107 protein-coding genes and 1 tRNA gene (1 of these 108 running past the window's edge) are annotated in these 110909 nt (G+C 67.0%); 45 read left to right on the plus strand and 63 right to left on the minus strand.

Annotation, left to right across the window (positions count from 1 at the left end):
• The first annotated feature begins 147 nt into the window (after positions 1-147).
• Positions 148-1059, plus strand: a complete 912-nt coding sequence (locus AC3WT0_RS08880) for an aldo/keto reductase (protein WP_492753314.1) — start codon at positions 148-150, stop codon at positions 1057-1059.
• Positions 1056-2123, plus strand: a complete 1068-nt coding sequence (locus AC3WT0_RS08885) for an LLM class flavin-dependent oxidoreductase (protein ID WP_492753157.1) — start codon at positions 1056-1058, stop codon at positions 2121-2123. The genes AC3WT0_RS08880 and AC3WT0_RS08885 overlap by 4 nt, the downstream gene beginning before the upstream one ends.
• A 153-nt stretch (positions 2124-2276) precedes the next feature.
• Here the strand turns inward: AC3WT0_RS08885 and AC3WT0_RS08890 are convergent, their stop codons facing one another.
• From AC3WT0_RS08890 to AC3WT0_RS08900, 3 genes are read right to left on the minus strand one after another with little or no spacing between them, the layout of a single operon-like run.
• Entirely contained in the window at positions 2277-3041 is a 765-nt protein-coding gene (locus AC3WT0_RS08890; RefSeq protein ID WP_492753158.1) for an SDR family NAD(P)-dependent oxidoreductase, read from the minus strand.
• Positions 3038-4204, minus strand: a complete 1167-nt coding sequence (locus tag AC3WT0_RS08895) for an iron-containing alcohol dehydrogenase (protein ID WP_492753159.1) — start codon at positions 4202-4204, stop codon at positions 3038-3040. Before AC3WT0_RS08895 ends, AC3WT0_RS08890 begins: the two co-directional genes overlap by 4 nt.
• Entirely contained in the window at positions 4201-5535 is a 1335-nt protein-coding gene (locus tag AC3WT0_RS08900) for a spinster family MFS transporter (protein WP_492753160.1), read from the minus strand. Before AC3WT0_RS08900 ends, AC3WT0_RS08895 begins: the two co-directional genes overlap by 4 nt.
• A gap of 74 nt (positions 5536-5609) precedes the next feature.
• On the opposite strand from AC3WT0_RS08900, the gene AC3WT0_RS08905 reads away from it, so the two are divergent.
• Positions 5610-6449, plus strand: a complete 840-nt coding sequence (locus AC3WT0_RS08905) for a sugar phosphate isomerase/epimerase family protein (protein ID WP_492753161.1) — start codon at positions 5610-5612, stop codon at positions 6447-6449.
• A 137-nt stretch (positions 6450-6586) separates the two neighbouring features.
• Here the strand turns inward: AC3WT0_RS08905 and AC3WT0_RS08910 are convergent, their stop codons facing one another.
• From AC3WT0_RS08910 to AC3WT0_RS08920, 3 genes are read right to left on the minus strand one after another with little or no spacing between them, the layout of a single operon-like run.
• Complete coding sequence (locus tag AC3WT0_RS08910; RefSeq protein ID WP_492753162.1) at positions 6587-8020, minus strand: FGGY family carbohydrate kinase; 1434 nt, start codon at positions 8018-8020, stop codon at positions 6587-6589.
• On the minus strand, positions 8013-9416 hold the full coding sequence (locus AC3WT0_RS08915) for an FAD-binding oxidoreductase (protein WP_492753163.1): 1404 nt from the start codon (positions 9414-9416) through the stop codon (positions 8013-8015). The genes AC3WT0_RS08910 and AC3WT0_RS08915 overlap by 8 nt, the downstream gene beginning before the upstream one ends.
• A complete protein-coding gene (locus AC3WT0_RS08920) occupies positions 9413-11002 on the minus strand; it encodes a glycerol-3-phosphate dehydrogenase/oxidase (protein ID WP_492753164.1) in 1590 nt (529 codons plus the stop codon). Before AC3WT0_RS08920 ends, AC3WT0_RS08915 begins: the two co-directional genes overlap by 4 nt.
• Positions 11003-11070: 68 nt before the next feature.
• Between AC3WT0_RS08920 and AC3WT0_RS08925 the strand changes: the two genes are divergently transcribed.
• Together AC3WT0_RS08925 and AC3WT0_RS08930 are read left to right on the plus strand one after the other, a co-directional pair.
• Positions 11071-11964, plus strand: a complete 894-nt coding sequence (locus tag AC3WT0_RS08925; RefSeq protein ID WP_492753165.1) for a LysR family transcriptional regulator — start codon at positions 11071-11073, stop codon at positions 11962-11964.
• 66 nt (positions 11965-12030) lie between these two features.
• Complete coding sequence (locus AC3WT0_RS08930; protein WP_492753166.1) at positions 12031-13260, plus strand: MFS transporter; 1230 nt, start codon at positions 12031-12033, stop codon at positions 13258-13260.
• 16 nt (positions 13261-13276) lie between these two features.
• Here the strand turns inward: AC3WT0_RS08930 and AC3WT0_RS08935 are convergent, their stop codons facing one another.
• The 4 genes from AC3WT0_RS08935 to AC3WT0_RS08950 form a co-directional block, all read right to left on the minus strand.
• A complete protein-coding gene (locus AC3WT0_RS08935) occupies positions 13277-15286 on the minus strand; it encodes an alpha-glucosidase (RefSeq protein ID WP_492753167.1) in 2010 nt (669 codons plus the stop codon).
• Entirely contained in the window at positions 15276-16916 is a 1641-nt protein-coding gene (locus AC3WT0_RS08940) for a long-chain-fatty-acid--CoA ligase (protein WP_492753168.1), read from the minus strand. Before AC3WT0_RS08940 ends, AC3WT0_RS08935 begins: the two co-directional genes overlap by 11 nt.
• 83 nt (positions 16917-16999) lie before the next feature.
• A complete protein-coding gene (locus tag AC3WT0_RS08945; RefSeq protein WP_492753169.1) occupies positions 17000-19327 on the minus strand; it encodes a TonB-dependent receptor in 2328 nt (775 codons plus the stop codon).
• Positions 19328-19514: 187 nt separating this feature from the next.
• Positions 19515-20432 (minus strand): LysR substrate-binding domain-containing protein, encoded by a 918-nt coding sequence (locus AC3WT0_RS08950; RefSeq protein WP_492753170.1) that lies wholly within the window; start codon positions 20430-20432, stop codon positions 19515-19517.
• Positions 20433-20545: 113 nt separating this feature from the next.
• Between AC3WT0_RS08950 and AC3WT0_RS08955 the strand changes: the two genes are divergently transcribed.
• Entirely contained in the window at positions 20546-21310 is a 765-nt protein-coding gene (locus AC3WT0_RS08955) for a phytanoyl-CoA dioxygenase family protein (protein WP_492753171.1), read from the plus strand.
• Between the two features lie 10 nt (positions 21311-21320).
• Positions 21321-21941: an NADPH-dependent FMN reductase gene (locus tag AC3WT0_RS08960; RefSeq protein WP_492753172.1), complete on the plus strand. Its 621-nt coding sequence runs from the start codon at positions 21321-21323 to the stop codon at positions 21939-21941.
• Between the two features lie 143 nt (positions 21942-22084).
• Here AC3WT0_RS08960 and AC3WT0_RS08965 read toward each other — a convergent pair whose 3' ends face one another.
• Positions 22085-23041, minus strand: coding sequence for an SMP-30/gluconolactonase/LRE family protein (locus AC3WT0_RS08965; RefSeq protein ID WP_492753173.1), 957 nt, complete (start codon positions 23039-23041; stop codon positions 22085-22087).
• A 116-nt stretch (positions 23042-23157) separates the two neighbouring features.
• Between AC3WT0_RS08965 and AC3WT0_RS08970 the strand changes: the two genes are divergently transcribed.
• The 3 genes from AC3WT0_RS08970 (at position 23158) to AC3WT0_RS08980 (ending at position 25984) form a co-directional block, all read left to right on the plus strand.
• Entirely contained in the window at positions 23158-24378 is a 1221-nt protein-coding gene (locus AC3WT0_RS08970; RefSeq protein WP_492753174.1) for a TIGR04063 family PEP-CTERM/XrtA system glycosyltransferase, read from the plus strand.
• An 11-nt stretch (positions 24379-24389) separates the two neighbouring features.
• Positions 24390-25043, plus strand: coding sequence for a hypothetical protein (locus AC3WT0_RS08975; RefSeq protein ID WP_492753175.1), 654 nt, complete (start codon positions 24390-24392; stop codon positions 25041-25043).
• A gap of 101 nt (positions 25044-25144) precedes the next feature.
• Positions 25145-25984 carry a hypothetical protein gene (locus tag AC3WT0_RS08980; protein WP_492753176.1) on the plus strand — a complete coding sequence of 280 codons (840 nt, stop codon included), beginning with the start codon at positions 25145-25147 and terminating at the stop codon, positions 25982-25984.
• On the opposite strand, the gene AC3WT0_RS08985 is transcribed toward AC3WT0_RS08980, so the two are convergent.
• Genes AC3WT0_RS08985 through AC3WT0_RS09005 form a run of 5 tightly spaced genes read right to left on the minus strand, consistent with a single transcriptional unit; the run spans position 25981 to position 29314 of the window.
• The gene (locus AC3WT0_RS08985; protein ID WP_492753177.1) at positions 25981-26583 is read right to left on the minus strand and encodes a DedA family protein; all 603 of its coding nucleotides are present in this window, start codon (positions 26581-26583) and stop codon (positions 25981-25983) included. The genes AC3WT0_RS08980 and AC3WT0_RS08985 overlap by 4 nt on opposite strands.
• Before the next feature lie 39 nt (positions 26584-26622).
• Positions 26623-27576 carry a glutathione synthase gene (gshB, locus tag AC3WT0_RS08990; RefSeq protein WP_492753178.1) on the minus strand — a complete coding sequence of 318 codons (954 nt, stop codon included), beginning with the start codon at positions 27574-27576 and terminating at the stop codon, positions 26623-26625.
• A gap of 48 nt (positions 27577-27624) precedes the next feature.
• Positions 27625-27981, minus strand: coding sequence for a YraN family protein (locus tag AC3WT0_RS08995; RefSeq protein WP_492753179.1), 357 nt, complete (start codon positions 27979-27981; stop codon positions 27625-27627).
• 5 nt (positions 27982-27986) lie between these two features.
• On the minus strand, positions 27987-28625 hold the full coding sequence (locus AC3WT0_RS09000) for a DedA family protein (RefSeq protein ID WP_492753180.1): 639 nt from the start codon (positions 28623-28625) through the stop codon (positions 27987-27989).
• Between the two features lie 23 nt (positions 28626-28648).
• A complete protein-coding gene (locus AC3WT0_RS09005; protein WP_492753315.1) occupies positions 28649-29314 on the minus strand; it encodes a glutathione S-transferase family protein in 666 nt (221 codons plus the stop codon).
• A 129-nt stretch (positions 29315-29443) separates the two neighbouring features.
• Here AC3WT0_RS09005 and AC3WT0_RS09010 point away from each other — a divergent pair, with 129 nt between their 5' ends.
• The gene (locus AC3WT0_RS09010) at positions 29444-29644 is read left to right on the plus strand and encodes a hypothetical protein (protein WP_492753181.1); all 201 of its coding nucleotides are present in this window, start codon (positions 29444-29446) and stop codon (positions 29642-29644) included.
• A 130-nt stretch (positions 29645-29774) separates the two neighbouring features.
• Here the strand turns inward: AC3WT0_RS09010 and yihA are convergent, their stop codons facing one another.
• From yihA to rpmH, 5 genes are all read right to left on the minus strand, one after another.
• Positions 29775-30404, minus strand: a complete 630-nt coding sequence (yihA, locus tag AC3WT0_RS09015; protein WP_492753182.1) for a ribosome biogenesis GTP-binding protein YihA/YsxC — start codon at positions 30402-30404, stop codon at positions 29775-29777.
• 97 nt (positions 30405-30501) lie between these two features.
• Positions 30502-32232, minus strand: a complete 1731-nt coding sequence (gene yidC, locus AC3WT0_RS09020; protein WP_492753183.1) for a membrane protein insertase YidC — start codon at positions 32230-32232, stop codon at positions 30502-30504.
• Between the two features lie 30 nt (positions 32233-32262).
• Positions 32263-32475 (minus strand): membrane protein insertion efficiency factor YidD, encoded by a 213-nt coding sequence (yidD, locus tag AC3WT0_RS09025; protein WP_492753184.1) that lies wholly within the window; start codon positions 32473-32475, stop codon positions 32263-32265.
• Positions 32472-32810, minus strand: coding sequence for a ribonuclease P protein component (rnpA, locus tag AC3WT0_RS09030; RefSeq protein WP_492753316.1), 339 nt, complete (start codon positions 32808-32810; stop codon positions 32472-32474). The genes yidD and rnpA overlap by 4 nt, the downstream gene beginning before the upstream one ends.
• Positions 32807-32941, minus strand: a complete 135-nt coding sequence (gene rpmH / locus AC3WT0_RS09035; RefSeq protein WP_492753317.1) for a 50S ribosomal protein L34 — start codon at positions 32939-32941, stop codon at positions 32807-32809. The genes rnpA and rpmH overlap by 4 nt, the downstream gene beginning before the upstream one ends.
• Positions 32942-33132: 191 nt before the next feature.
• On the opposite strand from rpmH, the gene AC3WT0_RS09040 reads away from it, so the two are divergent.
• Together AC3WT0_RS09040 and AC3WT0_RS09045 are read left to right on the plus strand one after the other, a co-directional pair.
• On the plus strand, positions 33133-34641 hold the full coding sequence (locus AC3WT0_RS09040) for a YifB family Mg chelatase-like AAA ATPase (protein WP_492753185.1): 1509 nt from the start codon (positions 33133-33135) through the stop codon (positions 34639-34641).
• A 22-nt stretch (positions 34642-34663) separates the two neighbouring features.
• Positions 34664-35077: a DUF805 domain-containing protein gene (locus AC3WT0_RS09045; RefSeq protein WP_492753186.1), complete on the plus strand. Its 414-nt coding sequence runs from the start codon at positions 34664-34666 to the stop codon at positions 35075-35077.
• Positions 35078-35080: 3 nt separating this feature from the next.
• On the opposite strand, the gene AC3WT0_RS09050 is transcribed toward AC3WT0_RS09045, so the two are convergent.
• On the minus strand, positions 35081-35683 hold the full coding sequence (locus AC3WT0_RS09050) for a TetR/AcrR family transcriptional regulator (RefSeq protein ID WP_492753187.1): 603 nt from the start codon (positions 35681-35683) through the stop codon (positions 35081-35083).
• Between the two features lie 72 nt (positions 35684-35755).
• Between AC3WT0_RS09050 and bdcA the strand changes: the two genes are divergently transcribed.
• The 3 genes from bdcA to AC3WT0_RS09065 all read left to right on the plus strand — a co-directional run bounded on the left by bdcA (position 35756) and on the right by AC3WT0_RS09065 (position 36964).
• Positions 35756-36469 carry an SDR family oxidoreductase gene (gene bdcA, locus AC3WT0_RS09055; protein ID WP_492753188.1) on the plus strand — a complete coding sequence of 238 codons (714 nt, stop codon included), beginning with the start codon at positions 35756-35758 and terminating at the stop codon, positions 36467-36469.
• A 116-nt stretch (positions 36470-36585) separates the two neighbouring features.
• Positions 36586-36670, plus strand: a tRNA-Leu gene (locus tag AC3WT0_RS09060).
• A gap of 120 nt (positions 36671-36790) precedes the next feature.
• Positions 36791-36964 (plus strand): hypothetical protein, encoded by a 174-nt coding sequence (locus AC3WT0_RS09065; RefSeq protein ID WP_492753189.1) that lies wholly within the window; start codon positions 36791-36793, stop codon positions 36962-36964.
• A 76-nt stretch (positions 36965-37040) separates the two neighbouring features.
• On the opposite strand, the gene AC3WT0_RS09070 is transcribed toward AC3WT0_RS09065, so the two are convergent.
• On the minus strand, positions 37041-38312 hold the full coding sequence (locus AC3WT0_RS09070; protein WP_492753190.1) for an MFS transporter: 1272 nt from the start codon (positions 38310-38312) through the stop codon (positions 37041-37043).
• Between the two features lie 128 nt (positions 38313-38440).
• Between AC3WT0_RS09070 and pgsA the strand changes: the two genes are divergently transcribed.
• Genes pgsA through AC3WT0_RS09085 form a run of 3 tightly spaced genes read left to right on the plus strand, consistent with a single transcriptional unit; the run spans position 38441 to position 39701 of the window.
• A complete protein-coding gene (gene pgsA, locus AC3WT0_RS09075) occupies positions 38441-39013 on the plus strand; it encodes a CDP-diacylglycerol--glycerol-3-phosphate 3-phosphatidyltransferase (RefSeq protein WP_492753191.1) in 573 nt (190 codons plus the stop codon).
• Positions 38974-39270, plus strand: a complete 297-nt coding sequence (moaD, locus tag AC3WT0_RS09080) for a molybdopterin converting factor subunit 1 (RefSeq protein ID WP_492753192.1) — start codon at positions 38974-38976, stop codon at positions 39268-39270. Before pgsA ends, moaD begins: the two co-directional genes overlap by 40 nt.
• Complete coding sequence (locus tag AC3WT0_RS09085; RefSeq protein WP_492753193.1) at positions 39267-39701, plus strand: molybdenum cofactor biosynthesis protein MoaE; 435 nt, start codon at positions 39267-39269, stop codon at positions 39699-39701. The genes moaD and AC3WT0_RS09085 overlap by 4 nt, the downstream gene beginning before the upstream one ends.
• 3 nt (positions 39702-39704) lie before the next feature.
• Here the strand turns inward: AC3WT0_RS09085 and AC3WT0_RS09090 are convergent, their stop codons facing one another.
• Both AC3WT0_RS09090 and AC3WT0_RS09095 read right to left on the minus strand, forming a co-directional pair.
• A complete protein-coding gene (locus AC3WT0_RS09090; RefSeq protein WP_492753194.1) occupies positions 39705-40262 on the minus strand; it encodes a fasciclin domain-containing protein in 558 nt (185 codons plus the stop codon).
• An 89-nt stretch (positions 40263-40351) separates the two neighbouring features.
• Positions 40352-41251 (minus strand): hydrogen peroxide-inducible genes activator, encoded by a 900-nt coding sequence (locus tag AC3WT0_RS09095; protein ID WP_492753195.1) that lies wholly within the window; start codon positions 41249-41251, stop codon positions 40352-40354.
• A 138-nt stretch (positions 41252-41389) separates the two neighbouring features.
• On the opposite strand from AC3WT0_RS09095, the gene AC3WT0_RS09100 reads away from it, so the two are divergent.
• From AC3WT0_RS09100 to hpnN, 4 genes are all read left to right on the plus strand, one after another.
• On the plus strand, positions 41390-41932 hold the full coding sequence (locus AC3WT0_RS09100) for a peroxiredoxin (RefSeq protein WP_492753196.1): 543 nt from the start codon (positions 41390-41392) through the stop codon (positions 41930-41932).
• Positions 41933-42005: 73 nt separating this feature from the next.
• Positions 42006-42533 carry an alkylhydroperoxidase, AhpD family gene (gene ahpD, locus AC3WT0_RS09105; protein ID WP_492753197.1) on the plus strand — a complete coding sequence of 176 codons (528 nt, stop codon included), beginning with the start codon at positions 42006-42008 and terminating at the stop codon, positions 42531-42533.
• Between the two features lie 94 nt (positions 42534-42627).
• Complete coding sequence (locus AC3WT0_RS09110) at positions 42628-43113, plus strand: DUF2141 domain-containing protein (protein ID WP_492753198.1); 486 nt, start codon at positions 42628-42630, stop codon at positions 43111-43113.
• Complete coding sequence (gene hpnN, locus AC3WT0_RS09115; protein WP_492753199.1) at positions 43113-45755, plus strand: hopanoid transporter HpnN; 2643 nt, start codon at positions 43113-43115, stop codon at positions 45753-45755. The genes AC3WT0_RS09110 and hpnN overlap by 1 nt, the downstream gene beginning before the upstream one ends.
• Here hpnN and AC3WT0_RS09120 read toward each other — a convergent pair.
• Together AC3WT0_RS09120 and AC3WT0_RS09125 are read right to left on the minus strand one after the other, a co-directional pair.
• The gene (locus tag AC3WT0_RS09120) at positions 45689-46699 is read right to left on the minus strand and encodes an MlaA family lipoprotein (RefSeq protein WP_492753200.1); all 1011 of its coding nucleotides are present in this window, start codon (positions 46697-46699) and stop codon (positions 45689-45691) included. The two genes, hpnN and AC3WT0_RS09120, sit on opposite strands and share 67 nt — an antisense overlap.
• Complete coding sequence (locus tag AC3WT0_RS09125; protein ID WP_492753201.1) at positions 46696-47307, minus strand: ABC transporter substrate-binding protein; 612 nt, start codon at positions 47305-47307, stop codon at positions 46696-46698. The genes AC3WT0_RS09120 and AC3WT0_RS09125 overlap by 4 nt, the downstream gene beginning before the upstream one ends.
• Before the next feature lie 187 nt (positions 47308-47494).
• Between AC3WT0_RS09125 and ispH the strand changes: the two genes are divergently transcribed.
• Complete coding sequence (ispH, locus tag AC3WT0_RS09130) at positions 47495-48460, plus strand: 4-hydroxy-3-methylbut-2-enyl diphosphate reductase (protein ID WP_492753318.1); 966 nt, start codon at positions 47495-47497, stop codon at positions 48458-48460.
• 22 nt (positions 48461-48482) lie between these two features.
• Entirely contained in the window at positions 48483-49628 is a 1146-nt protein-coding gene (gene hpnH, locus AC3WT0_RS09135; RefSeq protein ID WP_492753202.1) for an adenosyl-hopene transferase HpnH, read from the plus strand.
• On the opposite strand, the gene AC3WT0_RS09140 is transcribed toward hpnH, so the two are convergent.
• Genes AC3WT0_RS09140 through hpnA form a run of 7 tightly spaced genes read right to left on the minus strand, consistent with a single transcriptional unit; the run spans position 49548 to position 57170 of the window.
• Positions 49548-50213 carry a phosphorylase family protein gene (locus AC3WT0_RS09140; protein WP_492753203.1) on the minus strand — a complete coding sequence of 222 codons (666 nt, stop codon included), beginning with the start codon at positions 50211-50213 and terminating at the stop codon, positions 49548-49550. The two genes, hpnH and AC3WT0_RS09140, sit on opposite strands and share 81 nt — an antisense overlap.
• The gene (shc, locus tag AC3WT0_RS09145; RefSeq protein WP_492753204.1) at positions 50210-52150 is read right to left on the minus strand and encodes a squalene--hopene cyclase; all 1941 of its coding nucleotides are present in this window, start codon (positions 52148-52150) and stop codon (positions 50210-50212) included. Before shc ends, AC3WT0_RS09140 begins: the two co-directional genes overlap by 4 nt.
• A gap of 8 nt (positions 52151-52158) precedes the next feature.
• Positions 52159-53415 carry a hydroxysqualene dehydroxylase HpnE gene (gene hpnE / locus AC3WT0_RS09150; protein WP_492753205.1) on the minus strand — a complete coding sequence of 419 codons (1257 nt, stop codon included), beginning with the start codon at positions 53413-53415 and terminating at the stop codon, positions 52159-52161.
• Positions 53412-54233 (minus strand): presqualene diphosphate synthase HpnD, encoded by an 822-nt coding sequence (hpnD, locus tag AC3WT0_RS09155; RefSeq protein WP_492753206.1) that lies wholly within the window; start codon positions 54231-54233, stop codon positions 53412-53414. The genes hpnE and hpnD overlap by 4 nt, the downstream gene beginning before the upstream one ends.
• Entirely contained in the window at positions 54230-55051 is an 822-nt protein-coding gene (hpnC, locus tag AC3WT0_RS09160) for a squalene synthase HpnC (protein WP_492753319.1), read from the minus strand. Before hpnC ends, hpnD begins: the two co-directional genes overlap by 4 nt.
• Complete coding sequence (locus AC3WT0_RS09165) at positions 55051-56181, minus strand: glycosyltransferase (RefSeq protein ID WP_492753207.1); 1131 nt, start codon at positions 56179-56181, stop codon at positions 55051-55053. The genes hpnC and AC3WT0_RS09165 overlap by 1 nt, the downstream gene beginning before the upstream one ends.
• Positions 56178-57170 carry a hopanoid-associated sugar epimerase gene (hpnA, locus tag AC3WT0_RS09170; protein WP_492753208.1) on the minus strand — a complete coding sequence of 331 codons (993 nt, stop codon included), beginning with the start codon at positions 57168-57170 and terminating at the stop codon, positions 56178-56180. Before hpnA ends, AC3WT0_RS09165 begins: the two co-directional genes overlap by 4 nt.
• Positions 57171-57253: 83 nt before the next feature.
• On the opposite strand from hpnA, the gene hpnI reads away from it, so the two are divergent.
• From hpnI to AC3WT0_RS09195, 5 genes are read left to right on the plus strand one after another with little or no spacing between them, the layout of a single operon-like run.
• Positions 57254-58405 carry a bacteriohopanetetrol glucosamine biosynthesis glycosyltransferase HpnI gene (gene hpnI, locus AC3WT0_RS09175; RefSeq protein WP_492753209.1) on the plus strand — a complete coding sequence of 384 codons (1152 nt, stop codon included), beginning with the start codon at positions 57254-57256 and terminating at the stop codon, positions 58403-58405.
• Positions 58402-59847 carry a hopanoid biosynthesis associated radical SAM protein HpnJ gene (gene hpnJ / locus AC3WT0_RS09180; protein ID WP_492753210.1) on the plus strand — a complete coding sequence of 482 codons (1446 nt, stop codon included), beginning with the start codon at positions 58402-58404 and terminating at the stop codon, positions 59845-59847. The genes hpnI and hpnJ overlap by 4 nt, the downstream gene beginning before the upstream one ends.
• Before the next feature lie 46 nt (positions 59848-59893).
• Complete coding sequence (gene hpnK, locus AC3WT0_RS09185; protein ID WP_492753211.1) at positions 59894-60724, plus strand: hopanoid biosynthesis-associated protein HpnK; 831 nt, start codon at positions 59894-59896, stop codon at positions 60722-60724.
• Positions 60725-60733: 9 nt separating this feature from the next.
• Positions 60734-61636, plus strand: a complete 903-nt coding sequence (locus AC3WT0_RS09190) for a ferritin-like domain-containing protein (protein WP_492753212.1) — start codon at positions 60734-60736, stop codon at positions 61634-61636.
• 23 nt (positions 61637-61659) lie between these two features.
• On the plus strand, positions 61660-62622 hold the full coding sequence (locus tag AC3WT0_RS09195; RefSeq protein ID WP_492753320.1) for a lysylphosphatidylglycerol synthase domain-containing protein: 963 nt from the start codon (positions 61660-61662) through the stop codon (positions 62620-62622).
• A gap of 45 nt (positions 62623-62667) precedes the next feature.
• On the opposite strand, the gene AC3WT0_RS09200 is transcribed toward AC3WT0_RS09195, so the two are convergent.
• The 8 genes from AC3WT0_RS09200 to AC3WT0_RS09235 all read right to left on the minus strand — a co-directional run bounded on the left by AC3WT0_RS09200 (position 62668) and on the right by AC3WT0_RS09235 (position 69565).
• A complete protein-coding gene (locus tag AC3WT0_RS09200; RefSeq protein WP_492753213.1) occupies positions 62668-63120 on the minus strand; it encodes a MaoC family dehydratase in 453 nt (150 codons plus the stop codon).
• Positions 63121-63149: 29 nt separating this feature from the next.
• Positions 63150-64418: an alkaline phosphatase family protein gene (locus AC3WT0_RS09205; protein WP_492753214.1), complete on the minus strand. Its 1269-nt coding sequence runs from the start codon at positions 64416-64418 to the stop codon at positions 63150-63152.
• A 180-nt stretch (positions 64419-64598) separates the two neighbouring features.
• Positions 64599-65699 carry a redox-regulated ATPase YchF gene (gene ychF, locus AC3WT0_RS09210; protein WP_492753215.1) on the minus strand — a complete coding sequence of 367 codons (1101 nt, stop codon included), beginning with the start codon at positions 65697-65699 and terminating at the stop codon, positions 64599-64601.
• Between the two features lie 89 nt (positions 65700-65788).
• A complete protein-coding gene (locus tag AC3WT0_RS09215; protein WP_492753216.1) occupies positions 65789-66394 on the minus strand; it encodes a TIGR02466 family protein in 606 nt (201 codons plus the stop codon).
• A complete protein-coding gene (gene pth, locus AC3WT0_RS09220) occupies positions 66391-66969 on the minus strand; it encodes an aminoacyl-tRNA hydrolase (protein WP_492753217.1) in 579 nt (192 codons plus the stop codon). The genes AC3WT0_RS09215 and pth overlap by 4 nt, the downstream gene beginning before the upstream one ends.
• Before the next feature lie 51 nt (positions 66970-67020).
• The gene (locus AC3WT0_RS09225) at positions 67021-67641 is read right to left on the minus strand and encodes a 50S ribosomal protein L25/general stress protein Ctc (protein WP_492753218.1); all 621 of its coding nucleotides are present in this window, start codon (positions 67639-67641) and stop codon (positions 67021-67023) included.
• A 120-nt stretch (positions 67642-67761) separates the two neighbouring features.
• Complete coding sequence (locus AC3WT0_RS09230; RefSeq protein ID WP_492753219.1) at positions 67762-68649, minus strand: TraB/GumN family protein; 888 nt, start codon at positions 68647-68649, stop codon at positions 67762-67764.
• 31 nt (positions 68650-68680) lie between these two features.
• Positions 68681-69565, minus strand: a complete 885-nt coding sequence (locus AC3WT0_RS09235) for a TraB/GumN family protein (protein ID WP_492753220.1) — start codon at positions 69563-69565, stop codon at positions 68681-68683.
• A 145-nt stretch (positions 69566-69710) separates the two neighbouring features.
• On the opposite strand from AC3WT0_RS09235, the gene AC3WT0_RS09240 reads away from it, so the two are divergent.
• The 5 genes from AC3WT0_RS09240 (at position 69711) to AC3WT0_RS09260 (ending at position 76638) form a co-directional block, all read left to right on the plus strand.
• Complete coding sequence (locus AC3WT0_RS09240; protein ID WP_492753321.1) at positions 69711-70550, plus strand: glycine--tRNA ligase subunit alpha; 840 nt, start codon at positions 69711-69713, stop codon at positions 70548-70550.
• The gene (gene glyS, locus AC3WT0_RS09245; RefSeq protein ID WP_492753221.1) at positions 70550-72790 is read left to right on the plus strand and encodes a glycine--tRNA ligase subunit beta; all 2241 of its coding nucleotides are present in this window, start codon (positions 70550-70552) and stop codon (positions 72788-72790) included. Before AC3WT0_RS09240 ends, glyS begins: the two co-directional genes overlap by 1 nt.
• 78 nt (positions 72791-72868) lie before the next feature.
• Complete coding sequence (ppdK, locus tag AC3WT0_RS09250) at positions 72869-75535, plus strand: pyruvate, phosphate dikinase (RefSeq protein WP_492753222.1); 2667 nt, start codon at positions 72869-72871, stop codon at positions 75533-75535.
• A gap of 6 nt (positions 75536-75541) precedes the next feature.
• Positions 75542-76117 carry a DUF1214 domain-containing protein gene (locus AC3WT0_RS09255; RefSeq protein ID WP_492753223.1) on the plus strand — a complete coding sequence of 192 codons (576 nt, stop codon included), beginning with the start codon at positions 75542-75544 and terminating at the stop codon, positions 76115-76117.
• Entirely contained in the window at positions 76117-76638 is a 522-nt protein-coding gene (locus tag AC3WT0_RS09260) for a DUF1254 domain-containing protein (protein WP_492753224.1), read from the plus strand. The genes AC3WT0_RS09255 and AC3WT0_RS09260 overlap by 1 nt, the downstream gene beginning before the upstream one ends.
• 7 nt (positions 76639-76645) lie before the next feature.
• Here the strand turns inward: AC3WT0_RS09260 and AC3WT0_RS09265 are convergent, their stop codons facing one another.
• The 8 genes from AC3WT0_RS09265 to AC3WT0_RS09300 form a co-directional block, all read right to left on the minus strand.
• The gene (locus AC3WT0_RS09265; protein ID WP_492753225.1) at positions 76646-77131 is read right to left on the minus strand and encodes a helix-hairpin-helix domain-containing protein; all 486 of its coding nucleotides are present in this window, start codon (positions 77129-77131) and stop codon (positions 76646-76648) included.
• Positions 77132-77204: 73 nt separating this feature from the next.
• A complete protein-coding gene (locus tag AC3WT0_RS09270; protein WP_492753226.1) occupies positions 77205-78206 on the minus strand; it encodes a type II secretion system F family protein in 1002 nt (333 codons plus the stop codon).
• Positions 78207-78224: 18 nt separating this feature from the next.
• A complete protein-coding gene (locus AC3WT0_RS09275; protein WP_492753227.1) occupies positions 78225-79199 on the minus strand; it encodes a type II secretion system F family protein in 975 nt (324 codons plus the stop codon).
• 47 nt (positions 79200-79246) lie between these two features.
• Positions 79247-80536 carry a CpaE/TadZ family protein gene (locus AC3WT0_RS09280; protein WP_492753228.1) on the minus strand — a complete coding sequence of 430 codons (1290 nt, stop codon included), beginning with the start codon at positions 80534-80536 and terminating at the stop codon, positions 79247-79249.
• Positions 80536-81180 carry a CpaD family pilus assembly protein gene (locus AC3WT0_RS09285; RefSeq protein WP_492753229.1) on the minus strand — a complete coding sequence of 215 codons (645 nt, stop codon included), beginning with the start codon at positions 81178-81180 and terminating at the stop codon, positions 80536-80538. The genes AC3WT0_RS09280 and AC3WT0_RS09285 overlap by 1 nt, the downstream gene beginning before the upstream one ends.
• A gap of 17 nt (positions 81181-81197) precedes the next feature.
• Positions 81198-82823 carry a type II and III secretion system protein family protein gene (locus AC3WT0_RS09290; RefSeq protein ID WP_492753230.1) on the minus strand — a complete coding sequence of 542 codons (1626 nt, stop codon included), beginning with the start codon at positions 82821-82823 and terminating at the stop codon, positions 81198-81200.
• Position 82824: 1 nt separating this feature from the next.
• Positions 82825-83835, minus strand: a complete 1011-nt coding sequence (gene cpaB, locus AC3WT0_RS09295) for a Flp pilus assembly protein CpaB (protein ID WP_492753231.1) — start codon at positions 83833-83835, stop codon at positions 82825-82827.
• Between the two features lie 51 nt (positions 83836-83886).
• Complete coding sequence (locus tag AC3WT0_RS09300) at positions 83887-84360, minus strand: A24 family peptidase (protein ID WP_492753232.1); 474 nt, start codon at positions 84358-84360, stop codon at positions 83887-83889.
• 48 nt (positions 84361-84408) lie between these two features.
• Between AC3WT0_RS09300 and AC3WT0_RS09305 the strand changes: the two genes are divergently transcribed.
• Genes AC3WT0_RS09305 through AC3WT0_RS09320 form a run of 4 tightly spaced genes read left to right on the plus strand, consistent with a single transcriptional unit; the run spans position 84409 to position 88211 of the window.
• Positions 84409-85362: an alpha/beta fold hydrolase gene (locus AC3WT0_RS09305; protein ID WP_492753233.1), complete on the plus strand. Its 954-nt coding sequence runs from the start codon at positions 84409-84411 to the stop codon at positions 85360-85362.
• On the plus strand, positions 85359-86465 hold the full coding sequence (locus tag AC3WT0_RS09310; protein WP_492753234.1) for an NAD(P)/FAD-dependent oxidoreductase: 1107 nt from the start codon (positions 85359-85361) through the stop codon (positions 86463-86465). Before AC3WT0_RS09305 ends, AC3WT0_RS09310 begins: the two co-directional genes overlap by 4 nt.
• On the plus strand, positions 86462-87079 hold the full coding sequence (locus AC3WT0_RS09315) for a glutathione S-transferase N-terminal domain-containing protein (protein ID WP_492753235.1): 618 nt from the start codon (positions 86462-86464) through the stop codon (positions 87077-87079). The genes AC3WT0_RS09310 and AC3WT0_RS09315 overlap by 4 nt, the downstream gene beginning before the upstream one ends.
• 25 nt (positions 87080-87104) lie before the next feature.
• Positions 87105-88211: an MBL fold metallo-hydrolase gene (locus AC3WT0_RS09320; RefSeq protein ID WP_492753236.1), complete on the plus strand. Its 1107-nt coding sequence runs from the start codon at positions 87105-87107 to the stop codon at positions 88209-88211.
• A gap of 3 nt (positions 88212-88214) precedes the next feature.
• On the opposite strand, the gene AC3WT0_RS09325 is transcribed toward AC3WT0_RS09320, so the two are convergent.
• Complete coding sequence (locus AC3WT0_RS09325; RefSeq protein ID WP_492753237.1) at positions 88215-89108, minus strand: LysR family transcriptional regulator; 894 nt, start codon at positions 89106-89108, stop codon at positions 88215-88217.
• A 123-nt stretch (positions 89109-89231) separates the two neighbouring features.
• Here AC3WT0_RS09325 and AC3WT0_RS09330 point away from each other — a divergent pair, with 123 nt between their 5' ends.
• Positions 89232-89969, plus strand: coding sequence for an SDR family oxidoreductase (locus AC3WT0_RS09330; protein WP_492753238.1), 738 nt, complete (start codon positions 89232-89234; stop codon positions 89967-89969).
• A 42-nt stretch (positions 89970-90011) separates the two neighbouring features.
• Complete coding sequence (locus tag AC3WT0_RS09335; RefSeq protein WP_492753239.1) at positions 90012-90911, plus strand: SDR family NAD(P)-dependent oxidoreductase; 900 nt, start codon at positions 90012-90014, stop codon at positions 90909-90911.
• Between the two features lie 54 nt (positions 90912-90965).
• Here AC3WT0_RS09335 and AC3WT0_RS09340 read toward each other — a convergent pair whose 3' ends face one another.
• The 10 genes from AC3WT0_RS09340 to AC3WT0_RS09385 all read right to left on the minus strand — a co-directional run bounded on the left by AC3WT0_RS09340 (position 90966) and on the right by AC3WT0_RS09385 (position 101657).
• Positions 90966-91889, minus strand: a complete 924-nt coding sequence (locus AC3WT0_RS09340) for a DUF808 domain-containing protein (protein WP_492753240.1) — start codon at positions 91887-91889, stop codon at positions 90966-90968.
• Between the two features lie 198 nt (positions 91890-92087).
• On the minus strand, positions 92088-93677 hold the full coding sequence (locus AC3WT0_RS09345) for a peptide chain release factor 3 (protein WP_492753241.1): 1590 nt from the start codon (positions 93675-93677) through the stop codon (positions 92088-92090).
• Positions 93678-93740: 63 nt separating this feature from the next.
• Positions 93741-94364 (minus strand): glutathione S-transferase family protein, encoded by a 624-nt coding sequence (locus tag AC3WT0_RS09350; protein ID WP_492753242.1) that lies wholly within the window; start codon positions 94362-94364, stop codon positions 93741-93743.
• 51 nt (positions 94365-94415) lie between these two features.
• Entirely contained in the window at positions 94416-95285 is an 870-nt protein-coding gene (locus tag AC3WT0_RS09355) for a dienelactone hydrolase family protein (protein ID WP_492753243.1), read from the minus strand.
• 71 nt (positions 95286-95356) lie between these two features.
• Positions 95357-97435 (minus strand): prolyl oligopeptidase family serine peptidase, encoded by a 2079-nt coding sequence (locus tag AC3WT0_RS09360; RefSeq protein ID WP_492753244.1) that lies wholly within the window; start codon positions 97433-97435, stop codon positions 95357-95359.
• A 72-nt stretch (positions 97436-97507) separates the two neighbouring features.
• Positions 97508-98266, minus strand: coding sequence for an MBL fold metallo-hydrolase (locus AC3WT0_RS09365; protein ID WP_492753245.1), 759 nt, complete (start codon positions 98264-98266; stop codon positions 97508-97510).
• Between the two features lie 41 nt (positions 98267-98307).
• The gene (locus tag AC3WT0_RS09370; RefSeq protein WP_492753246.1) at positions 98308-98703 is read right to left on the minus strand and encodes a type II toxin-antitoxin system death-on-curing family toxin; all 396 of its coding nucleotides are present in this window, start codon (positions 98701-98703) and stop codon (positions 98308-98310) included.
• Positions 98700-98927 carry an AbrB/MazE/SpoVT family DNA-binding domain-containing protein gene (locus tag AC3WT0_RS09375; RefSeq protein WP_492753247.1) on the minus strand — a complete coding sequence of 76 codons (228 nt, stop codon included), beginning with the start codon at positions 98925-98927 and terminating at the stop codon, positions 98700-98702. The genes AC3WT0_RS09370 and AC3WT0_RS09375 overlap by 4 nt, the downstream gene beginning before the upstream one ends.
• A 112-nt stretch (positions 98928-99039) precedes the next feature.
• The gene (gene clpA / locus AC3WT0_RS09380; RefSeq protein ID WP_492753248.1) at positions 99040-101358 is read right to left on the minus strand and encodes an ATP-dependent Clp protease ATP-binding subunit ClpA; all 2319 of its coding nucleotides are present in this window, start codon (positions 101356-101358) and stop codon (positions 99040-99042) included.
• A gap of 101 nt (positions 101359-101459) precedes the next feature.
• Complete coding sequence (locus tag AC3WT0_RS09385; protein WP_492753322.1) at positions 101460-101657, minus strand: DUF1192 domain-containing protein; 198 nt, start codon at positions 101655-101657, stop codon at positions 101460-101462.
• Between the two features lie 67 nt (positions 101658-101724).
• On the opposite strand from AC3WT0_RS09385, the gene AC3WT0_RS09390 reads away from it, so the two are divergent.
• From AC3WT0_RS09390 to AC3WT0_RS09405, 4 genes are all read left to right on the plus strand, one after another.
• Positions 101725-102726, plus strand: a complete 1002-nt coding sequence (locus AC3WT0_RS09390) for an NAD(P)H-quinone oxidoreductase (RefSeq protein ID WP_492753249.1) — start codon at positions 101725-101727, stop codon at positions 102724-102726.
• 5 nt (positions 102727-102731) lie between these two features.
• Positions 102732-105533: a TonB-dependent receptor gene (locus tag AC3WT0_RS09395; RefSeq protein WP_492753250.1), complete on the plus strand. Its 2802-nt coding sequence runs from the start codon at positions 102732-102734 to the stop codon at positions 105531-105533.
• Between the two features lie 122 nt (positions 105534-105655).
• A complete protein-coding gene (locus AC3WT0_RS09400; RefSeq protein WP_492753251.1) occupies positions 105656-106297 on the plus strand; it encodes a PilZ domain-containing protein in 642 nt (213 codons plus the stop codon).
• Between the two features lie 70 nt (positions 106298-106367).
• On the plus strand, positions 106368-106946 hold the full coding sequence (locus tag AC3WT0_RS09405; RefSeq protein WP_492753252.1) for a nitroreductase family protein: 579 nt from the start codon (positions 106368-106370) through the stop codon (positions 106944-106946).
• Between the two features lie 150 nt (positions 106947-107096).
• On the opposite strand, the gene AC3WT0_RS09410 is transcribed toward AC3WT0_RS09405, so the two are convergent.
• Positions 107097-108602 carry a S10 family peptidase gene (locus AC3WT0_RS09410; protein WP_492753253.1) on the minus strand — a complete coding sequence of 502 codons (1506 nt, stop codon included), beginning with the start codon at positions 108600-108602 and terminating at the stop codon, positions 107097-107099.
• 114 nt (positions 108603-108716) lie between these two features.
• Positions 108717-110909: the 3' portion of a PhoX family protein gene (locus AC3WT0_RS09415; RefSeq protein ID WP_492753254.1), read on the minus strand. It continues 288 nt past the right edge of the window; 2193 of the gene's 2481 nt are visible here — the last part of the coding sequence; its start codon lies beyond the right edge, outside the window; it ends in the stop codon at positions 108717-108719.

Here is a 110909-nt window from a genome sequence, read left to right on the forward strand (position 1 = left end):
CGCCCGACCTCCCCCTCAGCATATCCTGGATGGGAGGCCGGGCGGGGGAGCGGGCCGGTGCCCCCAAATGCGCCTGAGGCGCATTTCTTCAACACAATATCACGCCACCCCTTTTCAATCGTTCGAGGATTATGCCATATGACAGCGATGTCAGATTATCTCCCAGCCCCGTCGGAGCGAGTCGCGCTCGGCAAGAGCGGGCTTTCGGTCGCCCCGATCGCCTGGGGCATGTGGCGCTTCGCCGGTGACGACGTCGCCGCCGCGCGCACCCGTGTCGAGGCTGCGTTCGAGGCCGGCGTCACGCTGTTCGACACCGCCGACATCTACGGCCCCGACAATGGCGAAGCCTTTGGTGCGGCAGAGGCGCTGCTCGGCCGCGTCTTCGCCGAGGCGCCGTCGCTGCGCGAGCGGATGGTGCTGGCCACCAAGGGCGGCATCGTCATCGGCACGCCTTATGATTCCAGCCCGGCCTACCTTGCTGCGGCGATCGATGCGTCGCTGAAGCGGCTCGGCACCGACCGGGTCGAGCTCTGGCAGATCCACCGGCCCGATCTGCTTGCCCACCCGCAGGATGTCGCGCGCGCGCTTGAGGATGCGCACCGCGCCGGCAAGATCGGGGCGATCGGCGTGTCCAACTTCACGCCGTCTCAGGCGGCGGCGCTCGCCAGATATCTCACCGTGCCGCTGGTCAGCCATCAGTCGGAATTTTCGCCGCTCAAGCTCGATCCGCTGTTCGACGGGATCTTCGATCAGTCGATGGCCGAGGGCATGGCCTTCCTCGCCTGGTCGCCGCTCGGCGGCGGGCGCATCGCCGATCCGCGCGACGACCGGGCGCGCGCGGTCGCCGCGCTGCTCGATGCCAAGGCCGAAGCCTTTGGCGTGTCGCGCACCGCTGCCGCCTATAGCTGGATCATGGCGCATCCCGCGCGTCCGATCCCGATCGTCGGCACCCAGAATCCGGATCGTATCAAGGAGATACCACAGGCGCTCGCCCCGCGCTGGTCGCGCGCCGAGTGGTACGCCGTACTGCAGACATCGATGGGAGAGGCACTGCCATGACACAGGGGACATGCGAGGTAAGCTGGTTTTCGGCGCTTTGCGATGACGACTATGAATTTCTGGGCGTTCCCGACGCCAGGCTGAAATCGAGCTGGGAGCATTGCCGCGATATCGTGCTGCAGGCCGAAAGCGGTGGTTTCGACAATATCCTGCTGCCCTCGGGCTATGCGCTGGGTATCGACACCACGGCCTTCGCGGCGGCGATCGCGACGCTGGTCAAGCGCATCCGACTGCTGATGGCGGTGCGCATCGGCGAGACCTGGCCGCCGCAGCTGGCGCGCCAGATCGCGACGATCGATCGCATCCTCGGCGGCCGGCTGACCGTCAACATCATCTCGTCGGACATGCCGGGCGAGACGCTGGCATCGGCCCCGCGCTATGCGCGCACGGTCGAGGCGATGCACATACTGAAGACGCTGCTCAACGGCGAAGCGCTCGACCATGACGGCGAGTTCTGGAAGCTGAAGCTCGATCCGCCGCGCGTCGGCACCGTTTCGGGCAAGGCGCCGCCGCTCTATTTCGGCGGCCTTTCGCCCGATGCCCGCGATGCGGCGGCCAGGGGTTGCGACGTCTATCTGATGTGGCCCGACCGCGAGGAGGTGGTGAAGGAGATCATCGCCGACATGACCGCGCGCGCCGCCAAATATGGCCGCACGCTCAGGTTCGGCTATCGCGCGCATGTCGTGGTCCGCGATACCGAGGCCGAGGCGCGCACCGCCGCCGATCGCCTGCTGTCGAAGCTCGACGCGCAGACCGGCGCCGCGATCAAGGCCAAGTCGCTCGATTCCACGTCGGTGGGCGTCAACGCGCAGGTTGCCCTGCGCGAAGCGGCGTCGGACGACGGCTATGTCGAGGATAATCTGTGGACCGGCGTCGGCCGCGCCCGCTCGGGTTGCGGCGCCGCGATCGTCGGCGATCCCGATCAGGTGCTGGCGAAGCTCGCCCGCTATCAGGACATGGGCATCGAGGCGTTCATCCTCTCCGGCTATCCGCACGCCGCCGAGGCCGATCTCTTCGCCCGCCACGTCCTGCCCAACATGCAGCATGGCCCGCTGGTGATCTGACGAACGCGCGGGAGGGGCGTCTGCCTCCCCGTCATTGCGAGCGTAGCGCGGCAATCCAGTCCGACGACAGACATGCTGGATTGCTTCGCCTCGCTCGCAATGACGGAACGGTCCGCATTTGCGGGCAAGGTGGCAAGGCTGACGGCTTCGCCGCTACCAGCGCTTGATCGTCACCCCGCCGTCGACCATCAGCGACACGCCGGTCACATAGGCCGCACGGCCGGAACAGAGCCACACGGCGGCTTCCGCCTGATCCTCGGCCGTGCCGATCCGCCGCAGCGGCACCTGCGCCGACAGGGACGCGAGCACCGCATCCCCGGCATCGTCATGGCCGGGCAGCATCGGCGTCCGCGTCGCGCCGGGCAGGATGGCGTTGACGCGGATGTTGCGCGGGCCGAAATCCATCGCCGCCGATCGGGTCAGCCCGTTCACCGCATGCTTGGCGGCGACATAGGCGGCCATGCGCGGTGAGGCGAACTCGGCAAGCCCCGACGCCGTATTGACGATCGCGCCGCCGCCCTGCGCCAGCATCTGCGGGATCTGGTGCTTCATGCACAGCCACACGCCGCGCACATTGACGTTGAAGCTCATGTCCCAGTCTTCGGCCGTGCATTCGGTGACCGAGGCCTTCTCGCCCAGATAGCCGGCATTGTTGAACGCGGCGTCGAGGCGTCCGAAGGCCGCCACAATATCGGCGACCATCGCCGCCACCGCGCTTTCGGACGTCACGTCGACCTGCAGCGCGATCGCCTCGCCGCCCGCCGCCGTAATTTCGGCGGCGACGGCTTCGCAGGAGGACAATGTCCGTCCGGCGATCGCGACCTTCGCGCCCTCGCGTGCGAAGATGCGCGCCGTCGCCGCGCCGATCCCGCTTCCGCCGCCGGTGACGAGCGCGACCTGGCCGTCGAACATCGTCATCCCGCCCACAGCTGCGCATAAAGCCCGGCCATCTCGCCGGCGTCGGGCACGCGCGGATTATTGGCCGGCGATCCCGAAGCCGCCGCCTGCGCGCACATGGTCGGCACCAGCGCGTCCCAGCGCGCGGCGTCGATCCCCCATGCCGCCGGCCCCGGCACATCGAGGTCGCGGTTGAGCGCCGCCAGTTCCTCCAGCAGCCGCGCCACCGCCGCCTGATCGCCTTCGCCTTCCCCGGCCACGCCCATCGCGCGCGCGCAATCGGCATAGCGGGCAAGCGCCGCCGGCGCGGACCATGCGGTGACGGCGGGCAGCAGCATCGCGTTGGACAGGCCGTGCGGCACATGGAAATGCGCGCCGATCGGCCGGCTCATCCCGTGGACCAGCGCGACCGAACTGTTTGAAAAGGCGATCCCTGCCTGCGTCGCGCCCAGCATCATCGCCTCGCGCGCGGGGGCATCGGCGGGGTCGGCGCAGACGCGGCGGAGATTGGGGGCGATTGCGCGCATCGCGGCCAGCGCCATCGCGTCGCTGAAGCCGTTGGCGCGCTTCGACACATAGGCCTCGATCGCATGGGTGAGCGAGTCGATCCCGGTATCGGCGGTCAGCCGCCTCGGCTTGGTGAAGGTCAGCTCATGGTCGATCAGCGCGGCGACCGGCAGATAGGCGAGGCCGGGGCACAACATCTTCTCGTCCGTCGCCTCGTCGGTGATGATCGTGAAGCGCGTCGCTTCCGATCCCGTTCCCGCGGTCGTCGGGATCGCGATCACCGGCAGGCCGGGGCGATCCTGCACATGCGGCGCTTTGTAGTCGGCCATGCGCCCGCCATGGACGCCCAGCGTCGCGATCGCCTTGGCGCTGTCGAGCGGGCTGCCCCCGCCGAAGCCGACGACGCAGTCATGCGCGCCTTCGCCAAGATAGGCGGTGCCGGCGTCGATCGACGCGACGGTGGGATCGGGCACCGTGTCGGCGAACACCCGGCTCGCGAAGCCTGCGGCCTTCAGCATGTCCTGAAGCTCCGCCACGCGCCCGCTCGCCAGCAGATAGGCGTCGGTGACGATCAGCGGGTTGCGGAGCCCCAGCGTCTCCATCACCTCGGGCAGCTGGCGCGCGGCGCCTGCGCCGATGCGCATGATGCGGGGCAGGGCGATGCTTGCGATGCTCAACTCACAATCTCCTCGCGGATCGAGCTCCGCGCCATCCAGAGCAGCGCCGAGGCGACTGCGCCGAACATGATAAAGATCAGCAGCGACCAGCGCACCCCTTCGGCGGCGCCGAGGCCCATCGTCTTGCCGATCAGGTCGCTGGTCGCGCCGACGCCGAGCGGCCCGAGCCCCAGCCCGATGAGGTTGACGAGGAACAGCAGCACCGCAGACGCCGTGGCGCGCGTCTGCGGCCGCACCAGTCCCTGGATCGCGGCATAGCCCGGCCCGTACCAGAGCGTGTTGAGCACCGGCGGGAAGGCGAACATGAAGAGCGCGAAGATCGCCGAATCGGAGAGCAGCGCGGCGATGTAGAAGGGAATCCCCATCAGCGTCGAAATCGCCGGGATGGCGACATAATAGCGCAGGTCGCGGCCGCCGTAATGATCGGCCAGCAAGCCGCCCAGCCAGGTCCCCACCGCTCCCGTCAGCCCCAGCACGACGCCCAGCGTCAGCCCCAGGAAACCCGTGAGCCCCAGCCCGTAGCTCGCGGCGATCGGCGTCAGTTCGGCGGCGTGGACGCGGAAGAAGAAGGGCGCGATGAAGGCCGCCGCGCCATAGCCGATGAAGGCCTTGATCGCGGCGGCGAAGGCGATGAGCCAGAAGGTCCGCTTGCTCCTGATCTCGGCCATGGCGGTGCGGAAATCGGGGCGGCTGGCGCGTTGGGCGGCAAGGTCCGCCGCCAGCCGGCTGCGCGGCTCGATCAGCGTCGCCCAGGCGACGATCGCCATCACCACGCCGGGCGCGCCCGCGATCAGGAAGGCGGTGCGCCAGCCATAGGCATCGGCGATCACGCCGCCCAGCGCCATGCCGAACAGGCCGCCGAGCGGGGTGCCGAGCGCGTAGAAGGCCAGCGCCGACGCCCGCTTCTCGCGCGGCGTATAATCGGTGATCAGCGAATGGGCGGGCGGCGTGCAGCCCGCCTCGCCGATGCCCACGCCGACGCGGCACATTACGAGCTGCGCGAAATTCTGCGCGAAGCCGCAGCCCAGCGTGAACAGGCTCCACAGCCCCGCCGCGCCCGCGATGATGCGTGGCCGGTTTCCCGTTTCCGCCACGCGCGCGATCGGGATGCCGAGCACGGTGTAGAACAGCGCGAAGGCCAGCCCGGTCAGCAGCCCCAATTGCCAGTCGGCCAGCTTCAGGTCGTGCTTGATCGGCTCGGCAAGGATCGAGACGATCTGCCGGTCGAGGAAGTTCAGTATATAGATCACCAGCAGCACGCTCAGCGCATAGCGGCGATAGCCGGGGGAAACGGGCGCTATGGCTGGCGGGGCGTGGGTGGTCTGGTCCATGGCGTCCTCTCGCGGTGGTGATTGACACCCCGATCCGTGATTTTATGACAACGTTGTCGGATGGGGAGAATGAAATGGCGCGCCTGCTGGTGCTGCAGTCGGTCTGGGGCCTGGACAAATGCCCGGGCTTCGACATCGAGAATGATCTGGACGCCGCGCTCGCCCGCGTCGTCGCGGCGGGCTTCGACGGCGTCGGCGTCAACGTCGCGCGCATCGCGCGCACGGCGGGCGTCGCGAAGGCGATGAACCCGCTCGGCCTTGCCTGGGAAGGGCAGGTGCTTGCGCATGACGCCGATCAGCTCGCCCACTGGATCGCCGAGGCCCACCGGCAGGGCGCGCACCATCTGAACGTGCAGATCGCGGGGCCGGTCGCGCATCTTTCCGACGCGCTGGCGCTGGTCGACAGCCTTGTGGCGGTCGCGAAGGATGCGCCGCTCCCCGTCTGGTTCGAAACGCATCGCGGCCGCCTCACCAACGACCTGCTCTTCACGCTGCGCATCCTCGAGGCGCGGCCCGACCTGCCGCTGACCTGCGATTTGTCGCATTATCCGGTGGCGGGCGAGATGGAACTGCCGCTCCGTCCCGATCAGCTCGCGGCGATCGAGCGCATCCTCGCCAACGCGCGCAACTTCCATGGCCGAGTCTCGACCACGCATCAGGTGCAGGTCGCCTTCGATTCGCCCCAGCATCGCGGCTGGCTCGATCAGCACATGGCCTGGTGGCGGCGCGGCTTCGAACTGTGGCTGGAGAGGGCAGGGGCCGATGATGCGCTGCCCTTCATGTGCGAGCTTGGCCCTCCGCCTTACGCGATCACCGCGCCCGACGGCGCCGAACTCAGCAACCGGTGGGACGAGGCGCAGCGGATGCGCGACATCGTCCGCACGCTGTGGCGCGAGGTGAACGGCGCACCCTGAGCAGGGCAGGGGACGCGCGCCCTCATATCTTTTCCTGCCCGCCCACCGCTCTCCGTTCGTGCCGAGCGAAGTCGAGGCACGCCACGATGGATGCGTCTCGACTTCGCTCGACACGAACGGCCGGGCTTGCAACGCGATCACGGTTCCCCGCCCAGCACCGCGCGCTGCCAGTCGGCATAGGCGGCATCGGCCTCGTCGCGGCCGATCTGCGGCACGAATTCGGCGTCGTAGCGCGCGAGCCGCCGGAGGTCGCTCTCGCCGAACAGCCCCAGCCCCATGCCCGCCGCCAGCGCCGCGCCATAGGCCGTGCCTTCGCGCACGGCATGACGCCGCACCGGGCGCTGGAGCGCGTCGGCCTGCAACTGCATCATCGTCGCGCTTTCGCTCAGCCCCCCGTCGGCCGGCACGGCCTCGGGCACCGGCAGCGCCTCGCCGATCACGTCGATGATGTCGCGGAAGCGCCAGGCGATGCCCTGCAGCGTCGCACGCGCGATGTGCGCGGGGCCGGATGCGAAGCTCAGCCCGGCGATCAGCGCGCGCGCGTCGAAGCGCCCGTGCGGCGACCCCAGCCCGGCAAGCGAGGGTCGCACGAACACGCCCCCCGTATCCGCTACCGACGATGCGGCGGCTTCCAGCGCGGCGGGGGCGGCGAACAGCCCGATCGGCCCGCACAGCCATTCGATCATCGACCCGGTGGTGATGACCATGCCCTCGATGCAATAGCGCCGCCGCCCGCCGGCAAAGGCCATCGCCTCGGCGGGCATGCTGCGGTGGATGGCGGTCGGATCGTCGCCGGTCACCGCCATCAGCACGCCTGATGTGCCGTAGGTCAGCTTCCAGTCGCCGCGCTCCAGCGCGCCGTGCGCGACGAGGCTGGCCTGCTGGTCGGCGATCAGCGCGCTGATCGGCACGCGCGCGCCCATCACCGCCGCATCGGTCTCGGCGATCGCGCCCCAGCTCTCGGTCTGCGCCGGAAACAGGCTTTCGGGGAGGCGCTGGTGCGCGAGCAGCGCGGGGTCCCACCCGCTGCCGCGCGCATAGTCGTAATAGCCGGTGATCCACGCGCAGGATGCGTCGGTCACATGCGCCGCGCCGCCGCTCATCCGATAGATCAGCCAGCTGTCGAGCGTGCCCCATTGCAGCGCTTCGGCAGGCTTGCCCGCCAGCGCGATCGCGGCGGGCAGCTTGGCGGATGGCACTTGCGGCCATGCGGTGAAGCCCGCCGCGCGCAGCGCCTTATATTCCTCCATGCCGCGCAGGTCGCTCCACACCAGCATCGGCGCGGCGGCCCTGCCGGTCGCGCGATCCCACAGCACGATGCTGGCGCGCTGGCTGGTGACGCCGATCGCCGCGACGTCCGCCATGCTGCGCCCTGCTGCGGCCAGCGCGCCGCCGATCACCGCCCGGCACGTCTCCCACACCGCCTCGGCGTCCTGCTCGACATGGCCGGGGGCCGGAAAGCGGCTTTCGATCGCGCGCTTGTCGATACCCAGCACCCGGCCTGCCGGATCGACCAGCATGGCGCGGGCGCCCGTCGTGCCCGCGTCGAGCGCGAGCAGCAGTTCAGGCATCGGGGATGAGGTTGCCGGGGTTCATGATCCCTTCGGGGTCCAGACACTGCTTGATCCGTCGTAGCAGCGCGACCCCGCCTTCGCCCAGATCGTGCTGCAGATAGGGTTTGCGCAGCCGACCCGCGCCATGATGATGCGCCACGCCGCCACCATGCTTCGCCGTCGCTTCCATGATCGCGCGCCAGCAGGCGAAATAGGCGGGCTCCATCTTCGCGCTGTCCTCGAAGGTGGCGGCGAAGCTGAAGTAGAGATTGATGCCCGATCGATAGACGTGCGAGCTGTGCGCCGATGCGTTGATCACGCCCGGAATGGCGTTCAGCGCCGCGATCGAGTCGTCGTAGATCGCGGCGATCTCGCTCCACTTGCCGGAAATCTCGACCGTGTCGGCAACATAGCCGCGCTCGAACATGTCGCGCCAGGTCGGCACATGGTTGCGCCGTTCGATCCACTGCCTGGCCGCCGCCGGATCGCCGGCTTCCAGCCCGGCTTCCTGCGCGATCTCCGCCATCGCCGCGATCTCGGCCGCGACGCGTGAGCGCGGCCCTTCGTGGATCATCAGCAGCATCGCCTTGCCGCCGCGCTCATGGTCGCGGAACAGGCGGCGGACCTCGCGCCCGTCATATTGGCGCATCACCGGGGGGCGCCAGTCGGCGCGGATGATCCGGCGCTGCGCCTCGAACCCTGCCGCCATGTCGTCGGCATAGAAGATGCTGTAGTCGCGATGCTCGGGCTTGGCGCGCAGCGACAGGGTGACGCCGGTGATCACGCCCATCGTGCCCTCCGCGCCCATCAGCAGGTGGCGCAGATCCGGCCCCGCCGCCGCGCGCACCGCCTTGCCCAGCGTCACAAGTTCGCCGTTGGGCAGCACGGCCTCGACCGTGTGGATGATGTCCTCGATATTGCCATAGGCGGTCGAGAATTGCCCCGATGCGCGCGTCGATACCCAGCCGCCGACGCTGCTGATGCCGATCGATTGCGGCCAGTGGCCGGTGGTCAGCCCTTCGGCGGCCACCGCCTCTTCGGCCTCGAGCCCGTTGAGCCCGGCATCGAAGCCGGCGAGCAGATCCTCGTTGTCGATAAAGCGCACGGCGTTCATCGCGCCCATGTCGAGCAATATCGCGTCGGGCGTCGGCTCGATCCCGCCGCACACGCCGCTGCCAAGCCCGAAGGGGATGAGGGGAACGCGCTGTTCGGCGGCGAGCTTCACTATGCGCTGCACATCCTCCACCGATTGCGGGCGCACGACCCAGCCGGGGGCGGGCACCGCCTCGCCGCGCCAGTCGCGCAGATGCTTGACCGCCCACTGGTCGTAGCGGCGGGCGTTGAGCGCATCGCGCTCGCTCGCCACGCGGTCGGCGCCGATCGCGCTCGCCAGCTTTTCTCCGATCGAACTCATTGATCCTCTCCTCGGCTCCGCTGCAGCAGCAGGCGGCTCTCATTCTCGATTGACCGGCAATGCGCGATCTGCGCGGCGCGGTCGGCGTCGCTCCAGCCAAGCAGCGCGCCCATCGTCGCGGCGGCGGGGGCCAGCGATGCCAGCCCGGCGCCTTGATCGAACCAGGCGCGCGCGCTCCGCCGCACCCAATAATCCTCCAGCGTCGCGGCGCCCTCATGCGTCACCGCATGCGTCGCCTCGGCCGCAACATCGCCGCCCGCCGTCGCGATCGCGCAGGCCTCGCCGCCATAAAGGCCGATCAGCCGTTCGGCCGCCTGCGGATCGAGCTGGGCGAGCCCCGCCATCGCGGGCGTGGTCACCGCGGCACCGCCCGGCAGCGCCTGCTCGGCCGTCGTGCAGGGTGCGGCGCTGGCGCCCAGCCGCTCGACGACAAGGTCGACGACGCGCTCGGCCATCGCGCGATAGGCGCTCAGCTTGCCGCCGGCGATCGACACCAGCCCGCCGGGCGAGGTCCAGATCTCGTCCTTGCGCGAAACCTCGCTCGCGCTCTTGCCCGGCTGCGCGATCAGCGGGCGCACGCCCGACCAGAGCGAGACGATCTCGTCGTCGCCGATCGGCGCAGTGTCGAGCGCCTTCTCGGTCGCGCGCAGCAGATAGTCGATGTCGCTGCGCTCGGGCGCGGGCCAGTAATCGGCGCCGCCGTGGAAGACGTCGGTGGTGCCGAGATAAGTGAAGGCGCCGCGCGGCACCGCGAAAATGCTGCGCTTGTCGGGCGCGCGGATGATGATCGTCGCGTTGACCGGTAGCCGCTCGCGCGGCAGCACCAGATGGATGCCGCGGCTGAGCGACAGGCGCCTGTCGCCTTCGCCCGCTTCCAGCCCGCGCACCTCGTCGACCCACGCGCCGGCGGCATTGACCACCAGCCGCGCCTTGATCCGCGCGCCCAGATCCTCGCCCGCCAGCGTCGATCGCGCGACCAGCCCGTCGCCGGTCAGCCCGGATGCCGCTACATGGTTGACGACGACCGCGCCCGCGCCCTGCGCCGCGCGGATATTGGCGAGCACCAGCCGCGCGTCGTCGGTCAGGAACTCGGGATAGATCACCGCGCCGTTCAGCCCGTTTGTGCGCAGCAAAGGTTCGCGCCGCTGCAGCTCGGACAGGCTGATCGCCTCATGGCGCTCGGCTTCCGGAACGCCGCCCAGCTTCTCGAAGGTCCACAGCCCGGCGCGCAGCTTGGCGGACATCGCCATCGATACGGTGGGGATCAGGAAGGGCGTGAGGCGGGTGAGGTGCGGGGCGATGCGGCGCAGCACCTGCCGTTCGGACGCGGCTTCCTTGACCAGCGCGACATCGCCCTGCGCCAGGTAGCGCAGCCCGCCATGGATCATCTTGGAGCTGCGGCTGCTCGTCCCGCTCGCATAGTCGCGCGCCTCGACCAGCGCGACCGACAGCCCGCGCATCGCGGCATCGCGTGCGATCCCCGCGCCGGTGATCCCGCCGCCGATCACGGCAAGGTCGAAGCTCCGCTCCTCCAGCCGCGCGAAGGTCGCGCGCCGCGTCCGCGCGTCGAGGAAAGTCGTCGTCATGCGCTTCACGCTATGCGAATGGCCATGGCGTTGGTAATGCAAAACAGGAATGAGGTGCTGAGCAGGCGATGAACATCAGGCGACTCCGCCATTTCGAGGCGCTCTACCGGCTCGGCAGCTTCGCGCGCGCTGCCGCCGAACAGAGCCTGACGCAGTCGGCGCTCACCCGGTCGATCCAGAAGCTGGAGGAGGAACTGGGCGCGCCGCTGTTCGATCGCACCACCCATTATGTCCGCCCCACGCCCGATGCCGATCGGCTGATCCGCTCCGCGCGCGACGTCATCGCCGCCGCCGCCAATCTCGAGCAGGAAGCGCGCGGCCTCAAGCAGCCGAGCAGCGGCACCGTGCATGTCGGCGCCGGTCCTTATCCGCTCCAGCCGCTGCTGACCGATGCGATCGCGCGCTTCGCCGTCGATCATCCGGCGGTGCGCGTCACCGTCACCGGCGGCCCGTCGGACCGGTTGCTCGAAACGCTGGTCGATCGCCGGCTCGATCTGGTGGTTTGCGATCGCGCCAAGTTCGCAGCTTCGGGCCATGCCGACGAAGTGCTGTGCATCCCGCTGCCGCCCGAGCCACTGATGCTCGTCTGCGCCGCCGGCCATCCCTTGCTGGGCAGCGACCGTCCCGATACCGCCGCCTGGCCCTGGGCGCTGCCGCGTCCTGCGCCGGGCAGCAATTTCCCGCGCGCGATCCGTCCGCGCGTCGCGGCGGGAACCTTCCCCGACTATGAGCTGGATTCGACCGCCGCCTGCCTCGACATGGCGCGCAGCGGCCGCGCGATCACTGTCGTCCCGCGCTCGCTCGCAGCCCTTGCCTGCGCCGGGGGCGACCTCGTCGCGCTGCCGCTGCCGCCGGGGGAGGAGACGCGCGATGCGATCCATTTGCTGCGCAACCGCAGCCGCAGCGCGCTCGTCGCCGCTTTCGTCGCCGTCCTCCGCGCCGTGGCGGCGACGCGCGCCTGACCAAAACTGTATACATCTTGACTCGCCCGCGCGGAGGCATAGCTTCGCGCGCAGGGGAGAGGGGATATGGTCAGCGTCGCTGTGCCGTCGTCCGCCGGATCGAACCATGCCCGGGCGCTCATAGCGCTCATCGGCGTGGCGATCTTCATCAACTATGTCGATCGCGGCAACCTCGCCACGGCAGGTCCGCTGATCAAGGATGAGCTGCGGCTGGACAATACCGCCTTCGGCCTGCTCGTCTCGGCCTTCTTCTGGGCCTATGCGCCGGGCCAGCTCGTCGCCGGCTGGCTGGCGCAGCGCTACTGCGCCTATCGCGTGCTGGCGGCCGGGCTCGCCATCTGGGCGGTGGCGACGATGGCGACGGGGCTCGTGGGCGGATTCCTCTCGCTGTTCGTCCTCCGCCTCATCCTTGGCCTTGGCGAGAGCGTCGCCTTTCCCGCATCGTCGAAGCTGTTCTGCGATCATCTCCCGCCCGAACGCTATGGCGCGGGCAATGCGGCGACCGCGATGGGGCTGTCGATCGGCCCCGCCTTCGGCATCTTCGCCGGCGGGATGCTGATGGCGTCGATCGGCTGGCGGCCGAGCTTCCTCATCTTCGGCGCGGTGTCGCTGCTCTGGCTCATCCCCTGGCTGCGCCTGCCGCGCACCGCCGTCGCGCCGCACGCGGTCAGGCTGCCGCCGCCGTCCTTTGGCCAGATCATGCGCAAGCGCGAGGCATGGGGCGCCTCGCTCGCGCATTTCTGCGGCAATTACAGCTTCTATTTCGTCCTCGCCTGGCTGCCCCTCTACCTCGTCAAGGTGCATGGCTTCGCGATGACGGACATGGCCGCGATCGGCGGGCTGGTCTATCTGGCGCAGGGGATCAGCTCGGCGCTGTTCGGCTGGCTCGCCGATCGCTGGATCGCGGGCGGGGCCAGCGTCAACCGCGCGCGCATGACGATGATGGTCGCGGGCAATCTGGTGATCGTCGTCTGCCTGCTGCTGCCGATCTCGGGCAATGTCTGGCTGTCGGTCGGCGCGCTCGTCGTCTTCGGGGCGTTCACGGGGATGACGGCAAGCAACCTCTTCGCCTCGGGGCAGACGCTCGCCGGCCCGCGCGCAGGGGGGAAGTGGATCGGCTTCCAGAATTTCTTCGGCAACTGCGCGGGCATCGTCGCGCCGGCGATCACCGGCTGGCTGGTCGATCGCTCGGGCGGCTTCTCGGTCGCCTTCGCGCTTGCCTCGGCGATCACGCTGGTCGCGGCGCTGAGCTGGCTGCTGATCGTCCGCCGCATCGCCCCGGTCGAATGGGACTGAACGGCCCGCGCCGCCGCTACAGTCGCGCCATCCCCGCGAACAGCTCCGCATCGGCCGAACCCGCGCGATAGAAGACCGGCGGCTGGCCGAAGGGGGCGGGGACGGTCGCGTCCCGCCCGCCGGCAAAGCGCGCGCCGCTCCACACATGCACCCAGTCGGCGCCGGCGGGCAGATAGGTCGTCCAATCCTGCCGGCCTTCCTCGATCACCGGTGCGACGAGCAGGTCGGCGCCATAGAGATAGGCGGTCTGGATCGCATAGGTCTTCGGATCCTCCTCGAAATGGAGGAACAGCGGGCGCTGGATCGGCATGCCCGTCCGCGATGCCTCGTCGGACAGGCGGCGCAGATAGGGCGCGAGATAGGCATAGATCCGCGTCATCCGCGCGAAATGGGCGAGCAGCGCGGGGTCGTCGTCATATTGGGTGTTGGTGCGCGGCCGGTTGCCTTCATGCGTGCGGATCATCGCGGTGAAGGCCGTCATCTCGATCCAGCGCATCGCCAGTTCGGGGGTGCGCAGCGTCTCGAACAGGCTGGTATAGCCGCCCGTGTCGCTATGGCTGTGGGCATTGCCCGTCAGCCCCGCCGACAGCGCGGCGCAGATGGTGGTGCCGATGCCGTCATGGCGGCTCCAGTCGACCGCCTGGTCGCCTGCCCACAGCATCGGGCAATGGCCCTGCACGCCTGCCGCGCCCGATCGCATGAAGAACATGATCTCGCCGGTCTTGCCCCGGCTCGCCACGCCCCTGGCGTTGACCTCGCCCCACAAGGCGGGCCAGCGATTATGCGCGGTCATCCCGCTCTCGCCATTGGCCAGCCGCACGTCGACGGGCAGATATTCGCCGAAATCGGCCATCCAGCCCGAAAGGCCGAAATCGATCATGTTGCGCCCGATGATCGCATCCGCGAACCAGTCGACCGCCGCCGGGTTGGTGAAGTCGACATGCCCGCAATCGAACTCGCCGAAATCGATGACATAGGGCTCGTCGGCGTCGGGGCGCATGACGAGATAGTTGTTGGCCGCCGCCTCGGCGTAAAGCGGCCCGTCCACCGCCAGATAGGGGTTCACATAGCCGAGGAAGCGGATGCCGCGTTCGCCGATCTCGGCGATGCGTTTTGGCAGGTCGGGGTAGCGATCGGCATTCCACTGCCAGTCCCAGAACAGCCGGTTGCCGAAGCTTGTGATGCGCAGCCCGACCCAATCCTCGCACCACAGGCCCGAGATGGCGGCCCCGGCTTCCTCGAAGCGCTTCAACCGCTCGAAGCTCTGGTCGCCGTCCTTCAGGCCGATCACCGCGCCCTTCAGCAGCCAGTCGGGCAGGGCAGGCTGCCTGCCGAAGCGGTCGGCCAGCGCACTGACCAGGTCCGTGAAATGCGGGCGTGCCCACAGTTCGATCCGCGCGGGGATTTCCCAGATCTCGATCTCGTGGAAATCGGCGGCGCGGAAATCGAACGCGGCATAGGCATAGCTGTCGATGTGCAGCGCATAGCGGCGCGAACTCAGATAGGTCGGCTGCGGATAGTTGGTATGGGCATAGCTGCCGCCGGCGCCCGTGGCCTTGGCCTCGCATTGCTGGAACAGCGCGGATTCGGGATCGCGGCCGTTGCCGGGCTCGGAACTCCACAGCGGAAACAGCCGGCCGCGCAGGTCGAAATAGGAGAATTGCTCGCCGCCGCCCCACACATGCTCGCCGGCCTCGGCAGGGGCGCGCAGCCACAGGCGGTTATAGGAGGGGTCGATCGCCTTCAGCGCGATCCCGGCGTCGCTGCCGCGCGCCGTCACGGTCAGTTCCAGCAGCCAGGGCGATCCGGCCTGCTCGGCCAGCCGCACCGTCGCGCCGCTAACTTCGGCATGCGTCAGCGCGATGCGATCGATAACGTCTTCGGCAATGTTGAAATGGCCGCGATGGCCCTGCACATGCGCTTCGCCGCGCCCGATGAAGAAGGCCGGGGCGTCGGCGCGGTGATCGATGATGGTCTTGCCGTCGATGATGATCGCGAAGCCGGAGTCGAGCGCCTCAAGCGCCATGAGAAACGGTCCTTTCGGTGTCGGTCTGAAGGGGGTCGGCGAAGCGCGCGCGCAACGCCTTCTTGTCGATCTTGCCCGTCGCGCCCAGCGGCATGGCGTCGATGAAAGCGACGGCATCGGGCATCCACCAGCGTGCGATCCTCCCCTCGAGCGTGGCGAGCAGTTCGTCGGCGCTGGCTTCCTCGCCGGCATGCAGCGCGGCGACGAGCAGCGGGCGTTCGTCCCAGCGCGGGTGCGGCACGCCGATCACCGCGCAATGCGCGATCTTGGGGTGGCCCGACGCGATATTCTCGATCTCGATCGAGCTGATCCACTCGCCGCCCGATTTGATCACATCCTTGGCGCGGTCGACGATCGCCATATAGCCGTGGGTGTCGATCGTCGCGATGTCGCCGGTATCGAAAAAGCCCTCGGCGTCGAGGATGTCGCCGGCCTTGCCGCCCAGATAGCCCGCCGAAACCGTGGGGCCGCGCACGTGCAGCCGCCCGGGCGTCGCGCCGTCGTGGGGCAGGCGCTCGCCGGCATCGTCGACGATCTTCAGCTCGATGCCGAAGGGCGGGCGGCCCTGCTTCAGGCGGAACGGCATCTGTTCGTCGAAGGGCAGGGCGGCGACCGCCGGGGCCAGCTTGGCATGGGTGCCGATCGGCGATGTCTCGGTCATGCCCCAGCCCTGCACGGTCTCGACGCCATGTTCGCGCAGCCGGCGGACGATGCTTTCGGGAAGTGCGGCGCCGCCGATGATGACGCGCTTCAGGCTGGTCAGCCGCGTGCCGGTGAGGTCGAGATGGTGGAGCAGCCCCTGCCAGACGGTCGGCACGGCGGCGGAGAAGGTCACGCCTTCCGCCTCGATCAGCGCGTGCAGCGATGCGCCGTCGAGCTGCGCGCCGGGCAGCACCAGCTTGCACCCGATCGCCGCGGTCGACAGCGGCATGCCCCAGGCATTGGCGTGGTACATCGGCACGATCGGCATCGCGACGTCGTTGATCGACAGCCCGAACACGTCGGGCTGCAGCGTCAGCAGCATATGAAGCACCGTCGAGCGGTGCGAATAGAGCACGCCCTTGGGATTGCCCGTCGTTCCGCTAGTGTAACAAAGCGCGCAGGCGCTCGCTTCGTCGAACGCCCCCCACCGCGCCTCCGCAGGATCGGCGCCCGACACCTGTGTTTCCACCGACAACCCAGCAGGAAACAACCCGCGATCGACCGCTCCCTCGCCGCCCAGCACGATGATCGTCCCGTCGAAATTCATGCCCGCCAGCACGTCGGCGAGCAGCGGCTGGAAGCAGGGATCGACGAGGATCGCGCGGTCCCCGGCATGGTCGATGATGTAGCGAAGCTGGTCGGCAAAAAGGCGCGGATTGAGCGTGTGGCACACCGCGCCCATGCCCATGATCGCGTACCAGGCCTCGAGATGGTGGAGGTTGTTCCACGCCATCGTCGCCACCCGGTCGCCGGGCCGGATACCGATTGCCGCGAGTGCGACCGAAAGCCTGCGCGCCCGCGTGCGGATCGTCGCATAGTCGCTGCGCTCGATCGCCCCGTCGCCATTCCGCCCGACGACCGGCCGGTCGCCGTCCCATTCGGCGGCGTGATCGATGATCCGATCGAGCGTCAGAGGCCAGTCCTGCATCAGTCCGAGCATCGTTCAGGCCTCTCGCAGTACTGGCATGACCCGCCGGCCCGGCGATTGCCGGAGCCGGCGGGTTCGTTGCCTCAGAAGTTCACGCGACCCGTGACGCCGACATAACGCTGGGCGTCGCGCGGCGTGATCTGGCGCATGAACGACGTGCCGTTCGGAATGCGCTGGATGACGAACTGCTTGTCGGTCAGGTTCTTGGCGATGAACGACAGGCTGTATTTGTCGTCCTTGGTGCGCAGCGTGAGGCCCATGTCCCAGATCGCGTAGGGCGTCTGGAAGGCATAGGGGTTCTGGTTGATGTCGAACTGCGTCCGGCTCTGGTAGGAAACCGTGCTGTTCCAGTCGACGTTGAACGCCTCCAGGCCCAGCGGCAGGCGCCAGTCCGCCGTCACCGTGCCCTTATATTTGGGCGCGAAGGGCAGCGGCTTGCCGTTGAGCGTGGCGGCGCAATTGGTCGGCGCGCCGGTCGGGCAGTTGAACTTGTTGATGTGCGCGTCGGTGTAGCTGAAGCCGCCGTTCAACGAGAAGCGATCGGTGATCGCCGCATTCAAGTCGACTTCGACGCCCCGCGTGGAAACGGTGCCCGCGTTGGTCAGGCGCGTGACGACCTGGCCGGCCACCAGATCGAAGAAGTTGGCCTGATAATTGTCGTACTTCGCATAGAAGGCCGCGACGTTGAAGGTCAGGCGGCGATCGAACAGCCGCGTCTTGAAGCCCACTTCATAGGCGTTCGATTCCTCGGGCTTGATCGGCCCGGTGTCGCGCCCGAGCATATTGAAGAAGACGTTGATCGCCGGACCTTTATAGCCATGCGTGTAGGTGGCGTAGGTCATGACGTTCTTGTCCACGTCATATTGCAGGCCGGCATTGCCCGACCAGCCGTCCGCGTTGGTCGCGCCCGTCGCCGAGAAGCCCGGGTTCACGCCGGGAAAGGCCGTCGTCAGCGTCGAGGTGCGGGCGAAGTCGAACGAGACCTTGTCGTGCGTCCAGCGCACGCCGCCGATGCCGCGGAACTTGTCGGTGAAGTTCATCGTGGCCTGGCCGAAAGCCGAATAGCTGGTCAGCCTGGTCGTGAAGTCGGCATTGCCCTGGTTGGTCACATAAGTCGACGAACCCGGCGCGCAGGGCGTCAGGCCACCGACGGTCGGCAGCGTCGACGCGGTGCAGGCCGTGACCGTGCGGTTGAAATAGTCGACTTCTTTCGTCTTGTAGAAATAGAGACCTGCGACATATTCGAGGAACTGCGGGTGCGCGGAGGCGATGCGCAACTCCTGGGTGAACTGGTCGAACTTCAGGTCGCCGCGATCGTGGGACCGCACGTCGCCCGATGCCACGCCGGTGTTCACATATTTGGGCGCGTCGGAGCGGAAGTCGCCGTCGCGCTGCTGATAATTGTACCAATGACGATAAGCGGTGATCGACGTGAGCGTCGCGGCGCCCAGATCGATGTCGGCCTGCAGCGAAACACCGCTGTTCTTGTCCTTGGTCAGCGGATCGAGGTCGTTGTCGATATTCTTGTTCTTGCCGTCGAGCTTCAGCGGCGCGAGCGACGGGATGAACACCGCATTGTTGAACGCCGACGGGAAGACGAGACCGATGCTGTCGGCATAGCCATTATCGTTGTTCTTCGAATAGTCGCCGATCAGGGTGAGCTTCACCTTGTCGCTGGGCTCGTAGACGATCTTGCCGCGCAGGCCCCAATGCTCGTAGCCGTTGATCTTGTGGTTGTTGAAGACGTTGACGCCATTGCCGTCATATTGCGCGTAGAAGCCGGTCAGCGAGGCCTTGAGCCCTTCGCCGAGCGGGCCGGAAACGCCGGCGCGCACGCGATATTCATTGCCTTCGTACCAGGATGCTTCGGCGAAACCGTCGAAATGGTCGCTCGGATCGCGCGTGACGATATTGATCACGCCCGCCGACGCGTTCTTGCCGAAGAGGCTGCCCTGCGGGCCACGCAGCACTTCGATCCGCTCGACATCGAGGAAATCCGACGTCTGCTGGCCGGTGCGCGCATAGACGACGCCGTCGATGACGGTCGAGACCGAAGGCTCGACGCCCGAGGCGAAGGAAATGGTGCCGACGCCGCGGATCGACAGCGCGGAGTCCTTGTTGGTATTGCCCTTGCGGAAGGTGAGGGTGGGGACGCGCTGGAAGAGCTGCTCCGCCGAGTTGACGTTCGCGCGCTCGAGCTGGGCGCCCGAGACCACCGTGATCGCCAGCGGCACGTCCTGCAGGTTCTGCGCACGCTTCTGCGCAGTGACGATGATGTCGCCGACGCCGGTCTCGTCGGTCGCGGTTGCATTGGCGCTCGTCGTCGTTTGCGCATGAACGGGAGCACCGGCCAATGTCGCCGTCAACGCGGTCGTCAACGCCAGGCCAAGTTTCGCCTTCGATATCGTCATTCAAATCCTCCCCTTGGGCACCGCCAGCGGCTTTGTCATCCGCATGGTCGGCGAATATCAAAGACGCATTTTGCGCCCCTAATATCAACTCAATTAATTGACAACGCAGTCATGTTGCCAGCTTGAAAGCTGCACCTTTCAATCATTGCAGTCTAATCGAGATTTGTTGTGGTCCTATGTCCAAATGCTATGGCTTGCGTGCAATCAATGCCTTGACATGATCGAGGCAGGCTTTCGTTTCGCGAATGACCTCGGCGTGCAGGCAATTCACGATCTCGGGCGTCGGGCCGATGTCGGGTTCGAGCAGCGCGAAGTCCAGATGGACGGGGGGCGCGATGGGGCGCACGGCGACCCCGAGCCGGTGGAACAGCGGCGCGCTGAACGGCTCCGCGATCGCCACGCCCAGCCCGGCTTCGACGAAGGCATAGAGGATCTGCGAATGCTGTGTCTCCAGCCGCCGCGAAACCGGGATGCCGGCGGTTTCGATCGCATTGTCGATGCCGTTCCACAGGGCGTCGGCCTCATGCATCGGTCCTATGAACTCCTCGCCCGCAAGATCGGCCATGGTCAGCCTCTCCCGCGCCGCCAGCTGGTGTCCCGCGGGAAGGATGCAGACATATTCGGCGCGCGCTATGGCGGTGGAACGGATGCCCTCGCGCGGCGGAATGTCGACGCCGATGCCGAGATCGGCCTGGCCGAGGAAGACATGCTCCTCGATCGCGCGCTGCCCCATCGATTCGACGGTGATCTTGATATCGGGATAAAGGATGCGGAAACGCTGGATGACCGCAGGCAGGATCGACATGGCGATCGCCGCGAGCGCCGCGATCCTGACGGTGCCGACCGGATGCGCGCGGATGCGGCGCGCCGCCTGCTCCAGCAGGTCGAGGCCGGTATAGCTGCGGCGCACGGCCTCGAACAAAGCCTGCGCCTGCGCGGTCGGGTGCACGCGCGCGCCGCGGCGATCGAACAGGCGAAAGCCCACCGCGCGTTCGAGATCGGCGATCAGCCGGCTCACCGAAGGCTGACTGATGTTGAGCATGGCGGCGGCAGCGGTGATGCCGCCGCTCATCATCACGGCGCGGAACGCCTCGACCTGTCTCATTCGCATGAGACATAGTATATACACATGAACTCTTATCGCAATTTGATTGGATGCGATGGCCTGCCCGGCGCTATTATGCCCGGAAGAAGGACAGAAATTCTTTGGAGAGAAAAATGGATTATTCGGCCCAGCGCGAGCAGTTCGCCAAGGAAGGCTATGCGGTGTTCGAGCGTGCGCTCGAAGGCCCGCTGCTTGATCTGCTGCGCGAGGAATGCACGCGCGTGATCGAGCGCGAGGATGAGCGCCTCGACAAGCTCGGCGTCGAGGTCGACGGGATCAGCCACAAGGGCAAGCGCTATTTCGCGGGCGAATGCCAGCGCGTCCAGCCGGGGCTGCGCGATATGCTGTTCAGCGAAGTCATGGCCGACGTCTGCCGCGCCACGATCGGCGACGACGCCTATTTCTTTTACGACCAATATGTCGTGAAGGGCGCCGACAAGGGCATGCCGTTCAGCTGGCATCAGGATTCGGGCTATGTCGTCGGCAATGGCGGCCCGGCCGATCACAAGCCTTACCTCACCTGCTGGTGCACGCTCGACGACACCACGGTCGAAAATGGCACGGTGCGCATCCTGCCTTTCTCGCAGGCGCCCGAATCGCGTGATGGAATCGTCCCGCATATCCGCCAGGAAGGCAGCAACGATCTGGTCGGCTATACCGGCGATGCGGAAGGCGTGACGCTGGAAGTTCCTGCAGGCAGCATCGTCGCTTTCTCCAGCCTCGCGCTCCACGCCACCGGATCCAATACCACGCCCAAGATGCGTCGGGTGTATCTGGCGCAATATTCGCCCGAGCCGATCCTCAATCCCGGCACCAACCACCTGCGCCGCAACGCCATCGCCTTCCTGCGCGGTGGCCGGCAGGTCACGTTCAACTGATCGCCGGCCGATGAACGCCATGCTGCAGGCGACGGGCCGGCCGCTCATCGTCGGAATGGGCGGCACGGCCACGCCGGCCAGTTCGTCCGAAAAGCTCCTTCGCCGCGCGCTTGACCGCTGTGCGGCGCTGGGTGCCGAGACGATGATCTTCGACGGCGCGGCGCTCGATCTGCCCATGTATGCGCCGACCAGCGCGGAGCGGTGCGATCATGCGCTGGCGCTGATCGATGCGCTGCGCCGCGCCAACGGCGTCATCATCGCGTCGCCGGGCTATCACGGCACGGTCTCCGGCCTGATCAAGAATGCGCTCGATTATGTGCAGGACATGGCCGAGGACGAAGCAGTCTATTTTGAAGGACGTGCGGTGGGGCTGATCGCCTCGGCAGCCGGATGGCAGGCGACGGGGACGACGCTTGCGACGCTACGCTCGATCACTCATGCGCTGCGTGGCTGGCCGACGCCGATGGCGGTGGCAGTCAATTCGATGCAGCCCGTCTTCGGCGCGGATGGGGCGATCAGCGACAAGGGCATTGCGACGCAGATCGATATTTTGGCGGAACAGGTCGTCACCTTCGCCCAGATGCGTGCGCTCCACGATCTGGCGGCGGCAGGCGGGCAAGTGGCCGCATAGAGCCGGTCCGGCGACCTGATCGGACGCCGAGGCGCATCAGCCTCCACAAGCGCTCCCCGTCATTGCGAGCGCAGCGAAACAATCCAGAAAGATTCCGGACATAGCTCTGGATTGCTTCGCTGCGCTCGCAATGATGAAGCAGGTTAGTCGATCGCGATGAAGGCCAGCCCGTTGTTCAGGTTCATCGGGATGACGAGCTGACGCGCCTTGGGATCGAAGCACATCGATGCCGCGCTCGGGATGCCGCTGGCGATCAGCTCGGGCGGCTTGCCGGGGCGGATGCGCGTGACTCCGCCGAGCTGGACGCTGCTCACATATTTGGTCCCATCGGGCATGATGACGACGCCGTCGCTTCCCGCCTGCGCCGACTGCTCAGTCTTCAACAGCCGCCCGTCCGGAGCGAAGGTCAACACGCGCGTGTCGTTCATGTTGAGCACGACGATATTGCCGTCATTGTCGATCGCGACGCCGTTGGGGCGCGCGAGCGGGGCGCCGTCGACAAGGACGCTCGCCTTGCCGTCCGGGGCGATCCTGAACAGCCGCATCGGCGTCGTGCCGTCGGGTGTTCCGCTCTGCGACGCATAGACGGTGCCGTCGGCGGCGATGGCGATGTCGTTGAACCATGGCGATTCGGGGACGGGGATTTCGCCTGCGGGTGCGCCTGTCACCATATCGAACATGCGGAGCACCGCGACTTTCTTCGCCCCGTCCGCCGTGCCGCCGTCGCTGTCCGCCAGGTAGAGGCGGCCGGCGTGGATCGCGCTGCCGAAAGGCTGGTTGAGCACCAGCCCGTCGCGCGTCGCCCCGATCCATTTGGGCGTGTGGACCGAGCCGTCATGGTTGATTAGTGAGACGAAGCCGTCATTGGGCGCCTGCGTCTGCTCGGCCCCGCGATTGACCGTGACGATCAGGTCGCGCGTCGCATCGTAGGAGCAGCTCTCGGCATTCACGATCGCCCCGAACACACGGACGTTGCGCGAAATCGGCGTGCGCTTGCCGTCGGTAGTGACGCCCAGCGGGTCGCCGGCTTTGAAAGGCGCGGTCTGCGCCGTGGCGGCGGCGGCGCTCAGCAGCAGGCATGTCGCCAGTGACAATTTCATCAGCCTCTCCCCGTTTGCGATTCTTGCATACAAGAATGAGGCATGGCGCGCCACCTCCGATCGCGCGCGGCGTTGCGGTTGACGAGACGTTAACGCCCGGCTGGCAAAAGCGCGTCATGCGCGTGCTCCACATCCTCGACCATGGCCTGCCGATGCAGAGCGGCTATAGTTTCAGGACGCGCGCGATCCTGAAGGCGCAGCAGGCGGTGGGGATCGACGTTGCCGCCGTCACCGGGCCGCGCCACACTGCCCCGGGCGAGGCGGAGCAGTGGATCGACGGGCTCCATTTCCACCGCACGCAAATGCCTTCGCCCGCGCCGGCGCCGCTCGGCGAGTGGCGCGAAATCCGGTCGCTCGCGCGGCGGCTGGATGAAGTCATCCGCAGCTGGCGGCCCGATATCCTCCACGCTCATTCGCCTGTGATGAACGCACTCGCCGCGCTGCGGGTGGCGCGGCGTCACGGCCTGCCTCTGCTCTACGAAATTCGCGCCTTCTGGGAGGATGCGGCCGTCGGCAACGGAAGCGGGCGCGAGGGTGCGGCGCGCTATCGCCTGACGCGCTTCATCGAGACGCGCGCGGCGCATGCCGTCGATGCCGTCGCCGTGATCTGCGAAGGCTTGCGCGACGATCTCATCGCGCGCGGTGTCGCGGCCGAAAAGATCGTCGTCTCGCCCAACGGCGTCGATCTCACCCTGTTCGGTGCACCCGCGGTGCGCGACGAGGCGCTCGCCACCGAACTCGGCCTGGCGGGCGCGGAGACGATCGGCTTCATCGGCAGCTTTTACGATTATGAAGGCCTCGACGATCTGATCGCCGCGATGCCCGCATTGGTGAAGGCGCGGCCGGCGGCGCATCTGCTCCTCGTCGGCGGCGGGCCGATGGACGAGGCGCTGCGCATCCAGGCGGCGGCCTCGCCGGTCACCGGTCGCATCCGCTTTGCCGGGCGCGTGCCGCACGACGCCGTCGAGCGCTATTATGGCCTGATCGACATTCTCGCCTATCCGCGCAAACGGATGAGGCTCACCGATCTCGTGACGCCGCTCAAGCCGCTGGAGGCGATGGCGCAGCGCCGCATCGTCGCGGCTTCGGATGTCGGCGGGCATCGCGAGCTGATCGAGGACGGCGTCACCGGCACGTTGTTCCCGCCGGGCCAACCCGTCGCGATCGCTGCTGCGCTTGCCGGGCTGCTTGCCGATCGCGCTCGCTGGGATGCGATCCGCGATGCGGCACGGAATTTTGTCGAGCGCGAGCGCGATTGGGCAAAGAATATTGCGCGTTACGCGCCGGTGTATCAATCAATGCTTGGGCGTCGCCGCCCGATCGGGCTGGCGGCATGATGGGGGTGACGATGATTTCGCGCGCAAAGCGGGGGCAGACGGTGGCGCTGGCGCTGCTGCTCGGCCTTCTGGCAGGGGCGGGGACGTTTGCCGCGCCTGCTGACCTGATCGAAACGCTGGTTGGCGACAGCGGTATCGTGGCGCTCATACCCGCTGCCGCACCGCCGCTGGGGATGACTGCTCGGCTCATTCTCGCCGCCATTGCCTTGCTCGTCGTCGCCGGCTTCTTCGTCGCGCTGATGGCCTTTCTCGAACGCAATGGCCGCCTGCGCCATCGCCGCCGCCGCGCCGCGCGTTCGGCGGATGACGACGCGCCGTCTCTGCGTCGCGTCGATGCGCATCCCGACGCGCCGGCCCGCCGCCCGCTTTCGGCGCAGGACCTGCCCTTCGAACTCAACATGGCTGAGGAGGAGCGCGAGGAGCCGGTGGCGGAGGAAAAGCCGATCACCACTTTCCCCTTGCCTGAGCCGACAGCCGCACCGGACGACGACAGCGATCCGCACAGCATCGAAGTGATGATGGCGCGCCTCGAAAAGCGCCTGAGCGAACGTGGCGGACGCCCGCCGGCGGTCACCCCCGAAATTGCGGAGAAGGTCGATCAGCCGCTGCGCGAGATGATGAGCAGCCTCCACCGCGCCGCCGCACGCGCCAATCGCGGCGAATAGGCAAACGCGCCACGCCGCGCGGATGTGAAACGACGCACGGAAATGCTTCCTTAAGCCCGAAATGCCATGATCCGGCATCCAATTGGCAAACGGGGGCCAAGATGCGGATCGTTCGGGGGCTGTGCGCGGCCCTGTTGCTGCTCGTCATCATCCAGCCGGTCGAAGCGCGGCGCTTTCGCCTGTTCGGCATTCCTGGCTTCGGATCGGGCGAGAAGATCGAAAAAGTCTATGATCTTCCCGACCGTGAGCCCTTCTTCAAGGATGGCCAGTTTCTCGACGTCGGCTATCTGACGGGCTCGTCGCGTGCCGGTTATGTCATGTATTCGGGCACGAAATTCGTGGCGCTGGATGCATCGGGCATCGCGCTTCTCACCAGCATGCTGGGCGTCGATCCGACTGCGGCGCACCGCGCCAGGATGGGCGGGGGGCAAAGCATCGCGCTCGATCGCGCCAAGGCCGAACTCGCCGAAGATCAGAAAAAGCAGGATCGCATCGCCAAGGGGCTGATGATCGAACCCCGCCCGGGCGAGACGACGGCTGCTTTCGCCGCCCGGCGCGAGGCTTTCGTCAGGGCCCAGCGCGCGGCGGCGAGCGCGACCGCGGCGAACGTCGAGCCGACCGCGCCCGTCGACTTGCCTGAGCGTCGGTCGAGCAGCGGTGGCGCATTGATCGGGTTGCTCGTCGTCCTCGCGATCATCTTCTTCGGCGCGCGCAAGCTCTATGCCGGCATCTTCGGCGTGGCGCGCGCGATGACATCTACATCCGATATCGGCGAGGCGCCCGCTGAGGCCGGCGGCGGATCATCCTTCGACGCCCGCGTCGCGCGCCGGCTGGCCGAGCTTCAGAATGGCGATGCGGCCGCGCCGGCGCCGACCGCCGATGCGCCTTCCGCGCCGCCACTCGCCAGTGCGCGCCCGGCCTTCGGTCGAAAGATCGCCTAGCCTCTACCGCCGCGCCAGGTCAGCACGCGCCATAGCCAGATCGCGATGATCCCCACGGTCAGCGCGGCGGCGGCGGGGCCGGTCCACTGTTCCAGCTCGCCGAAGCGCAGGCCGAGCCAGAGGCCGGCGCCGGCAAGGACGATGTTCCAGATCGTCGTGCCGGCGGCGGTCCACAGCAGGAATTTCCAGCGCGGCATGCGCACGAGGCCGGCGGGGAGCGAGATCATCGTGCGGAAGGTCGGCATGAAGCGCGCGACGAAGACCAGCCACTGGCCATGGCGTAGGAAGAAGGCGGTCAGCCGTTCGACATCGTGCCATTCGACCGTGAGCCAGCGGCCGTGCCGCTCGACGAAGGGGCGAAGCCGCTCATAGCCATAGCTGCGCCCGACCCAGTACCAGAAATAATTGCCCGCGACCGAGCCGATCGTTCCAGCCGCGACGAGCAGCGCGAAATCCATTCGCCCGTGCGCCACCGCGATCCCGCCGAATCCCATGATGACTTCGGACGGAATGGGCGGCACGACATTCTCGATCGCCATCAGGATGACGATGCCGAGATAGCCGGCGGTCTCGATGACGCGCAGGATGAAGTCAGTCATGCGATCGGCAACGCGTGGAAAGCGAGGACGGGCGCAGGGTTAGCGCGCAGCCACCTTCGCTTCGATCGCATCCCAGATCAAGCCCGCCGTGTCGGTGCCGTTAAACCGGTCGATCGCGACGATGCCGGTGGGCGAGGTGACGTTGATCTCGGTCAGCCATTCGCCGCCGATCACGTCGATGCCGACGAACAGCAGCCCGCGCTTCTTGAGCTCGGGGCCAAGCGCATCGCAGATTTCTCGCTCGCGCGCGGTCAGTTCGGTCTTGGCGGCGCGCCCGCCGACCGCGAGGTTGGAGCGGATCTCGCCTTCGCCGGGGATGCGGTTGACCGCGCCGGCCACTTCGCCGTCGACGAGGACGATACGCTTGTCGCCTTCGGTCACCGAGGGGATGAAGGCCTGGATCATGTGCGGCTCGCGATAGGCGGTGTTGAACACCTCGATCAGCGAGGAGAGGTTGGCGCCGTCGCTGCCCACCTTGAAGATCGCCTTGCCGCCATTGCCGTGGAGCGGCTTGACCACGATCTCGCCATGCTCGGCAAGGAAGGCGCGTGCTTCGTCGACGCTGCGGGTGACGAGCGTCGGCGGCATGAAGCCCTGATAATCGAGCACGAATATCTTTTCAGGCGCGTTGCGCACCGAGGCGGGGTCGTTCACCACCAGCGTCCTGTCCGCGATCCGTTCGAGCAGATGGGTGGCGGTGATGTAGCCGAGGTCGAAGGGCGGATCCTGCCGCATCAGGACGACATCGGCTTCTTCGCCGAGATCGAGCTTCACCGGATCGCCGAAGGTGAAGTGATCGCCCTTCACCGCACGAACCTCGACGGGATGCGCGCGCGTCCAGACGCGGCCGGCGGCATAGTTGAGGTCGCTCGCCGCGTAATGGAACAGCCTGTGGCCGCGCGCCTGCGCGGACAGCATCAGCGCGAAGGTCGAATCCCCCGCTATATTGATCGTTTCCAGCGGATCCATCTGGACGGCGACGGTCAGGCTCATGCGGCTACTCCTGTGCTGCGCGCGATCTAGGGCGCTCGGCGGCGCTTGTCACCCGTGCCAGGCATTGGCGATGTGGCGGGGCAGGTGGCCGGGCGCGATCAGGATCACGTCTATGCGGATGTCTCCGCGCGCCGGGGCATAGCGCGGGGCGAGAAGCACGGCGGCGGCGGCGACGCGGCGCAGCCTGTGGCGATCAATCGCGATGTCCAGCGCCTTGCCGCTGGCGCGGTGCTTCACTTCGACGAATACCACGGTCCTTCCGCGTTTCGCGACCAGATCGACTTCGCCGACGGCGGTGCGCACGCGCCGGTCTATGATCCGCCAGAAATGCAGCCGCAGCCACCATGCCGCGATCGCCTCGGCACGCCGTCCCTGCCTTTCGGCCTGTCGACGGTCGCGCTTCACCGCGATCAGCCCTGGCGCTTCATCGCGCGAAGCTTGTGCCAGACGAACCAGATGCCCGCCACAAGCCCGATGCCGACGATCAGGAAATCCAGTTCGTGGAACAACGCCTTGAGCCGCGGATCATTCTGCCACGCCTCGCCAAGCTCGCGGCCGACCAGTGCGAGCGCGAGGCAGAAGGGCCAGGATCCGATGAAGGTGTAGATGTGGAACTTGACCAGCGGCATGCGCGCGACCCCGGCGGGGAAGGCGATGAACGATCGCACCACCGGGAGCATCCGGCAGATCAGCACCGCGAGGCTGCCGAAGCGCTGGAAGAAGCGTTCGGCGCGATCGAGATCGTCCATCGTCACCAGCACGAACTTGCCGAAGCGCGCGACGAAAGGCCGCCCGCCATATTTGCCGACCTCATAGGCCGGGATCGATCCGATGTTGCAGCCGATGGCGCCGGCGGTCGCGACCAGCCAGACGTTGAGCTCGCCGGTCGATACCAGATAGCCCGCGAACGGCATGATGATCTCGGACGGCAGGGGGATGCACGCGCTCTCGATCGCCATCAGCAGCGCGATGCCCCAATAGCCGCCCCACGAGATGACCGCGATGATCCATGCGGTCACGGCCGCGATGATCTGGTGAAGATACTGCATGCGATTCTCTTTGCCCCGAAGGATCAGGCGCCGACGGGCTGCTCGAACTTCTCGATGACCCACGGCTCGTCCTGCGCCGCGACCAGCCATTCCTGCATCCACGGATGCGTGATGATGGCCTCCATATAAGCCTGCGCGAAGCGGGGGATGGGGATGCTGTAGGTGATGAAGCGCGTGACGACGGGAGCGAACATGATGTCCGCCGCGCCGAATGCGCCGAACAGGAAGGGCCCCCCCGATCCGTGGCGCGCCCGCGCCTCCGCCCACAGGCCGAGGACGCGGACCACATCGGCATTGGCCGCCTCGCTCAGCCCCTGGAAGGGAAAGCGCTTGCGCACGTTCATGCCATGCTCGCGGCGGAGCGCGGCGAAGCTCGAATGCATATCGGCCGCCATCGATCGCGCCATTGCGCGCGCGCCCTCGTCTTCGGGCCAGAAGCGGGCGCGGCCCACCTTGTCGGCCAGCCAGTCGACGATGGCGAGCGAATCCCACACCACGGTATCGCCATCCCACAGGATCGGCACCTTGCCCTGGCTGGGGGCGAACTCGTCGCCTTCGCGGCGCTGGTTCCAGTCCTCGTCATAGAGGGGAACGGTCATTTCCTCGAACGGCAGGCCCGATTGCTTGAGCGCAAGCCAGCCGCGCAGCGACCAGCTGCTATACGCCTTGTTGCCGATGATCAGCTTCAGCACCCGGACCTCCCTTTGGGCGACGACGGTTAGGGGGTGGAGCCGATGCTGTCCAGCGTGGGCGGACCCGGCCATGCGCCCGACATGATTTGTCATCGGCGAAGGAGAGGGGGTGAAGGCAGGGGATGAATGAGCGTGACGATGGTTGCTGTAGGGAATGGCGGAAAAGCGCGATTTCGGTCTTTGGAAGTTGACAAAGTTGAGAGGCTGGAGGGGTTTCTCAACTTCCGCATGAAGGCTGCCCAGGGGATCGCCGTCGTTGCGAGCGCAGCGAAGCAATCCAGAGGATGCCCGACGCCAGTCTGGATTGCTTCGCTGCGCTCGCAATGACGGATGGTGGTCATGCCGACGAGGATAGACCTGAAGCGGGGCTGTAGGACAGCTTCGTGACCGCGTATCGCGACCGGCGTGACGACTTTCGGGGGCGGCCAATATTCCCCCGGGTCTCCCGCGTCTCGGTCTATTCGATCGCTTCGAGCACGGCCGCGCGCAGCTCGGCGATGCCGCCGCCCGTCTCGCTCGACGTCGGCATCACGTCGGGATGCGCGGCGGGGCGGGTGCGGGCTTCTGCGGCGGTCGCGGCGATCACCTTCTCAAGCTCGGTCGGCTTGATCTTGTCGGCTTTGGTGAGGACGAGGCGATAGCTGACCGCGGCGTCGTCGAGCATCTTCATGATCTCGCGGTCGACGTCCTTCAGCCCGTGGCGGCTGTCGATGAGGACAAGCGCGCGCTTCAGCACCTGGCGGCCGCGCAGATAGTCGTTCACCAGGAAGCGCCACTTCTTGACGATGTCCTTCGGCGCCTTGGCGAAGCCGTAGCCGGGCATGTCGACGAGGCGCAGCACCGGCGGATCGCCGACGTCGAAGAAGTTCAGCTCCTGCGTCCGCCCCGGCGTGTTCGAAGTGCGCGCGATCGCCTTGCGCCCGGTGAGCGCGTTGAGCAGCGACGACTTGCCGACGTTCGATCGCCCGGCGAACGCGATTTCGGGCGCGACCGCATCGGGGAGGAACTTCAGGTCCGGCGCCGACTTGAGGAAAGTCACCGGCCCCGCGAACAGCCGGCGCGCACCCTCGATCAGTTCTTCATCCATCACCGTTCGTCCCGAGCGAAGTCGAGGGACGTCGGGCGCGGCGGGGCGTGTCTCGACTGCGCTCTACACGAACGGATGATGAAGTCGCGCGTATCGATCACGATTTCTCAGCCTGCGCCTTCATCCCCGGATGGCGGCTGTAGAGCCACTTCTGCTGGAGGATGGTGAGCGTGTTCGACATCACCCAGTAGAGCTGAAGCCCGGCGGCGAAAGGCGCCATCACGAACATCATGATCCACGGCATGAAGCCGAAAACCTGCTTCTGCACATCGTCCATCGGCTGCGGGTTGAGCTTGAACTGCAGCCACATCGTGATGCCCAGCAGGATCGCGAGCACGCCGATCGACAGCGCCGACGGCGGCGTGAAGGGCAGCAGGCCGAACAGGTTGACCGGGGTCAGCGGATCGGGCGCGGACAGATCCTTGATCCACAGCACGAACGGCTGGTGGCGCATCTCGATCGTCAGCATCAGCACCTTGTAGAGCGCGTAGAAGACCGGGATCTGCAGCAGGATCGGCGCGCAGCCGCCCAGCGGGTTGATCTTCTCGCGCTTGTACAGCTCCATCATTTCCTGCTGGAGGCGCGGCTTGTCGTCCTTGTGGCGCTCCTGCAGCTCCTTCATCTTCGGCTGGAGCGTGCGCATCGCCGCCATCGACGAGAACTGGCGCTGCGCGATCGGGAACATCAGGCCGCGCACGATACAGGTGAGCAGGATGATCGCGACGCCGAAATTGCCGAACAGCTTGAACAGCCAGTCGAGCGTGTAGAAGATCGGCAGCTCGAACCAGTAGAACCAGCCCCAGTCGATCGCGAGGTCGATCTGGGTCGCGCCTTCCTTCTCATAGCGTTCGAGCAGGTGGACATCCTTCGCGCCCGCAAAGAAGCGGCTGGTGGTGACCAGCGCCTTGCCCTGTGGCACGGCTTGCGGCTGGGCGGTGTTGAACACCGCATTATACTGGCCCGGATTGGGGGCGAAGAGCGCGGCGTCGACCGTCGACTTCTGATCGGGGATCAGCGCGGTCAGCCAATATTTGTCGCCGAAGCCGAGCCAGCCCTTGTCGAGCTTGAAGCGCGTGCCCTGCGCGCCTTCCTTGTCCAGCGTCTCATATTTGATGTCGTAATGATCGGTGCCGCCCCAGAAGCCCACCGGGCCGGTGCGGATCGTCCAGGTGCGCTTGTCGTGCGGATCGGGCGATTCGCCATAGCGCGCGACGAGCGCATAGGGTCGCACGGCGACGGGCGCGGCGCCCGCATTGGTCACGCGCTGCTCGATCGAGAACATGTAATCGGCGTCGACCGAGACCTTGATCTGGAAAAGCTGGCCCGCGCCATTGTCCCAGCTGAGCGTCACCGGCTGGCCGACGGCGAGGCGACGCGAATCGGTGTTCCAGACGGTGTTCGGGCCGGGGAGGGCGGTGGTCGCGCCTTGCGCGCCCGTCCAGCCGAAGCCGGCGAAATAGGCCTGCGCCGCGCCGCCCGGCGAAAGCAGGCGGATCGGCGGCGAATCCGGGGCGATCGTCTCCTTGTGCTTGCGCAGCACCAGATCGTCGATGCGCGCGCCCTGCAGGTTGATCGAACCGAACAGGCTGGGCGTGTCGATGGTGATTCGCGGCGTGGATGCGATCACCACCTTGCGGTCGCGGAGCGCAGCGGGCGAATCCGCCGCGGGATCGGCGCCGGGATTGGGCAGGACCTTGGTCTTGCCGTCCTCGATCCTGGTGACGGGCGGATTGGCGGCCGGGAAATAGCGGTTGGAGACGACGCTCCAGCCGACGAGCACGAGGGCCGACAGCACGATCGCCAGGATCATGTTGCGCAAATTATCCACTCGTCACTCCTGCTTCTGGCATTGTTTGCTTCACGGCACGGGGTCGTAGCCCGACCCGCCCCAGGGATGGCAGCGTGCGACCCGCCGTGCGGCGAGCCATCCGCCCTTCAGCGCGCCATAGCGGCGAAGCGCCTCGATTGCATAGGCCGAACAGGACGGCGCGTAACGACAGGAGGGAGGCAAGACCAGCGACGGACCCTTCTGCCACATGCGGACAATCAGGATCATCAGTCGGCTGATCATGCCGCCGCCGGCCGCGCGAGTTTCGCCAGGGCTTTGCGGAGTTCGGCCTTCAGCGCGGAAAAGTCGCGCTCGACGCCGCCTGCGCGCCCGATCAGCACATGATCGGCGCCGGCGATTCCCGCCTCGGGCAATATCTCGCGCGCAAGCGCACGAAAACGGCGCTTCATCCGGTTACGGACAACAGCGCCGCCGATCTTCTTCGTCACGGTGTAGCCGACGCGAATCGCCGGATCGCCATCGCCGCGCGGTCGGACCAGCAGGACGAAGCCGGGCATCGGCGCCCGGCGTCCTGAATTGGCCGCGAGAAAATCCGCGCGGGCGCTAAGCGTGATCAGGCCGACAGCGTCTTGCGGCCGCGGGCGCGGCGCGCCGCCAGCACCTTGCGGCCACCCGGGGTCGCCGACCGGGCACGGAAGCCGTGACGGCGGGCACGCACCAGATTGCTGGGCTGAAAAGTGCGCTTCATCGCTCATTCCTCAAAAGTCGAATAAAAATGGCCGCCCGGCAAAAGGCGGCCTGTTGCGCGGTCCGTTAGGCAAAATCGCCGCCGAAGTCAACGGCGGCCGGCCGGATTTCGATCCGGGCGCGCAAAGCTCATCCCCCTCGACAGCGCCGCGATCGCCCGGCTAGCTAAGCGATGGGGGCTTTGGGGGAAATATGGTCGCGATCGTCTCGACGGTGGCCTATCTGGGGCTGGAGGCGCGCGCTGTCGAGGTGCAGGTGCAGCTGACCCCCGGCCTTCCCGCCTTCGTCGTCGTCGGCTTGCCCGACAAGGCCGTTGCCGAAAGCCGCGAGCGCGTGCGCGGCGCCATCGCGGCCCTCGGCCTGTCGCTCCCGCCCAAGCGCATCACCGTCAACCTTTCACCCGCCGACCTGCCCAAGGAAGGATCGCATTACGATCTGCCGATCGCGCTCGGGCTGCTGGCGGCGATGGGCGTGGTCGATGCCGAGACGCTCAGCCGCTATGTCGTCGTCGGTGAACTGGGGCTCGATGCGCGGATCGCCGCGTCGCCAGGCGTGCTGCTCGCCGCGCTTCATGCCAGCGGCGCGGGGCAGGGGCTCGTCTGTCCCGCCGCGCAGGGAGGCGAGGCGGCATGGGCGGGCGATGTCGAGGTCGTGGCCGCACCCGATCTCCTCTCGCTGCTTAATCACTTCAAGGGATCGGCGCTGCTCGCGACACCCGCGCCGGGTGAGGCCGATCCGCCGGGCCTCGGCCCCGATCTGGCGCAGGTGAAAGGGCAGGAGACCGCCAAGCGCGCGTTGGAGATCGCGGCGGCGGGCGGCCATAATCTGCTCTTCGTTGGGCCGCCGGGCGCGGGCAAATCGCTGATGGCATCGTGCCTGCCGGGCATCCTGCCCGATCTGACGCCTGCCGAGGCGCTCGAGGTGTCGATGGTCGCCAGCGTCGCCGGGCTGCTCGACGGCGGGCGCATGTCGCGGACGCGTCCGTTCCGCGCGCCGCATCATTCGGCGTCGATGGCGGCGCTCACCGGCGGCGGGCTGAAGGTCAAGCCGGGCGAAGTCAGCCTCGCGCATCTGGGCGTGCTCTTTCTCGACGAATTGCCCGAGTTCCAGCGCGCCGTGCTCGATTCGCTCCGCCAGCCGCTCGAAAGCGGCACGGTCAGTGTCGCGCGTGCCAATGCGCACGTCACCTTTCCCGCGCGCGTCCAGCTCGTCGCGGCAATGAACCCGTGCCGCTGTGGCCATCTCGGCGATGCGGCGCTGGCCTGCGCCCGCGCGCCGCGCTGTGCCGCCGACTATCAGGCGAAAGTGTCGGGGCCGCTGCTCGATCGCATCGACCTGCATGTCGAGGTGCAGGCAGTGAGTGCCGCCGATCTCGTCCTGCCGCCGCCGGCCGAGGGCAGCGCCGAGGTGCGCACCCGCGTCGGCGCAGCTCGTGACGTTCAAGGCGCGCGTTATCGGGGGCAGGCCGCGCGGACCAATGCCGAGGCCGACGGCGAGTTGCTTGCGGCGGTCGCCACGCCCGACGCGCCGGGGCAGGCGCTGCTCGCGCAGGCGGCGGAGGCGATGCGGCTGTCGGCGCGCGGCTACACGCGGGTGCTCAGAGTCGCGCGCACAATCGCCGATCTGGCGGGCGTCGAGGGCATCGGGCGGATTCACGTGGCTGAGGCATTGAGCTACAGACGACAGGCGCCGCGCAACTGAGCGGCATCGGGAAGGGGGCGATATGGAATGGATGATCCTGCCGCTGAAGCGCTACGCGGATTTCGCGGGGCGCTCGCGACGCAAGGAGTTTTGGCTCTTCTGGCTGTTCGAGATAATCCTGCTCGCGATCTGCATGCAGCTCGACGCGCGGCTTGGGCTCGGCGGTTCGATCGACAGCTATCGCGCGACATCGCCGTTCGGCGCGAGCTTCGGCTATCAGAACAGCGGCGGCATCCTGACCGCGATCGCCGCGCTGGCGCTGATCATCCCGTCGCTGGCGGTCGCGGTGCGGCGGCTCCACGATTATGACAAGAGCGGCTGGTGGCTGCTGATCGGGCTCATCCCCTTCTTCGGTGCGCTTTACCTGTTGTTCCTCTATGTCCAGCCGGGCACGCGTGGGCCCAATCGCTTCGGCCCCGATCCGCTGGCGGGTTGAGGCTCAGCCGTCGGCGGCGAGCGCGGGCGGAATAGCGAGCGCAGCCGTCCGCGCGACGGCGACCAGCCGATCGACATTCCACCCTTCGCGCGCGCTCGCCGACAGGCCGGACATCGTCACATCGACATATTCGGCAAGCGTGTCGGCGATCCGCGGGTGGCTGGCGGCGATGAAATCGCGCACCTTCGATCGCGTCGCCGTCCGGTAGGGAAGGGCAGCATTGCCGCAGTCGCCGGCGGGGCCGGAACGCACCGTCTCCAGCACGAGGCATCCCGGAGCCGCCGGATCGGCGGCATAGATACGGGCTGCGGTTTCGAGCAGTTCGCCCAACGCTTCGGCAATCGGTCGGCCGGGGACGAGGATATCGTCCAACGGCAATGCCGATGCCGCATAGCGGCGCAGCACTGCGTCGAACAGCCCGGCCTTGCTGCCGAAGGCGGCGTAGAAGCTCGGCGGATTGATCCCCAGCGCTTCCGAAAGCGCAGCGACGCTCACCGCGTCATAGCCATGCTCGTGGAACAGCGCCTGCGCTTTCGACGTTGCCTGCTCGATATCGAAGGCGCGGGGGCGCCCCCTGCCACGCGCGGATAATTTTGTACCACTCATTACAAAACACCTTGACGTCTCTGCACGTTCATTTATGTAGTACTCATTACATTTTTAATCAAGGAGGCCGTCATGGCTGTTTTCAAGGACAAGAACATCCTCGTAATCGGCGGAAGCCGCGGTATCGGCGCGTCGATCGTCGAGCGTTTCGCGAAGGAAGGCGGCAAGGTCGCTTTCACCTATGCGGGCTCGAAGGACGCCGCCGGGGCACTGGCTGCGAAAGTCGGCGCCGAGGCGATCCGTTCGGACGCCGCCAATCGCGACGAACTGGTCGCCACAGTGGGCGGTCGCGGCAAGCTCGACGTGCTGGTCGTCAACGCCGGCACGCTGGTTCTCGGCGATCCGCTGGAGATCGACGCCGATGCCGTCGACCGCATGATCGATATCAACGTCCGCGCGCCTTATCATGCCGCGGTCGAAGCGGCGCGCCATATGCCCGAGGGCGGGCGGATCATCGTGATCGGCTCGGTCAACGGCGATCGCATGCCCTTTGCTGGCGGTGCCGCCTATGCGCTGACCAAGTCGGCGGTCCAGGGCATGGCGCGTGGCCTTGCGCGCGATTTCGGCGACAGGGGCATCACCGTGAACGTGGTCCAGCCCGGCCCGGTCGATACCGACATGAACCCCGCCGAAGGCCCGATGGCGAGCACGATGCACAGCTTCATGGCGATCAAGCGCCACGGCACCGCCGACGAAGTCGCGGCGCTGACCGCTTTTCTCGCAGGCCCCGACGCCGGCTTCATCACCGGCGCGCTCCATACCATCGACGGCGGCTTCGGCGCCTGAGCCGGTATCGATCGGGCGCGGCAGCGTGACCGCGCCCGATCGATCCGCTCTGGAAATTTCCAACGCTCCAACTTATAGCCCCGCTCCACCTGTCCCCGATCGAGCGGGGCGCCAGTGCGGGCGTGGTGAAATTGGTAGACGCGCCGGACTCAAAATCCGGTTCCGCAAGGAGTGTCGGTTCGAGCCCGACCGCCCGCACCATCCGAAATCCCTCAATGACTTGGAAGCTTGTGCCTGCCTGACCGTGCCATGTCGGGACAGTTGCCTGTTAACCATAGATAGCGCGAGACGAAATCGTAAACGAAACGTTAACGGGTGGCTATGAGACGTGCACTGGTCCTGACCAACGAAGCCGCGCGCCATCCCTTCCGGCAGTCGCTCCCGCCATTCAAGCGCGAACGGATCCAACCCGTTCGCGACGATGACAAGGATTTGAAGCTGTTTGCTCTCAGCTTCACCGCCTTCTTCATCGCGATCTACGGCTTCATCTTCTAGGAAGCCGCCAGCGACGACGCCGGGCCGGGAAGCTCGCTCAGCGTTCCGCCTGTCGCGGAGCGCGTGCTTGCGCGCATCAATCGCAGGCGAGGTGGAGCTTCCACGCCAGCCATGCCGAGACGAAGCACATGGCGGTGACCATCAGCAGCTGATCTACGGGCGACAGCCCTGCCGCGCTCAGCCCCAGCGCCACGATCGATCCACCGACCATCGCGCCTGAATTGACGATGTTGTTCGCGGCGACGGTGCGCGCGGTCTCGTCGGCTCCGACCGTGGTCGTCAGGAAGGCATAGAGCGGCACGACGAACATGCCGCCTGCGATCGACACGCCGAGCAGCGCGATGACGAGCAGGGGCGCGCTCGCGTGGTGGATGAACTGCGCCATGTCGTAGAAGCCGTCGCGCTCGCCTTCCCAGCTGCGCGCGACGAAATAGAGCAGCAGCACGAACCCCGCCATCACGATGACCGATGCGGGGGCGTAGCGCGCCGAGACCTGCCCCTTGAGCAGCCGGTTGATCAGCACCGATCCGATCGCGACGCCGATCGAGAAGATCGCGAGGAACAGGCTCGCGACCTGCTCGTTCGCGGTCAGCACATTCTTCACCAGCGGCGGAAATTCGATGATCAGCACCGCGCCGATCGTCCAGAAGAAGCTGATCGAGCAGATGGCGAGGAACAGCCGTCGGATGTGCATCGTCCCCGACACCAGGCGGATCGAGGCCCGCACGATGTGGAAATCGAGCGGTTCCTTCTCGCCGATCGGCGGGGCTGGGGGAACCTGCCGTCCCGCGAACCAGCCGACAACGGCGACGATCAGCACCAGCCCCGCAGCGATTCGCGGATCATGAGTGATGAAGCCGGCGGTGATCGTGCCGGCGAGGATGGCGAGATAGGTGCCGGCTTCGACCAGCCCCGTGCCGCCCAGCACTTCTTCCGCCTCAAGATGCTGGGGGAGGATTGCGTATTTGATCGGCCCGAAAAAGGTCGAATGGACGCCCATCGCCAGCACCGCAGCCAGCATCAGCGGGATCGAGGGGATGAGCAGCCCGACCGCGCCGACGGCCATGATCGCGATCTCGGCGGTCTTTACCGCGCGGATGATCTTCGCCTTGTCGCGCGTGTCGGCAAGCTGGCCCGAAAGCGCCGAAAGCAGGAAGAAGGGCAGGATGAACAGGCCGGTCGAAATCGCGCTGAACATCGTCTCGACCTTGGGGTCGGAATAGACCCGGTAGGTGACGAACAGCACCATCGCCGTCTTGAACAGATTGTCGTTGAACGCCCCCAATAGCTGCGTGACGAACAGGGGTAGGAAGCGGCGTCTGCCGAGAAGCCGCATTGAGGTCTGCATAGGGGAGGGCGGACTTGTGTTGTGATCGGTTGCGACCGTCCTTAGCGCATCGGCGAGGCCGCCATCAAAGGAAAATGGGCATGGGCTGGCACCGCCTTGAATCCGGTTATAAAAGAGGCGCCACGACCATGCTGACGCTGCCCAACATATTGACGCTGTCGCGCATCTTCGCGGTGCCGTTCCTCGTCGCGCTGCTGTGGTATCCCCATTGGCGGCTGGGCTACGCGCTGGGATTCGGGCTCTACTGCCTCGTCGGCATCACCGATTATTTCGACGGCTATCTGGCGCGCGCGCAAGGCACGGTGTCGAAGCTCGGCATCTTCCTCGATCCCATTGCCGACAAGATCATGGTCGCGGCGGTGATCGTGATGCTGATTTCGACCGAGGATGTGCTGGCCGGCCACCCGCTGATCGTCGGCTGGCACGTGGTGCCTGCGCTCGTCATCCTGCTGCGCGAGATCGCGGTCTCGGGGCTGCGCGAATTCCTGGCGCAACTCAGCGTCTCGGTGCCGGTCAGTCGCCTCGCCAAGTGGAAGACGACGTTCCAGATGGTCGCGCTCGGCGCGCTCATCCTCGCCGGCGCCTTGCCCGACTGGCATTGGGTGCAGCAGGTGGGGCTCGCCTGCCTGTGGGTGGCGGCCGGGCTCACGGTGGTCACCGGATGGGATTATCTGCGCGTCGGCCTCAAGCACATGGATTGAGCGCGGTGCGGATTCTCTATTTTGCCTGGGTGCGCGAGGCGATCGGCCGTGACGAGGAAGTAGCCGATCCGCCGGCGGATGTTTCCACGGTCGAGGCACTGGTCGACTGGCTCGCTGCGCGCGGCGGCGGCTATGCCGAGGCGCTGGCCGAAAAGGCGCGGCTCCGCTGCGCCGTCGACCAGCAGTTCGCGCCGCTCACCGCCCCGATCGCGGGTGCGCGCGAAGTCGCGATCTTCCCGCCGGTGACGGGCGGATGATCGAAATCCGCGTCCATCCCGATCCCATCGATCCGACGGCCGAGTTGGCGCGCGTCGAGGCGCTCGGTTGTGGCGGCGTGGCAAGCTTCACCGGGCTGGTGCGCGGCACCGATGGGGTCAGCGCGCTCCATCTCGATCATTATCCGGGCATGACCGAGCGCGTGCTGACCGAGCTGGCCGAGACGGCGAAGGCGCGCTGGTCGCTCGACGGCGTCGTGATCGTCCACCGCGTCGGCACGATGCAGCCCGGCGAGCGGATCGTGATCGTCGTCACAGGCGCACGCCATCGCGGCCCGGCGCTCGAGGCCTGCGCCTTCCTCATCGATCGGCTTAAAGTCGATGCGCCCTTCTGGAAGCGCGAAAGCGCGGGCGAGGGTGATCGCTGGGTCGAGGCGCGCGACAGCGATCACGCCGCCGCCGCACGCCACTGATCTTTACTGCTTGGGCAGGATCACGCCGTTGACGGCGTGGACGACGCCGTTGCCGGCATCGAGATCGCCCTTGGTCACGTAGGAGGCGTTGCCGCTGACGTCGGTCAGCTTCACCGCGCCGTCAGCGAAGGTCACCTTGATCGGCTCGCCCTCGACGCTGGTCAGCGTCGCGGTGCCACCGCTGGCCTTGGCCTGCGTCTCGATGTCGGCAAGCGTCAGCTTGCCCGGCACGATCAGGTAATTCATCAGCTTGGTCAGCGCCGTCTTGGCTTCGGGCTTGAGCAGCGTGGCGACGGTGCCCGGCGGCACGCGCGTAAAGGCGTCGTCGGTCGGTGCGAAGACGGTGAAGGGGCCGGTGCCCGCCAGCGTCTGATCGGTGCCGGCAGCGGCGAAAAGCTTGGTGAGCGTCGTATGGTCAGTCGAACCCGCGACGATCGTAGCGACCGTGGTGCCTGCGGCCGGCGTTGCGGCGGCGGGTGCGGCCTGATCCTGGGCCTGGGCGACGGTCGAGAAAGAGGCAGCGGCGGCGGCAATCAGAACGAGACGCTTGTAATCGAACATTTCGGTGCGAATCCTTTTCGGACGGTTTGTTCCACCTTCGAATACGCACCGGGAGCGATCCGGTTTCAATCCAAAGGATGAAACAATCGTCATTCCTCGCGGCGCAATATCTCCGCAAGCAACTGGAAATCCTTCTCGCGCGGGCTGCCGCGGCGCCATGCCAGCGCGATCCGCCGCGAATCATGCTCGGCCTCGATCGGGCGCGCGGTGATGCCGGTATGATCCAAAATGCCTGACTTCAGCGCCATTTCGGGCAGGATGGTGATGCCCAGCCCGTTATCGACCATCTGCACCAGCGTGTGGAGCGACGTGCCGAGCATCGTCGCCTCGGCGCGGATTTCGGGTCGGTTGCACGCGGCGAGCGCATGATCCTTCAGGCAGTGCCCATCCTCGAGCAGCAGCATCCGGCGTTCGTCGATCGTGTCGGGCATGATCGTCGGGGGCGGATTGTCGGGCTCGCCCTTGGGGAAGGCGACGAACAGTCGGTCGTCGAACAGCGGCGCGGTCGCGATGTCGCCGCAGGCATAGGGCAGGGCGAGCAGTACGCAGTCCACATGCCCGTGATGCAGCGATTCGCACGCGGCGGCGCTCGGTTCCTCGCGCAAATAGAGCTTCAGCTCGGGGCGTTCGCGGCGCAGCTTGGGCAGGATGCGCGGCAGCATGAACGGCGCGATCGTCGGGATCACGCTCATTCGCATCTCGCCCGAAAGCGGCTGGCCGGCGGCGCGCGCCATGTCGGTCAGTTCCTCGGCCTCGCGCAGCACGCGCCGCGCCTTGTCGACGATCGCCTCGCCCAGCGGGGTGAAGCGCACCACGCGCCGCGTGCGCTCGACGAGGACGATCCCGATCAGCGATTCGAGCTCGCGCAGCCCCGCCGACAGGGTCGACTGCGTGACGAACATCGCATCAGCGGCGCGGCCGAAATGGCCGTGCTCACGCAAGGCAACGAGATATTGAAGCTGCTTCAGGGTCGGGAGATAGGCTGACATTGGCTCACTCGATCAATATGCTTCAAATAATCAATTTTTCCGCTTGAATCTACCCCGCTAGGGACTAGATCGAGCTCGACGCTCAAAAGAGCGCGAGGACCGAGGGTGCCTGAGGTTCTGATTTCCTAGGAGAATCTCATGCTTACTGTGGGCGACAAGCTTCCCGAATTCACCGTTCCCGTCCAGCAGGGCACGTCCGCGCTTCCGGCCGGCGAAACGCTCAGCCACGACAGTTTCCCGGGCAAGTGGAAGGTCATCTTCTACTGGCCGAAGGACTTCACCTTTGTCTGCCCGACCGAGATCGTCGGCTATGGCGAGCTGAAGCAGGACTTCGCCGATCGTGACGCCGTACTGATCGGCGCTTCGACCGACACCGCGCACGTCCACCTGGCCTGGCGCAAGTCGGACCCGCAGCTGGCCGACGCCGATTTCCCGTGGCTTGCCGACAACGGCAAGGTGCTGGCCAATGCGCTCGGTATCGTCCACGCCGACGAGGCTGTCGCGCTGCGTGCCACCTTCATCGTCGATCCGGACAATATGATCCAGCACGTCACCGTCAACGGCCTGAACGTCGGCCGCAACCCGCAGGAAGCCCTGCGCGTGCTCGACGCCCTGCAGACCGACGAGCTCTGCCCGTGCAACTGGAACCAGGGCGACGACGTCCTCCAGGTCGCCGCTTAAGCTCGACTGAAAAGAGGGGCGCGGGGCAGCCGCTCCGCGCCCTTTTTCCTGCCCGCTTCCCAAGGAGAACCCCATGTCCCTGAAGGCATTTGCAGACGCGCTCCCCGATTTCGCGAAGGATCTGCGCCTCAATATCAGCTCGCTGCTCAACGACCAGCTTCTGGGCGACCAGCGCAAATATGGCCTGCTGCTCGCGACTGCGCACGGCAGCGGCCACAAGCCGCTGGTCGATGCGACCGAGGCCGAAGTCGAAGGCAAGCTCACGCCCGAGGCCGCCAATGCGGCGCGCGCGGCGGCGGCGGTGATGGCGATGAACAACGTCTATTATCGCTTCACGCACCTCGCCTCGAACAAGGAATATAGCCAGATGCCGGCCAAGCTGCGGATGAACGTCATCGGCGCGCCGGGCATCGAGAAGGACGATTTCGAGCTCTTCTGCCTTGCCGTCTCGGCGCAGAATGGCTGCGGCATGTGCATCGATTCGCACGAGAAGGTGCTGAAGGGCCATGGTGTGAATGCCGAGGCCATCCAGGCCGCCGCGCGCATCGGATCGGTGATGACTGCAGTCGCCACCGTCCATTCGGCGGTGTTCGGGGGCTGACCCGGCCCGGCCTCTCTCCTCCGACCGGGGGGAGGGGCACTCCCAAACCTTGGCGTTGGTTGTGCCGCGCCGCGTTTCGGCTAGAAGCGGCGCGATGAAGCGTTCGTCCTACCGCCGTCGCGGCATCGCCCTGCGTCTTCCGATTCTCCTGCCACTGATCCTCGCCGCCGCTCCGGCGGCGGGGCAGGGCGTATTGACGATCGAGGTCGACAATGTCCGCAATTCGAACGGGCATGTGCGCCTCGATGTCTGCCCGGAATCGCTGTTCCTGAAGGACAATTGCCCGGCCTCGGGCGCCGCGCCCGCGCATGCCGGCCGCACGATCGTCACCGTCTCGGGCCTGCGCCCAGGCCGCTATGCCGTGCAGGCCTATCTCGACGAGAATGACAATCAGAAGGTCGATCGCGGGCTGTTTGGCATCCCGAAGGAAGGCGTCGGCTTCTCCAACGACGCGCCGATCAGGCTCGCGCCGCCCAAGTTCAGCGATGCCGCCTTCGATTTTTACGGCGGTAACCAGACGATCCGGCTCGATCTGCGCTACTTCCTCGGCCCCAAGGGGCCGCCGGCGGGAACGCGCTGATGCGCTCGCCGGTCTCGGGAATCGTCGCCGCAAGCGTCAAGCGGCCCTGGGTGACGCTGGGTCTGATGCTGATTGTCGCCGCCGCCGCGCTGTGGATCGCGATGGGGCGCTTCGCGATGACCACCGATACGGCTGCGCTTATCTCCCCAACCGTCGGCTGGCGGATGCAGGAGGAGGCGATGGAAAGCGCCTTCCCGCAACTGAGCGACGTGATGCTTGTCGTGATCGACGGGGCCACGCCCGAGATCGCTGAGGATGGCGCGGCGCGGCTCAGCGCGGCGATGGATGCGGACAAGGCGCATTTCCGGCTCGTCAGTCGCCCCGACGGCGGTGACTGGTTCGCGCGCGAAGGCCTGCTCTTCGGTTCGGTCCAGGATGTGAAGGATACGACCTCGGCGCTCGTCGAGGCCCAGCCGCTGCTTGGCCCGCTCGCGGCCGACCCCAGCCTGCGTGGCGTGACCACGGCTTTCTCCACGATGCTCGACGGTGTCGCGGCGGGGCAGGCGACGCTCGATCGCATTGATGCGCCGATGCGCGCGCTGGCCGACTCGATCGACGCCTCGCTCGCGGGCAAGCCGGCCTATTTTTCGTGGCAGCGCCTGTTTGCGGGAGAGGGCGGTGCGCTCGCGCCGCCGACGCGCCGGCTGATCCTCGCCCAGCCCGTCCTCAACCACGCCGATCTCATGCCCGGCGAGGCGGCGGCCCAGGCGCTGGAGGCCGAAGTACGCAAGCTCGGCATCGATGCGGCGCACGGCGCCGATGCGCGGCTGACCGGCGAAGTGCCGCTGGCCGATGAGGAATTCGCGACGCTGCAGGAGAATATCGGCTTCGTCGGGCTGGTCATGGCGCTCGCGATGTTGCTGACGCTCTGGTTCGCGACGCGCTCGGTCCGGCTGGTGACCGCGATCGTCATCACGATCATCCTCGGCCTGCTGGTGACGGCGGCGGTCGGGCTGCTCGCGGTCGGGCGTTTCAATCTCATCTCGGTCGCCTTCATCCCGCTGTTCGTCGGGCTGGGCGTCGATTTCGGCATCCAGATCAGCGTGCGCTTCAATGCCGAGCGCTTCGATGGCGCGGATGTCGGTGATGCGCTCCGCCGCGCCGCCGTCGCGCTCGGCGCGCCGCTCACGCTTGCCGCCGGCGCGATCTTCCTCGGCTTCGGCGCATTCCTGCCCACCGAATATGTCGGCATCGCCGAACTGGGGATCATCGCCGGCATCGGCATGGTCGTGGCGCTGGCGCTCAGCGTGACCTTGCTGCCGGCGCTGGTCATGCTGCTCCGCCCCGGCCGCCCGCATGCCGAGGTCGGCTTCAAGGCCTTTGCCCCCGCCGACAAATTGCTCGAGCGCCGGCGCGGCGCCGTGCTCTGGGCCTTCGTCGCCGCGCTCGTCGCCAGCATCGCGTTGCTGCCGTGGGTGGTGTTCGACTTCAATCCGCTTCATCTGCGCGATCCGCATGCGCCGGCGATGAAGACGCTTGCCGACCTGACCCGCGATCCCGATCGCACCCCCAACACGATCGATGTGCTCGCGAAGAGCGAGGCCGATGCGCAGGCGCTCGCCGTGCGCCTCTCGAAACTGCCCGAGGTCATGCAGGTCGTCTCGATCGACAGCTTCGTGCCTGAGGATCAGGCGCCGAAGCTCGCGCTGATCCAGGATGCGTCGATGCTCCTCGATCTTACGATCAACCCGTTTGACGTCGCCCCGCCGCCGAGCGATGCCGATCTGGTCGCGGCGCTGACCGGCATCGCCGCGAAGCTCCGCGCCAATGCCACCGGCGCCAGCCAGCCCGCCGCCGATGCGCGCCGCCTTGCCGATGGCTTCGACCGGCTGGCGAAGGGCACGCCGGCCGAGCGCGCCGCCGCCAACGTCATGGTTTCAAAGCCGCTGGGCGTGATGCTCGATCAGATTCGCGCCGCGCTGCAGGCAGCTCCCGTGACGCGCGCCGATCTGCCGCCAGCGCTCGCCCGCGACTGGCTGGCCCCCGATGGCCGTGCCCGGCTGCAGGTCTTTCCCAGCGGCGACGCCAACGACAACAAGGTCATCCGCCGCTTCCGTAACGCGGTCGAGACAGTAACCCCCGCCATATCGGGCCTGCCCGTCGCGACGCAGGCGGCGGCGAGCACGGTCGCAGGCGCCTTCGTGCAGGCGGGCGTCATCGCCTTCCTGCTCGTCAGCCTGTTGCTGTTCGCGGTGCTGCGCGACGTGCGCGAGGTGCTGTTCACCCTCGCGCCCGTCGTCCTGTCTATCTTCCTGACGCTGGGCAGTTGCGTGCTTATCGGCCAGCCGATCAACTTCGCCAACATCATCGCCTTCCCGCTGCTCTTCGGGGTCGGCGTGGCGTTCCACATCTATTTCGTGATGGCCTGGCGCGGCGGCGCGACCGGGCTGCTCCAGTCGAGCCTGGCGCGCGGCGTGCTGTTCAGCGCGCTGGCGACGGGGACGGCGTTCGGCAGCCTGTGGCTGTCGCACCACCCCGGCACGGCGAGCATGGGTAAGATATTGATGATCTCGCTTGCCTGGACGCTGGTCTGCGCGCTGATCTTCGAACCCGCGCTGCTCGGCCCGCCGCGTCTTCAGAAGCGCGGCGTCGGCGCGGGCTCGGGCGGGGGCAGCGGAGCGGAACGAATCAGGGCGTCCTGAAGTTCGCGCGGCGCTTCGCCCTGTGGGCCGGACACGGGATCGGTCAGCGGATCGGCAAGGGGATCGGCCTGCGGGGACGTGCCCGTATCGCCCTTTTTCTTCCTGTGCCTGCGCGCGCGGATCTCGGCCACTTCGGCGGCGCGATTCTGCAGCCACGCCGAGCGCAGCGTCGCATAGGGATCGACCGCGCCGTCCAGCAGAGCCTTCAGTTCGGGATCGGCCTCGGCGCGCCGGTCGAGCCCGCTGAGGATGCCGGTGGCGAGCTGATATTCGGCGCGGCTGAACGGTTTGCCGATCGCCACGGGCAGCACCGCGCCGTCGGCGGGCTCCGCCGCCAGATCGCGCAAGGTCGACGGCCCCATGAAGGGCAGGAAGATATAGGGGCCTGGCCCCACGCCATAGCGCGCCAGCGTATTGCCGAAGCCATTGTCGCGGTGCGGCAGCTTGAAATCCTCGCGCTTGGCGATGTCGAAGAAGCCGGCAATGCCCAGCGTCGAATTGATGCCGAAGCGCGCGAAGGTCTCCGCCGCCTTGCCGATCTTGAGCTGCAGCAGGAAGTTCAGGAAAGCGACGGGCTCGCTGAGGTTGGTGAAGAAGTTGCGCAGGCCCGACCGCGCTTCCTTGGGCAGCAGCGACTTATGCGCCATCGCCAGCGGGCGGTAGATCGCCTTGTCCAGCTTCATATGGATGCTGAACATGGTGCGGTTGAACCCCTCGAGCGGATCCTCCTTGGGGTGTTTGTGCGGCTTCGCGGGGGCGGTCGGCGCGGCCTCGGTCGCCGGATCGATCAGCGGATCGCTGAGCTCGGGCGCATCGGAGGCACGAGCTGGCGGCGCGGTGGCCTCCATAGCCTGGCTTACGGCCGGCGCGGCCGTGGCGGCGGGTGTCGACTCGGGTGGCACCACCGCGAGCGCCGCCATGGGCAGCAGGAAGGAAAGGCTCAATCGCCGCCCTTCGCGGCAATGGCGTTGAGATGCGCGATCAGCGCCTTCGCCCCGCCCTTGGAAAGCACGGTCGCGAAATCCGCTCTGCGCGTTGCGATCTGGCTGATCGCATTGCGGTAGAAGACGTCGATGATCTTCCAGTTCGCGCCATTTTGCCGCAGCCGATAGGCGATGGCGACGGGCGTCTGCTTGGGCTGGTTCAGTGTGGTGCGCACCAGCTTGTCGGTACCCCGCGTCTCGACATCGGGCGCGACCGTAAAGCTCTCGCCCGACCAGCTGTCGAAATTGGAGGCATATTGCGCGATCGTCATCTGCCGGAAGGCGGCGACCAGCGCCTGCTGATCGGGGGGGGCGATGCTCGTCCATGTCGGGCCGACGGCGAGGCGCGTCATCAGCGGCAGGTCGAACGCGCGGTCGATCACCGGGGTGATCGTCGCGGCGCGGCTCGCCTGCGTGCCGCGCGCCTTCATGATGCCGATCAGGCCGTCGTCGAGCGCCTGCACGGTCGCGCGTACGGGATCGGCGGCCTGCGCGAGAAGCGGCGCGGGGGCGACGGCCGCGATGGCGGCGAAGCCGAGGAATGGGAGGCCGTGGGAGGGTGCGCGCATCGGGATGGCTCCATAGGTCCGGGCGGCGGCCTATATCGCGCATCCTGCCATGCCGTCCATCCCGGCGGCCCCATACGATCGCACTAATTGCGGCAGCGCAATATTTTGGGCTTCCGTAGCAAGGTGCCAGCCACTATCTCTCGCTCGATGGGACGGGGATTTCGACAAACGGAACCGCATGACTGATATGCTCACCGACCCGCAGCGCCCGCTTTCCATCCTGCTCGCCAATCCGCGCGGGTTCTGCGCGGGCGTCATCCGCGCGATCGAGGTGGTGGAACGTGCGCTCGATCGCTACGGCGCGCCCGTCTATGTGCGGCACGAGATCGTCCACAATCGCCACGTCGTCGATCGGCTGCGCAGCAAGGGCGCGATCTTCGTCGAGGAACTGGACGAGATTCCGGCCGATATGCCGACCGTGTTCAGCGCGCACGGCGTCGCCCGCTCGGTCGAGGCGGAGGCTGCGGCGCGCAGCCTGCCGGTGCTCGACGCCACCTGCCCGCTCGTCACCAAGGTGCACAATCAGGGGCGCCGCTATGCGCGCGCGGGCCGCACGCTGATCCTCATCGGCCATGCCGGCCATGCCGAGGTGATCGGCACGATGGGACAGATCGATGCCCCCATCCATCTCGTCTCGACTCCGGAGGACGTGGCCACGCTGGCGATCGATCCGGCTACGCCCGTCGCCTATATCACCCAGACGACGCTGAGCGTCGACGACACGCGCGGCGTGATTGCGGCGCTTGAAGAACGCTTTGCCGATGTCGTCGGCCCCGATGTCGCCGACATCTGCTATGCGACGCAGAACCGCCAAACGGCGGTGCGCGACCTCGCCCGGCGCAGCGACCTGCTGATCGTGGTCGGCGCGCAGAACAGCTCCAATTCCAGCCGCCTGCGCGAGATCGGCGACGAGATGGGCGTGCCCAGCTATCTGGTCGACGATGGCGACGGCGTCGATCCGGCATGGCTTGCCGGTGTGGAAACGGTCGGCATCACGGCCGGCGCATCGGCGCCGGACGTGCTCGTCGACAGCGTGATCGAGGCGATCCGCCGTGTCCGCCCGGTCACGGTCGGCCAGCTTGAGGGTGTCGAGGAAAAGGTTCAATTTGCCCTCCCGGCGATATTGCGGCAGTCAGCGGCGGCGGCCGAATAGGCGCAGAGTAGGATATTACCGGATGAGTCTTCCCCTTTCGCAGGTCGCGCGCATCGGCGCCTACACGCTGAAGCAGCACATCAAAGGCGGCAAATATCCCCTCGTGCTGATGCTCGAGCCGCTGCTTCGCTGCAATCTTGCCTGCCCCGGCTGTGGCAAGATCGATTATCCCGATGCGATCCTCAACCAGCGGATGAGCTTCGAGCAGTGCATGGAGGCGATCGACGAGTGCGGTGCGCCCGCCGTCTCGATCGCGGGCGGCGAGCCCCTGCTGCACCGCGACATGGCACGCATCGTCGAAGGCTATATCGCCCGGAAGAAGTTCGTCATCCTGTGCACCAACGCGCTGCTGCTGAAGAAGAAGATCGACGAATATCGTCCTTCGCCCTTTTTCACCTGGTCGATCCACCTCGATGGCGATCGCGAGATGCACGATCATGCGGTGGACCAGAAGGGCACCTATGACGTGGCGGTCGAGGCGATCAAGCTCGCCAAGTCCAGGGGATTCCGCGTGCAGGTCAACTGCACGGTGTTCGACGGCGCCGATCCGGCGCGGCTCGCGGCCTATTTCGACGAGATGGAGGCGCTGGGCGTCGAGATCACCATTTCGCCGGGCTATGCCTATGAGCGCGCCGCCGATCAGGAGCATTTCTTCAACCGCGAGCGCACGCGCAAATTCTTCCGCGACGTGTTCAGCCGCGGCAATGGCGGCAAGGCGTGGACCTTCACCAACTCGCCCTTGTTCCTCGATTTCCTCGCCGGCAACCAGACCTATGAATGCACGCCCTGGTCGATGCCGCTGCGCACCGTCTTCGGCTGGCAGAAGCCCTGCTATCTGCTCGGCGAAGGCTATGTGAAGACCTTCGCGGAACTGATGGAAGGCACCGATTGGGACAAATACGGCGTCGGCAAATATGAGAAGTGCGCCGACTGCATGGTCCATTGCGGCTTCGAGGGCACGGCGGCGACGGACTCGATCCGCCACCCGCTCAAGCTGATGAAGATCTCGCGCAAGGGCGTGCGGACCGATGGCCCGCTGGCGCCCGATATCGATCTCTCGGCGCAGCGTCCCGCCGAGGACGTCTATTCATCGCACGTCGAGCGTGAACTGGCGAAGATCAAGGCCGAGAATCCCAACGCGTCCAAGCGTGTCGTAAAGGCCGCCTAATATCCTGAACGCGCGCCCGGCGTCGCGACCCGTGCGGATCAGCGCGGGCAATTGACCGGGCGCGCGGGCAAGCGACGCAAGCACTGCGCCCAGCGCCATTCCGCCATCGGGCTTCATACCCACGCGCGCAGCCGGGGGGAGCTCGTCGCCTGCGCCGTCCGAAATCACGCGGATCACGCCGAAAGGCAGGCCCAGCTTCCGCGCCACACGCTCGGCGACATGGCTTTCCATGTCGATCGCGGCGGCGCCCGTCATGCGGTGGAGCAACTGCTTCTCGGCGACCGTGGCCGCCATCGCTTCATGCCCCAGCACGCGGCCGACGACGGCCTCGGGCAGGGCGGCGCCCAGCTTCTCGACGAACGAGGCGTCGCCGCCCACCACCACGGCGCCGGGTTTCAACGCGGGATCGAGCGCGCCGGCGAGTCCGCTCGATACGATGGCGCCGGGGAAGAGGCGCGCCAGCTTCTCCAGTTCGCGTTCGAGCCGCGCATCGTTGCCGCCGCCCGCCACCGCGAACAGGTCGCGTCCCTGCTGGGTTATCAGGCGCGCCTCGCGCTTCAGGCCGCAGGCGACGATGAACGTCACATGCCGAACGCCGTGCGGCGCGTGTTGGATCGCTTGAGATTGCGATAGCGCGCCATCGCCCACAGCGGGAAATATTTGGGATAACCGTGATAACGCAGGTAGAAAACGCGCGGAAAACCGCCGCCGGTATAATATTCCTGCCCCCACAGCCCATCGGCCTGCTGGTTCGCCGCCAGCCAGTCGATCCCGCGCTTCACCGCTTCGCTGTCGACTTCACCCGCCGCCATCAGCCCGAGCAGAGCCCAGGCGGTCTGCGATGCCGTCGAAGGCGCGGGAAGGTGCCCGGTGCGGTCGAGCGCATAGCTTTCGCAATCCTCGCCCCAGCCGCCATCGGGGTTCTGGATCGTCTTCAGCCAGTCGACCGCGCGCCCGACCATCGGATCGTCGCCGTCCAGCCCCGCCGCGCCGAGCGCGCAGAGCACCGACCAGGTGCCGTAGATATAGTTCACGCCCCAGCGACCGAACCAGCTTCCTTCGGGTTCCTGCTCGCGCCGCAGATATTCGATCGCGGCGGCCATGCGCGGGCTGGTGTCGCGCCGCTCGCCAAGCTGGGCGAGCATCGAGACGCAACGCGCGGACACGTCTGCGGTCGGCGGATCGAGCAGCGCGCCATGATCGGCGAAGGGCAGGTTGTTCAGATAGTCGTAGCTGTTGTCGGCATCGAACGCACCCCAGCCGCCATTTCGGGACTGGAGCCCGACCGTCCATTCGACGCCGCGGTCGATGGGCATGCGATCGGCGATCTGGGCGCGGTCCATCGCCATCACCACCACGGCGGTGTCGTCGAGATCGGGGTAATGCGCGTTGTTATACTGGAAGGCCCAGCCGCCGGGGCGGACGCCGGGGCGCTCCTCGGCCCAGTCGCCCGCGACATCGAGCACCTGAAGCGGTTTCAGCCAGTGGAGCCCGGCCTTCGCACGCGCCTCGTTGGCTTCGCCGCCGGCCTCGAGCATGGCGTGCGCGGCAAGCGCAGTATCCCAGACCGGGGAGACGCAGGGCTGGCAATAGGCTTCGTCCTCACCGATGACGAGCAGATTTTCGACCGACTGGCGGGCGATCGCGCGGTGGGGATGATCCTCGGCATAGCCCAGCAGATCGAACATCATCACGCTGTTGGCCATGGCGGGATAGATGGCGCCGAGCCCGTCCTCGCCGTTCAGCCGCTCGATCACCCAGGTCTCGCAGGCCTTTATCGCGCGGGCGCGCAGGCGCTTCGGCCACAGCGCGTCGCCGGCCTTCAGCAGCTTGTCGAGCGTATTGAAGCCCAACGTCCACAGCCATTTGGGATCGGCGGCCTTGGTGCCCGCGCGCACCGCCTTGCCGGTATAAAGCTCGTCGACCTTCACGCCCTTCGCATTGCGGGCAAGCGGCCGCGCCGCGCACAGCACGAGCAGCGGCACCACGACCGTGCGCGCCCAATAGCTCATCTTGGAAAGATGGATGGGGAAGCTGCGCGGCAGCAGGATCAGCTCGGGCGGCATCGTCGGCACGGTCGACCATGGACCCGCGCCGAACAGTGCAAGCTGGATGCGCGTGAAGACGTTGACCGCCGCAGCGCCGCCCGCCGCGAGCACGGCGTCACGCGCGCGGACCATGTGCGGCGCCTGCGGATCGTCGCCGATCATCTTCAGCGCATAATAGGCCTTCACCGTGGCGCTCACATCGAAGGCGCCGCCGTGGAACAGCCCCCAGCCATGATGATCGGCCGACTGGATGCGGCGGAGATAGCGCCCGATCTTGGCCTCGATCACCTCGTCCACCGGCTCGCCAAGATAATGGCGCAGCAGCACATATTCGGCGGGGATGGTGGCGTCGGCTTCCAGCTCGAACACCCAGTGGCCGTCGGGGCGCTGCGCGGCGGTCAGCGCGGAGGCCGCGCGATCGACGGCCTCGTCGACGGCATCCAGCGTGTCGGTCGTTTCGATGAGCGTTGCCATGCCGCCAATTAACCCCTTGAGGCCGCGATTACCAACCCTGCCGCCGTCTCGCCCGATCGGATCGCGCCTTCGATCGTCGCGGGCAGCCCGGTATCGGTCCAGTCGCCCGCGAGGAACAGGTTGCGCCAGCGCGTCCGCGCCGCCGGGCGCTTGGGTTCCTGATCGGGCGTGGCGGCGAAGGTCGCGCGCTTTTCCTTGACGATCTGCCAGGCAGGCATCGGTGCATCGATGCCATAGGCCGCGCAGATATCGGCCCAGAAGCGCCGCGCCAGCGCCTCGCGATCCGCATCGACGATCGCCTCCGCCGCGCTGACCGTGACGGATATGCGATCGGGAAAGGCGAAGACCCATTCGGCGGTCCCGCCGATCACCCCGAGCATGGCGGGCGCGCCCGCAGGCGCGGGCACCGCGAAATGGCCGTTGACGATCGCGTGATACTGGTCAGGCGCCGGGACTTCGGGGATCAGCGCGCTGGCGACCCAGGGCGGCACGGCAAGGATCACGGCCTCGTCCCCGGCGACCGGCTGCCGGCCATCGCTCCAGACCAGAGCGGTCACCAAATCACCCTCGATCTCGACGGCGCGAAGCCGGCGCCCAAGCGCGACCGGTGCGCCGCGCGCGGCCAGCCAGCCCGTCGCCGGATCGACGAAGGCGGCGGCAAGGCTCGGCTCGGCGATGCGCGGCAGCATCGCGCGGCCGCCCCGGCCCAGCGTCTCGCGCAGCACATTGGCGGTGAGCGCCGCCGATCCCGTGTCGGGCGGGGTGTTGAGCACAGCGAGCAGCACCGGCCCCAGCAACCGATCCCACAACGGCCCTCGCGTCGCGATGCGATCGCCGACGCGCGCGCCGCCGTCCCTGGCCAGAAGCGGCGCGAGCGCCAGATAATCGCGCAGCCGCGTCCCCGGCACGCGGCGCGAAGGCAGCGCCACCCACCAGGGCAGGCGGCCGCCGTTCATCCGCACCGTCCAGCGCTCGCCGGTGCCGAGATCGGCGAAGGCGAAATCGGCCTGCGCGGGGCCGGCCAGCGGCGCTTCCGCACCCACCGCCTTGCGAAAGCGCGCAACGCCGTCATTGCCGGCGAGGACAAGATGGTTGCCATTGTCGATAGTCAGGCCGAGCTGCTGGTCATGATAGGATCGGCACCGCCCGCCCGCCTGCGCCGCCGAATCCGAGATGGCGACGGCGATCCCGGCCTCCGACAGCCGCACGGCGGCCGACAGGCCGGCGAGCCCCGCGCCGGCGATCGTCGCGCGTGCAAAGCTCATCGCGTCACCAGCAGCCGGGCGACCGTCCACAGCAGCGCGATCTTGTTGGTCTTCACGCGCTGGCGCGGGGGCGCCCAGCCGGTCTTTTCCATCCGCGCGAGCAGCCTTGCATAGGCCGCCTCCATCAGGCGCGGCGCGATCAGATGGCCCTGGGGCCGTGCCTTCAGGATCGCGTGCGCGGCGCGATAATGATCGTGCGCCGCCGCCGCGATCGGGCGGACGGCCGTGTCGACACGCGGATCGGCGGCGACCTGCGCCGGCGTTTCGGGCACGATGCCTGCTGCCGACAGGCGCTCGATCGGCAGATAGACGCGGCCGATCGCCGCATCCTCGTCGATGTCGCGCAATATGTTGGTGAGCTGGAGCGCGCGGCCGAGATGATGGGCGAGGGCAAGCCCGGGCTCCCGCTCCATCCCGAACACGCGCACCGAAAGCCGCCCGACGGCGGAAGCCACGCGATCGCAGTAAAGATCGAGCTCGGCCTCGCTGGGCCAGCAAATGTCGCGCTCGACGTCCATCGCCATGCCGTCGATCACCGCCTCGAAATCCTCGCGCGCGAGGCCGAAGCGCGAGACCGCCTCGGCGAGCGGCGCTGCTTGCCCGGGATCGCGCCCGGCATAGAGCGCATCGAGATCGGCGCGCCACTGGTCGAGCGCGACGCGGCGTGCCGGGCGGTCGCCCTGCTGGTCGTCGGCGATATCGTCGACCACGCGGCAGAAATCATAGATGGCGAACATCGCCTCGCGCTCGGCACGGGGCAGGACGCGCATCCCAGAGTAGAAGGAACTGCGCGAGGCGGCGGGGGGGGACTGGCTCATGCCGCGCGCCGGAGAAGGGCCGGGATCGCCGCGCCGGCAGCGAGGAACAGCGCCTCGACCTTGCCATGATGCACGCGCTCGCTCAGCGGGTCGCGCGTTGCGAGACGGTGGCAAAGACTGATAGCAAGCCGCTGGATCACGGCTACTTCTGCAGCAAGGCGGCGATCACGGATCATCGCGGAAAAGCCTGCCGATTGGTCGAGCAGGTCGCGCGTCTTCTGTGCAAGCGCGACGATGATCGCACGCAATGCGGGGCTGGCGCGATCGTCGCGCAGCTGATCGACGACAAGGCCGGTGTCGAGCGGGATATAGACGCGGTCGAGCGTCCGATAATCCTTCGCGCAATCCTGCAGATGGTTGATCACCTGCAATGCGGCGCACAGCGCGTCATTGGCCGGCCAGGTGTCGCGGCTCTCGCCATGCACGTCGAGCACGAAGCGGCCGACCGGCACCGCCGACAGCCGGCAATAGCCGATCAGATCGTCCCAATCGGCATAGCGCGTCACCGTCACGTCGCGGACGAAGGCATCGAGCAGTTCGTGCGCGTGGACGGGATCGATCCCGCGCGCGGCCATGGCGTCGCGCAGCGCCATCGCCTCGGGCGCGCCCGCGCCGTCGAGCCCGGCGCGCATATGCGCAAGCTCGGCCAGCTTCAGGTCGGCGGTCGCCTCGGGATGGTCGGCAATGTCGTCCGCCGCGCGCGCGAAGCGGTAGAAGGCCATGATCGGCGGGCGATATTCGGCGCGCAGCAACAGGCTGGCGACGGGAAAATTCTCGTCCTCATGCCCTTTTCCGGAAGCGAGTTCGGCTGCCTGCATCATTTTCCCGCCGCCGCCTGTGCGCGGCCTTTCCACATTCCCCCGCGTCCGCGCGCATGCTGCCACGCGGAAAGCAGGGTGCAGCCAGCGTAAAAGGCGGCGATCACGGGCAATGCAACCCCCCACAAGGCTGATTGACGGTAGAAGCGCAGCATCGGCTGGAAGCTGATCGCCATCAATGCCCATGTGGCGAGGCCGAGCAGACGGGGCATTCCCTCAGCGAAAATGGCGAGCAGGGGCGGGGCCGCATAGACCAGCGCCATGCCGATCACCGTGCCGGCAAGCAGCAGCGGCGAATAACGGAGCTGCGCATAGGCCGATCGCGAGATCATCGCGGCGACCGAGGCGAGATCCTCATAGGGCCGGATGCTGACCGAGCGATCGGTGAGCCCCAGCCAGACCGGCCCCTGCCGCTTGAGCAGCGCGCCCAGCGTGCAATCGTCGATCAGCGCATCCCGGATCGCGGCGATCCCGCCCGCCCGCTCCAGCGCCTCGCGGCGCACCAGCATGCAGCCGCCCGCCGCGCCGCCAAGCCCACGAGGCCTGTTCACGAGGCCGAAGGGGTAAAGCATCTGGAAGAAGAAGACGAAGGCGGGGATCAGCATCCGCTCGGCAAAGGTCGCGCAGTTGAGCCTGGCCATCAGGCTGACGAGCGCGAGCCTGCCCGCTTCGCCGCGCGCGACGAGGCTGCGCAGCGTATCGGGCGCATGCGCGATGTCGGCATCGGTCAGCCACAGATAGGTCGGCCTGTCACCCGCCAGCGCGACGCCCTGCGACACCGCCCACAGCTTGCCTGTCCAGCCGGGCGCGAGCGGCTGGCCGGTGACGACCTCGACGCGCGACGAGCCGAGCGCACGCGCGCGATCGCCGGTGCCGTCACTGCTCGAATCGTCGATCAGCAGGATGTGGAAGTCGCCGGGATAGTCCTGCGCGGCGAGGCTGCCGATCGATCGTTCGATGACGTCGGCCTCATCGCGCGCGGGCACGACGGCGATCACCGAAGGCCATTGTGCGGGGAGAGGGGGCAGATCGCGCGTATCGCGCTCGCGCGCCAGCCAGAAGCCGTGGCGCGCAAGGATCAGCACCAGCCAGATCGCCAGCGCGATCGCCCCAACGACCGTCCAGATCATCCGATCATGCCCGCCTTGCGGAACCAGTCGACCGCATCGACCAGCGCCTCGCGATAGGGCCGCGCGCGATAGCCGAGTTCCGCCTCGGCCCTGGCCGACGAGAAAAACATGCGGTGCTGCGACATCTTCAGCGAATCGAGCGTCAGGAACGGATCCTTGCCGGTGACGCGCGCAATCTGCTCATTGATCCACGCCAGCGGGACCAGAGGCGCGCGCGGCAGGCCGACGCGCGGCGGCTTGCGTCCGACGATCGCCGCGATCTCGCCGAGCAGGTCGCCCAGCATCACATCCTGCCCGCCCAATATGTAGCGCTCGCCGATGCGCCCCTTCTCGAAGGCGAGCAGGTGGCCGGCCGCGACATCGTCGACATGGACGAGGTTGAGCCCCGAATCGAGATAGGCAGGCATCCGCCCATTCGCCGCCTCGACGACGATCCGGCCGGTGGGCGTGGGCTTCACGTCGCGCGGGCCGATGGGGGTGGAGGGCTGGACGATGACGGCGGGCAGGCCTTCGTCGCGCACCATCGCCTCGACGAGGCGTTCGGCGACGACCTTGCTGCGCTTGTAGGCGCCGACGGCTTCCTCGGGCCGCGCGGCGGCGCGCTCGTCGCTCGGCGCGTCGTCGCCGGGCTTCAGCGTCGCGACGCTCGACGTATAGACGATGCGCTTCACCCCGGCGTCGAGCGCGGCGCGCATCACCGTCTCCGTACTCACCCGGTTGTTGCGCACGATCTCCTCGGGATCGGGCGCCCACAGCCGGTAGTCGGCGGCGACATGGAAGAGATGATCGACGCCCTGCATCGCGGCGCGCATGCTCGCGGCTTCGCGCGCGTCGCCTTCGACGAGTTCGCCGGGAAAGTCCGTCAGGTTGGCGCGCGGGCTGGACGCGCGCACCAGTCCGCGCACCTGCCGGCCCGATGCGGCAAGCACGCGCGCGACGGCCGAGCCGACAAAACCGGACACGCCGGTGACGAGAATGGTTTCGGCCATGCGTGAATCAGCCGTGGGTATGAATTTTCCGCAGCACGGCATGACCCTACACAGGCGGCATGGCTGCGGATAGACCGATCGATATGGCTATGACGATTCTCGGCGAGGCGCTGGCGCTGCTAGCGCTGCTTGGCGCGGCCTATATGCTCGTCGTGGCCTTCGTCCTTGCGCGCTATTTCCGGGCCGCCGGGGAAGCGCCGACGGGGAGCGAACCCGTCACGCTGCTGAAGCCGCTTCACGGCGCCGAGCCCGATCTCGCGGCCAATCTCGCGACTTTCCTTGCCCAGCGTCATGACGGCGCGGTGCAGATGATCTGTGGCGTCCAGCGCCCCGGCGATCCCGCCGGCGCGGTGGTGGAGGCGCTCAAGGCGGCGCATCCCGGCGCGGACATCGTGCTCGTCCGCGACGCGTCGGTCCATGGCGCGAACGGCAAGGTTTCCAACCTCGTCACCATGAGCCGCGCCGTCGCGCATGACGTAGTGATCCTCAGCGATAGCGATATCGCGGTCGCACCCGATTATCTGGCGCGCGTGCTTGCCGCCTTGAATCATGACGGCGTCGGCGCGGTCACCTGCCTCTATCGCGGGCGCGGCGATGCGGGTTTCTGGTCGCATGTCGCGGCCGCCGGGCTGAGCTGGCAATTCCTGCCCGGCGCGGTGTTCGGCGTCGCGCTGGGCATCGCGCAGCCCTGCATGGGATCGACGATCGCGCTGCGCCGCGAGACGCTCGACCGCATCGGCGGTTTCGCTCGCTTTGCCGATATTTTGGCCGACGATCATGCGATCGGCGTCGCGGTGCGCGAACTGGGCCTGAAGGTCGTGGTCCCCCCGATGCTCGTCACCCATGCCTCGACCGAGGCGAGCCTCGGCGCGCTCTGGCGGCACGAACTGCGCTGGGGCGCGACGGTGCGCGAACTGGTGCCGGGCGCGACATATGCCGCGTCGATCATCGCCTATCCGCTGCCGATCGCGCTGCTCGCGCTGCCCTTCGCGTCCGTCGCGGGGCTTGTCGCGACGGCAGCGGCGCTGGCCTCGCGGCTTGCGGTCGCGCTGGTTGCGGACCGGATCGGGGGTAGCCGAACCGCCTCGCTCCTGCTGCTGCCGTTGCGCGATGGCATCAGTTTCGCGATCTTCATCGCCTCTTTCTTCGCGCGATCGGTTGATTGGCGCGGCGCGAGGCTTACAATGTCAGGTAATGGCCGCGTTCTGGCCGAGACGGAGATTCCCCACTCATGATGCGCAGCTTGTTCCTTCAGGCCCCCTCGTTCGACGGCTATGACGGAGGCGCCGGCGCGCGCTACCAGATGAAGCGCGAGGTCAAGAGCTTCTGGTATCCCACCTGGCTCGCCCAGCCCGCCGCGATGATCGAGGGGTCGCGCCTGATCGACGCACCCGCGCACGACCAGAGCTGGGAAGACATCGCGCATGAGGTGGACGGCAAGGAACTGATCGTCCTGCACACCTCGACGCCCAGCTTCGGGCAGGACATCCGCACCGCCGCGCTGATCAAGCAGCGCAACCCCAAGGCGCTGGTCGGCTTCGTCGGCGCCAAGGTCGCGGTCGAGCCGGACAAGAGCCTTGCAGCCAGCCCCGACATCGATTTCGTCGCGCGCGAGGAATATGATTTCACGCTGCTGGAGATTGCGGAGGGCAAGCCGCTCGCCGATGTCGACGGCATCACGTGGCGCGCGCCCGGCGGCGAGTTCATCCGCAACAAGGATCGTGCGATCATCGAGGACATGGACGTGCTGCCCATGGTCTCGCCCGTCTATAAGCGCGACCTGACGATCGAGAAATATTTCGGCGGCTATCTGCGCCACCCCTATGTCAGCTTCTACACGGGCCGCGGCTGCAAGAGCCGTTGCACCTTCTGCCTGTGGCCGCAGACCATCAGCGGTCACAACTATCGCTTCCGCTCGATCCCCAAGGTGATCGAGGAAGTCGAATATATCCTGAAGGAAATCCCCGAGACCAAGGAGATCTTCTTCGACGACGATACGCTGACCGACAATCATGAGCGCGTCGAGGAACTGGCGATCGCGCTGGGCAAGCTGGGCTTCGGCAAGCCGGGCTTCCCCGTTTCGTGGAGCTGTAACGCCAAGGCAAATGTGCCCCGCAAGACTCTGGAAGTGTTGAAGGCCAATGGCTTGCGCCTGCTGCTCGTCGGTTATGAGAGCGGCAACCAGAAGATCCTGCACAACATCAAGAAGGGGCTGCGCGTCGATGTCGCGCGCCAGTTCACCAAGGATTGCCACGAGCTCGGCATCGTCATCCACGGCACCTTCATCCTGGGTCTTCCGGGCGAGACGCTCGAGACGATCGAGGAAACGATCAAATATGCGATCGAGATCAACCCGCACACCATCCAGGTGTCGCTCGCCGCGCCTTATCCGGGGACCTTCCTCTACAATCAGGCGGTCGAGAATGGCTGGTTCGACGGCACCGATCATCTGCTGACCGATGGTGGCACCCAGATCGCGCAGCTCAGCTACCCGCATCTGTCGTCCGAAGTGATCTTCGACAAGGTGGAAGAGTTCTACAAGCGCTTCTACTTCCGCCCGCGCAAGATCGGCTCGATCGTGGGCGAGATGGTGCGCGACTGGGATATGATGAAGCGCCGCCTGCGCGAAGGCGTCGAATTCTTCTCCTTCCTCCGTCATCGCAAGGAAGCGGCGTGACCGATCTCCCTCTCCCCGGCGGAGAGGGGGCCGGGGAACGCGGCGCATGAAGCGCCTGATCGTCACCGCCGACGATTTCGGGGCTTCGTTGCAGGTCAACGAAGCCGTCGAGCGCGCGCATCGCGACGGCATCCTGACCGCCGCCAGCCTGATGGTCGCGGGCGCGGGCGCGGCCGATGCCGTCGATCGTGCGCGTAGCCTGCCCCGGCTGGGCGTCGGGCTGCATGTCGTGCTGGTCGAGGGGCGGCCGATGCTGCCGCCCGAATGCGTGCCCGCGCTCGTCGATGCGGACGGTAATTTCCGGACGGACATGATCCGCGCCGGCATCGCCATTTTTGCGTCTCCGGCCGCGCGCCGCCAGCTTTCCGCCGAGATCGAGGCGCAGTTCGCCGCCTTCGCCGCGACCGGGCTGCCGCTCGACCATGTCAACGCGCACAAGCATTTCCATCTCCACCCGACGATCGCCTCGACGATCCTCAAGATCGGCCGGCGTCACGGGATGAAATCGGTACGCGCGCCGATCGAGCCCAAGGCGCCATTGCAGGCGATCGACGGCACCGTTTCCGGCCCGGGGATCGAGACGCGCTGGGCGAAGCTCGTTCGTCGCAGGATGCGCGGGGCGGGGATGACGGTGCCCGATGCGGTGTTCGGTCTTGCCTGGTCGGGCGCGATGACGACGCCGCGCGTGCGCGGGTTGATCGCGCATCTGCCTGACGGGCTGACCGAGCTTTACACGCATCCTGCGACCGCCGCCTATCCGGGTTCCGCGCCCGGCTATGACTATGAAGGCGAGCTCGCCGCGCTCACCGACGAGGTTGCGAAGGAACTGATTCGGCGCGAGAGCGTCACGCTCGGCCGGTTCGCCGATTTCGTGTAGGATAGCGTTATGAATCTCGTGCCTGACTGGGGGCAGTTCGATGCCGCCGCACCGTTGCCGCAAGGTGCGGTGAAGCTGGGCAGCCCCGAGCATCTGACCTTGTTCAGCCGGATGCTGCTCGACACGCACGATCCTTACCGCCCCGCGCTGATCGACTGGCCCGATCTGGAGCCGGCGACGCGCGACAAGATCGTCTCGCTGCCGATCTGGGACATGGCGGTGCAGACCGAGGGGCGCACCGGCCTGTTCGTGAAGACCTTCGGCGAAACGGTGAAGGACCCGCTGCTCAAGGCGGCGGTCCAGATGGACGCGTTCGAGGAGCGCCGCCACAAGGTCGTGCTCGCCGACATGGTCCGCGCCTACGGCATCGAGCTTCAGCCCGAGCCCGACTACAAGAAGCCCAGGGACGCCGAATGGGCCTTCATGCGATCGGGCTATTCCGAGTGCATCGACAGCTTCTTCGGCTTCGGCCTTTTCAGGATGGCCAAGGATACCGGCTTCTTTCCGCCCGAACTGATCGACACGTTCGAGCCGGTGATGCGCGAGGAAGGGCGGCACATCCTCTTCTTCGTCAACTGGGTCGCGTGGTGGCGGCGCAACATGCCCTGGTGGCGCCGGCCCTATTTCGAGGCCAAGGTGCTCGTCGTATGGCTCTTCCTTATCTGGGAGAGGATCGATATGGCCAAGGGCATGGGGGAAGACAACACCAAGGCGCAGGAGAACAACTTCACGCTCAACGGCTCGAAGGAGCTGGGCGTCGAGGTGACTTTCCCCGAACTGGCGCGCATCTGCCTGTCGGAGAACGACAAGCGCCTTGCGCCCTATGACAAGCGCCTGATCCGCCCGCGCTTCGTGCCCGCGATGATGCGGCTGGCGCTGCGTTTCGCACCGAAACCCAAGCCGGCGGCCTGACCATTTCCGCGCGCCACCTTATCCTGCTGGCGACGGCCGTCGGGTTCGCCATCGCGCTCTGGACCCTGGGCGCGACGGGCTTTGCCGAGATATTCCGGATTGCCGGGCGCGTCGGCCCTGGCGGCTTCATTATCTATTGCGGCTGGTCGTTGGGCGTCTTCGGTCTGCTTGGCGGGGCGTGGCTGGCGGCCGCGCCGGGGGAGAGCGTGGATCGGCTCCCGCTCTTCGCCTGGGCGCGGATGGTGCGCGAGGCGGCGGCGGACATGCTGCCCTTCTCGCAGCTTGGCGGGATCGTGCTCGCGGCGCGCACGCTGGGCGGCCATGCCGTCGCGACCAGCAAGGCTTATGGTGCGATGGTCGTCGACATGACGACCGAAATGGCTGCTCAGCTCGTCTTCACCTTGTTCGGCCTGTCATTGATGGCGTCGCTGCTGATCGGGGACGGCGCGGTCACGTCGCTCCGCCCGCTCATCCTCGGTGGCACCGGGGTGATGGTCGCGATCATCCTCGGCTTCTTCCTGGCGCAGGGCCGCGTGCTCGACGCGATGGCGAACCTCGCCGGGCGTTTCGTCCCAGGATCGGCGGCGACGCTGGCCGAAATCAGGGCCGAGCTCGAGCATATCTATACGCGCCGCGCGCGCGTCGTGACGGCCTTCTTCCTCAATCTCGCCGCATGGGTCGGCAGCGGGATCGGGGCGTGGATCGTCCTGCGCTTCATGGACGTCGATATCTCGGTGTGGAGTGTGCTCTCGCTCGAAAGCCTGATCTTCACGCTGCGCGGCGTCGCCTTCGCCATTCCCGGCGGGCTGGGCGTGCAGGAAGCAGCCTATGCGCTTGCCGGGCCGCTGTTCGGGCTGCCGGTGGAGACCGCGCTCGCGCTCTCGGTCGCCAAGCGTGCGCGCGATGTGGCGATCGGCCTGCCGACGCTGATCGTCTGGCAGCTTCGCGAGGCGCGCAGCGTCCGCTTCGGCCTGGGCGCGGGCTGACAAGCCTTCACCATCATTGCTTCGCTGCGCTCGCAATGACGAAGGCTATTCCTGGATAGGGCGGCGACCGATCAGCGCGGTATTGACGTAGGACATTACCGGCTCGTCATTCTGGTTGAAGACGGTCAGGCGGCTGCGGAACGATCCGCGATCGGGCTTGCTGCGCGACGGCGTCTTTTCCAGAAGCTCGCTTTCGCAGGTCAGCACATCGCCCGGATAAACGGGACGGTGCCAGCGCAACTCGTCGATCCCGATCCCGCCCATGCCGGCCTGCTGATGCTTGGTCAGGTTCTCGACGATCATCGCCATCGACATGGCGGCCGTATGCCAGCCGCTCGCCGCGATGCGGCCGAAATAGGTCTTGGCGGCGGCCTCGTCGGACAAGTGAAAGGGCTGGGGATCGAATTTGCGCGCGAAATCGAGCACGTCCTCGCGTGTCACCTCATAGCGTCCGAAGCGCTGCTTCGATCCGACCTCCAGATCCTCGAAATACTGCATCACACTCTCCTTTCGTCCGCCGGGCGGATCTATTTGATGAGAACGCTCCGGAACGGCGCATCGGTGCCGTCGGTGCGTGTCGCGGGCGGCAGGCCGATCAGATCACGGAGCAGCGGCGCGACGTCGACATTGTCGAAGGGCGCAAGCTTTACCCCCGGCCTGAACGCCGGCCCATTGGCGATGAACAGCGCCGCCATGTCGGGCGACTGATTGTCATAGCCATGATTGCCGCCGCTCGTCGGCTTGGTCGGCGTGGTCTCCGCGATCGCCCAGCCGGTTTCGGCGAGGCAGAAATAGGGCGGGATGCGCGGGTTGGTCCCATATTTGAAGCGCGCCGGAATCTCGGCCTTGCGCCAGCATTGCATGTGATCGTGCGGTTTCAGCAGCGCGACTTCCAGCGCCGCCTCATGACCGGCGACGGGGAAGAGGCTGGCATAGGGGCCGGTCTCCTCGATCCGATAGTCGGCCGGGTTGGCGATCCTGTCGAGCGCGATCGTCCGCTCGCTGCTTGTCGCGGCCATGCCATGATCGGCGACGATCACGATATTCGCCGTCTGGTTCAGCTGCCTGAGGCCTTCGATCAGCTTGCCGATCGTCGCGTCGACATCGGCGACGGCCGCTGTGGTCCGCTGGTCGGCCGGCCCGAACTGGTGGCCCGCCGTGTCGACCGTATCGAAATAGACGGTCACGAAGCGCGGGCGTATCGCCGCCGGCCGGCGCAGCCAGTCGATCACGCCGTTCACGCGCTGCGTTCCGCTGATGACCTGGTTGAACTGCGCCCAGTCCTCGGGGCGCGTGCCGCCGCTGATATCGTTGGGCCAGGCCTTGGCGCGCTCGCCGCCGATGGCGACATTCGATCCCGGCCAGAACATCGTGGCGGTACGGATGCCGGCCTTCTCGGCATCGACCCACAGCGGCGTCGCCTCGTTCCACCAGAAGGGATCGTCGGTCGCCATGGTGAAGGTCTCGCCCGGCCGCGCGGCGTCCTCCATCTTGTTGGCGACGATGCCGTTATGGTCGGGGGTCAGCCCGGTGACGATCGTCCAGTGATTGGGGAAGGTCTTGGACGGAAAGGAAGGGCGCATCGCGGCGCTCACCCCGCCTGCGGCAAGGCCCGACAGCACCGGTGTCACGCCACGATCGAGATAGTCGGGGCGAAACCCGTCGATCGAGATCAGGAGGGTGACTGTCGGCTTCGACTCGACTGCGGCGCTGGCCGATTGCGGGGCGGGCTGCGTGGCGCAGGCCGAGACGAGGAACAGGGCGGCTGCGGCGGCGATCGGGCGGAGGAGGGGCATGTGCGACTCCGAGAGGTTCGCGCCCCTTTGCCCGAGCGGACGCAGCGCCGACAAGCGCCGATCGTCCAGCGTTTGGAGGCGATAGAAAAATCGGCACCTGCCCGCTCCCCCACCCGGCCTCCCACTGAGTATCCTAGATGGGAGGCCGGGTGGGGGAGCGGGCAGGTGCCGCTTCAATCCTCAGACGTTAAACCGGAAAAGCATCACGTCGCCGTCATGGACGACATAGTCCTTGCCTTCGGCGCGCAGCTTGCCGGCTTCGCGCGCACCGCTTTCACCGCCGAGCGCGACATAGTCGTCATAGGCGATCGTTTCGGCGCGGATGAAGCCGCGCTCGAAATCGGTGTGGATCTCGCCGGCGGCCTGCGGGGCCTTCGCGCCCTTGTGGACCGTCCAGGCACGCGCTTCCTTGGGGCCGACGGTGAAGAAGGTCAGGAGGTGGAGCAACGTGTAGCCGGCGCGGATCACGCGGGCGAGGCCGGTTTCCTCCAGCCCCAGTTCCGACAGGAACTCGCCGCGCTCGTCGGCCGCCATCGTCGCGATCTCCGCCTCGATCGCGGCCGAGACGATCACGGCCTCCGCCCCCTCGGCCTTGGCCTTGGCGAAGACGCGCGCCGAGAATTCATTGCCGTCAGCGGCATGGCCCTCGTCGACGTTGCAGACGTAAAGCACGGGCTTGGCGGTCAGCAACTGGGCCTGGTTCAGCGCCCGGCGCTCCTCCTCGTCCTTCGGCTCGGTCAGCCGCGCGGGCTTGCCCTCGCGAAGCAGATCGAGCGCCTGGCTGAGCACCGAGGCCGCGATCTTCGATTCCTTGTCGCCCTGCTGCGCCTTCTTGGCGAGGTTGGGCACGCGCTTCTCGAGGCTGTCCAGATCGGCGAGCATCAGTTCGGTCTCGACCGTCTCGGCATCGGCGATCGGATCGACCTTGCCTTCGACATGCGTGATGTCGCCATCCTCGAAGCAGCGCAGGACATGCACGATGGCATCGACCTCGCGGATGTTGGCGAGAAACTGGTTGCCCAGCCCTTCGCCCTTGGACGCGCCGCGCACCAGCCCGGCGATATCGACGAAGGCCAGCTGGGTCTCGATGATCTTCTGCGATCCGGCGATCGCGGCGAGCTTTTCGAGCCGGGGATCGGGAACCGCGACCTGCCCGACATTGGGTTCGATCGTGCAGAAGGGATAATTGGCCGCCTGCGCCGCCGCCGTTTCAGTCAGCGCGTTGAAAAGCGTCGATTTGCCGACGTTCGGCAGGCCAACGATGCCGCAGCGGAAACCCATGTCTGTTCGTCCGTTTCGATGAGGGGCGCCAGCGCGCCCGAAGGTTGTGTGGTCCGTTAGAGGAAGCGTGGCCCCAAGGCCAGCCCGCGCTACCAGCGGTAGTTGAAGCTGACGCTGATCCGTTCGCCCTTGCCGGCACCGGGGATGACTTCGTGCTTCAGCCAGCTTTCCCAGAGCAGGATCGTGCCGGGCTCGGGGCTTTTGGTGACGAAGCTCTGCAGATCCTGCGGGGCATCGGCGCGGCGGGGCGGGGCCGCCATCATCAGGCCGAGCCGGGGATCCTCCAGCTTCAGCCCGCCCGCGCCGGGCGGCACCGCGACATAGACGGTGCCCGATACGACGCTGTGCGGGTGGATGTGGCTCGAATGGCCGCCACCGGGTTTCAGGATATTCACCCACAGGCTGTCGAGTTTCAGCTTGCGGCCGCCGAGATCGAAGGCGCAGGCGTCGGCAAAGGCAGCGACATGCTTGTCGAGCACGCGCTTCAGGTCAGCGAAGGCCGGGTCGCGGATCGGCAGATCGTCGAGCGAGGCATAGGAGGTGTAGCCGCGATAGGCGTGATCGCGCGACCAGCGGCGGCCCGCCATGTCCTGTTCGGCGAGCGCGCGGCACGATTCCTCCAGCTCGGCGACAAGATCGGCGTCGCCCAATTGGCCTTCGTAAAGGCGCGTTGCGAAGAGGCTGCTGATCGTCATGCCGGGCTGTCCTGCAACCGAAGCGCGACTTCGCTCATGAAGCGGGCGTCGTCGCCTTTCGCGAGCCAGGGCGTCTCGGCCGCTATCGCGCCCAGCATGTCGGCGAGCGGATCGAGTTCGACCTTGGCGTAGTTGCCGAGGACGTGGCCGGTCACGCGGTCCTTGTGGCCGGGATGGCCGATGCCGATGCGGACGCGGCGGAAAGGATTGCCGATATGTGCTTCGGTCGAGCGCAGGCCGTTATGCCCCGCTGTGCCGCCGCCCGTCTTCACCTTGACCTTGAAGGGCGCGAGATCGAGCTCGTCATGGAAGACGGTGACGTCGCCGACACCCAGTTTGTAGAAGCGCATCGCCTCGCCGATCGCGCGGCCGCTTTCGTTCATGAATGTCGCGGGTTTGAGGAGAAGTATCTTCTCGCCGCCGATGCGGCCTTCGCTCGCCCAACCCTGGAAGCGGGTGCGCGGCGGTTCGAAACCATGGACTTCGGCGATGGCGTCGACCGCCATGAAGCCGGCATTGTGGCGCTGCATCGCATATTGCGCGCCGGGATTGCCGAGGCCGACCCAGATCTGCATCGCGGGAAACCCGGCCTGCCCCCGCCGGACGCGGGGGCAGGCCGAAGAGTCTTATTCGGCGTCGGTGGCCGGCGCGTCCTCGGTGTCGCCCTCGGACGACTTGAGCGCCGACGGGGCAACGACCGTCGCGATGGTGAAATCGCGATCGTCGATCGCCGAAGCCGCGCCCTTGGGGAGCGTGACGTTCGAGATGTGGATCGAGTCGCCGACTTCGTAGCCGGCCAGATCGATCACCACTTCGTCGGGGATGCTCGCGGCGTCGACGACGAGCTCGAGCTCGTGACGGACGACGTTGAGCACGCCGCCGCGCTTGATGCCGGGCGAGGCGTCTTCATTCTCGAAGCGCACCGGCACCGCGACGGTAACGGTGGCGTGCTCCGAGATGCGGAGGAAGTCGACATGGAGCGGACGCTCCGTGACCGGGTGGAACTGGACGTCCTTCGGCAGGGTCCGCACCGGCTTGCCGCCAGCGTCGATCATCACCACCGAGTTCATGAAGTGGCCGGTGTGGAGCAGGCGCGTCAGCGCCTTTTCTTCCACATGGATGCCGGTCGGCTCCTGATTGTTGCCGTAAATAACGGCAGGGACGCGGCCAGAATTGCGCAGATCACGGGAGGCTCCCTTGCCAGCCCGATCGCGCGTTTCGGCCGACAGCGTCAGCGCTTCGCTCATCGCAGTCTCCAATTCGCATAAGGTTTAATGTTCATTCCCGACGACGCCTCCAGGGATGACCATCGCAGGGAAGCGGGGCGCATAGCGGCGGATGCGCGGAAAAGCAAGCGCGCGGGCGCTTCATTGCAGCCGTTCGACGCGGTAGCCGTCGGCCTTGAGCTTCGCGATCACTGAGTCCGATCCTGCGAAATGGCCGGCGCCGACCGCGACCATCACCGTGCCCGGCTTCGCCATGCGCTGCTCGATCCATCCCGCCCAGGCGGCGTTGCGCTGGCGGACCAGCTTATCGGCGAGTTCGGGCGAGAGCTTCAGTTCCTCGTCGAAGGTCACGGCGATGCGCTTGATGTCGCCCTTGCTCCACGCCGCGATCATGTCGGTGATCTGCTTGCCGCCGTCGCCCGCCGCATCGTCGGCCATGCCGAGCAGCAGCTTGCGCTGCGCGCTTTCGGGGAGCGTATCGAAATAGCCGAGCTGCTGCCGCGTCGTCTCCAGCCCGTCCACCGGCTTGCCTGCGTCGCGGAACAAGGTGCCCAATTGGCTGTCGATACCGTTCTGCGGGCTCGCGCCGCTGTCCTTGCCGGTCATCGTCCCGATGGTGAGCGCGGCGGCCCAGGTCTTCAGCCCGTCGAGCTGCGCGGGCTTGAGCCCGGCCTTGTCGATCGCGGCGGCGAGCGCGGCGCGCTTGTCGGCGGGCACGCGATCGAGGATCGGCGGCAGGCCGGGGGCGATCGCGACGGCCTTGTAGGCGCTCGCCTGCGCATTGGCATCGCCGACATCGGCGATTTCGAGCACCAGCGTGTCGGCTTTGGCGAGCGCGGCGTTGAAGCGCGGGGTGCGCCAGTCATAGCCGTCGGGCAGCATATGGATGGTACCGAACAGATAGATGGTCGTGTCCGGATCGGACACGCGCCACAGCGCAGGCTTCGCGACCTCGGCCTGTCCCGATCCCGAGCAGGCGGAGATGAGGGCGGCGGCGAGGGGGATGAAGAGGCGGGCGATGCGGATCATCCCCGCCCCATAACCGGCTTTGGCGCGGGCGTCAGTCCTTGACCCGTTCGGATGCGATGCCGAGCGCCTTGAGCTTGGCCTGAACGCTGTCCGGCCCCGCCAGATGCCCCGCGCCGACGGCGACGAAGACCACGCCCGGCTGGTCGAGCCGCGCCTTGATCCACGCCGCCCAGCGGGCGTTGCGATCGGCGAGGAGGATCTTGCCGATCTCCGGATTCTCGTCGAGCGATTCGTTCATCACGCGGCCGAGCTTGTCGGCATCGCCTGCGGCCCAGGCATCGACCATCGTCTTCATCTCGCTTTCGAGCGTGGGGAGCTCGTCGACGGTCGAGTTGAGGAACTTGATCTGGAGCGGTTCGGGCAGCGTATCGAAATAGCCGAGCTGCTGATCGACCGTCTCCAGCCCGCCGATCGGTTTGCCTTCCTGCGCGGCGGTGGCGGTCAGCGAACGCTCGACGCCGGTCGCGGGATCATAGCCGAAAGTCTTGAGCGGCATGACGGTGAGCGCGGTCGCGACGAACCAGGGTTCCAGCTGCTCGAACGCCGTTTCGGGCACGCCGAGCTGCTTGAGCGCGGCCTGATAATTGGCGCGCGCCGCCGGATCGAGCTTCGTGCTCAAGGGCTTGCCCGACTGGTCGATCGCCAGCGTCAGCATCTTCTGCGACATCTCGGTCTGATCGGGCATGACGATCTCGAGCATCACCTGCTGCGCGCTTTCAAACGCCTTTTTCACCGGCCCCTCGAACCAGTCGATATCGGGCGGCAGAACGTGGACCGTGCCGAACAGATAGATGGTCGTATCCCGATCCTTGACCACCCACAGCGCGGGGTGCGCCTCGCGCGCCGCCGCAGGCTGTGCGAAAAGGATGAAAGGCAGGGCGAAAAGCGCCAGAAGGCGGGCGATAAGGCGAGTCATGCGGCCACGCATAACGGCGCGATCCTTAACGGTCTCCCCACTTGCTTGATTCCCGATCGTCCATCGGCCAAAGCGGCGCCAGATTTTTGCGACTGCGAAGACAGGAAAGACCGTGGCAGAGGCGAAGCCGCTCAGCTTCCAGAAGATGATCCTGACGCTCCACGATTATTGGGGCGATCGGGGCTGCGTGATCCTGCAGCCCTACGACATGGAAATGGGCGCGGGCACCTTCCACCCGGCGACGACGCTGCGCGCGCTGGGCCCCGATGCGTGGAATGCCGCCTTCGTCCAGCCCTGTCGCCGCCCGACCGACGGCCGCTATGGCGAGAACCCCAACCGGCTCCAGCATTATTACCAGTATCAGGTGATCCTGAAGCCGTCGCCGCCCGACCTGCAGGCGCTTTATCTGGGATCGCTCAAGGCGATCGGCGTCGATCTGCTGAAGCACGACATACGCTTCGTCGAGGACGACTGGGAAAGCCCGACGCTCGGCGCGTGGGGGCTGGGCTGGGAAGTCTGGTGTGACGGGATGGAAGTGACGCAGTTCACCTATTTCCAGCAGATGGGCGGTTATGACTGCAAGCCGGTGGCGGGCGAGCTGACCTACGGGCTCGAGCGCCTCGCCATGTACATCCAAGGCAAGGACAGCGTGTACGATCTCGCGTTCAACGACGCCGGCGTGACCTATGGTGACGTGTTCCATGAGAATGAGGTCGAGATGTCGACCTGGAACTTCGAGGTCGCGAACACCGATGCGCTGTTCGACCTGTTCCGCAAGGCCGTGGCCGAATGCGAGAACAGCCTTGAGGCCAGGCTGCCCATCCCGGCCTATGAGCAGGCGATCAAGGCCAGCCACGTCTTCAACCTGCTCAACGCGCGCGGCGTGATCTCGGTCGCCGAGCGGCAGGCCTATATCGGCCGCGTCCGCGATCTGGCGAAGGGAAGCTGCACGGCGTGGATGGAAAAGAACGGGTGGGAAGCGTGATGGCCGATTTCCTGCTCGAGCTCCTCTCGGAGGAAATTCCCGCGCGCATGCAGGACAAGGCACGCGAGGATCTGGCGCGCCTGTTCGCGGCCGAACTGGACAAGGCGGGGCTGAAGGCCGGCGCGGTCGAGACCTTCGCGACGCCGCGCCGCCTGACGCTGATCGCGCGCGGTCTGCCCGTCGAGACGGCTGCAGTATCCGAGGAACTGAAGGGTCCGCGCGTCGGTGCGCCCGATCAGGCGATCGACGGCTTCCTGCGCAAGACCGGTCTGACGCGCGAAGCGCTCACCGAGCGCGACGGCGTGTGGTTCGCGGTGGTCGAGAAGGCCGGGCGCGCGACGGCCGACGTGATCGCCGAGGCGGTGCCGGCCGTCATCCGCGCCTTCCCCTGGCCCAAGTCGATGCGCTGGGGCGATGCCTCGCTGTCGACCGAGAGCCTGCGCTGGGTGCGCCCGCTGCAGGGCATCATCGCGCTGCTCGGCGGCGAGGTCGTGCCGTTCGAGGTCGCGGGCGTGGCGTCGGGGCGCGAGACGGTGGGGCATCGCTTCCTGTCGTCCGGCCCGATCGCGATCGGGGGGACGGGCGACTATGCGCAGACGCTGCGCGCTGCCCATGTCATCGTCGACCAGGACGAGCGGCGTGGGATCATCCGCGACGGCGCCGCGAAGCTGGCGCGCGAGGCGGGGCTGGAGCTGATCGAGGATGAAGGCCTCGTCGCCGAAAATGCGGGGCTGACCGAATGGCCGGTGCCGCTGCTCGGGCGGTTCGACGCCGATTTCCTCAGCGTTCCGCCCGAGGTGATCCGGCTCACCGCGCGCGTGAACCAGAAATATTTCGTCTGCCGTGATGCGGACGGCAAGCTCGCCAACGCCTTCGTCTGCACCGCGAACCTGCCCGCCAGCGACGGCGGCGTCGCGATCGTCGAGGGCAATCGCAAGGTGCTGGCCGCGCGCCTTTCGGACGCGCGCTTCTTCTACGAAACCGACCTGAAGGTTCCGCTGGAGAAGCAGGCGGAGAAGCTGTCGAACATCGTCTTTCACGAGAAGCTGGGCACCGTCGCCGACAAGGTCGATCGCGTCGCGAAGCTGGCGCGCTGGCTGGTGGAAGAGGGAATCGTAAAGGGCGCGGACCCGGCGCTGGCGGAACGCGCGGCGCGGCTGGCCAAGGCCGATCTCGTTACCGGCATGGTCGGCGAGTTTCCCGAGTTGCAGGGCCTGATGGGCGGCTATTACGCCGCCGCGCAGGGCGAGACGAAGGAAGTCGCCGAGGCGATCCGCGATCATTACAAGCCCGTCGGGCAGGGCGATGACGTGCCGACTGCGCCGGTTACGGTGGCGGTGTCATTGGCGGACAAGCTGGATACGCTTCTAAGCTTCTTCGATATTGGCGAGTTACCGACCGGATCGAAAGATCCGTTCGCCCTTCGGCGTGCGGCGCTCGGCGTATTGGCGACGGCGATACGGAATGGTGTTGGTCTGAGCCTCCGGGCAGTAGCTATCTGGCATTTTAATGCAAAGCATAGCGTTCTGCTGGATGCGTCGAAGCAGGAGACCGGCAACGCGTTCGGAGGTGACGCCTTTCCGGCATCGCGCCGTGTTGCCGATCTGATGATTCGGAACATTAAATTACTCGACTTCTTCACCGAACGCCTGAAGGTCCAGCAGCGGGATGCCGGGGTTCGCCACGATCTGATCGACGCAGTGTTCGCGCTGGGTGGCGAGGACGATCTTGTCCGCCTGCTTGCGCGGGTTAAGGCGCTGCAAGCCTTTGTCGAGACCGAGGATGGCGATAACCTGCTCGCCGGTTATCGCCGCGCCGCCAATATCCTGAAGAAGGAAGGCTATGACGCTCCCCTCCCCGCAGGGGAGGGGCCGGGGGTGGGTGTCGCCGCAGGCGATCAAACCGCCGATGCCGGGGGCTCGCTGCGCTCGCGACCCACCCCCGGCCCCTCCCTGGGAGGGAGGGGAGAGGGGCTTTCCTACGCGCCCGAGCCCGCCGAGGCGGCGCTGATCGCAGCGCTCGACGCGGCCGAGCCGCGTGCGGCGGCGGCGGTCGAGGCGGAGGACTTCGCCGGCGCCATGGCTGCGCTGGCGACGCTGCGCGCGCCGATCGATACCTTTTTCGACGACGTGACGGTGAACGATGCCGATCCCGCCAAGCGCGCGGCCCGGCTCGCCCTGCTTGCGCGCATCAGGAACGCGGTCCACCGCGTCGCGGACTTCTCTCGTATCGAAAAGTGACAAACGACAGGAATTGAGGTCGAAGCGGGCCGCAAGCAGAGCCCGCAGCCTCGGACCAGGACCAGCTTGGGGACTAGAATGACGCAATATGTTTACCGCTTCGGCGGCGGCGTTTCGGACGGCGGCAAGGGCGACAAGAACCTGCTCGGCGGCAAGGGTGCGAACCTCGACGGCATGGCCTCGATCGGGCTGCCGGTGCCCCCCGGCTTCACCATCTCGACCGAGATGTGCACGCGCTATTATGAGGAAGGCGAGGCCTTTCCGGACAGCCTGCGCGCCGAAGTGGCGAACGGCATCGCGCATATCGAGGGGCTGACCGGCAAGCGTTTCGGCAACCCTGCCGATCCGCTGCTCGTCTCGGTCCGCTCGGGCGCGCGCGTCTCGATGCCCGGCATGATGGATACCGTCCTCAACCTCGGCCTCAACGACGAGACGGTGCTGGGCCTTGCCGCGACCAGCGGAGACGATCGCTTCGCCTGGGACAGCTATCGCCGCTTCATCCAGATGTATTCGGACGTCGTGCTGGAACTCGATCATGGCGCGTTCGAGGAAGCCCTTGAAATCGCCAAGGAAGACAAGGGGCATTTCCTCGACACCGATCTGACCGCCGCCGACTGGCAGGCGCTGGTCGGCGAGTATAAGAAGATCGTCGAGGCGCAGTGGGGCCGGCCCTTCCCGCAGGACGTGCACGACCAGCTTTGGGGCGCGATCGGCGCGGTGTTCGGCTCGTGGCAGTCGGAACGCGCCAAGGTCTATCGCCGGCTGAACGACATTCCGGGCGGCTGGGGCACCGCCGTCAACGTGCAGGCGATGGTCTTCGGCAACATGGGCGACACATCGGCGACGGGCGTGGCCTTCACGCGCGATCCGGCGACGGGCGAGCGCGCTTATTATGGCGAGTTCCTGATCAATGCGCAGGGCGAGGACGTCGTCGCGGGCATCCGCACGCCGCAATATCTGACCAAGGCGGCGCGCGAGCGGGCAGGGGCCAGGCCGCTGTCGATGGAAGAGGCGATGCCCGAGACCTTCGGCGAGCTGGCGCGCGTTTTCGACCTGCTCGAAACCCATTATCGCGACATGCAGGACATCGAGTTCACCGTCGAGCGCGGCAAGCTGTGGATGCTCCAGACGCGTTCGGGCAAGCGCACCGCCAAGGCGGCGCTGAAGATCGCGGTCGACATGGCGAACGAAGGGCTGATCAACCGCGAGGAAGCAGTGCTGCGCGTCGACCCCGCCGCGCTCGACCAGCTTCTCCACCCGACGCTCGACCCCAAGGCGCCGCGCGACGTGCTGACCAAAGGGCTTCCGGCATCGCCGGGCGCGGCCTCCGGCGCGGTGGTGTTCGATGCCGATACGGCCGAGAAGCGCGCCGAGCTGGGCGAGGCGGTGATCCTCGTGCGGATCGAGACGTCGCCGGAGGATATTCACGGCATGCACGCCGCGAAGGGCATCCTGACGGCGCGCGGCGGCATGACCAGCCACGCGGCGGTCGTCGCGCGCGGCATGGGGCGGCCCTGCGTATCGGGTGCGGGCACGCTGGCGATCGACGCCAAGGAAAAGCTGTTCCGCGTCGGCCAGCGGGTGATCCGCGAAGGCGAGATCGTGACGATCGACGGCGCATCGGGCGAAGTGATGGCGGGCGAAGTCGCCACCGTGCAGCCCGAGCTGGCGGGCGATTTCGGCACGCTGATGGGCTGGGCCGACGAAGTTCGTCGCCTGAAGGTGCGCGCCAATGCCGAGACTCCGCTGGATTGCCGCACCGCGCGCGATTTCGGCGCCGAGGGCGTCGGCCTGTGCCGCACCGAGCATATGTTCTTCGACGCGGCGCGGATCACCGCGGTCCGCCAGATGATCCTCGCCGAGAATGAGGCGGGGCGTCGCGCGGCGCTCGACAAGCTGCTTCCCGAGCAGCGTGGCGATTTCACCGAGATTTTCGAGGTGATGGCCGGGCTGCCGGTGACGATCCGCCTGCTCGATCCGCCGCTCCACGAGTTCCTGCCGCACGAGGAAGCGGAGTTTGCGGAAGTGGCCGCCGCCGCCGACGTGAGCGTCGACACGCTCAAGCGCCGCGCGGCCGAGCTTCACGAGTTCAACCCGATGCTGGGGCATCGCGGCTGCCGCCTTGGCGTCACTTATCCCGAGATCTACGAGATGCAGGCGCGGGCGATCTTCGAGGCGGCGTGCGACGTCGCGGCGAAGAGCGGCGAGGCGCCGATCCCCGAAGTGATGATCCCGCTCGTCGCCACCAGGCGCGAGCTGGAACTGATGAAGGCGATCGTCGACGCGGCCGCCAAGGCCGTCTTCGCCGAGAAGGGGCGCGAGATCACCTATCTCGTCGGCACGATGATCGAGCTGCCGCGCGCCGCGCTCAAGGCCGATGAGATCGCCGAGGTCGGCGAATTCTTCAGCTTCGGCACCAACGATCTCACCCAGACGACGCTGGGCGTCAGCCGCGACGATGCCGGTCGCTTCCTGACGACCTATGTCGACAAGGGCATCTTCGCGCGCGACCCCTTCGTCAGCCTCGACGTCGAGGGCGTGGGCGAGCTGATCCGCATCGCCGCCGAGCGCGGCCGCAAGACGCGGCCGAACATCAAGCTCGGCATCTGCGGCGAACATGGCGGCGATCCGGCCTCGATCGCCTTCTGCGAGGAGACCGGCCTCGACTATGTCAGCGCCTCTCCCTACCGTGTGCCGATCGCACGGCTGGCGGCAGCCCAGGCGGCGATGAAAAGGAGAGGTTGATCGGCCTTGCGACCCTGGGCGCGTTTCCTGATCTGCGGCGTGGCCGGCCTGTTCGTCGGAGCGGGCGGCGCGCTGTGGAGCGTGAAGACGGGCGCCATGGGGTCGAGCGCGCCGATCGGCCCGTGGACCACCGGACGCGATTTCGGCAGCGCGGATGCGAGCGCGAAGACGCGGGCGATGGTCGCGCTCACCGGTTTGCTCGCGCTGCCGGCGCGCGAGGCGCGCTATTACATGGCCAATGTCGATGATGCCGGCCAGCCGCTCGACGGGCGCTGCACCTACAAGGTGACGGGCGGCGAGGGCGGCGGGGCGTGGTGGAGCCTGACGCTCTACGATCTCGACGGCTATCTGGTCAGCAACGGTCCGCGCATCTTCTCGGTCAACAGCGCGGCGGTCACGCCGGCCGAGCAGGGTGCATGGACGGTCAATGTTGCGCCCGGCGCGCAGCCGGGGCACTGGCTGCCCACCGGCGGCATCGATCGCTTCAACCTGACGCTGCGCGTCTATCTGCCGGCGGATGGCGGCAAGTCCAACCTCACGCGCGCGCAGTTGCCGCATATCGCGAAGCAGGGGTGCGCGTGATGCGGCGCTGGCTGTTTCCGATCCTCTTCGGCGTCGTGATCGCCGCGATCGCCTGGCAGGCGACGCTGGTCGCGATGCCCGAGATGCTGATGCGGCTCGCGGTCGGGCGGATCGAGAAGATGAGCGGCGGGATCGACGTCATGCGGCATCCCGGCCTGTCGGACGACAAGGCGCGGACGATCGTGCGGCCCAGCCCCGATCTCGCTTATTCCTCCTGCGCCTATGATCTGTCGAAGGGGCCGCTTGCCATCCATGTCGCGCCGACGCCGGCGCCTTACTGGTCGCTGTCGGTCTTCGATGCGAACACCGATGTCGCCTTCGTGCGCAACTGCCGTGAGACCAAAGGCGCGGCGCTCGACATCGTCGTTGCACTTCCCGATCAGGCCGTGCCCGAAGGACGCGAGGCCGTGCGTGTCAAGGGCGCGAAGGGCGTCGCGCTCGTCCGCGCGCTGGTGCCCGATCGCGCGGCCTATCCGGCGATAGACCGCGCGCGGCACGGAAGCTGGTGCAGGACGCTCTGATCCCGCTTTACGCGTAACGGGCGCGAAGCTCGTCGACCTTGCCCGTGCGCAGCAGCGCCGCCTGCTCGCGCCAATGCTCGTCGGCGATGCGGCCGGGGGCATAGCCGAGCGAGCCTTCGAGCGCGGCTTCGTCGGCGGCGCTCATCTTCTCCAGCTCACGATAGCTGTGGACGCCGAGCGCATTCAGCCGGTCCTCGCCCGGTCGGCCGACGCCGCGGATCAGCGACAGGTCGTCGCGCTTGCCGGCTGCCGCAGCGGCGATGCCGCCGCCGACCAGCGGATCGGGCGGTGTGTGGCGCTCGAGTTCGGCGATCCGCGCGTTGGCGGCGGCGACACGGGCGGCATAATCGGTGCGGAGCTTCTCATGCGCGTCGCGCTCGATGCGCAACTCGCGCTTCCACCTGCCGCCCCCGCCGCGCAGCAGGAAGCCGGCGGCGAAGGCCAGCAGCAGCATGAAGGTCACATAGACCCATTCGTCTGACGTCAGGCTCATCATGGCTCTCTCTCCTTGTGGAGCTAGAGCGCGTGACGAGCCTCGACGTTCCTCCCGGTGCCGAGGCCTCCGACTATTTCTGGTGAAGGAAGGAGTCGGAGATCGCACAGGCCGCCGGGCCGAGAATGACGATGAACAGCACCGGCAGGATGAACAGGATCAGCGGCACCGTCATGATCGCGGGCAGGCGCGCGGCCTTTTCCTCGGCGCGCATCATGCGTTCGTTGCGGAACTCGGCCGAGAGAACGCGCAGCGCGGCGGCAAGCGGCGTGCCGTATTTCTCGGTCTGGATCATCGTGGTGACGACGCCGCGCACCGCTTCGAGATCGACGCGGTTGGCGAGATTCTCGAACGCCTGGCGACGATCGGTCAGGAAGCCCAGCTCGATCGAGGTCAGCATGAATTCGTCGCCCAGCTCGGGATAGCCCTTACCCAGCTCCTTCGCGACGCGGGAGAAGGCCGCATCGACGGTCAGACCCGCCTCGGCGCAGATGACGAGCAGATCGAGCGCGTCGGGCAGACCCTTGCGGATCGCGTGGCTGCGCTTGGTGACCTTGTTCTTCAGCCAGATGTCCGGCGCCTTGTAGCTGCCGATCAGCACGCCGGCGACGAGGAAGAACTTCTTCATCGGCGACCAGGTCGGGAAATAATCGATGCCGTAGACGAGCAGCAGGATGAAGCCGCCCGCGAAGATCGGGATCATCAGCCGGCCGAAGATGACGGCGATCGCCGCGTCCTTGGACCGAATACCGGCCTGGACGAGGCGCGCCTGCGCCGCCTTCAGCTGTTCGTCCTGCAGAACCTTGAGGCTCGCCAGGAACGAGCGCATGCGCTGCGTGGTCTCGTTCTTCGCGCCCAGCTTGGCACGGCGGCGCGAGGTTGAGGCGGTGATGCCCATTTTCAGCTGTTCGCGACGGTCGTTGAGCGCCTTGACGCGCTTGGCCATCGGATCGCGCACCGTCGATGCGGCATAGATCGCGATGAGCACGAAGAAGGTCGCGACTGCCGTCAGCAGCGTCGCCACCCACATGACATCCACACCGAGGAGCGTGGGGCCGGCTACTTCACCACCCATGATTTCCTGCTCCTCCGCTCAAATCTCGAAATTGACCATCTTGGCCATCACAGCCCCGCCGATGCTCATCCAGATGAGCCCGCCCACGCCGGCGACGATCAGGCGCTGATCGGTGAAGAAGCCGTGCAGATAGGCCGGGTTCATCATGTAGACGAGCGCGAAGACGATGAAGGGCAGGGCGCCGACGATATAGGCCGAGGCCTTGGATTCGGACGACATCGCCTTGATCTTGAGCTTCATCTGCGAACGCTTGCGCAGCACGTCGGCCAGGTTGGACAGCGTTTCGGCAAGGTTGCCGCCGGTCTCGCGCTGGATCGCGAGCGTGATGACGAAGAACTGGAACTCGGGCGTGCCGAGCCGGTCCGCCGTATCCTGCAGCGCGGCGTCCATCGTGCGGCCGATCTTCATCTTGTCGCTGACGTTGCGAAACTCTTCGCCGACCGGCCCGGGGATCTCGCTCGACACCACCGTCAGCGTCTCGCTGATCGGCAGGCCCGCGCGCAGGCCGCGGACGAGCAGCTCGATCGCGTCCGGGAAGCGCGCGGTGAACTTGCCGACGCGCTTCTTGATCGTCATCCCGACGATCAGGTGCGGCAGGCCCAGCCCGATGAACAGCGAAAGGCCCAGCGACAGCAGCAGCGGCATGCCCTTCACCCAGGCGAGCATGAAGATGACCACGACGAGGCCCAGCGAGGCGATGGCATATTGGCCCAGCGTCCAGCTCTTGCCCGTCATCGCCAGGCGCTTGCGGAGCAGGGCGGGGTTGGGGATGAAGCGCGCGAACGCGCTGTCCATCTTGGTCTCGCGATTGGCGATGATGCGGCGCATCTGCGCTTCCACCGCGCCGCCGACGCCGCCGGCGTGGCGATCGCGCATGCCTGCGATCCGGCGCTGCTGCGCCTTGTCGAGCGAAGGCCCGGAAAAGGCGACGATGAGCAGCACGCCAGTGCATAGCGCGCCGAACAACACCATCATCATCGGAAGCATCTGCATCAGCTTCTACCCGCACTGCTTGCGCCGGCCATCACGGCCGGCACGTGTCACTGAGCCTTGGCTTTCGCCTTCGACGGCATCATCGCCTTGAGCCCGCCGAGCTTACCGAGGAGCGAGCCCTTGCCCGCTTTCTCTTCACCCTCGGCCGCAGCCTCTTCGTCCGCGGCGCTGACCAGGCGCGTCGACAGCGAGAGCAGGCCCTGGCTGAGCTTCGCGCCCTTGCCGGCTTCGGCGATCGGCTTGCCCAGCTTCGCCGCCTGCGCCGCGACCTTGGAGTCGAGCGGCAGGACGAAATCGATCTTGCGCTCGATCGACGCCTCGAAATCCTTGCGCGCCAGTTCGCCCGCGGCCTGCGCCGGCACGCGGTTGGCGACCAGGATCGGCTTGGCGTGGGGTGCGTTGGAGCGCAGCCAGGCCAGGAGCCGGATCACGTCGCGCGCGGCGGCCAGCGTCATTTCCGTGACGATGACGACCGAAGTCGCGTCGGAAACGAGCTGCGGATATTGCACCAGCATATGCCGCGGCAGATCGACGACGGTGCATTCGAATGCCGCCTTCATCTCTTCCTGCAACTGGTGGAATGCGGCCCCGTCGGACAGCATCGGCTGGTGGATCGGCGCTTCGGCCGACAGGATGGCCAGCTTCTCATTGGCCTTGACCATGGCGCGCTCGATGAACAGTCCGTCGATGCGGCTGGGATTCTCGATCGCGTCGGTCAGCCCGCGTCCCGGCTCCAGGTCGAGCGCGAGTGCGCCCGTGCCGAAATGGACATCGAGATCGAGCAGCGCGGTCGCGCGGCCGTGCTTGTCGCCGAACAGCCAGGCGAGCGACGCGGCGACCGACGAAGCGCCGACGCCGCCGCGCGAGCCGATCACGGCCGTCATCAGGTGCGGGCGTTCGACCGCCGGTTCCGCATTGCGCGGCGCGTTGAACACCGCCTGCGCCTGCGCGAAGGCGTCGCGAAGCTGATCGGGGCTGAAAGGCTTCAGCAGATAATCCTGAATCCCGCTCGCCAGCAGATCGCGATAGAGGCGAACGTCGTTGACCTGGCCCGCCGCGATCACGACCGTTCCGGGCTCGCAGACCTCGGCGAGCGCGTTGATGTCGCTCAGCGGGTCGCCCGATTCGGAAAGGTCGACGAACAGCACATTGGGGCTGGCCGAGACCGACAGCGACTGGACGGCGTTGCGGAGGCCGCCCTTGTTGACCTTTTCCGGCGACCAGCCGAGCTCGACGGTGATCGGACGGATCTGGTCGGCGGTCGAATCGTCGCAGACGAAGGCGACGAAAGGTTCGCGCGGGCTACCCGTGCGCGAAGGGCTCCAGGGCGCGTTCATCAGTTGCTGCCTTTCCCGGTGGTTTCCTTGGTCAGATCCTTTTCGCCGCTGGGCGGACGGGTCCGATAGGATTTGATCGCCTTGCCGGCGGTGAGGCCGTCGGTGCCGCCCGAAGGCTCGCGCCCCTGGATCAGATCCTCGGGGTTCGCGACCATCGCGGCGAGATTGGACATCGCGGCGCAGCCATAGTTGGACATGGTCGATCCGGCGAGTTCGGCCGAACCGCGGCTCCAGTCCGGGCAGTGAGGCACTTCGGCCCGCGAACGGCTGACGATGACGCGCACGCTGCCCGCCGGCACCGAGCCTGCGGTGACCGGCGCGGCGTCCGAAAGGAGCAGGCCATAGCCGGCCGCGAGCTTGGCGATCTCGGCGCGCGCGCCGGCATTGCCATAGGCGTCGCCTTCGTCGACCGAGATGCGATCGCCATAGGCAAGGCGCATCGAATCGAACCAGCCGGAAAGGCGCTGGGCCTCGCCCGAGGCCAGGCCGCCCGATCCGGCCGCCACGTCGATCACATAATCGGTCCGGCTGACGACGGGCTGATGAACGGTCTCGAGGCCCTGGTTGAGCGTCGGCTTGTAGCCGCCGCACCCGCTCAGCGTGACGGCGAGAGCGGCAAGGGTGGAAGTGGTGATGAAGCGCATGGTCCTGCTCCCCCGGCTCACTTGGACGAGAAGCCGGGTGCCGCGACGGCGACCTGGCTTTCCTGCTTGGATTTCTTCGCCGGCTCGGCAGCGGCCTGCGGGCCGGGCACGCCGGCGGGGGCGGGCGCCGTGACTGGCGGGGCCATCGTCGGGACCGGGCGCTTCTCGCCGCTCTTGCCGTCGAACAGCTTGCCCTGGAACAGGCGCTCGGCGTCGGTCGGGGCGTGATAGCCATCGGTGGGCAGGGCGAGCTGATTGGCCGAGACCGGACGCACCAGATAGGGCGTCACGATGATGACCAGCTCGGTTTCCTGGCGCTGGAACTTGTTCGAACGGAACAGCGCGCCGAGGATCGGCAGGTCGCCGAGGCCCGGAGCCTTGTCGACGCTGTTGTTGTGCGTCGACTTCAGCAGCCCGCCGATCATGAAGCTCTGGCCCGAGCCGAGCTCGATCGTCGTCTCCGCCCGCCGCGTGGTGAGCGCGGGAACGCTGAAGCCGTTGAGCACCACGGCGCCCGTCGCCGTCAGCTCGGAAACCTCGGGGCGAACGCGCATCGAGATGCGGCCGTCGGCAAGAACGGTCGGCGTGAAGGCGAGGCTGACGCCATATTGCTTGTACTCGATCGTGACCTGGTTGAAGCCCTGGCTGATCGGGATCGGCACTTCGCCGCCGGCAAGGAAGCTGGCCGTCTCGCCCGAAAGCGCGGTCAGGTTCGGATTGGCGAGCGTCGTGATGAGGCCGTTATTCTCGGCAAGGTCGATCGCCGACGCGACGTCGACGCCGAACAGCTTGCCGGCCAGGCCGATATTGGTGATGCCCGCGCCCTGCGCCAGCTTCGAGAAGTCGAAGGCGGTGCCGGCCTTGGAGATGAACTGGCCGGTGACGGGATCGAACGGCAGCGACAGCGACCCGGCGGGCAGGCCGAAGATCGACGAGGCGTCGAGCTTGGGCAGGCCCGAAAGATCGGTGTTGCCGATCGAGCCGAAGGTGCGGCCCTGTGCGAGGCCGAAGGTGAAGCCGCCAGTATTGTCGCGCGACATTAGGTTGACGCCGATCGACTTGACGAGGTCGCGATTGACCTCGGCGATGCGGACCTGGAGGTTGACCTGCAGCGGCGTCGCGGTGCGCAGCCGGGTCATGACCTGCGTATCCTTGCCGACGAAGGCGGTGGTCAGGCGTTCGGCCTCCGCCGCGTCGTCGGGGTTGGCGACGGTGCCGGTGAGCAGCACGAGGCCGTTCATCGGCGTAGCGGTGATGTGGGCGTCGGGCATCGCCATGCTCAGCATCTGGTCGAGCGTCTCGACGTTGCTGCCGACGCGGACGTTGGTCGAATAGACCACCGCGCCGCTCTTGGTCGTCGCGTAGATCGTCGTCTCGCCGAAATCCTTGGCGAAGATGTAAAGCTGGGTGGGCGAGCGGACCTGGACGTCGGCCACTTTCTCGTCGGCGACGAAAAGGTCGCTCATCGGTGCCGAAAGCGTGACCAGGCGGCCGCGCCCCTTCGACAGGTTGATCGTGCCGGCCGGGGCCTGCGCCGTGGGCGCCGCGCCGATCGGGGCCGGGGTCGCGAGGCCGGCGGCTGCGATCGCGATCGCGATCACGGTGCCGGCGCCGCGCCGCAGGCGCATCTTCGGATTGCTCATCTTATTTACCCCCCACCGGAACCACGGTGACTTCGTTGCCGCGCGCCACCCGGACCACAGGACCCGAGATGAACGCCGCAGGCGCGCCGCCCGCCGGGGCAGGCCCCGTCGCAGCGGGCGTGGTCTGGCGCGGAACGCTGCTGCGCTGGAAGCGCGACACGTCGGCGCCGGTCACGAAAGTCCCCCCCGTATCGATCGGCCGCGATGCGACCTGGATCATCATCTGCTTCTCGGCCTTGGCGTCGCCATTCTGCGGCACCGAGACTTCGCCGGCGGCAATCGCGCGCTCGAGCTCGGCGGCGTTATCGGCGATCGAGCGCAGCGACAGCGACAGCGAGCCGACCGACTGGGCGACGGCGATCTTCTCGGCGATCTTGGGCGTCGCCTCGAGCGTGACGGTCTGGAACGTCTCGACCTTGGTCTTGCCGTCCTTGTCGGTGCCGTCGGTGCGCTGGTCGGTCGCCAGCACGCGAAGATTGCGGACGAAGGTCTCGGTCGTGCGCAGCGACTGCCCTTCGCCGCCGCCGCGGACTTCCTGCGTCAGCATCAGGTCGACGCGGTCGCCCGGGAAGACGAAGCCGGCGACGCCGCTGGACGCCGAGACCGAAACGGTGACGGCGCGCATCCCCGGCCCCAGGGCGGCGGCAAGGAAGCCGCGGTCGCCCGGCTTGACGAGCGAGTCCTGCGTGACGGGCTGTCCGGCGGTGACAGCGAAGCGGACGACGCGGCCGACGAGCTGCGCCGGATCCGTCTTCTCGTCCTTCACGAAATATTGCGCCTGCATCAGTTCCTTCGGCCAGGGCTGATAGCGGAACGAGCCGGCGTCGATTATCGTGCCGATCGGCAACGTCTTGGTCGCGACGAGGACCATGGGTCCATCGGGCTGCGGCGCGGCGACGGCAGCCTGAGCCACCGGAGCGGAAGAACCCTGCATCAGGCTCCGCGCCATGAAAGCGGTGGCTGCGGCAATGATCAGCGCGCCGACCAGCAATGCGATTTTCTTGACATCCATGACCTAAGACGCCCCTCTTGAACCGGACACGAAAGGTCCGGCCCCGTTTCATCAAGTAAATTGGTTAAAATATCGTTCGGCTATTACCCAAAGCCCGGCGAACGCGATCGCCACGCCATAGGGAATCTCCAAAGTCCTGTTCGATTTCCGCAGCTTGTGTGCGATCAACATGCCGAGCGTAAGCGCCCCGCCGGCGATCGACATGATGAGTAGCAGCCGCATCATCGTCAGCAGCGGCAGCCACAGCGCCAGCGCGCCGAGCAGCTTCACGTCGCCGCCGCCCATCATCCCGAGCGCGAAGGCGCCGGCGAACAGGCCGAAGACGATGAGCGCGAGGCCGAACTGGATCGCCATGTCCGGCCAGGGCGAAAGCCCGCTCGCCCACCAATAAAGCGGTGCGAGCAGCGCGATGGCGGCGTTGAGGCCGTTGGCGATCGTCCGGCTGCGAATGTCGGTGAAGGCCGCGATCAGCAGCAGCAGCGCCAGCACGCCCAGCAACGCGAAGATGATTGGTCCCCCTGTCATGGCGATAAGGTCTAGACGACGCTGCTTGCCAAACCGTAACCAGCCGCAATGAGCTTGCAGCCGCCCTTCGATCGCCGCGCGATTCCCGCAGGCGCGCATATCGGTGAATGGCGCGCGCGCGATGGCTGGGCCGTCCGCCGCTTCGACTGGCCCGCTGAAGGGAAGGCGCGCGGCGCGATCCTCTTTCAGGGCGGGCGCGGCGACATCATCGAGAAATATCTGGAGGCGTTCGATCACTGGCACCGTGCCGGCTGGTCGGTGACGGCGTTCGACTGGCGGGGGCAGGGAGGATCGGGGCGGCTGACCGCCGATCCGCTGGTCGGCCATGCCGAGAGTTTCGCGCCATGGATCGACGATCTTGCTGATTTCTATGCCGAATGGGCAGCGGCAACGCCGGGGCCGCACATCGTGATGGGGCATTCGATGGGCGGGCATCTGGTGCTGCGCGCGCTTGCCGAAGCGCGGATCGCGCCCGACGCGGCGGTGCTGGTCGCGCCGATGCTGGGGCTGCACAGCTTCCCCTTCACGCCGGGGGTCGCGCGGCATGTCGCGCATCTGATGACGCGGATCGGCAAGCCCGACCGGCTGGCGTGGAAGCAGAATGAGCGTCCGGCCGCGCCCAATGCTTCGCGCCGCGCCTTCCTGACGCATGAAGCCGATCGCTACGAGGACGAGCTCTGGTGGAAAGTCGAAAAACCCGAACTGGCGCTTGGCCCGCCGAGCTGGAAATGGGTCGCGACTGCCTATGATTCGACGCTGGCGCTTGAGTCGCCGGGCAAGCTGGAAGCGATACGGACGCCGCTGCTGATCCTCGCGGCCGAGGCGGACAAGCTCGTTGCCATAGCGGCGATCCGGCGCGCGGCGGCGCGGCTGCCGGACGCGACGCTCCATGTGTACGGCCCCGAATCGGCGCATGAGATATTGCGCGAGGCCGATGCGGTGCGCGACGACGCATTGGCCCGGATCGACGGCTTTCTGGACGATCGCGCCCCGGCCCGATGACCAGCTTCGATATCGTGATCGTTGGCGCCGGCATGGCCGGGGCGAGCCTTGCGGCGGAAATCGCGCCGCATGCATCGGTGCTGCTGATCGAGGCGGAGGATCAGCCCGGCTATCATGCGACCGGCCGCTCCGCCGCCTTCTGGGACGAGACTTATGGCGGGCCGGCGATCCAGCCGCTGACCACTGCATCGGGGGGCTGGCTGCGCGATCACGGCTTTCTCGCCCCGCGCGGCGCGCTTTATCTGGCGCGAGCGGGGCAGGAGCGGATGGCAGACGCCTTCGTCGCCGATTTCCGGGGGTCGGGCGTCGGGCTCGACCGGCTCGACCGGTCCGCCCTCGACGCTGCGCTGCCGGGCCTGCGGCCCGAATGGACGCAAGGCGTGTGGGAGGAAAGCTGCGCCGACATCGATGTGGCCGGTCTGCACGCTTTCTATCTCAAGGCGGCGCGCGCGGCCGGGGCCGAACTGCGCACCAGCCATGCCCTGCGCCGCGCCGCGCGCGCCGGCGACGGCTGGGTGCTCGAAGCGGGTGGCGGCCAGGTCGAAGCAAAGCTGCTGGTCAACGCGGCGGGCGCCTGGGCCGACGAGGTCGCGCGACTGGCGGATGCACCCTCCATCGGCATCCAGCCCTATCGGCGGACGATCGCCCAGCTTGTCGTCGATCCCGCACCGTCGCCGTCGCTGCCGCTGGTCGTCGCGATCGACGGGCAATTCTATTTCAAGCCCGATGCCGGCGGCCGGCTGTGGCTCAGCCCGCATGACGAGACGCCGAGCCCGCCTTGCGACGCCGCGCCCGAGGAGCTCGACGTCGCCATCGCCATCGATCGCCTGCAGGGCGTGGTCGACTGGCGGATCGCGCGCGTCGAGCATAAATGGGCGGGGCTGCGCAGCTTCAGCCCAGATCGCGTTCCGGTCTATGGCTTCGATCCGCTCGCGCCCGGGCTGTTCTGGTGCGCAGGGCAGGGCGGCTTCGGTATCCAGACCGCGCCGGCCGCGGCGAAGCTCGCCGCCGCGCTGCTTTTGGGGCATGCGCCCGATCCGATGGTGGCGGGGATCGATCCGGCACCCTATCTCGTCGATCGATTCACCGAGGACCGCCAATGATCATTCTCTATACGTGGAAGACGCCCAACGGCCGCAAGCCGGCGATCATGCTGGAGGAGCTGGGCTGGGCCTATGAGGCGCGCCCGATCAACATCGGCAAGGATGAGCAGTTCGGCGCCGACTTCCTGAAGATCGCGCCCAACAACAAGATTCCGGCGATCGTCGATACCGAAGCCGATGGCGGCCCGCTCGCCATCTTCGAGAGCGGCGCGATCCTCACTTATCTGGCCGAGAAGAGCGGCCGCTTCTGGCCGGCTTCCGGGCCGGATCGCTGGAAGGTGCAGGAATGGCTGCACTGGCAGATCGGCGGGCTTGGCCCGATGCTCGGCCAGCTCAATTTCTTCGCCAATCGCGCGCCCGAAAAGCTGCCGATCGCGATCAACCGCTTCGCAGAGGAAGTCGACCGGTTGTTCGGCGTGATGGAGACGCGGCTGGGCGAGGCCGAGTATCTCGGCGGGGACTATTCGATCGCCGACATGGCGTCCTATCCGTGGATGGCGGTCGCGCGTGCGCTGGCGCCGCAGCAACTGGCCGACAAGCCCAATATCGATCGCTGGATGACGGCGCTGGCTGCGCGGCCGGCGGTCGAAAAGGGCATGGCCATTCTCGGCTGATCGCTGGTTTCTGACGGGGGAAATGATGGAACTGGTTCGGCAAGGATCGATGCGTCTGGGCAGGGCGGCGGGGGTGCTGGCGTTCTGCGCCATGCCGATGCTCACTGCCTGTATCGAGCGCAAACAAACGCCGCCGTCGCGCGTCTATTACAAGGGGCCGGACAGCGCGCATTTCAATGGCCAGACTTTCTTCAATCCCGAAGGCGAGACCGGCACGGGCGGCGCGCGCAACAACAAGGCTGGCAATTTCGTCCAGATCGCGATGGGCGACACGCATCGTCCGCGCTGGCCGCGATCGATCCCGGTCACGCAGACGGTGCCGCCGCGCCGCGTCGAAGGCAGCGCGATGCGCGTCACCTGGATCGGCCATGCGACCACGCTCGTCCAGACGCAGGGGCTCAATATCCTGATCGATCCCGTCTGGGCGTGGCGCGATTCGCCCCTCCAGCTCGTCGGGCCGAGGCGGGTGCGTGCGCCCGGCGTGAAGCTTAAGGACCTGCCCAGGATCGATGTCATCCTGATCAGCCATAATCATTACGATCATCTCGATGCCGGCGCGCTCAAATTTCTCGCGCGCCGCGACAGCCCGGCGATCGTGACGGGCCTCGGCAACGACAAACTGCTTGCCGAGCACGGGCTGAAGGCGATCGCGCGCGACTGGGGCGACCGCGTGGAAGTGAAGCCGGGCCTGTGGATCGATATCGTCCGCGCGCATCACTGGAGCGCACGCTGGGTCGACGACATCGATCGCGCGCTGTGGGTCGGTTTTCGTATCGAGCTGCCCGGCGGCGACCTCTATTATGCCGGCGACACCGGTCCCGGCGACATGAGCTGGGCGGCCGACGCCAAGGGGCAGGCGCCGATCCGCCTCGCCCTGCTGCCGATCGGCCCCTATCATGTCACCGGGCCGCAGACCGGCAATCATATCGACCCCGAACAGGCGGTGGACGGCTTCGCGCGCATGGGCGCTGCCTATGCCATGGGCGTGCACTGGGGGACGTTCGAGCTAGGCACCGAGCCAGTCAACGATCCGCCCAAGCGGCTCGATGCGGCGCTCGTCGCGCAGCATATCGATCCCGCGCGCTTCCGCGCGCTCGATGTCGGCGCGAGCTGGATGGTGCCCGAGCTCTGATCCTCAGGCCCTGAACCTGGCGAATTCCGCAGTCGCCCAGTCGAGGAAGACGCGCACGCGCGGGGCGAGCAGCCGGCTGCGCGGGTAGAGGAGCGAGACGGGGGCGGGCGGCGGCGGCATGTCGCCGAGAATCTCGATCAGCGCCCCCGATGCCAGGTCCGCCTCGACATGGAAGCGCGGCATCTGCGCGATGCCGAGACCGAGCCTGACGCCTGCCAGATAAGTCTCCGGCCCAGTGACGCAGAAGGGGGCGGGCAGTTCGACGCGACGCAGCTCGCCTCTTTCTGCAAACTCCACCGGGGTCAGCTCGCCGCTGCTCACCAGCCTGATCCCGACGATATGGTGCCCCGCCAGATCGGCGATGCATGTGGGCGCGCCATATCGGGCGAGATAGGCGGGCGCGGCGCAGGTGATGCGATCGAGCATCGCGACGCGTCGCGCCACGAGGTCGCTGTCGGGCAGCCGGCCATAGCGCAGCACGCAATCGACGCCTTCCTGCACCGGATCGACCCAGCGATCGCGCTCGCTGAGCGTCATCCTGATGCCCGGATAGCGATCGAGAAAGGCGGGCAGGCCGGGGAGCAGGAAGTGCCGGGTGATCGTTCCCTGCGCCTCGACGCGCAACAGCCCGCCCGGCTCGGTGCCCCTGAACGCGCCTTCGGCATCCTCGATATCGTCGAGGATGGCGAGGCAGCGATGATAATAGGCTTCGCCGTCGAGCGTCGGCCGGACGGTGCGCGTCGTGCGCTGGAGCAGGGTGACGCCCAGCCGCTCCTCTAGCTGCTTGATCACCGTGGTGACGGTGGAGCGCGGCAAGCCCAGATCATGCGCCGCCTCGGTGAAGCTCCGCCGATCGACGATCCGGGTGAACAGCCGCATCACGTCCAGTCGATCCATCACCGCTCCATTGTTCGTATCTGCTGAACAGTCATAACCATTCCAGATAGATTATTTCCAGCGCTCGAAAGCGCACATGGCCTGTGTCGGCGCCGCGCGGCGCCCCAACGCAGGAGATTTGAGATGAGCAACGAAGGCAAGGTCGCGATCGTCACCGGCGCATCGCGGGGTATCGGCGCGGCAGTCGCGGAGCGGCTGGCGAGCGAGGGTTTCACGGTGGTCGTCAACTATGCGGGCAGCGCGGCAGACGCCGAGGCGCTGGCCACGAAGATCGCCGATGCGGGCGGCAAGGCGATCACCGCGCAGGCCGACGTCAGCGATCCGGCGGCGGTGACGCGGATGTTCGACAGCGCGATCGCGGCGTTCGGCCGTGTCGACGTGCTGGTCAACAATGCCGGCGTGCTCAAGCTCTCGCGCATCGCCGACGCCGACGATGCATTGTTCGACAGCGAGATGGCGGTGAACCTGAAAGGCAGCTTCAACGCGATGCGCGAGGCCGCACGCCGGCTGAACGACGGCGGGCGGATCATCAATTTCTCGACCAGCGTCATCGCGCTCCGGCTTGAGACCTACGGCATCTACACCGCCAGCAAGGCCGCTGTCGAAGCACTGACCGCCGTGCTGTCGAAGGAACTGCGCGGCCGTTCGATCACCGTCAACGCCGTGGCGCCGGGGCCGGTCGCGACCGCGCTGTTCCTCGACGGCAAGACGCCCGAGCAGATCGCGCATTTCGCCGGGATGAACCCGCTCGAACGCCTCGGCGCGCCCGAGGACATTGCCGATGTCGTCGCCTTCCTCGCCGGGCCGCAGGGCGGCTGGGTCAACGGGCAGGTGCTGCGCGCCAATGGCGGGCTGGCCTGATCGCCTTCCCCTCGCTCCCCCTCTTATCGAAAGGACAAACCCATGGACCGGAAAGTCATCCTGATCACCGGCGCGTCGAGCGGATTCGGCCGCCTGACCGCAGAGGCGCTCGCCCGTGCAGGCCATGTCGTCTACGCCTCGATGCGCGACCTCGCGGGGCGCAACGCCGCCAATGCGGCCGAACTGGCGGCGCTTGCCAAAGCCGAGGACATCGACCTGCGCACCGTCGAGATCGATGTCCAGTCGCAGCCTTCGGTCGATAAGGGCGTCGCCGAGATCATCACTGCGGCGGGCGCGATCGACGTGGTTGTCCACAATGCCGGCCATATGGTGTTCGGCCCGGCCGAAGCCTTCACGCCTGAACAATATGCCCAGCTCTACGACAGCAACGTGCTGGGCACCCAGCGGGTCAACCGCGCCGTCCTGCCGCATCTGCGCCAGCGCCAGCAGGGGCTGCTCGTCTGGGTCTCGTCGTCGAGCTCGGCGGGCGGCACGCCGCCCTATCTCGCGCCCTATTTCGCGGCCAAGGCGGCGATGGACGCCGTCGCGGTCCAATATGCGCGCGAACTGAGCCGCTGGGGCATCGAAACCTCGATCATCGTCCCCGGCGCCTTCACGCACGGCACCAACCATTTCGCGCATGCCGGCACGCCCGCCGATGCGCAGGTGGTGGCCGACTACGAGGCCGGTCCCTATGCCGGCTTCGGCGTGCAGGTGCAGGAGGCCTTCGCCGCGATCGTCCCGCCCGATGCCGATGTGGCGGCGGTCGCCGATGCGATCGTCGGCGTGGTCGCCGCGCCTTTCGGCAAGCGGCCCTTCCGCGTCCATATCGATCCGACGCAGGACGGCGCGGACGTCGGCTTCGCGGTGCTCGATCGCGTGCGCGCGGAAATGCTCCACCGCGTCGGCCTGTCCGATCTGCTCAGGCCCGCCCACGCCTGAGCGCGAGTGCCGGGGATCGGCGGGGCCGCCAGCCGGCCCCGCCGTTTCCTTTGGTCAGTGGCGGATCTTGTGGACGACGAGCGCGATCACGCCGCCCACCGCCAGCCCGAACAACCCCGATCCGATCGCGGTGACGATCCACGACACGACAGGGGCAAGCGCGCCGGTCGCGTGGCCAGCCACCTCGGCGAGGTGGTGGATGACGCCCGCCGGCTGGTGCGATCCCAGCACTTCGAGACCGTGGACCAATATGCCGCCGCCGACCCAGATCATCGCGGCGGTGCCGATCGTCGCCAGCGTCTGCATGACGATCGGCATGCCGGTGACGAGCCCGCGCCCGATCGCGCGCACGAAGGCCGAGGATCGCTGCGCCAGGTGCAGCCCGATATCGTCCATCTTCACGATCAGCGCGACGACGCCGTAAACGCCGGCGGTGATCGCGATGCCGACGAGCGCGAGCGCGATTGCCTGCAGGCCGATCGACAGATGAGGGAGCTGCGCCAGGGCAATCGCCATGATCTCTGCCGAGAGGATCAGGTCGGTGCGGATCGCGCCGCTGACCTTGGTCTTCTCAAGCTGCACGGCATCCTGCCCGGCTTCGTCGCTATCCTCGTGCGTCTCGCTGCTGAACGCCTCGACGACCTTCTCGGCACCCTCGAAGCACAGGAAGGCGCCGCCCAGCATCAGCAAGGGCGTGATCGCCCAGGGCGCGAAGGCGCTGAGCAGCAACGCGGCGGGCAGCAGGATCAGCAGCTTGTTGCCCAGCGATCCCAGCGCGATCTTGCCGATCATCGGCAGTTCGCGCTGCGGCGACAGGCCTACGACATAGCGCGGCGTCACGGCGGTATCGTCGACGACGACGCCCACCGCCTTGCTGCCGGCCTTGCCCGCCGCGGCCCCGACATCGTCGAGCGACGCGGCGGCGAGCTTGGTGATCCCCGCAATATCGTCCAGCAGCGCGACCAGACCCGATGCCATCAATTAAGTTCCACTGCGAATAAGGGTTTGGAGAGGTGCTCGGGCCATTCATTCCCGCTGGCGGAGATCGAGGCAAGCCTTTGGCGGGTTGTAAAGCGCGATCGTCATTGCGAGCGAAGCGAAGCAATCCAGAGATACCGGGCGCCGGGCTGGATTGCCGCGTCGCTTCGCTCCTCGCAATGACGACGGCTGGGTATGTTACACCCGCTCCTTGGTGGCGGAGAAGCGCACGCCCGGATTGCGATCGACGACATAGTTCAGTTCCCAGCCGTCCTTCGCCATGAACACCGGCGCGCCGTCGCGATCGGTGGCGAGCGCGCTGCGGTTAAGCCCGGTAAAGGCCTTGAGCGCAGCGGCGTCGTCCGACGCGATCCAGCGCGCCGTGCTCCACGGCGAGGGTTCGAGGCCGGCCTCGACGCGATATTCGGCTTCGAGCCGCGAGACGAGCACTTCGAGCTGGAGCTGACCGACGACACCGACGATCCACTGGCTGCCGATCTCGGGATAGAAGACCTGGATGATGCCTTCCTCTGCCAGATCGTCGAGCGCCTTGCGGAGCTGCTTGGTCTTGGTCGGATCCTTCAGCGCGACACGGCGGAGGATTTCGGGCGCGAAATTGGGAAGCCCGGTGATCGTCACCGCACCGCCGTCGGTCAGCGTGTCGCCGACGCGCAGCGTGCCGTGGTTGGGGATGCCGATGATGTCGCCCGGATAGGCTTCGTCCGCCACTTCGCGTTCGCGCGCGAAGAACAGGATCGGGCTGTGCACCGCGATCGCCTTGCCCGTGCCCATCTGGTTGAGCTTCATGCCGCGCTGGAAACGCCCCGAGCAGAGCCGCATGAAGGCCACGCGGTCGCGGTGCATCGGGTTCATGTTCGCCTGCACCTTGAAGATGAAGCCGGTGACGGCCTTGTCGTCGGGCGAGACGGGGGCGGGATCGGCCGGCTGCGGGCGCGGGCTGGGGGCGAAGCGCGCGAGCGCGTCGATCAGCTCGCCGACGCCGAAATCCTTGAGCGCCGATCCGAAATAGACGGGGGTGAGATCGCCGTGGCGATAGGCCTCCGCGTCGAAAGGCGCATAGCCCACCTGCGCCAGTTCGGCCTCCTCGCGAAGATGCGCGAGCCCGTCGGCCGAGATCAGCGCATCCAGCTTCGGATCGTCGAGGCCCGACACCTGCGTCTGGTCGCCCTCGAACGCGCCCGTGTCGTCGGCGGCGGGCCGGCTGAGGCGATTATGCTCGAGATTGTAGAGGCCCTCGAAATTGCCGCCCATGCCGACGGGCCAGTTCATCGGGCTGACATCCAGAGCAAGCTGGTCGGCGACCTCGTCGATCAGCTCGAACGGCGAACGGCCTTCGCGATCGACCTTGTTGATGAAGGTGATGATCGGCACCGATCGCAGGCGGCAGACCTCGAACAGCTTGCGCGTCTGCGCCTCGATGCCGCGCGCCGCGTCGATCACCATCACGGCGGAATCGACGGCGGTCAGCGTGCGATAGGTATCTTCGGAGAAATCCTCGTGCCCCGGCGTGTCGAGCAGATTGAAGGTCAGCCCGTCGCGCTCGAAGGTCATCACCGACGAGGTGACCGAGATGCCGCGCTGCTGCTCGATCTTCATCCAGTCCGATCGCGCGCGCCGCGCCGATCCGCGCGCCTTCACCTCGCCCGCCGCGTGGATCGCACCGCCGAACAGCAGCAGCTTTTCGGTCAGCGTGGTCTTACCCGCGTCGGGGTGGGAAATGATCGCGAAGGTGCGCCGGTCGGGGCGGTTGGTCGGCCGAAGGGTCATGGCGCGCGCCCTTAGCGGTTTCGCGCGCGCATGGCGACCCCCGCCCCGATCGAGCCCTGTTTGTCAGGCCTGCACTGCCGGCATCGCCGCATCGTCCTTCGCGCTCGCCGCCCGATGTGCCGGGCGCGCGTCGAGCCGCTCTGCATAAGCCAGGAAGCTGTCGCGCTTGGGCAGCGTGCCGAACTGGGTGCCCCACATCACCTGCGAACCGACATAGACGTCGGCGGCGGTAAAGCTGTCGCCGGCGACATAGTCGCGCCCCTGCAGATGCCTGTCGAGCACGTCGACGGTCAGGTCGTAATTGCCGTAGCCGAACATGCGCCCCTGCTCGGCGCTCGGCGTGAACTGGGCCGCGCGGTTGGTGACGGCCTGTTCGACCGGGCCTGCCGCGAAGAACAGCCAGCGATAATAGTCGGCGCGGTCGTCGAGCGCGGGGGCCAGCCCCGCTTCGGGAAAGGCATCGGCCAGATAGGCGCAGACCGCCGCGCATTCGGTGATGACATTGTCGCCGTGGCGGACCGCCGGAACCTTGCCCATCGGATTGACCGACAGATAAGGCTCGCTCTTCATCGTCGAGGCATAGTCGAGCATCTCGACTTCATAGGGCGCGCCCGTTTCCTCGAGCATCCAGCGCGCGATTCGGCCGCGCGACATCGGATTCGTATAGAGAATCAATTGTTTCGCCATTGCTCTTCTCCTTCAGCGTTGATGCGAACATAACAGGAACACGCTGACGAGTCAGCCCTTCAGATGCTCGTTGAAGAAGGCGATGGTGCGCGCCCAGGCGAGCCTGGCGGCGTCGGCATTGTAACGCTCGGCGGAGGTGTCGTTGTTGAACGCATGGTTCACGCCCGGATAGTCGTGGACGATCACGGGCTTGCCCGCCGCCTTCAGCGCATCGGCGAAGGGCAGCGCGGTCGCGGCGACGCGCGTGTCGAGCCCGGCGAGGTTCATCATCAGCGGCACATCGACCCTGGCTGCTTCGGCCGGCGCGGGGGCGGGGCCATAATAGGAGACGGCGGCGGCGAGGCGCGGCGCGCCCGCCACGGCCAGCCGGTCGACCATCGCGCCGCCCCAGCAATAGCCGACGACGCCGGCTTTGCGCTTGCCGGCAAAGCGCGCGAATACCGATTGCGCGTCCTTGGTGGTGGCGGCGAGATCGAGCTTGCCGATCATATCGCGCGCCTTGTCCTCATCGGCAGGCGTGCCGCCATCGGGCGCGAGCAGATCGGGCGCCACCGCCGTGAAGCCTTCGAGCGCGAAGCGGCGCGCGACATCGCGAATATGGTCGTTGAGGCCGCGATTTTCGTGAATGACGACGACCAAAGCTGCGGGCGTGCCTTTCGCGGGATTGGCGACATAGGCGCTCATCCTGCGCCCCGGTGCGCTGTCCCACGCCACAGTCTGCGTCTTCAGCCGCTTGTCGTCGGGCGCGACGATCGCGGCGGCGGCAGGATCGGCGGCAATGCCCGCGAGCAATGCGGAAGCGGCGGCCGGGCTTCCCGCCAGCAGCGTCAGTTCGCGCAGGAAGGCGCGGCGGTCGCGCCCCTCATGCGTGTAGCGGTCGTAAAGCGCGATCGCGCGCGATCTTATGTCGTCCCGGTCCATTGCCGACTCCTCTCCTCCAGCCCCCGCCGCCGGGTGTAACGCAAGAGGAGAGGGGCAGGAACCTCAGCCGCTTATTCGGCCCCGGGCGTCCATTTCGGCTTGTCGCGATACTTGCCGAACCAGGCGAGGATCGCCGAGGCCTTGGCCGCCGCCTGGCTGGGCCGCGCGGCAATGCCGCCATGGCTGGCGCCCGGCACCTTCACCAGCGCGGTTGGCACATGGAGCAGGTTGAGCGCGGTATAATATTGCTCGGATTCGCTCACCGGGGTGCGATAATCCTCGCTGCCCACGACGACGAGCGTCGGCGTCTTGACGTTGCCGACCAGCGACAGCGGCGAACGCGCCCAGTAGCCCGCCTGATCCTCCCACGGGAACTTGTCGAACCAATATTGGTGATACATCGGCGCGCCGTCCGACGTTAGGCTGAAGCTCGTCCAGTCGATCACCGGCTTCTGCGTGGCGGCTGCCTTGAAGCGATCGGTCTTGCCCACGCTCCACGCGGTCAGCACGCCGCCGCCCGAACCGCCGGTGATGAACAGATTGTCCGGATCGGCATTGGCGCCGGCCACCGCCGCATCCACCGCGCTCATCAGGTCGCCATAATCGTCGCCCGGATATTTGTGGTGGATGAGGTTGGCGAACTCCTCGCCATAGGATGTCGATCCGCGCGGGTTGGTGAACAGCACGATATAGCCGGCGGCGGCATAGAGCTGGTCGTCGGTCGAGAAGCTCGACGAATAGGCCGAGAAGGGGCCGCCGTGGATCTCGAGGATCAGCGGATATTTCTTCGACGGATCATAGTTGGGCGGGGTGACGATCCACGCATCGACCTTGCGGCCGTCGCTTGCGGTCACGGCCAGCGGCTTCACCTGGCCCAGCGTCTTGGTGCCCAGGAAGGCATCGTTGAGGTGCGTCAGGCGCCGTCCTTCACCGCCCTTGGTCACCTCGACATCGGCGGGGCGCAGCGCGGTGCCGCCAGTGTAGGCGATGGTCCCGTCGCGCGAGACCGAGAAGTCGCCGCCGGTATAGGGGCGGTCGAGCGATGCGCCCTTCAACCCGCTCGCCAGATCGCGCAGGCTGCCGTCGAGCCCGACGCGCGCGACCTTGGTCTCGGCCTTGTCGTCATATTTGACGTAGACCGCCTTGCTGTCCGCTGCCCAGATGATGTCGTCGACCGAGCGGTCGAGCGACGCGGTCAGCACGCGCGATCCCGATCCGTCGGGGTTCATCACATAGAGGCGGACATTCTGGTAGCCGAGATATTTGTCGTCATAGCCCAGATAGGCGATGTGCTTGCCGTCGGGCGAGAGCAGCGCATTCTGGTCCGGCCCGTTGCGCGTGGTCAGCGGCTTCACCGCGCCGGTCACGACGTCGAGCGCATAGACTTCGCTGTTGGCGGGGCTGCGCTCCCAATCCTTGTTGCGGTTGGCGCTGAAATAGATGGTCCGCCCGTCGAGCGACCAGGACAGGGGGCCGCCATCGTCAAAGGGGCCGAAGCTCAGCTGCTGGGGTGCGCCGCCGTCCGCAGGCACCACGAAGATATGGTCATGACCCGGCTTCAGATAGCCCGCGCCGTCCGCGCGATAGGTGACGGCGGTGATGACCTCGAGCGGATCGGCCCATTTCGCGCCTTCGGGCTTGGTGGGCGCATTGCCCAGCGACGCCGGCGCATCGGGCACCGCGAGCGTGTAGGCCAGGCGGGTGCCGTCGGGCGACCAGGCGATCGATCCGGGGCTGTCGGGCAGGCTCGTCACCTTCGCGGTCGCCCCCGTCGCGATCCAGCGCACATAGAGCTGCGGCGATCCACTGCCGTCGCTCGATACATAGGCAAGGCGCTTGCCGTCTGGCGACCAGCGCGGGCTGAAATGCCCCCCGGGGCCGGCGACCAGCGGCGTCTGCGCGCCGCTGCGCACATCGACCAGCCAGATGGTCGATCGCGCCCGGTCGGTCATGATGTCGTTCGACTTGCGGACATAGGCGACGGTCGCGCCGTCCGGGCTGATCTGCGGATCGGCCGCGACCTCGAGCCCGAATATGTCCTTCCCTTCGAAGATGCGGCTGGGGCCGTCAGCCGGGGCGGCGAGGGCCGGGGCGATGAGGGCAGGCGAGGCGGCGAGCGCCAGAAGCGGCAGCAGGGCGAAACGGAACATGCAAGGACCCCCTGGGGATGTGGAAGGCGGCAATCTGAAGATTTCGCGCGCCTTGGCAAGGGGGCAGGGCGTCTATTTGCCGATCGCCAGCAATTCCCGCGTCCGCGCGATCGCGTCGCCCTGCGCCAGCCCGTGGCCGGGGACGATCAGCGCTGCATGGGGATAGCGCCCGGCCACGCGTTCAAGGCTGACTTTCCATGCCGCCACCGATGCATCGCTGAGATTGCCGAGGTCGGTCGCGGTCGTCGATTTGAGGAAGCAGCCGCCGAACAGGATGCGCGATCCCTTTTCCCAGACGACGATATTGTCGGGGCTGTGTCCGGCGCCCGGATAGAAGCATTCGAGCCCGAAGGCATCATGCACGAAAGGCGCGGGCGGCAGCGAGGGCGCCTTGGCGCCGGCGAGCAGCGCGCTGGTCAGCGGCGTCATGTAAATCGGGATGCCGGCCTTATCGAGCGCGGGCACCCCGCCTGCGCGGTCGCTGTGGAAATGAGTGACGATCGCGCCGACCGGCTGGCGCTTGAAGCGCGCGATGCACCAGCCGATCAGCGCTTCGGCCTGCGCCGCCGTCCAGCCCGGATCGACGATCACCGGCCCCTTGGGGCCAAGCCAGACAAGCCCGTTGGCGGGATAGACAACGCCCCGGCCGATCTCGCCGGTCGCGGAGAAGATCCAGTTGCGCCGGTCGATCTGCTTCACCCAGATATCGTCGGCGATCGCCGTCATGCCGGGCAGGCCAAGCTCCGATGCATTGGGCGCCGCCGCGAGCAACCGGGCGGGTAGGGCGGCCAGCGCGGCCGTGGCGACGAAAGCGCGACGCGATACGATCATGCTGCTTCCATGGCACAGCGGCAGGCATGCCGCATGCCCGATCAGCCGATCCGTGTCCTGAACCAGTCGGCCATTTCGACTTCGCTTAGCTCGCCGGCGGCGAGGGTGAGCATCGCGCGGATCGCATCTTCCTTCGCAAAGCCCAGCCGATGCTCGTTGAGCGCCAGGAACAATCGTGCCAGCACCCATGCAGTGCGTTTGTTGCCATCGACGAAGGGATGGTTGCGCGCGATACCATAAGCATAGGCGGCCGCAAGTGTTGCCGGATCGTCGTCGCCATAGCCACAGCGATTGATCGGTCGCGCCAGCGCCGATTCAAGCAGACCAGCATCGCGAATGCCCGATCCGCCGCCATGCTCCGCAATCTGTCGCGCATGGACTGCGACTGCGTCGGCGATCGTCAGCCATGCCGGCTCGTCACGCGTTTCGCCGCTCACTGGGCGAGGACGTGCAGAATATCCCTATCCTCACGCATGATCTGCTCCGCGAGCGCCATGCGCTTCTCGAAATCAGGGCTCGATGCCGTGACGGTAAACCCCTCGGGCCGCTCGGTCAGATACAGGCTGTCGCCAAGCCCGACGCGCAGGCGTGCGAGCACTTCCTTGGGCAGGATCACCCCGGCGCTGTTGCCGATCTTCACGATTTTGAGCGGCTTGTTCATACGTACGTTATAACATTGGTTCGATGTATTTTCAACGCGCGGCATCGAACCGGTCGGTTTGCGCCGAGCCCCAAATGGGCCGGGCGGAACTTTCGTCCCGCCCTACCTTGGTTCAAGCCTTGACCTGCGCCTTGGCGGTGCCGCCCTTCTTGCGCGGCTTCTTCGGCGCGGCGGGTGTGATCTCGAAGGCGAGCGCGTCGTCCTTCAGATGCACCTTCACTTCGCCGCCATGGACGAGCTTGCCGAACAGCAGTTCCTCGGCCAGCGGCTGCTTGACCTTCTCCTGGATGAGGCGGCCCATCGGGCGCGCGCCATAGAGCTTGTCATAGCCGCGCTGCGTGAGCCACGCCTTGGCATCGTCGTCGAGCGTGATGTGGACTTCGCGGTCGGCGAGCTGCAGTTCGAGCTGGAGGATGAATTTCTCGACCACGCGCGCCACGACTTCGGGCGGAAGATAGCCAAAGGGAACAATGGCATCGAGCCTGTTCCTGAATTCCGGCGTGAACATCTTCCGGACCGCTTCCTCATCCTCGCCCTCGCGGGTGACGTTGCCGAAGCCCAGTGCCTCGCGCGCCATGTCGGACGCGCCGGCATTGGTCGTCATGATCAGGATGATGTTGCGGAAATCGACCGTCTTGCCGTGGTGATCGGTCAGCTTCCCGTTGTCCATCACCTGCAGCAGGATGTTGAACAGGTCGGGATGCGCCTTCTCGATCTCGTCGAGCAGCAGCACCGAATGCGGGTTCTGGTCGACCGCATCGGTCAACAGACCGCCCTGATCGTAACCGACATAGCCCGGAGGCGCGCCGATCAGCCGCGAGACCGAGTGCCGCTCCATATATTCGCTCATGTCGAAGCGCTGGAGCGGAATGCCCATGATCGTCGCGAGCTGGCGGGCGACCTCGGTCTTGCCGACGCCGGTCGGGCCGGTGAACAGATAGTTGCCGATCGGCTTGTCGGGATCGCGCAGGCCGGCACGGCTGAGCTTGATCGCCGAGGCGAGCTTCTCGATCGCGAGATTCTGGCCGAACACGACGCGCTTCAGATCGGTCTCGAGCGTTTCCAGCGACTTCTTGTCGTCGGTCGAGACGGATTTCGGCGGGATGCGCGCCATCGTCGCGATCACGGCCTCGATCTCCTTGGGCGTGATCACCTTCTTGCGCTTCGAAGGCACGACCAGCATCTGCATCGCACCGACCTCGTCGATCACGTCGATCGCCTTGTCGGGCAGCTTGCGGTCGTTGATGTAGCGCGCGGACAGCTCCACCGCCGACTTGATCGCGTCGGGGGTGTATTTGACGCTGTGGTGGTTCTCGAAGGCCGAGCGCAACCCGGTCAGGATCTTCACCGTATCCTCGATCGACGGCTCGTTGACGTCGATCTTCTGGAAGCGGCGGAGCAGCGCGCGATCCTTCTCGAAATGGTTGCGGAACTCCTTGTAGGTGGTGGAGCCGATGCAACGGATCGATCCGCCCGACAAAGCGGGCTTAAGCAGGTTCGATGCGTCCATCGCACCGCCGCTGGTCGCGCCCGCGCCGATCACCGTGTGGATCTCGTCGATGAACAGGATGGCATGGGGCATCTTCTCCAGCTCGGAGACGACGGCCTTCAGCCTTTCCTCGAAATCGCCGCGATAGCGGGTGCCGGCGAGCAGCGCGCCCATGTCGAGCGAATAGATGACCGCGGGCTTGAGCACGTCGGGCACGTCGCCTTCGATGATCTTGCGCGCCAGGCCTTCCGCGATCGCCGTCTTGCCGACGCCCGGATCGCCTACATAGAGCGGGTTGTTCTTGGACCGGCGGCAGAGGATCTGGATGGTGCGGTCCACCTCGGCCGAACGCCCGATCAGGGGGTCGACCTTGCCTTCGCGCGCCTTCGCATTGAGATCGACGGTGAACTGCTTCAACGCGCTCTCGCTCTTCTGCTTGCCTTCGGCCTTGGCGGGCTTCTCCTCTTCCGCGCCTTTCACGTCGCGCGGCTCGGGGGCCTGTCCGCCCTTGCCGACACCATGGCTGATGAAGCTGACGGCGTCGAGGCGGCTCATGTCCTGCTGCTGCAGGAAATAGACGGCATAGCTTTCGCGTTCGCTGAACAGCGCGACGAGCACATTGGCGCCTGTCACCTCGTCGCGGCCCGAGGACTGGACGTGGAGGATCGCGCGCTGGACGACGCGCTGGAAGCCCGAGGTGGGCGAGGGATCGGTCTCGCCCTCGACGCGCAGCGCTTCCAGCTCGGTGTCGAGATAGGTGGTCACCGCTTCGCGCAGCTCGTTCAGGTCGACACCGCAGGCGACCATCACCTTCGATGCGTCGCCATCGTCGATCAACGCGAGCAGGAGGTGCTCGAGCGTCGCATATTCGTGGCGCCGGCCCGAGGCCTGGGTCAGCGCCCGGTGCAAAGTGGCTTCGAGAGTGGGGGCAAAGGATGGCATTCAGTTCACTCCAGGGGGTCGGCCGTGCGGCGGACCCTGTCGACCCTCTATGTCGGTAGTCGGGGCGCGTGCATCAAGGATGGTCCCGATCATCGCCCCGCCTATCGCTTGAATAGGGCATCGGCGCTTGCTCGATGGTTAACCGCGCCTTCGCGTTTCGCGCGGGTACGCGCGATCTCCGCCTCGAGCGCGATGATGCGCCCGTCCAGCTCGGCAACGGACAGGGGATCCAGATCCTGCCGGGCAAGCAGCAGCAGGGGATCGTCGGGACGCCGGGATGAAATGTCGTCCATGTCCATATGCGGAGCGTTGACCCGATCGCCCTGCATGTCAATAACGCGGCCGCCGGCTTTCTGGGGATTAATCATGCATTCGCTGCCGACGACGATGATCGCGATCGACCCCGAAGCGCCCGGCGGGCCGGAGGTTCTCAAAGCCGTCGAACGGCCTGTCCCGCGCCCCGGCACCGGCGAGGTGCTGATCAAGGTCGCGGCGGCCGGGGTCAACCGGCCCGACATCGCGCAGCGGCGCGGCGTCTATCCCCCGCCGCCCGGCGCATCGTCGATCCTGGGCCTCGAGGTCGCGGGAACGGTCGTCGATCGCGGCGAGGGCGTCGATGCGCTGGCGATCGGGGAAGCTGTGTGCGCGCTCGTCACCGGGGGCGGCTACGCCCAATATGTCGCGGTGCCCGCTGGCCAGTGCCTGCCCGTGCCGCCCGCGCTGTCGATGATCGAGGCAGCGGCGCTGCCCGAGACGCTTTTCACCGTGTGGACCAATCTTTTCGAGCGCGCCTATGCGGTCGATGGCGACACGGTGCTCGTCCATGGCGGCACCAGTGGGATCGGTACGATGACGATCCTGCTCGGTAAGCTGTTCGGCCTGATCGTGATCGTCACGTGCGGCGACGACGGGAAATGCGCGCGCGCGATCGAGATCGGCGCGGCGCATGCGATCAACTACAACAGCCATGATTTCGTCGAGGAGGTGAAGCGCCTCACCGATGGGCGCGGCGTCAACGCGGTGCTCGACATGGTCGGCGGCGATTATCTGCCGCGCAATCTTGCCTGCCTCGCCGAGGAGGGGCGTCACGTCTCGATCGCGGTGCAGCGCGGGATCGAGGCGACCTTCTCGATCTGGGAAGTGATGCGCCGCCGCCTGACTCTCTCCGGATCGACGCTCCGGCCGCGCTCGGTCCAGTTCAAGACGTTGGTGGCGGAAGAAATTCGCCGCGAAGTATGGCCGCATGTCGAGGCGGGACGCCTGCGGCCGATCATCGATTCGGTCTTCAGCTTAGAGAAAGCATCGGACGCTCATAGCCGGCTCGAAGGGCCGGGGCATGTCGGCAAGACCGTTCTAACAATCGAGTGACCGTCATGAAGGGTGAATTTTACAGCCGCTCGCTTGCGGCCTGGCTCCTTGTGGGCGCTGCGTCGCCGGCATTGCGTGCGCAGGACGCGCCGCAGCCCACGCCACCTCAGCCGCAGCAGGAGCATGGCGGCAATGCCCTGGCCGGCGGCGAGGATGAAGAGGATATCGTCGTCACCGGCCAGCGCCAGCGCGGCTCGGTGATCGGCGACATTCAGCCCGAATTGACGCTGAATGCCGGTGACGTGCGCGCCTATGGCGTCAGCAGCATCAGCGATCTGCTCGACGAACTCGGCCCGCAGATTCGTAGTGATCAGGGCAGCGGCGGCGCACCCGTGGTGCTGCTCAACGGGCGGCGCATCTCGGGCTTCTCGGAAATCCGCGATCTGCCGACCGAGGCGATCCAGCGCGTCGAGATCCTTCCCGAGGAAGTCGCGCTCAAATATGGCTATGCGCCTGACCAGAAGGTCGTGAACATCGTGCTCCGTCGCCGCTTCCGCGCGGTGACCGCTGAGGCGAACGGCAGCACGACGACCGAGGGCGGGGGCGGCACCGGCGGCGGCGATGCGGGCATCTTCCACATCCGCAACGACAATCGGCTGCAGTTGACGGTCAAATACAGCCAGACCGCGTCGCTCAAGGAAAGCCAGCGCAACCTCATCTCGCGCCCGATCGACGCGCCTTACAACTTCACTGGCAATATCGGCGCGGGGCCGAACAGCACGACAGGCGAGATCGATCCGGCGCTGAGCGCGCTCGTCGGCTATCCGGTCACCGTCGCCGGCGTGCCGGTATCGGCCGCGACGACCGCGCCGACGCTCGGCGCTTTCGCGGCGACCGCCAATGATCCCAACGAGACCGATCTCACGCGCTACCGCACGCTGCAGCCGTCGAGCCAGAGCTTCTCGGTCAACACCGTCCTCACGCGGCCGGTGTCGGGTAACATCAACGCGACGGTGAACGCCAGCTTCGGCCTTACCTCCAGCGATTCTCTCAACGGGCTTCCGGGCGCCGCGCTGGTGCTGCCGACGGGCAATCCCTTCTCGCCCTTCACCACCGATACGACGCTCTATCGCTATCCGGCCGGCCTGATGCCGCTGTCGCAAAGCGTCGAGGGGCAGACCGGGCATCTCGGCGTCACGCTCAACGGCATGGTCAGCTCGTGGCAATGGACGCTGACCGGCACCTATGACTATGCCGCCTCGCGCACGATCACGCAGCGCGGGCTCGACACCACGGCGATACAGTCGCTGCTCGACGCCAATGATCCGGATTTTAATCCGTTCGCGGCGCTGCCGCTGGGGCTGATCGACGGGCTCCCCGCCGATCGCGCGCGATCGACGTCGAACAGCGGTGATGTCACCCTCACTGCCAGCGGTTCGCTGGTCAAGCTGCCGGCGGGCGACATCTCGACCACGATCAAGGTCAGCGGCGACGCGCTCGGCCTCGATTCGCACAGCTTCCGGGGCGGCGTCGCGACGGCCGGCGACGTGTCGCGCCAGACCGGATCGGGCCAGATCAACTTCGATCTGCCGGTCGCCAGCCGGCGCAAGGGCTTCCTCTCCGTCCTCGGCGAGCTGACGCTCAACGGCAATGCCGCCGTCCAGCAGCTCTCCGATTTCGGCACGCTCACCACCTATGGCTATGGCCTCAACTGGCGCCCGGTGACGCCGCTCAGCTTCATCGTTTCGGTGACCGACACCGATGGCGCGCCGACGGTCAATCAGCTTGGCGATCCGACGGTGGTCACGCCCGGCGTGCGCGTGTTCGATTATGTGCGCGGCACCACGGTCGACGTGACGCAGGTCACCGGCGGCAATCCCGATCTGCTCGCCAGCAATCGCCACGTCATGAAACTGGGGCTCAACTACAAGCCCTTCACCAAGACCGATCTGACGCTGACCGCGAGCTTCATCAAGACGCGGATTCGCAACCAGAGCGCGTCGCTGCCCGCGGCGACGGCGGCGATCGAGGCCGCTTTCCCCGATCGCTTCATCCGCGACGAGGATGGCGATCTGGTCCGCGTCGACTCGCGCCCGGTCAATTTCGCCCGCGCGAACAGCAGCGAGCTGCGCTGGGGCTTCAACTTCTCCAAGCCGATCAAGACCTCGCAAAAGGTCGTGGACGCGATGCGCGATTTCTTTCGTGAACGTCGTGAGGCGATGCAGGGCGCTGGCGGGCCGCCACCCGGTCAGGGCGGGCCGCCTCCTGGTGAAGGTGGCCCGCCTCCGGGCGGCGGTGCCGGCGCAGGCGGCGGGCGTGGTCCTGGCGGCGGTCCCGGCGGCCCGGGCGGCGGTCCGTTCGGCGGCGGCGGCGGGCGAGGCGGTGGCGGTGGCCGGCTGCAATTCTCGCTCTACCATACATGGCATTTCACCGATGAAGTGCTGATCCGCGACGGCCTGCCGGTCATCGATCTGCTCAATGGCGGCACGATCGGCGCGCGCGGCGGCCAGTCGCGCCACGAGCTCGAGGCGGTGGGTGGCTATTCGAAGAATGGCTGGGGCCTGCGCCTCACCGGCAACTGGCAAAGCGCGACGACGGTGCGCGACGGCACGTCGACCGGCGATCTCCATTTCTCCGATCTGGCGACTGCGAATCTGCGTTTCTTCATCAATCTCGGGCAGGTGCCGTCGCTGGTGCGCAAGCCCTGGGCGCAAGGCACGCGGATCACGCTGTCGGTCAACAATCTGCTCGATACGCGGATGAAGGTGCGCGATGCGACCGGGGCGATCCCGATCAGCTACCAGCCGGCCTATCTCGATCCGCTCGGCCGCACCGTAAAATTGAGCATCAGAAAGTTGTTCTTCTGATTCCGGCGAAGAAAATTGAAGTTAATAGTAGAATAACCATAAATTTATTACATTTTTGACATTTGATACGTGCTAGTTTGCCTTTCGGTCGTGCGGGTGGGCGCCCGGAGGAGACGCAGGACATGATTAGAGAGGACAGGTCGCAGGGAGGACTTATTCTCGGTCAAGCCGCTGACAGGGAACGCAGAAGCGGGCATCGGCACGTCAAGGTTCTGAAGGTCGCCAAGCTGATCTTCGGTGCGCGGGAAGAATTGTGCATCGTCCGCGATATTTCGAGCGGCGGCCTCAAGGCCGAGATTTATTACCCGCTCGAAGTCGGCGATCGCATCACGGTCGAATTGAACGAAGGCAATCCGGTGGCCGGACAGGTGGTCTGGCGCGCCGACAATCTGGTCGGCATGTCCTTCGACCGGTCCGTTTCCGTGATCTCCATCATCGCCCACCGCACGCTCGATCGCCTCGGCCGCAAGGTCCGCAGCCCGCGCCTCACGGCGGATTTTCCGGCGGCGATCCTCAACGAGAGCGGCGAGCGCCAGGTCCATGTGCGCGATGTGTCGCAGGCGGGCTTCAAGGCGCTGGTCGATCGGCCGCTGCCGCTCGGCAATCTTTGCGAGGTGCGGCTTCCGGGCCTCGCCCCCCGGCGCGCCTTCGTGCGCTGGAATCGCAACGGTCATGCCGGACTGCAGTTCGCGCTGCCGATGACCTATCCCGAATTCACCGGCTGGCGACGCCAGCTCGCGGAATATGAAGGGCATCCGGGCTGATCGACGAAGCGGTCGACCTGATCGCGGCGCCGCGCTATCGGCGGCGCGCACCGCAAGATCAGGGAATGACATGCTGAACGATCTGAGCAGCCCGCTCGCGCTTCTCGAAACCCGCCGCTCCGGCAAGCCGCGCGACATGATCGCGCCGGGGCCGACGCCCGATCAGCTCGATCGCATGCTGCGCATCGCCGCGCGCGTCCCCGATCATGGTAAGCTCGCGCCCTGGCGCTTCGTGGTGATCGAGGATCGCGACGCCTTCGCCCAGCTTCTCGCGCGCGCCTATGCCGAGGACCGCCCCGATGCGGGCGCGCTCGAGCGCAAGGCCAATGAGGAGTTCGCGCGACAGGCGCCGCTGCTGATCGCCGTGCTGTCGACGCCGGTCGCGGGCAGCAAGATTCCGCTCTCCGAACAGCGCCAGTCCGCCTCGGTCGCGGCCTATAATCTGGAGCTTGCTGCGACCGCGCTTGGCTATGTCTCGGGCTGGCTCACCGGCTGGGCGGCTTCCTCCCCCACGATCCTGCGCGCGCTCGGCGCGACGGGGGAGGGTGACGAGATTGCCGGTTTCGTCTTCATCGGAACGCCGGGCCGCCCGCCTGAGGAACGCCCGCGCCCGGCGATCGAGGGTGTCGTCCGCCACTGGCCGGATTGAGGGTTTGATCCACTGACGTGGATGCGGCGCCGGCCCGCTCCCCCACCCGGTCCCCCAACGACGGTATCGTGAATGGGAGGCCGGGTGGGGGAGCGGGCCGGCGCCGTATCTGATCCAGCTTTGCTGGATCAGACTATAAGCAACCGAACCTCAGTTCGCGCCGAACAGCTTCATCGCGTCGCGCCGGAACGCCGCCGAGCTGTCGGTGCGCGCATAGAACATATGCCCGCCGGGATAGAGGCTGATCTTGACGCGATCTGCCTGACCGAAGCTCGGCATCTGCGCGATGACCAGCTTCGACGTCATGAACGGGCAGGACAGGTCGTCCCAGCCGTGGACGATCAGCACGCCCATCTTGGGATCGTTGGCGATCGCCTTGCGCAGGTCGGTGACGGAGGTGTCGCTGTTGTCGCGGTCCCACAGGCGATTCACATTGTAGGACAGGGCCTCATAGTGCCAACTCGCCTTCCAGCCGACCTGATTGGTGATGAAATCCACTGCTGCGCTGGTCGTCGGCCCCATGATGCCGTCGAGCAGCGGATCGCCGTAATTTGAATCGGCCGATGCCGGGAAGGGGTCATAGGCCGTCACGTTCGAATCATAGACGCTGCCGATCTGCCCGGTGCCGCGATGGATCTCGCGCAGATAGGTGCGGATATCGATGCGGCCGTCCATGCGGCGGACGAGCGTGGGGTCGAGCCCGATATAGGACGCGACCTTGCCCGAGAGCCGGTCGGTCGCTTCCTTATCCGATGCCCCCTTCAGGAAGTCGGTGACGAACTCGCCGCGCGCATAGGCCTCGACATCGGCCATGTTCGCGGCGTTGAGCTTGCCCTGACGCTCGAGATAACCCGCCGCCATCGAGGGCAGGTTGATCGCCCAGGGCAGGGGCGAGAGCGCAGTCTCGTCGCCGATCGCGGCGGGATCGAGATAGGGCGACACCATCACGATGCCGTTCACGCCCACGCCCGTGCGCGCCTGCAGATAATAAGCGAGGCGCGGCACGCGGTAGCCACCATAGCTTTCGCCGACCAGATATTTGCGGCTCGTCAGGCGGCCATATTTGACCAGCCAGTCGTAGACGGTGTTGCTGAGATATTCGATGTCCTGCTTCGATCCGTAGAAGGCCTTCTTGGTCTCGGCCTCGTCGACCAGACTGCGCGAGAAGCCGGTGCCGATGGGGTCGATGAAGACGAGATCGGTGAAGTCGAGCCAGGTGCCCGGATTGTCGCGGAGCACCGCGCTGTCGGACGGGCTGTCGCCCGCCGCGCCGAAGGGCACGCGCTTCGGCCCGATCGCGCCGAGGTTGAGATAGACCGAAGCCGCGCCCGGCCCGCCGTTGAAGGCGAAGGTCACCGGCCGCGCGGTCGGCGCGCCGGGCACCGTATAGGCGGTATAGACGACCTCGCCGATCGCCTTGCCCTTGGCGTCGCGCACTGTGATGTGGCCGACGGTCGCCTTGTAGCGGATCAGCTTGCCGCCGACCGTCACCGTCTGGTCGATCGACTTGTCTTCCGACATGGGCGGCAGGTCGCTGTCGGATTTCGCGGCGGCGGGTTTCGCCTCTTCCTTCGCCGGCTTGTCGGCGGCGGGTGCCGCGACGGCGGCGAAGGCGAGGGTGGAGGCGAAGGCGATCGAGGCAAGCAGGCGGACCATGGGCAACTCCGGTCGAGATGAAGCCGCCGGGTTAGCGCGCCGCCGATGCGCCGTCGAGGCGTAACGAAAAAGGGGCGGCGCATGGCACCGCCCCTTCGTCTCGCTGATCGGGGATCAGAGGCCGATGACGCCGCCGTCGGCCTTGGTAATCACGATCGTGGCCGAGCGCGGACGCTGCGTCGAAGCGCCGGTCTGCGAATAGGGCCAGTTGCTCGTGATATTGGTCGGGGTGCCGTTCTCGCCCGGATGCTGGATGTTGACGAACAGCGCGCGGCCGTCCGGCGTCGTGTCGATGCCGGTGATCTCGCACTCCTTGGGGCCGACGAGGAAGCGGCGGAGCTGCGTGCCCGGCGCCTTGCCGACGATCGTTGCCTGCGTGCGCGTCGTGACCCCGTCGGAACCAGTGTTGGTGATTGTCCGTGCGCCGCCGTCGCCCACCGTGCCCGGCATGCCGCAGAGCAGCATGCAGTTGGTCACGTCGGTATAGGCGCCGTCGTCGGTCTCGATCCACAGCAGCGGGTTCACGAGGCCGCCGGGGTTGGTCGTGCGGCTGAACCACAGGCCGTCGGGGCTCGACAGGTCGTTGGTCGCATCGAGGCCCGACAGGTTGATGTTGGTCGCGTCGAGGTCGGCCCCGGCGCCGAACAGGTAGATGTCCCATTTGAAGCTGGTCGCTTCGGTCGTGTCGCCATCCTCGCGCAGGCGGATGATGTGGCCGTTGGGGTTGCCGCGCTGCGCGCTCGTGCCCTTCGGGTCGTTATAGTAGCGCGGATTGGCCGCGTCGGTGTTGGCCAGCGTCCGCGTCGAGTTGTTGGTCAGCGTCAGGTACATCTCGCCGGTCTTGGGGTTGACCGCGGTCCATTCGGGCCGGTCCATCTTGGTCGCGCCCAGCACGTCGCCGGCAAGGCGGGCATTGGCCAGCACGTCGGCCTGATCGGCGAAGGGATAGACGGTCGAGCTGCTCGTCAAGCCGTTCTGGCCGAAGATCAGCGGCAGCCACTGGCCGCTGCCGTCGGCATTGAACTTCGCGACATAAAGCGTGCCGGTATCGAGATATTTGTCACCGATCGCGAGGCGATCGGTGGCATTCGCATCGGCGGCGACCCAGGGCGTCGCCGAGACGAACTTGAAGAGATATTCGTTGGTCGCGTCGTCGCCCATGTAGAAAGCGGGCTTGCGGCCGACGACCATGTTGCCCGGGCAGCAGCCTTCGTGGTTCATGCGGCCCAGCGCCGTGCGCTTGCGCGGGGTCGAGGCCGGATTATACGGGTCGATCTCGACCACCCAGCCATATTGGTTGATCTCGTTGCGGAAGTCGCCGGTGCCGTCGGCGGCCTTGGTCGCGTCGGCGGTGACGTTGAACTTGGCGAAGCGCGTGTCGCCGGCGTCGACCGGAGTCGCCGTCGTCCAGCCATAGTTGCCGGCGCGCGCGCCGCTCGCGCCATAGCGGTTGAGCGAAGTTACCGACTTGGCGTTGCCCGATGCAGTGCGCACCGCATCGTCGCCCGCGTCGCGGCGGAAATAGCCGACCCAGTTTTCCTCGCAGGTCGCGTAGGTGCCCCAGGGCAGATAGCCGTTGGCGCAGTTGTTGATCGTGCCGCGCCCCGTCTCGCCCGCCGGCGAATAGGCGGTCTTCATCAGCGCATGGCCGCGCAGCGGGCCGTTGATCGCCATCGGCGTGAACGGATTGATCCGGCGATTGAGCGCCGAATTCTGGACATAGGCCCAGCTGCCCGAGGCGGCGCGCCCCACTTCGATCGCGCTGATGCCGTGCGCCATCATTTCCTTCAGCACTTCGGCGACGGGGCGCTGGCCGCTGGTCGTCGTCGGGCCGTTCACGTGCAGGTAGCGCTGGGTGATGTTCTCGTGATTCATTACTAGCACGCCGCGGCTGCTGTTGCTCAGGTCGGGCGTGTTGCCGGTGGCGGCGAGGCCGAAGAAGGACATGCCGTCATGATGGTCGCCCGCGCGGAACTCGAAGCTCGCGTCGCTGCCGTCATTGGCATAGGCGCTGGTCGCCGCGTTGATCGGATCGCCGAGGCGATAGAGGACGGTAACGTTGTAGCCGGTCGGCACCGTCACGACGTCGTTGAGGTTCTTGGCGACCGCCGTGAAGTTGAGCGCGGCAGGCGAAACGGTGACGGTGGTCTGCGACGATGCGGTCTTGCCGGCGCTGTCGGTCGCGGTGAAGCTGAAGACCAGCGGGGTCGGCGCGCTCACGCTCGGCGCGATGAAGCTCGCGCTGATCTGGTTGGCGTTGGTCAGCGTGACGGCGGGGCCGGAAACCTGCGCCCAGGCGAAGCTGGC

Source organism: Sphingomonas sp. EU05-FHT14C10, assembly GCF_058790595.1.

Excerpts from the sequence above, each read along its gene's own strand:
- AC3WT0_RS08880 (WP_492753314.1), top strand. The coding sequence starts at position 148 with ATGTCAGATTATCTCCCAGCCCCGTCGGAGCGAGTCGCGCTCGGCAAG.
- AC3WT0_RS08885 (WP_492753157.1), top strand. The coding sequence starts at position 1,056 with ATGACACAGGGGACATGCGAGGTAAGCTGGTTTTCGGCGCTTTGCGAT.
- AC3WT0_RS08890 (WP_492753158.1), bottom strand. The coding sequence starts at position 3,041 with ATGACGATGTTCGACGGCCAGGTCGCGCTCGTCACCGGCGGCGGAAGC.
- AC3WT0_RS08900 (WP_492753160.1), bottom strand. The coding sequence starts at position 5,535 with ATGGACCAGACCACCCACGCCCCGCCAGCCATAGCGCCCGTTTCCCCC.
- AC3WT0_RS08905 (WP_492753161.1), top strand. The coding sequence starts at position 5,610 with ATGGCGCGCCTGCTGGTGCTGCAGTCGGTCTGGGGCCTGGACAAATGC.
- AC3WT0_RS08910 (WP_492753162.1), bottom strand. The coding sequence starts at position 8,020 with ATGCCTGAACTGCTGCTCGCGCTCGACGCGGGCACGACGGGCGCCCGC.
- AC3WT0_RS08915 (WP_492753163.1), bottom strand. The coding sequence starts at position 9,416 with ATGAGTTCGATCGGAGAAAAGCTGGCGAGCGCGATCGGCGCCGACCGC.
- AC3WT0_RS08920 (WP_492753164.1), bottom strand. The coding sequence starts at position 11,002 with ATGACGACGACTTTCCTCGACGCGCGGACGCGGCGCGCGACCTTCGCG.
- AC3WT0_RS08925 (WP_492753165.1), top strand. The coding sequence starts at position 11,071 with ATGAACATCAGGCGACTCCGCCATTTCGAGGCGCTCTACCGGCTCGGC.
- AC3WT0_RS08930 (WP_492753166.1), top strand. The coding sequence starts at position 12,031 with ATGGTCAGCGTCGCTGTGCCGTCGTCCGCCGGATCGAACCATGCCCGG.
- AC3WT0_RS08935 (WP_492753167.1), bottom strand. The coding sequence starts at position 15,286 with ATGGCGCTTGAGGCGCTCGACTCCGGCTTCGCGATCATCATCGACGGC.
- AC3WT0_RS08940 (WP_492753168.1), bottom strand. The coding sequence starts at position 16,916 with ATGCAGGACTGGCCTCTGACGCTCGATCGGATCATCGATCACGCCGCC.
- AC3WT0_RS08945 (WP_492753169.1), bottom strand. The coding sequence starts at position 19,327 with ATGACGATATCGAAGGCGAAACTTGGCCTGGCGTTGACGACCGCGTTG.
- AC3WT0_RS08950 (WP_492753170.1), bottom strand. The coding sequence starts at position 20,432 with ATGAGACAGGTCGAGGCGTTCCGCGCCGTGATGATGAGCGGCGGCATC.
- AC3WT0_RS08955 (WP_492753171.1), top strand. The coding sequence starts at position 20,546 with ATGGATTATTCGGCCCAGCGCGAGCAGTTCGCCAAGGAAGGCTATGCG.
- AC3WT0_RS08960 (WP_492753172.1), top strand. The coding sequence starts at position 21,321 with ATGAACGCCATGCTGCAGGCGACGGGCCGGCCGCTCATCGTCGGAATG.
- AC3WT0_RS08965 (WP_492753173.1), bottom strand. The coding sequence starts at position 23,041 with ATGAAATTGTCACTGGCGACATGCCTGCTGCTGAGCGCCGCCGCCGCC.
- AC3WT0_RS08970 (WP_492753174.1), top strand. The coding sequence starts at position 23,158 with ATGCGCGTGCTCCACATCCTCGACCATGGCCTGCCGATGCAGAGCGGC.
- AC3WT0_RS08975 (WP_492753175.1), top strand. The coding sequence starts at position 24,390 with ATGATTTCGCGCGCAAAGCGGGGGCAGACGGTGGCGCTGGCGCTGCTG.
- AC3WT0_RS08980 (WP_492753176.1), top strand. The coding sequence starts at position 25,145 with ATGCGGATCGTTCGGGGGCTGTGCGCGGCCCTGTTGCTGCTCGTCATC.
- AC3WT0_RS08985 (WP_492753177.1), bottom strand. The coding sequence starts at position 26,583 with ATGACTGACTTCATCCTGCGCGTCATCGAGACCGCCGGCTATCTCGGC.
- gshB (WP_492753178.1), bottom strand. The coding sequence starts at position 27,576 with ATGAGCCTGACCGTCGCCGTCCAGATGGATCCGCTGGAAACGATCAAT.
- AC3WT0_RS09000 (WP_492753180.1), bottom strand. The coding sequence starts at position 28,625 with ATGCAGTATCTTCACCAGATCATCGCGGCCGTGACCGCATGGATCATC.
- AC3WT0_RS09010 (WP_492753181.1), top strand. The coding sequence starts at position 29,444 with ATGAGCGTGACGATGGTTGCTGTAGGGAATGGCGGAAAAGCGCGATTT.
- yihA (WP_492753182.1), bottom strand. The coding sequence starts at position 30,404 with ATGGATGAAGAACTGATCGAGGGTGCGCGCCGGCTGTTCGCGGGGCCG.
- yidD (WP_492753184.1), bottom strand. The coding sequence starts at position 32,475 with ATGATCAGCCGACTGATGATCCTGATTGTCCGCATGTGGCAGAAGGGT.
- rpmH (WP_492753317.1), bottom strand. The coding sequence starts at position 32,941 with ATGAAGCGCACTTTTCAGCCCAGCAATCTGGTGCGTGCCCGCCGTCAC.
- AC3WT0_RS09040 (WP_492753185.1), top strand. The coding sequence starts at position 33,133 with ATGGTCGCGATCGTCTCGACGGTGGCCTATCTGGGGCTGGAGGCGCGC.
- AC3WT0_RS09045 (WP_492753186.1), top strand. The coding sequence starts at position 34,664 with ATGGAATGGATGATCCTGCCGCTGAAGCGCTACGCGGATTTCGCGGGG.
- AC3WT0_RS09050 (WP_492753187.1), bottom strand. The coding sequence starts at position 35,683 with ATGAGTGGTACAAAATTATCCGCGCGTGGCAGGGGGCGCCCCCGCGCC.
- bdcA (WP_492753188.1), top strand. The coding sequence starts at position 35,756 with ATGGCTGTTTTCAAGGACAAGAACATCCTCGTAATCGGCGGAAGCCGC.
- AC3WT0_RS09065 (WP_492753189.1), top strand. The coding sequence starts at position 36,791 with ATGAGACGTGCACTGGTCCTGACCAACGAAGCCGCGCGCCATCCCTTC.
- AC3WT0_RS09070 (WP_492753190.1), bottom strand. The coding sequence starts at position 38,312 with ATGCAGACCTCAATGCGGCTTCTCGGCAGACGCCGCTTCCTACCCCTG.
- pgsA (WP_492753191.1), top strand. The coding sequence starts at position 38,441 with ATGCTGACGCTGCCCAACATATTGACGCTGTCGCGCATCTTCGCGGTG.
- moaD (WP_492753192.1), top strand. The coding sequence starts at position 38,974 with ATGGGATTATCTGCGCGTCGGCCTCAAGCACATGGATTGAGCGCGGTG.
- AC3WT0_RS09085 (WP_492753193.1), top strand. The coding sequence starts at position 39,267 with ATGATCGAAATCCGCGTCCATCCCGATCCCATCGATCCGACGGCCGAG.
- AC3WT0_RS09090 (WP_492753194.1), bottom strand. The coding sequence starts at position 40,262 with ATGTTCGATTACAAGCGTCTCGTTCTGATTGCCGCCGCCGCTGCCTCT.
- AC3WT0_RS09095 (WP_492753195.1), bottom strand. The coding sequence starts at position 41,251 with ATGTCAGCCTATCTCCCGACCCTGAAGCAGCTTCAATATCTCGTTGCC.
- AC3WT0_RS09100 (WP_492753196.1), top strand. The coding sequence starts at position 41,390 with ATGCTTACTGTGGGCGACAAGCTTCCCGAATTCACCGTTCCCGTCCAG.
- ahpD (WP_492753197.1), top strand. The coding sequence starts at position 42,006 with ATGTCCCTGAAGGCATTTGCAGACGCGCTCCCCGATTTCGCGAAGGAT.
- AC3WT0_RS09110 (WP_492753198.1), top strand. The coding sequence starts at position 42,628 with ATGAAGCGTTCGTCCTACCGCCGTCGCGGCATCGCCCTGCGTCTTCCG.
- hpnN (WP_492753199.1), top strand. The coding sequence starts at position 43,113 with ATGCGCTCGCCGGTCTCGGGAATCGTCGCCGCAAGCGTCAAGCGGCCC.
- AC3WT0_RS09125 (WP_492753201.1), bottom strand. The coding sequence starts at position 47,307 with ATGCGCGCACCCTCCCACGGCCTCCCATTCCTCGGCTTCGCCGCCATC.
- ispH (WP_492753318.1), top strand. The coding sequence starts at position 47,495 with ATGCTCACCGACCCGCAGCGCCCGCTTTCCATCCTGCTCGCCAATCCG.
- hpnH (WP_492753202.1), top strand. The coding sequence starts at position 48,483 with ATGAGTCTTCCCCTTTCGCAGGTCGCGCGCATCGGCGCCTACACGCTG.
- shc (WP_492753204.1), bottom strand. The coding sequence starts at position 52,150 with ATGGCAACGCTCATCGAAACGACCGACACGCTGGATGCCGTCGACGAG.
- hpnE (WP_492753205.1), bottom strand. The coding sequence starts at position 53,415 with ATGAGCTTTGCACGCGCGACGATCGCCGGCGCGGGGCTCGCCGGCCTG.
- hpnD (WP_492753206.1), bottom strand. The coding sequence starts at position 54,233 with ATGAGCCAGTCCCCCCCCGCCGCCTCGCGCAGTTCCTTCTACTCTGGG.
- hpnC (WP_492753319.1), bottom strand. The coding sequence starts at position 55,051 with ATGCAGGCAGCCGAACTCGCTTCCGGAAAAGGGCATGAGGACGAGAAT.
- AC3WT0_RS09165 (WP_492753207.1), bottom strand. The coding sequence starts at position 56,181 with ATGATCTGGACGGTCGTTGGGGCGATCGCGCTGGCGATCTGGCTGGTG.
- hpnA (WP_492753208.1), bottom strand. The coding sequence starts at position 57,170 with ATGGCCGAAACCATTCTCGTCACCGGCGTGTCCGGTTTTGTCGGCTCG.
- hpnI (WP_492753209.1), top strand. The coding sequence starts at position 57,254 with ATGGCTATGACGATTCTCGGCGAGGCGCTGGCGCTGCTAGCGCTGCTT.
- hpnJ (WP_492753210.1), top strand. The coding sequence starts at position 58,402 with ATGATGCGCAGCTTGTTCCTTCAGGCCCCCTCGTTCGACGGCTATGAC.
- hpnK (WP_492753211.1), top strand. The coding sequence starts at position 59,894 with ATGAAGCGCCTGATCGTCACCGCCGACGATTTCGGGGCTTCGTTGCAG.
- AC3WT0_RS09190 (WP_492753212.1), top strand. The coding sequence starts at position 60,734 with ATGAATCTCGTGCCTGACTGGGGGCAGTTCGATGCCGCCGCACCGTTG.
- AC3WT0_RS09200 (WP_492753213.1), bottom strand. The coding sequence starts at position 63,120 with ATGCAGTATTTCGAGGATCTGGAGGTCGGATCGAAGCAGCGCTTCGGA.
- AC3WT0_RS09205 (WP_492753214.1), bottom strand. The coding sequence starts at position 64,418 with ATGCCCCTCCTCCGCCCGATCGCCGCCGCAGCCGCCCTGTTCCTCGTC.
- ychF (WP_492753215.1), bottom strand. The coding sequence starts at position 65,699 with ATGGGTTTCCGCTGCGGCATCGTTGGCCTGCCGAACGTCGGCAAATCG.
- AC3WT0_RS09215 (WP_492753216.1), bottom strand. The coding sequence starts at position 66,394 with ATGACGATCAGCAGCCTCTTCGCAACGCGCCTTTACGAAGGCCAATTG.
- pth (WP_492753217.1), bottom strand. The coding sequence starts at position 66,969 with ATGCAGATCTGGGTCGGCCTCGGCAATCCCGGCGCGCAATATGCGATG.
- AC3WT0_RS09225 (WP_492753218.1), bottom strand. The coding sequence starts at position 67,641 with ATGAGCGAAGCGCTGACGCTGTCGGCCGAAACGCGCGATCGGGCTGGC.
- AC3WT0_RS09230 (WP_492753219.1), bottom strand. The coding sequence starts at position 68,649 with ATGATCCGCATCGCCCGCCTCTTCATCCCCCTCGCCGCCGCCCTCATC.
- AC3WT0_RS09235 (WP_492753220.1), bottom strand. The coding sequence starts at position 69,565 with ATGACTCGCCTTATCGCCCGCCTTCTGGCGCTTTTCGCCCTGCCTTTC.
- AC3WT0_RS09240 (WP_492753321.1), top strand. The coding sequence starts at position 69,711 with ATGATCCTGACGCTCCACGATTATTGGGGCGATCGGGGCTGCGTGATC.
- glyS (WP_492753221.1), top strand. The coding sequence starts at position 70,550 with ATGGCCGATTTCCTGCTCGAGCTCCTCTCGGAGGAAATTCCCGCGCGC.
- ppdK (WP_492753222.1), top strand. The coding sequence starts at position 72,869 with ATGACGCAATATGTTTACCGCTTCGGCGGCGGCGTTTCGGACGGCGGC.
- AC3WT0_RS09260 (WP_492753224.1), top strand. The coding sequence starts at position 76,117 with ATGCGGCGCTGGCTGTTTCCGATCCTCTTCGGCGTCGTGATCGCCGCG.
- AC3WT0_RS09265 (WP_492753225.1), bottom strand. The coding sequence starts at position 77,131 with ATGAGCCTGACGTCAGACGAATGGGTCTATGTGACCTTCATGCTGCTG.
- AC3WT0_RS09270 (WP_492753226.1), bottom strand. The coding sequence starts at position 78,206 with ATGGGTGGTGAAGTAGCCGGCCCCACGCTCCTCGGTGTGGATGTCATG.
- AC3WT0_RS09275 (WP_492753227.1), bottom strand. The coding sequence starts at position 79,199 with ATGCAGATGCTTCCGATGATGATGGTGTTGTTCGGCGCGCTATGCACT.
- AC3WT0_RS09280 (WP_492753228.1), bottom strand. The coding sequence starts at position 80,536 with ATGAACGCGCCCTGGAGCCCTTCGCGCACGGGTAGCCCGCGCGAACCT.
- AC3WT0_RS09285 (WP_492753229.1), bottom strand. The coding sequence starts at position 81,180 with ATGCGCTTCATCACCACTTCCACCCTTGCCGCTCTCGCCGTCACGCTG.
- AC3WT0_RS09290 (WP_492753230.1), bottom strand. The coding sequence starts at position 82,823 with ATGAGCAATCCGAAGATGCGCCTGCGGCGCGGCGCCGGCACCGTGATC.
- cpaB (WP_492753231.1), bottom strand. The coding sequence starts at position 83,835 with ATGGATGTCAAGAAAATCGCATTGCTGGTCGGCGCGCTGATCATTGCC.
- AC3WT0_RS09300 (WP_492753232.1), bottom strand. The coding sequence starts at position 84,360 with ATGACAGGGGGACCAATCATCTTCGCGTTGCTGGGCGTGCTGGCGCTG.
- AC3WT0_RS09305 (WP_492753233.1), top strand. The coding sequence starts at position 84,409 with ATGAGCTTGCAGCCGCCCTTCGATCGCCGCGCGATTCCCGCAGGCGCG.
- AC3WT0_RS09310 (WP_492753234.1), top strand. The coding sequence starts at position 85,359 with ATGACCAGCTTCGATATCGTGATCGTTGGCGCCGGCATGGCCGGGGCG.
- AC3WT0_RS09315 (WP_492753235.1), top strand. The coding sequence starts at position 86,462 with ATGATCATTCTCTATACGTGGAAGACGCCCAACGGCCGCAAGCCGGCG.
- AC3WT0_RS09320 (WP_492753236.1), top strand. The coding sequence starts at position 87,105 with ATGGAACTGGTTCGGCAAGGATCGATGCGTCTGGGCAGGGCGGCGGGG.
- AC3WT0_RS09325 (WP_492753237.1), bottom strand. The coding sequence starts at position 89,108 with ATGGATCGACTGGACGTGATGCGGCTGTTCACCCGGATCGTCGATCGG.
- AC3WT0_RS09330 (WP_492753238.1), top strand. The coding sequence starts at position 89,232 with ATGAGCAACGAAGGCAAGGTCGCGATCGTCACCGGCGCATCGCGGGGT.
- AC3WT0_RS09335 (WP_492753239.1), top strand. The coding sequence starts at position 90,012 with ATGGACCGGAAAGTCATCCTGATCACCGGCGCGTCGAGCGGATTCGGC.
- AC3WT0_RS09340 (WP_492753240.1), bottom strand. The coding sequence starts at position 91,889 with ATGGCATCGGGTCTGGTCGCGCTGCTGGACGATATTGCGGGGATCACC.
- AC3WT0_RS09345 (WP_492753241.1), bottom strand. The coding sequence starts at position 93,677 with ATGACCCTTCGGCCGACCAACCGCCCCGACCGGCGCACCTTCGCGATC.
- AC3WT0_RS09350 (WP_492753242.1), bottom strand. The coding sequence starts at position 94,364 with ATGGCGAAACAATTGATTCTCTATACGAATCCGATGTCGCGCGGCCGA.
- AC3WT0_RS09355 (WP_492753243.1), bottom strand. The coding sequence starts at position 95,285 with ATGGACCGGGACGACATAAGATCGCGCGCGATCGCGCTTTACGACCGC.
- AC3WT0_RS09360 (WP_492753244.1), bottom strand. The coding sequence starts at position 97,435 with ATGTTCCGTTTCGCCCTGCTGCCGCTTCTGGCGCTCGCCGCCTCGCCT.
- AC3WT0_RS09365 (WP_492753245.1), bottom strand. The coding sequence starts at position 98,266 with ATGATCGTATCGCGTCGCGCTTTCGTCGCCACGGCCGCGCTGGCCGCC.
- AC3WT0_RS09375 (WP_492753247.1), bottom strand. The coding sequence starts at position 98,927 with ATGAACAAGCCGCTCAAAATCGTGAAGATCGGCAACAGCGCCGGGGTG.
- clpA (WP_492753248.1), bottom strand. The coding sequence starts at position 101,358 with ATGCCATCCTTTGCCCCCACTCTCGAAGCCACTTTGCACCGGGCGCTG.
- AC3WT0_RS09385 (WP_492753322.1), bottom strand. The coding sequence starts at position 101,657 with ATGGACATGGACGACATTTCATCCCGGCGTCCCGACGATCCCCTGCTG.
- AC3WT0_RS09390 (WP_492753249.1), top strand. The coding sequence starts at position 101,725 with ATGCATTCGCTGCCGACGACGATGATCGCGATCGACCCCGAAGCGCCC.
- AC3WT0_RS09395 (WP_492753250.1), top strand. The coding sequence starts at position 102,732 with ATGAAGGGTGAATTTTACAGCCGCTCGCTTGCGGCCTGGCTCCTTGTG.
- AC3WT0_RS09400 (WP_492753251.1), top strand. The coding sequence starts at position 105,656 with ATGATTAGAGAGGACAGGTCGCAGGGAGGACTTATTCTCGGTCAAGCC.
- AC3WT0_RS09405 (WP_492753252.1), top strand. The coding sequence starts at position 106,368 with ATGCTGAACGATCTGAGCAGCCCGCTCGCGCTTCTCGAAACCCGCCGC.
- AC3WT0_RS09410 (WP_492753253.1), bottom strand. The coding sequence starts at position 108,602 with ATGGTCCGCCTGCTTGCCTCGATCGCCTTCGCCTCCACCCTCGCCTTC.